A 113,902-nucleotide genomic window follows, 5' to 3' on the forward strand; every position below is an offset into this window, starting at 1 on the left:
GCGCGCTCAGGCACAGCCACGCCGATGTTCGGCTGGGAGCACTGCAGGCGCTGCACAAGCAGGCGCGCGATGACGACAGCGAGCTGTTCCTGCCCCTGCTTGGCGATCACAGCTGGTGGGTCCGTCAAACCGCTGCGGACTGTCTGGCAACGCTGCCACGCAACACGCCCGAACGGCTCCAGGCGCTGCTCGCGCAGGTGGAAGATCGCTACGGACGGGACGCACTGCGCCGTGCTATCGCCGAGGTGCGCCGATGAGCATCGACTGGCTGTGGTGGTTGCAACTGGGCTTCATCCTCTATTTCCTGCTGCTCAACGGCATGTATCTGCTGCTTAACCTGCTGTCGATGGTCAGCCTGATGAGCTACATCCGTCAGCGCGCCGAAACCGGGGAGATCGCGCCTTATCTCGGCGTCGAGCCGCCGGTCTCGATACTGATGCCAGCATTCAACGAGGAAGCGACGATCCGTACCTCGGTGCGGTCGATGCTGCAGCTGCAGTACCCAGAATTCGAAGTCGTGGTCATCAACGATGGTTCGAAGGACAACACCCTGGCCGTGCTGATCGATGAGTTCGAACTGGTGCCGCATCCCGAACCGCTTCGCCAGGCCGTGGCCCATCAGCCGGTGCAGGCCATCTATCGCTCGCGGCGCTACGCCAATTTACGGGTAATCGACAAAGCCAACGGCGGCAAGGCCGACGCGCTGAATGCGGGCATCAATGCCGCGCGGTACGGGTTGTTCTGTGGCGTCGATGCCGACTCCATTCTCCAGCGCGACAGCCTGCTGCGGGTGGTCCAGCCCTTTCTCGAAGACGAGCGCACCATCGCTGCGGGCGGCACCGTGCGCATTGCCAACGGCTCGCAGGTACGCGGCGGATTCCTGATCCGCGCTGGACTGCCAAGCAACTGGCTGGCGCGCTTTCAGATCGTCGAATACCTGCGTGCCTTTCTCTTCGGTCGCCTCGGCTGGTCGCCAATGAACGCGGTACTGATCATCTCAGGAGCCTTCGGCCTGTTCGACCGCGAGCGGGTCATGGCGGTTGGCGGCTATCGCACCGACACGGTCGGCGAGGACATGGAGCTGGTGGTGCGGCTGCATCGTTACCATCGCGAGCGACGCATTCCCTACCGCATCCGCTATCTGCCCGACCCGATCTGCTGGACTGAGTGCCCGGAAGACATCGGCACCCTTGGCCGCCAGCGCAGCCGCTGGCAGCGCGGGTTGGCAGAGAGTCTTGGCCGTCACGCGCGCCTCGCTTTCAGCCGGCGCGGGGGTACACCGGGGTGGCTGGCCTGGCCGTTCATGGCACTGTTCGAATGGCTGGGACCGCTGATCGAGGTGGTCGGCTACGGTTTCATGATCAGCGGGTTCGTACTCGGGGTGGTGTCCTACCCGGCGTTGGCTGCTTTCCTGCTGGTGGCCATCGGCATGGGCATCCTGCTGTCAGTCAATGGCCTGCTGCTGGAAACCATGTCGTTCCGCGTCTACGAACGTCGCCGCGATATGCTGCGGCTGTTCATCATGGCCGTGCTGGAAAACTTCGGTTATCGCCAGTTGAACACACTCTGGCGTTGCCGCGGGCTGTGGCAATGGTTTTCACGACGCAAACATCAGTGGGGCGCAATGCGCCGCAGCGGGCGCTGGGGGCAGTAGTCAGCTGGAAGCGAATAGACTGGCGCGGGGCTGAGCAACGTCCAAGGTTTGCCTACATAGCCTGAAGGCTACTGCTCAGCTTCACGTGCGGTCACGGTTCATCGATCCACGGCAGCAGAGTGGATGTGGGGAAGCGATATCCACTCTGCTGAGGCATCTGGCTTTCCGCTTCAATCTAACAGCTGCTCCATCAAAGCTTTATCCACGTCGCCTTCAGCTCGGTGTACTTATCGAAGGCATGCAGCGACTTGTCGCGGCCATTTCCGGACTGCTTGAAGCCACCGAACGGCGCGGTCATGTCGCCGCCGTCGTACTGGTTGACCCAGACGCTGCCAGCCCGTAGTGCTTTGGCCGTCAAATGCGCCTTGGACAGATCCGCCGTCCACACCGCCGCGGCGAGGCCATACGGGGTGTCGTTGGCAATGGCGACGGCTTCGGCCGCCGTATCGAAGGTGATCACCGACAGCACCGGGCCGAAGATTTCCTCCTGAGCGATCTTCATCGCGTTGCTCACGCCATCGAAGATGGTCGGCTCGACATACAGCCCACCGGTGTCTTCCAGGGTCCGCTGACCGCCGATTAGCACCTGGGCGCCGTCGTTGCGGCCGGCTTCGATGTAGCCGAGCACGGTATCCAGTTGCTGGGTATCGACCAGCGCGCCGACATTGGTCGCGGGGTCCAGCGGGTTGCCCGGCTGCCAGCCCTTGAGCGCCTCGACCACCATCGGCAGGAAGCGCTCCTTGACCGAACTTTCCACCAGCAGCCGCGAGCCGGCGGTGCAGACCTCGCCCTGGTTGAAGGCGATGGCGCTCGCTGCTGAGCGCGCCGCCGCTGCCAGGTCCGGTGCGTCGGCGAAAACGATGTTCGGGCTCTTGCCACCGGCCTCCAGCCAGACGCGCTTCATGTTCGATTCGCCAGCGTAGATCATCAATTGCTTGGCAACTCGCGTGGAACCGGTGAATACCAGCGTATCGACGTCCATGTGCAGCGCCAGCGCCTTGCCCACGGTGTGGCCGTAGCCCGGCAGCACGTTGAGCACGCCGGCCGGAATGCCTGCCTCGATCGCCAGTTGCGCCACGCGGATCGCACTGAGCGGCGATTTCTCGGACGGCTTGAGCACCACCGAGTTACCGGTAGACAGCGCCGGGCCGAGCTTCCAGCAGGCCATCATCAGCGGGAAATTCCACGGCACGATGGCTGCTACCACGCCAACCGGCTCGCGAGTGACCAGGCCTAGCTGGTCGTGCGGAGTCGCCGCCACTTCATCGTAGATTTTGTCGATCGCCTCACCGCTCCAGCGCAGCGCCCGCGCCGCACCCGGAATATCCACACCCAGCGCATCGCTGATCGGCTTGCCCATGTCGAGGGTTTCCAGCAATGCCAGCTCCTCGGCATTAGCTTCAAGCAGGTCGGCGAAGCGGATCATCACCGCCTTGCGCTTGGCCGGCGCCAGGCGCGACCAGACACCCGATTCAAAAGCCATCCGCGCACTGAGCACGGCGCGGTCGGCATCGGCCTCGTCGCAGCTCGCCACTTGCGCCAGTACGCGACCATCGACCGGGCTGATGCAATCGAAACCAGCGGCAGCACTGGATGCGGTGTATTCGCCCTGAATGAAGGCCCGGCCTTCGATGCGCAGGTCGCGGGCACGCTGTTGCCAGTCGGCGAGTGTCAGGGTGGTCATGGGGCGTCCTCGGTAACAGTCGAATAATCAGAAAGGCACCCTAAACCAGCGGCGCCAGCCCTATCAATATTTTTTACGCAGGCGCGGATTTTGCCTTGTTTTGTTCGATTTATTAAACATAGACTCGCCGAAGCCGCTGTGCGTCTGCAATGACGTCGCGTTACAGCATAGTCGTCAAAACTGCCCTTCCGGAGCTAGTCATGGCTAACGATCTGCACCCCACCGCCTCTGCCGAACATTTCTGGATGCCTTTCACCGCCAACCGCCAGTTCAAGGGCAGCCCGCGCCTGCTGGAGCGCGCCGAAGGCATGTACTACACCGACAGCGACGGTCGGCAGGTGATCGATGGGACGGCTGGGCTTTGGTGCTGTAATGCCGGTCATGGGCGCCGGGAAATCACCGAGGCGGTGAGCCGGCAGATCGCTCAGATGGATTTCGCGCCGACTTTTCAGATGGGCCATCCGCTGCCCTTCGAGTTGGCCGAACGGCTGACACAAATTAGTCCGACGGGCCTGAACCGTGTGTTCTTCACCAACTCCGGGTCCGAGGCGGCCGACACCGCATTGAAAGTCGCCCTGGCCTATCAACGTGCTATCGGCCAGGGCAGCCGCTCCCGGTTGATCGGCCGTGAGCTGGCCTATCACGGCGTCGGCTTCGGCGGCGTTTCGGTCGGCGGCATGGGCAACAACCGCAAGGCGTTCGGCAATTCGCTGCTACCGGGCGTCGATCATCTGCCGCATACACTGGATCTGCAGCGCAACGCGTTCAGCCGTGGCCTGCCGCAACATGGCGCGGAGAAAGCCGATGAGCTGGAGCGGCTGGTCGCCCTGCATGGCGCAGAAAACATCGCCGCCGTAATCGTTGAACCCATGTCAGGCTCGGCGGGCGTGATATTGCCGCCTGTGGGCTATCTGCAACGCCTGCGCGAGATTACCGCCAGGCACGGCATCCTGCTGATCTTCGACGAAGTGATCACCGGTTTCGGCCGCGTCGGCGGGGCCTTCGCCGCCCAGCGCTGGGGCGTCACGCCGGACATCATTACCTGCGCCAAAGGCCTGACCAACGGCGCGATTCCAATGGGCGCGGTGCTGGTTTCCGAACAGATCCACGATGCTTTTATGCAGGGTCCGGAAAGCATCATCGAGTTTTTCCACGGCTACACCTATTCGGGCCACCCGGTGGCCTGCGCTGCGGCCCTGGCAACTCTGGAGATCTATCAGCGGGAAAATCTGTTTCAGAAGGCCATCGAGATAGAAGGCTACTGGCAGGAATCGCTGTTCAGCCTGCAGGACCTGCCGAACGTGATCGACATCCGTACCACGGGGCTGGTTGGCGGCATCCAGTTCGCCACCCATGTCGACGGCGTTGGCAAGTGCGGCTACGAGGTGTTCCGTCAGTGCTTCGAGGATGGTCTGCTGGCCCGCGCCAGTGGCGACACCATCGCTCTGTCACCGGCGCTGATCGTCGAGCGCGAACACATCGACGCGATGATCGAACGCCTCGCCGATGCGATCCGCAAGGCTGCCTGACAGACGCCGAAGCAAATGGCCCGACACGTCATGCTGGGTTTGTAGGCGGGCCGGCCTCAGTGCAAAAGCGCTGCTTCGCCGGCACATCTGCGCCCGTTCGCCGCGAGGGCGCACCTCTCACAAAACGATACGGTGAGTGCTTGTTGCCTTTGTGGGAGGCCCGCCCTCGGGGCGAAGCTTTTTGGCTTCCTGGCAGCCTGAACAAAGCACCACGCCAAAACGAAAAAACCCGCCGAGTGGCGGGTTTTTCCTTCAAGGGCCGATCAATTACTTGATCTTGGCTTCCTTGTAGATCACATGCTTACGTACGACAGGATCGAATTTCTTGATTTCGAGCTTGTCAGGGGTGGTGCGCTTGTTCTTGTCGGTGGTGTAGAAGTGGCCGGTACCGGCGCTGGACACCAAACGGATCAGGTCACGCATGATAGTTCTCCTTAAACCTTTTCGCCGCGAGCGCGGAGTTCAGCCAGAACGGCGTCGATGCCGCGCTTGTCGATAACGCGCATGCCTTTGGCAGTCAGGCGCAGACGTACGAAGCGGTTCTCGGACTCGACCCAGAAGCGATGATGCTGCAGGTTCGGAAGAAAACGACGACGGGTTTTGTTGTTCGCGTGGGAAATGTTGTTCCCGGTTACCGGACCCTTACCGGTAACTTGACAGACTCTCGACATGCCTCAGCCCTCTAAAACCACATGCCCAACCCGGCATGGGTTGGCCGCTTGAATTCACTTGTCTTTTGGCGCTCAGCGCCGCGTTTCATTGGGGTCTTACCGGCTACGCAGCAAGCGAAGAAACCGGGCCCCTAGAAAAGAGCGCTGCTTTATATCAGAAAGCCCCCAGGGCAACAAGCGCGGAGTGACTTTTCCGTACCGGCTCATTCAGCCTCCAAGCGCCCGCGGCGCCGGCATCTCCAAGACCTTGCAGAGATACGCCGTTCGTCGCCTGTTATTCAGTGCCCGCTTAGTAGATGGAGTTACAGCACGCTACGTGCCTTTTCGCACAAAGCCTCACGGCAACAACTTAAGGATGCAGAACAGCGAACCATTGTTTTACTGTGCAGAACACAAGCTCGTTTTATTCAACTAGTATGAAACAACATCATCTACAGCAAGGCGGACTGAGCGCACTGCCAGCCATCAGGGCGATCTGCTATCGTTCGCGCCCGCTGCCACTAACAGACAGACCGACATCACCATGAGCGACGCTGAAGACATCGAGAACCCCAAGGACCGCAAATTCGTCGAGGCCCTGTCTCGCGGGTTGGACGTTCTGCGCGCCTTCACCCACGGCTCGGTGGTGATGGGCAACCAGGACATCGCACGCATCACCGGACTACCCAAGCCCACGGTGTCGCGCATGACCTACACCCTGACCAAGCTCGGCTACCTCAGCTACTCGCAGCAACTGGAGAAGTATCAGCTCGATTCCGGCGTGCTGGCCCTGGGCTATGCCTATGTGTCCAATCTGCGTGTGCGTCAGCTGGCCAAGCCGTACATGGACGAGTTCTCCCGTCGCACCAACACTTCCGTAGGCCTGACCTGCCGCGACCGGCTGTCGATGATCTACATCGAAAATTGCCGTCCCGCCGAGGTTTCGACGCTGCGTATGGACGCCGGTGTGCGCCTGCCGCTAGCCACCACCGCGGCGGGCCGGGCCTTTCTCGCCGCCACGCCGGAAAAGGAACGTGAGCACCTGATGGCGGCGCTGGAAACCAAGTATGGCGAAGACTGGCCAACAATGAAGCAGTCGCTGGAAGTGTCCTTCGAGGAATACCGCCAGCATGGGTTCTGCCTGTCTCTGGGCGACTGGGACCGCAACGTTAAAGCCGCTGGCGTGCCACTGCATCTGGCCGACGGCAGCGTCATGGCGCTGACCTGCGGTGCCCCCTCATTCCAACTCAGCGAAGAAACCCTCAGGGGTTCGCTGGCGCACCAGCTGGAAATGCTGGCTCGCGATATCGAAAGCCTCGGCGTCTGACCCGCACCGACGCGCTAGGCCTTGACGCTCGCCCAGGCAATCTCTGCGAGCAGTTCGCGACAATCGGCCAGGGCGGTGCGTGAACGCCCGGCCAGCCAATTGCGCGCCATGTCGTGACAGGGTCCGATCACCACCGCTAGAAAGCAGTCGCCCGGCATTCGGCGAAAGGCGCCGCTTTCACGGTGGCGGCGCAGGATCGCACCGACCCGCTCGCCATGGGCTTGGTTGACCTCTCGCAACCGCTCGCCCATCTCGCCCGCCTCGACCCGCCCACGGTTGTGCAGGACGAAGCGCGCCCAGTTCGGATTCGCCACCACCCAGTCGATGTAGCAGGTGACGAACAGCTTGATGCAGGCTTCGGCATCCAGCGTTTCGATCAGCCCTGCTTCCAACAGCGCGGCGTACTCACCGATGCCTTCAAGATAAAGCGCGGCGATGATCCGCTCGCGATTGCCGAAATGATGATAGAGGCTTCCGATGCTGGCGCCGGAGCGATCGCGGATCATCTCGATGGTGGTGGCTTCAACGCCATGTTCGGTAAAGCAGGCCAGCGCGGCCTGAAGGATTTCCTGTTTGCGGCTACTACGGGCCATCCGGACTCCGGCTAGAATATTTTTCTAGAATTACTTTCTGCCGTTCGTATACTGCACCGATCCAGGCCATACAAAAAGACCGGAGAACAAACATGGCGACGATACAGGCTGAGGCACGCACCATCGACAACGGCAACGGCCATCTGATTTCCAGCTACTGGTACCACCCAGCCGGCACGCCACGCGGCGCTGTGCTGGTCGCGCCGGCAATGGCCGTCGAGCAGCGCTTCTACGCCGATTTCGCCGGCTGGCTCGCCGAGCAGGGCTTTATGGCGGTCACCTTCGACTACCTCGGCATGGGCCTGTCCCGCCGGGTTCCACTGCGCCAGCTCGACGTGGACGTGCTCGACTGGGCCCGCCATGACGCCAGCGCGGTACTGGCAGAAGTCGCCGAGGCGGCCGGCGATCTGCCGCTGTACTGGATCGGCCATAGCGTCGGCGCGCAAATCCTGCCCTTGGTGAAGGGCCATGAGCGGCTCACCCGCATCGTCACCATCGCCGCCGGTAGCGGTTACTGGCGGGAGAACAGCCCACAGATTCGTCGCAAGGCCTGGTTACTCTGGCATGGCCTGGCGCCGGTGCTCACCGCGCTGGCCGGGTATTTTCCCGGTGGCCGCATTGGCGCGGTCGGCGACCTGCCCGCCGGGGTGATCCGTCAGTGGCGCCGCTGGTGCCTGCATCCCCAATATCTGATTGGCGTCGAGGGCGAGCCCGTGCGCCACGCCTTCGACGCCGTGCGAACACCGCTGACATCGCTGTCGTTCACCGACGACGAGATGATGTCGGCACGTAATACCGAGTCGTTGCACGGCTTCTACACATCCGCGCCGAAGAACCTGCGACGGATCGCTCCAAGCGAGATCGGCGCCGCCCGCATCGGCCATTTCGGCTTTTTCCGCAAATCCTTCGCACCAACCCTGTGGTTACGCTGGTTATTGCCAGAGCTAGCACCTGAGGAAAGCCGGACGGTGGCTTAACGCAGCAGACCGCATGTTTTGCACTGCGGAACGACGAGACCATATTTCGAAACATATATAGGGCTTATTGAACTTGCCGGATGGCTGAACTCCGACGACATTTGAGTGGGCTGATCACAGCCATCCCATCAACTCGGAGCCTGCCATGGACAACAACAATAATGGCTACCCCTCGAGCACCCGCGCCTGGGTAACGGTCGCGATCCTGATGCTCGCCTACGTCCTGTCCTTCGTCGACCGGCAGATCCTTAACCTGCTGGTCGAGCCGATCCGTCGCGATCTCGACATCACCGACACCCATATGAGCCTGCTGATGGGCTTCTCCTTCGCGGTGTTCTACACCATCTGCGGTGTGCCCATCGGGCGCCTGGCCGATCGCAAGAGCCGTCGCGGCATCATCGCCGTCGGCGTGCTGATCTGGAGCGTGATGACTGCGCTGTGCGGCACCGCCCGGACGTTCTGGCAGTTCCTGGTGTTCCGCATCGGCGTGGGCGTCGGCGAGGCCGCGTTGTCACCCTCGGCTTACTCATTGATCGCAGACAGCTTCCCGCCCAAGCTGCGCGGCACGGCGATGAGCGTCTACTCGATGGGCATCTACATCGGCTCGGGGCTGGCCTTTCTGCTCGGCGGATTGGTGGTCAAGTTCGCCTCGGCGCAGGGCGATGTGCTGCTGCCGATCATCGGCATGGTCCGCCCGTGGCAGTTGATCTTCCTCGTGCTCGGTGCGGCCGGAATGCTGTTCACCGCCGTACTGTTGCTGATCCGCGAACCGTCGCGCAAAGGTGTCGGCGCCGGGGTCGAGGTGCCGCTGAGCGAAGTGGCCGGCTACATCAAACAGAACCGTCGCACCGTGCTCTGCCACAACTTCGGCTTCGCCTGCCTGGCCTTCGCGGCCTATGGCAGTTCGGCGTGGATACCGACCTTCTTCATTCGCACCTACGGCTGGTCGGCCAGCGACGTCGGCGTGCTTTACGGCTCCGTGGTGGCGGTGGCCGGCTCGCTGGGCATCATCGCCGGCGGGCGGCTGTCCGATCTGCTGCACCGCCGCGGTTACCGCGACGCGCCGCTACGGGTGGGCATCATCTCCGCCGCGCTAACCCTGCCGCTTAACTTCGCCTACCTCGCCGGCAGCGGCGAACTGGCGCTGGCCCTGATCGCCCTTCACGTCTTCACCATTGCGATGCCCTTTGGCGTCGGCCCGGCAGCGATCCAGGAAATCATGCCCAACTCCATGCGCGGCCAGGCCTCGGCGGTGTATCTGTTCGTCATCACCATGGTCGGCCTCGGCATCGGCCCGACCGCGGTGGCGCTGGGTACCGACTTCGTCTTCGGCGACGACAACGCCCTGCGCTACTCGCTGCTGATCGTCACCGGCATCGCCCTAGTCGGCGCCATGATCCTGCTAGGCCTAGGTCTCAAGCACTACCGCGGCAGCCTGGACCGGCTGCAGGAGTGGAAGCCGCAGAGTACGAGCCACACCTGATCCAGGCGGCGATTTACATCCGCCCTACATTCAGGCGCAGAACCATACCGTAGGGTGGGCTTTAGCCCATCGCCAGCGAGCCATTGGTGGGCTAAAGCCCACCCTACGAAAGCCCCGCTCGCGTCTGAACTGGTGCCGGCCCGCGTCATATCGCCGATGCAACTCGCCGGCATGCCCGGCGGGCGGCGGGTTGCACCCGCCCTACATGCTCGGGCGCAGAACCACATCGTAGGGTGGGCTTTAGCCCACCGCCCGTAAGCCATTGGTGGCGCCACTCAATGTCATACAAGTTGCTGGAAAGCAAAACCGGGCCAATGGCCCGGTCGCGTGTACTGTAACTAGCGGCTTACGCCACCTGCATCAACTTCGCGTACGCCCTCAGATGATGGTCGTCATCACCGAACTGGTGGGAGATCATCACCAGGCGCTTGGCGTGATGGGCGAGGTTGTATTCCCAGGTCATGCCGATGCCGCCGTGCAGCTGGATCGCTTCTTCGGCGACCTTGCGTGCGGCGCGGGCGCAGATGTACTTGGCGGCGGCGATGATGCGACGCCGGTCGTCGTTGTCTTCACCATCAGCGAAGGTTGCGGCAAGGATCGCCATGCTGGTGGCCTGTTCCAACTCGGTCTGCATGTCCACCATGCGGTGCTGCAGCACCTGGAACTTGCCGATCGGTACGCCGAACTGCTTGCGCGTCTTCAGGTAGTCGAGGGTCAGCTTGCAGGCTTCATCCATGCTGCCCAGCGCATCGGCGCACTGCGCGGCGATGGCGCGGCCCTGCTGGTAGCGCAGCGCCGGCAGCGCACTGCCGATCTCGCCGAGCACGGCGTCGGCCGTGACCTGAACGTTGTCGAGGAACAGTTCGCAGCCCTTGCGCCCGTCGATGGTCGGGTAGACGCGGCGGCTGACGCCTTGGGCATTCGGGTCGACGAGGAACAGGCTGATGCCGGCTTCGTCGCGACTGTCACCGGCAGTGCGCGCGGAGACGATGATCTGACCGGCGCTGTGCCCACCGATCACCACGGCCTTCCGCCCAGACAGCCGGTAGCCGCCGTCAATGGCCTCAGCGTTGGTCTGCACGTCGTTGAGGTTGTAGTGGCTCTGCGGCTCTTCGAACGCCACCGCCAATTGCAACGAGCCAGCCGCTACCCGGGGCAGCAAATCCTGCTTCTGCGTGTCGCTGCCCAGCTGGTTGAGCAATCCGCCACCATAGATGACCGACTGCAGGTAGGGCTCAAGCGTCAGGCCACGGCCCAGCTCGGTCATGACCAGCATGGTTTCCACGCCGCCGCCACCGAAGCCACCAATCTCTTCGGCGAACGGCACGGCCGTCAGGCCCAGCTCGCCCAGCTGGCCCCAGAACTCGGCGGAGAAGCCCAGTTCCGACTCGCTGAATTTCTCGCGCTGCTCGAACGGGTAGGCGTCGCGCACCAGACGCGCCGCGGTGTCTTGCAGCATTTGCTGCTCTTCAGTCAGTTTGAAGTCCATTGCGGTGCCCCTTACAGCTCGAGAATCATCTTCGAGACGATGTTCTTCTGGATTTCGTTGGAGCCGCCGAAGATCGACAGCTTGCGCATGTTGAAGTAATCACCGGCCAGCGAAGCGCTGTAGTCGGCGTGCAACAGCTCGCCCTCGTAATCGAGCTGCAGCTCCTCGTCGAGGAACGGCAGCGCGTAGGGGCCGATCACCTTGCGCAACAGGCTAGTGATGGCCTGGCGGATTTCGGTGCCCTTGACCTTGAGAATGGAAGACTCCGCACCGGGCACGCCGCCCTCCTTCGCCGCGGCAAGGATGCGCAGGGTGCTCATCTCGATGGCCATCAGCTGCATTTCGACTTCCGCAACCTGGGCGCGGAACAGCGGGTCTTCGAGCATTGGTTTGCCGTCGCAGACTTCCTTCATGGCGATGCGCTTGAGATGCGCCAGCGCCGCCTTCGACGCGCCGATGCCGGCCAGGCCTGTGCGCTCGTGGGTCAAAAGGTACTTGGCGCAGGTCCAGCCCTGGTTTTCCTGGCCGACGAGGTTTTCCACCGGCACGCGGACGTTGTCGAAGAAGACTTCGTTAACTTCGTGATCGCCGTCCAGGGTGATGATCGGCCGCACGCTGATGCCCGGCGTGCTCATGTCGATCAACAGGAAGCTGATGCCGCGCTGTTGCTGGGCCTCTGGGTCTGTGCGCACCAGGCAGAAAATCCAGTCGGCGTGCTGACCGAGGGTGGTCCAGGTCTTCTGGCCGTTGACGACATAGTGGTCGCCGTCACGCACGGCGCGGGTCTTCAGGCTCGCCAGATCGGAACCGGCACCCGGCTCGGAATAGCCCTGGCACCACCAGTCGGTGCCATCGAGGATGCGCGGCAGGTAGTGATCCTTCTGCTGCTGGGTGCCGAACTTGATGATCACCGGGGCGACCATGTTGACGCCGAAAGGCACACTACGCGGCGCACCGAAGGCGGCGCATTCCTCGTCGAAAATGTGCTTCTCGACCGGGCCCCAGGTGGTCCCGCCCAGCTCCACCGGCCAGCCCGGCGCGTACCAGCCGCGCTTGACCAGAATCTGCTGCCAGCGCTGGTGGTCTTCTTTGGACATGTGCTTGCCGAGCTTGACCTTGGCGGCGATGTCCGCGGGCAGCTCGTTTGTCAGGAAGGCGCGCACTTCATCGCGGAAGGCGAGCTCTTCGGCCGTGTAGTTGACGTTCATGGGAAGGTCCTCATGGTGCGTTCGGATTGCAGGCGGGCGGTGCTCATTGCCCGGCCTGCCATTCGGTGAAGGTGCGGCCTTCGGCGGCCAGTTTTTCCAGCAGCGGCGCTGGCTTCCACCAGTCGCCGCAACGTGCGTGCAGTTCCTTGACCCGCGCCAGCACCTTGTCCAGGCCAACGCTGTCGGCGTAGTACATCGGGCCGCCACGGAAGGCCGGGAAGCCGTAACCGTTGAGGTAGATGATGTCGATGTCGCTGGAACGCTGGGCGACGCCCTCCTTGAGAATCTTCGCGCCCTCGTTGACCAGCGCATAAATGGTCCGCTCGATGATGTATTGCTCGTCCAGCGTCTTGCGCTTGATGCCCTTTTCCCGCGAGGCTGCTTCGAGCATAGGCGCCAACTCGGGATTCTCCAGCGGCGTGCGGTTGCCCGGTTCATAGCGGTAGTAGCCGGCGCCGGTCTTCTGCCCGAGCATGCCGGCAGCGCAGAGCTTGTCGGACACTGTCGGGAAATCCAGATGCGCCGGCAGCGTCGCGCGCTGGCGCTTGCGGATCGCCTGACCGATGTCGAGACCGGACAGGTCGCGCATGGCGAACGGTCCCATGGCCATGCCGAAGTTACGCAGCGCACCATCGACCTGCTGCGGCGTGGCGCCCTCTTCCAGCAGGAACTCCGCCTCACGGCCGTACTGAAAGACCATGCGGTTGCCGACGAAGCCATCGCAGACGCCGACCACGACCGAGACTTTCTTCAGCTTCTTGCCGATGGCCATGGCAGTGCCGAGCACCTCATGACTGGTCTTCTCGCCGCGCACCACTTCCAGCAAGCGCATGACGTTGGCGGGGCTGAAGAAGTGCAGACCGACTACATCTTCTGGCCGCTTGGTGAAGGCAGCGATGGCGTTCAGGTCCAGCGACGAGGTGTTAGAGGCGAGGATCGCACCGGGCTTGCACACCGCGTCCAGCTGTTCGAAAACCTGCTGCTTGACGCCCATCTCTTCGAATACCGCTTCGACCACCACGTCGACATCTGCCAGCGCTGCGTACTCGGTGACGCCTTCGACCAGCTTGAGGCGCTTTTCCATCGCGTCCTCGGTGAGGCTGCCGCGCTTGACGCTGGCCGCGTAGGTATCACGAGCCCGCTGCAGGCCGCGCTGCAGCGCTTCTTCATTGATCTCCAGCAGCTTCACCGGCACCCCGGCGTTGGCAAAGCACAGGGCAATCCCGACACCCATGGTGCCGCCGCCGATCACCGCGGCGGTGCTAATGGCACGGGGTTTCACATCGGCCGGCAGATCGTTGATCTTGCTCGCTTGGCGCTCGCTGAAGAACGAATGAATAAGCGCACCGCGCTGCGGCGAGTTCAGGCACTCGGCGAACAGCTCCCGCTCACGCTTGAGGCCCTCGGCCAGTGGCAGCTTGGTTGCCGCCTCAACCGCGGCGATGCAACGCAGCGGCGAGAACAGCCCCGGCATGCGCTTGGCCACTTCGGCGTGCTTGGCGCGGATCAGCGCCTCGTTGTCGGCGTTTTCCAGACCGCGCGTCTGTTCACCGCTGCGGCGCGGGGCGCGGCCTTCTTCGACCATGCGACGAGCATAGGCCAGACCGGCGCCTCTCAGGTCGCCTTCGAATACCTCATCGACGATGTGGTGCTCCACCGCCTCAGCGGCGCCAATCGGCGTGCCGCTGACGATCATGTCCAGCGCCTTGGCGACCCCGGCCAGACGCGGCAGTCGCTGCGTGCCGCCAGCGCCGGGCAGCAGCCCCAGCTTCACTTCCGGCAACCCGACCTTGGCGTCGCGGCGTGCGATGCGGTAATGACAGCCCAATGCGACTTCCAACCCGCCACCCAGGGCGGTGCCATGAATCACCGCAACGCTGGGCTTGCTGCTGCTTTCGATAACCTCGATCACCTCCGGCAGGCTCGGCGCCTGCGGCGGCTTGCCGAATTCCTTGATATCGGCGCCGGCGATAAAGGTGTTGCCTTCACAGACCAGCACGACGGCGCGAACCTGCGCGTCCGCTTCGGCGCTTTGAAACGCCTGCAGCAGCCCTTGACGCACGGCATGGCCGAGCGCGTTGACCGGGGGGTTGTTGACCGTGATCAGAGCAATCTCGCCCTGAAGTTCGAGCCGTACGACATCCGTCATGGCAGGCCTCCGCTTGTGAAATGATGAATTGGATTTGTTATTTCACGGAATTTTGTTTCGCACAGCAGAATAATAGACTCATTTCTGCATGTCGAGAGACTGGTGATAATCGCTTCAGTTGGCAACCGCCATAACTGTCTAGCGCACCGGGTGTCGTCTTTTCGCCTGTTTTCGCACCTGATCGATGCGCCAGCGAGACTCACGCGTCAACGCGACCTGCTGATGACAGCAGACAAACCGTCACTGGATGCCGCCAGCTTGAGATATTGACCAGCGGGATAAGCCGCCATAAGCGAAAAGGAGCCAGTCCCGAAAGGGAACTGGCTCCTCGTGATACCGCTTAGTTTTACAGCCCCAGGCAGAGGTACTTGATCTCCAGGTAATCCTCGATGCCGTACTTCGAGCCTTCGCGCCCCAATCCGGATGACTTCACGCCGCCGAACGGCGCCACCTCAGTGGAGATCATCCCGGTGTTGATGCCGATCATCCCCGACTCGATGGCCTCGGCCACGCGGAACACGCGGCCCAGGTCACGGGCGTAAAAGTACGCGGCCAAGCCGAACTCGGTGTCGTTGGCCAGGGCGATGCCCTCAGCTTCATCCTCGAAGCGGAACAGCGGCGCCAGCGGCCCGAAGGTTTCCTCTTTGGCCACCTTGGCGCCGTGCGGCACGTTGACCATTAATGTCGGCTCGAAATAGCTACCGCCCATCTGATGCGCCTTGCCGCCGGTGAGCACCTTGGCGCCATTGGCGACGGCATCCTCTATGTGTTCCCTGACCTTGGCCGCCGCGCGGTCGTCAATCAGCGGGCCGATGTCGGTGCCCTCTTCCAGCCCATTGCCGACTTTCAGTTTCTCCACCGCGGCCTGGAATTTCTTTGCGAACTCGTCGTACACACCGTTCTGCACATAGATGCGGTTGACGCAGACGCAGGTCTGCCCGGCGTTACGGTATTTGGACTGCATTGCGCCCTTCACCGCCTCATCGAGATCGGCATCGTCGAACACCAGGAACGGTGCGTTGCCGCCCAGTTCCAGCGAGACCTTCTTGATGCCCGGTGCGCACTGGGCCATCAGCTTAGCGCCGACTTCGGTGGAGCCGGTGAAGGTGATCTTGCGCACGGTCGGGTTGGCGGTCAGCTCGTCGCCGATATCGCCGGCCGAACCGGTGATGACACTGAATACGCCTTTGGGAATGCCGGCACGCTCAGCCAACTCGGCCAACGCCAACGCAGAGAACGGCGTCTGGCTGGCGGGCTTGACCACCATGGTGCAACCCGCCGCGAGAGCCGGGCCGGCCTTGCGGGTGATCATCGCCGCCGGGAAATTCCACGGCGTGATGGCCGCGGTGACGCCAATCGGCTGCTTGATGACGATGATGCGCTTGTCTTTTTGATGCCCAGGAATGGTGTCGCCATAGATGCGCTTGGCCTCTTCGGCGAACCACTCGATAAAGGATGCGGCATAGGTGATCTCGCCCTTGGACTCGGCCAGCGGCTTGCCCTGCTCCAGCGTCATCAGCCGGCCCAGATCGTCCTGATTCTCCATCATCAGCTCGAACCAGCGCCGCAGCTTCTGCGAGCGCTCCTTGGCGGTCAGATCACGCCAGGCCGGCAGCGCGCGCTCGGCCGCCTCGATGGCACGGCGTGTTTCGGCGACCCCCATCTTCGGCACCGTACCGAGGATTTCGCCGCTGGCCGGGTTGTTTACCTTGATCGTCTCGCCGCTGTCGGCGTCCTGCCAGCTGCCATCTATATAAGCCTGCTGACGGAACAGAGCGGTATCTTTGAGTTGCATGGCAGTCTCCTTCGAGCCGGCAGATGCTGCCGGGAAATGGACCAAGGCCGTTGGCCGAAAGGGGCGATCCGCAGCGGGCACCGCCTGACCTCTGTCAGAGCGAAAGGCAACCTCATGGTTCCTGCCGAGACGCACGCCGTTTGATATCTCGAACGAATCCTAGTGGTGTGTAGCTGTGCGCAGCAACACCATGTTCAAAAAAACTAACGCCTGATAGATCAGCCTGATGACCCGGCACGCCATGGCAGCCTCGTCCCAACCATGGCGCCAGCCGCCGAGCCGCCATGGACGGCTGCGGGCGACATGCGTATGATTGCGCCCCGCAACGCACCAGTAGCTCAGCTGGATAGAGTACTGCCCTCCGAAGGCAGGGGTCGTGGGTTCGAATCCCGCCTGGTGCGCCATATTAAAGAAGGCCCTAGATGAAAATCTGGGGCCTTTTTCGTTTCGCGTCCTGCTATTGCAATTTTGGCGGACACTTCTGCACACGCCACTCGCCAGGGCGAAGGCCTCATGTAGCAAGTGACGCCGCACAGGGTAAAACTAAACAGCGGCGGGACGGTATGGCGGTTATCTTGCTCAGCGTGTAGCCAGAAAATAGAACCGGGGAATGCGGATGATCGACTTCAATAACAAAGGCTTTTTCAAGCTGAAGCAGAACGACGAGTATGCGGAGCGGGTCAGCTCCCTTCTGCTGGACGGCGAGCAAGTGGTCGACGCGTACAAATCGATGCGCGACGGCGTGGTGTTCACGACCAAGCGAATCATCGCGGTAAACGTGCAAGGCCTCACCGGTAGCAAAAAGGACTTTACCTCCCTGCCCTACAAGAACATCGTCGCCTATTCGGTGGAAACGTCCGGAACCTTCGATCTGGATTCGGAGCTGGAAATCTACTTTTCATCGTTGGGCAAGGTTAGGTTCGAATTCACCGGCAAGGCTTCGGTCGTTGAGATATCCAGGCACATATCCAGGCATCTACTCTGAGGCAACCAGGGCTGGCGTTCACCGGTAATGCTTCAGTCCAGGAGCTGCGGGTTCCATACGATTTCCCAGAGGTGCCCGTCCGGGTCCTTGAAATAGCCTGAATAACCGCCCCAGAACGTCTCGTGCTGCGGCTTGACGATGACGGCTCCGGCCGTCTCGGCTATCGCCATGACGGCATCGACGTCGGCTTTCGACGCCACGTTGTGGCCCAACGTCATCTCTGTCGAACTGGCCGGACCGAGCTCCAGCCCCGAGTCATGAGCGATGCTGCTACGCGGCCAGAGCGCCAGGCGCAGGCCGGGTTGCAGATGGATGAACACTACCGCACCGTACTCGAAGGCCTCACCGATGATGCCTTCGCTCGCGAAGCCGAGGCCGTCGCGGTAGAACTGCAACGACGCCTCGAGATCCTCGACCCCGAGGGTGATGACGGTGATTCGTGGCTGCATGAACGGACTCCGTAGCGGGCTGTATTATTGCGTCCTGTTATGTAGAGCGGTAACAACACGATCTGATTGCTTTCCCGACCGGCTTCAGATCCTTTACTCGACCCCCAGGTTGAATGAGCGTCACGGCAGCGTCACCGAAACCGGCCTTGGTGGAGCAATCCGGATCAGCCAGCGCACGGTCTGCGTGCGTGAACAAACAGTCCTTATGGGCGTAGCGGTCGAAAGCTCGGGCCCCACAAGCGCTGGCTTCATTCCTGCTAGACAGCTCGGACTGTCATTCTGGCCGAGCGGGTGAAACCTGCTTATCGGATTGGCGCGCTGATTGGATAGGTTCGTAGGGGTGTCAAAGCTTTAGCCCGGCACCATCGGGCCGCAGGCGGCCTACCGGTCGACTCCCGTGTCATGGCATGACGCACTAGCTGTCGAGATAACGGCAGGTTCAGGCCGGCCAAGCTCCGATTCCGGGCTGTTTTCGGTGCGAATCCCCAACGCTGTTAGCAGCGTCTCGGTGACTTCCATGAATGAGTACCCATCAGCCCATATCTGAGTCTTAACGTTCAGCCTGTCATCCATTTTTAGTTCCTAAGCTGAGCGTCCGCACAGCCATTCGTTCGAGTTGTAGTGGGATGCCTGAAGTGGCAATAAGCAACTACAGCATCAACCATGCCACTATTTGAATGTTAGTTTTTTCTTTAAAAATCAATAAGTTATATAGCCAATAGCTCCTGAAAGCCTTGCAAGTTGCATGACTGAGTTTGTAGTTCCATGCGATGTGCACTTCAGATCATCGTTTCCGACTGGACAGCTCGTACGTTGCGATCAGCACAGCAGGAGGCAACCGACTCCTGCTGCTAAGCCCGAAGTTGGGCTGCGTTAGGCATAATCGACTGCCATTGCCTGAGCACCCGCCATGCAGATCGACGAAGAACTCACGCTGAAGAAGCTGGAAGTATTTCTGGCATTCATGCGCAGCGGAAACCTGAGCAAGGCGGCGGCTGAGCTCAATACCAGCAATGTCAGCGTGCACCGCGCCATCCATTCGCTGGAGAGCGCCTTACGCTGTCCGCTGTTCAAGCATGAAGGGCGCAACCTGATTCCGCTGGAAAGTGCCTACGTACTCGAAGAAAAGGCCCAGAAGCTGGTGCAGGACGTGCTGGAGACGGTGCGCCAGACACGGGAGGCCGCAGGCTTCTCGGCTGAGCGTTTCAAGCTCGGCGCGCTCTACTCGCTGACGGTGAAAACCGTGCCGCATCTGATCATGGGCCTGAAACTGCGCCGTAGTGAACTCAACATCGACCTGATCCTAGGCTCCAATATCGATCTGTTCTACAAGCTGAAGAACATGGAGCTGGATGCCATTCTGGTATCGCTGAACGAGAGCGTCAGCAACGATCCGGACTGTGCGCAGTTGTCATTGTTCGCTGATGACATCTTTCTCGCCGCACCGGCCGATTCACCCTTCGCTCAGCAACCGGAGGTGGATCTGAGCGACTTGCGCGACGCGACATTCATCACACTCACCCAGGGCTTCGCTACCCATCAGGACGGCAACCGGGTGTTCCAGCAGGCAGGGTTCGAGCCGAAGGTGGCGATGCAGGTGAACGACATTTTCACCTTGCTGAGCATGGTCAATTCGGGAGTGGGTTATGCCCTGCTGCCGGGCCGGGTGGGGATGGTCTATGAATCCCGGGTCAAGCTGGTGCCGTTGCAGGCGCGCTATCACCTGCAGCAGCACATCGGCGTGGTGTTTCTGAAAGCCAAGGAGCGCGACCCGAACCTGCTCGCGCTCCTCGCCGAATGCCGCATGTACAGTTTGAAGAACCCCAGCTGAACCACGCGGCGGCTTCCCGGTTCAGCCGAGCAGGCCTCGCATGACGAAGAACAGTAGCGAAGGCCCGAGCAGGCAGCCCAGCGCGGTATAAAACGCTGCGGTTAGACAGCCATAAGGCACCAGTTTCGGGTCGGTTGCCGCAAGGCCGCCGGCAACGCCGCTAGAAGTGCCGATCAGGCCGCCGAATATCACTGCCGAGCGAGGGTTGTTCAGGCCGATCAGCGGCGCGATGAAAGGCGTCGCCACCATCACCAGGATGGCCTTGACCAGGCCTGCCGCGATGGAAAGGGCCATCACTTCAGAGCTGGCGCCGATCGCCGCACCGGTGACCGGACCGACGATGTAGGTCACCGCGCCAGTGCCGATGGTAGTCAGGCTGACTGCATCGGTGTAGCCGAAGGCCACGGCCACTCCGACCCCCGCCACGAACGAAGAGAATACTCCGATGAACAACGCCAGTACGCCAACGAAACCAGCGCGCTTGAGCTCCTCGACGCTGACGCCGAAACCCGTGGCGACGATGGCGAAGTCACGCAGCATCGCGCCGCCCAGAAGGCCGATGCCGGAGAACATTGCGATATCCACCAGCCCCTTCTGCCCGCCGGTAACCACGCCGCCGATGTAGGACAACAACAGGCCGATGAGAATGGCCACTGCCGAGCCATGCAGGCGGCCCTTGGTGAGCTTGTCCGAGAGCCAGTAGGACAGCCACATGGTGGCGCCGATGATGGCGAAGCCGCTGATCATGCCGTAGCCGGAGATCACTTTCATGAGGGATTCGTACATGGCCGTTACCCCCGGACGCTACTGGTGGCGGGCTTGACCGAGGCGACCGGCTCGGCTTCAGGCTTTTTTCTGCCGATCCGGTCCAGCACCGGCACCAGCGCAAAGGCCACCGCCACCGCGGCAACACCGGCGAGAATGGCCATTGGGCCGCCGGAGAGCGCGCCGTATACGTTCTGTTGCGCGGCCATGGCGACCACAATCGGGATGTAGACGGCGCTCCAGAACTTGATGCCCTGCTCCGATTCCGGATTGAACAGGCCGCGTTTTTTCAGATAGCTGCCGATCAGGATCAGCAGAACCATGGCGATACCAACGCCGCCGACGTTGGCCGGCACGCCGATCGCTTTGCCGAGCAGCTCGCCGATGAAGATACCGGTGAGGGTACACAAGGCCAGGAAGGCCACACCGAAAATAATCATTGTTATTGTCCTTTTTGGATTGCGCTCAGCCTGCCGAAGGCCTGGCGCGTGTTGTCGAGGTAGTTGTTGTTATCCGTCGATCAGTAGGCGAGCAAGGCTCCCTCACCCTGATGAAGCACGCGATCTATCGGCTCTGGCTGCCCTCCTGACGCAGCAAGGCGTCCAGTGTGTCCAACCGAGCGCCGTCGAAAGCGATCAGCGTACCCTGTTCGAAAACCCGTCGCGCCAGCCCGGTGAGCACGGAGCCGGGCGGCAGTTCGATATGCAGCCGCACACCGCGCTCGTAGGCAGTACGCAGGGTGCCGTGCCAGTCGACGACGCGGCACATGTTGAAGGCGAGGTCATCGCGCAGGCGCTCGGCATCGAACACCGGGCGCGCCGACGAACCGCTGAGATAACGCAACCGCGGAGCGCGCAGGTTGACCTTGGCAAACGCTTCGGCCAGGTGCTGCGCCGGCGCGTCCAGCAGGGCGCAGTGCGAGGGCACGCTCATCGCCAGGCGACGCGCGCATGAGGCGCCGAGAGCCTTGGCCTGAGCGGCAACCGCCTCCATGGCGGCGTCGCTGCCGGCGATGACGATCTGGTTGTCGGCGTTGATGTTCGCCAGGTAGGCGGGCTCCGTAGCTTCTGCCAGCAGGCTCTCTACCGTGCAGAGCTGGAGGCCGAGGATCGCTGTCATGCCGTAGCCTTCGGGGTAGGCTTCCTGCATCAGCTCACCGCGCAGTGCCACCAGGCGCAGGGCGTCGGTGTAGTCGAGCGACTCGGCGACAACCGCCGCGGCATAGGCCCCGATGGACAGTCCGGCAACGTAATCGGGTCGCTGACCGTCGCGCATCAGCAGACGCGCACCGGCGACGCCGGCGATCAGCAGGCAGAGCTGAACAGCGCGGGTCGAACGCAGCGCTTCGGCCGAATCCAGCATCAGCGCATCTTCGCCGAGCACTGCGCTGGCCTCTGCGAGGGTAGCGGCAACTTCCGGCGCGGAAGGCAGGCGATGGAGCATGCCGGGCTTCTGCGCGCCCTGGCCGGGAAAGGCGAAAAGGTTGCTCATGCGGCGACCTCCTCTGCCCAGGGATCGTCAACCAGGCGCGGCCCATGCTCGGTCTTGGCCAGCACTCGTGCGGCGCTGCCGGCCCACTCACGCAGTGCCACGCCACCGAGCGGCGTTTCCAGTTGTAGATCGATGCGGCAATCATGGCCCTCCAGCAGCTGCAGCAGCGAACGCGCCTCGCTGCGTGGCAACGGCCGTTCGGCCCGCAGCAGCAGATCGAGATCGCTGTCCGGGTGAGCAACGTGCAAGCCGGTGGCGAGCTGGAAGCCTGCCGAGCCGGTGACGCCCCAGACGTGGCCCAGGCCGTCGAGCAAGGGTCGCAGGCCTGCCAGGGCGCTGAATACCGGAAGCTCTTCGCGCGCGCGGCGCTCGACCAGCTGTTCGGGCGCCAGGCAATGACGGATCGCCTCGAACGGCATCACGGTCGCTAGACGCTGCGCCCGCGTGGCCCCACGCAGACCAACCGCCACCAGCCCCGGTGCTACGCGGGCACGGCGCACCACAACCGGCTGGCCAGCAGCCAGCACGGCCAGTGCCCAGGCCGGGGCGTCGGCTGGCAGCTGCTCGGGTCGCATGCCCCAGAGCAGGTCGTGGGGGCGTGGTGTGCTGTGCATCTCTAGCCTCCTCGTGATTGTTGTTATCGAGGGTGGGAGCAGGCGGGTCGCGCCCGCGCTTACCTTGGCGTTACCACTGCGCGCGCAGCAGCTCGCGCACCCGTGACGAAGCCTCGCGATTCGGCGCGCCGAGGCGGCCACGCAGGTCGGTGCTGCTGCCGATGTCCGCGACGGCCTTCAACAGGCACTCTCGAACCTTCTGCAAATCGTCACCGCCCGGCTGCTCGATGTTCGCCACCGAGAGGGTTTCCCAGAGCAGACCGAGGGTCGCGTAGTTGTCGATGTCGTAGGCCATTGGCGGCACCGATTCGGCCAGGGCTTCCAGCTCCTCGACGCTGCGCAGGGTGATGCGCGCGGCGGCAGCCTTGCCCATGGCATGCACCATCACACCGGGATCGCGCAGAGCGATGATCCGCTGGGCCTGGTAGCCGTGAGCGAGGAAGGCACCGGACATGGCCTTGCCCACTAGCAGCGAAACCACGGGATGCCCGGCCAGACGCGCACGGGCATAGCCGTCCACTGCGCCGGCCAGCGCCTGATGAATGCCTAGCGCTTCTTCGCGGCGGCCGTAGGCCTGGCTCGGCACGTCGACCACCGCAACCAGCACGCGCTTGTCGGCCTTGTCATGATCGGCTTCGATGACCTCATCGACTGCCTTACCCAGCGCCCAGCCTTCGAGCAGGCCAACCTCACCATTACGGGCACGGGGAAACGGACTCTCGGCATCCGGCACCACGGCGATGTAGCGCGCGGGGCGCTCGCCCAGCGTGCCATCGACCACCTTCACCGAGGCCGGGTAGCCCGCCAGTGCCTGACCGCCGGCCAGGGCTTGCAACCAGTTCAGTCCACGGCTCATCTGGCATCTCCTTCATAGAGGGCACGCACGGCGGCGGCATCGAGTTGGGTGCGGGTATCGGCGTCGGCCAGGCGCTGGAGAAACCAGGCGTGGCGGCGACTGCGTGGCTGCACCGGCTTGCCGAGGACGAACAGTTCGTGCAGCTGATCGCGGATGGCGTCGGTGTCGTCGGCGACATAGGCGTCCACCAGACCCGAGGCGTAACGCTGCTCGCCGCCGGTCAGGCTCCAGATGAAGGGCCGGTCGCGCGAGTCGTACTCGTCGAGCCCAGCTTCCTGCTCGATCACCTGCGGGCCGTTGAGACCAACGCGGGCTTCGCGGGTGGCGATCAGGTAGCTGCACAAGCCCGAGGCGATGCCCATGCCGCCGAAGCAGCCGACCGAGCCGGCCACCACGCCGATCACCGGCTGATATTCGCGCAGCTCGACGATGGCGGCCTGAATCTCGGCGATCGCCGCCAGGCCCAAATTGGCTTCCTGCAGGCGCACCCCGCCTGTTTCCAGCAGCAGTACGGCGCGGGTGGGGATGCCTTTGCGGTTGTCTTCGACAGCCAACTCAAGAGCGCCGGCGATTTTCGCGCCGCCGACTTCACCCATACTGCCGCCCTGGAACGCGCCTTCAATGGCGGCGATCACCGCCGGGTGGCCGTCGATGGTGCCCTTGGCGACCACCACGCCGTCATCGGCCTGGGTGACGATGCCCTGCTTCGGCAGCCAGGGCGAAGTGACGCGGTCGAACGGGTCGAGCAGTTCGCGGAAGCTGCCTTCGTCCAGCAGTGCGCGGGCACGCTGGCGGGCGCCAAGCTCGACGAAGCTGCGTGACTTGAGTAAACGGGCCACATTGTCAGCAGACGAATCAGTCATGGCCGACCTCCTCCAACCCCTGCTCCAGACGCAGACGGACTACGCCGGGTGTGGCCCCAAAATCGTGAATATCGATGTTCAGTGCCGGCAGGTTCTGCTCGCGGAACATCCGCTCGAAAAGTTGCTGCCAGCGCTGCTCGGCGCCGTTGACCGAGGTGACCACCTGAATGGCCAGCTTGCCGGCCTGGCCGGGCTCGAGCAGCACTTCCAGATCGCCCGAGCCGACCACGCCGACCAGAGCCTTGCCGCGGGCGGGTTGCCCGGCAGCGAATTCGAAAGACAGGGTTTCCATGTTCAGTTGCTCCCAGTCGGCGCCAGCGCGGCGGGCGCCAGGCGGTCGAGGAAAAGAGTGGCGGCCAGCAGGTCGGCGGCACCGCCCGGCGAGGCGTTGAGGGCGAGCATGTCGCGGTCGAGCAGGCGCAGCTGGCGACGACCGGCGAGGCTGGCGGCACCACCGGCTTCGAGAACGGCGCGGGCACCGGCCTGCATGCGGCTCAGCCCTTCGAGGCCGGCACGGTGCAGCACGCAGGTGTCGGTCAGGGTGCTCATGATCGCCAGCAGCGCGTCGAGCCGGGCATTCTGCTCACCGGCGCCGGCACGGCGGCTGGCGAGCAGCTGCGGCAGGCCATGCTCGATCACGGCGGGAAAACCGTGCTGTGCCTGTTCGCGGGCGCCGAGCACGCCGTAGCGACGGCAGACCCGCGCCCCATGACTGTCCGTGTTATGCGGCGCGACGGGGTCTTCGAGCCGGGCAAGGGCGGCGGCGGTCATGGCGATCCGCTCGGCCGAGGCGCCGCTTTCCAACAAGGCGGCGGCGCTAAGCAGCCCCAGCGCCCAGATCGCGCCGCGATGGGTATTCACGCCATTGGTGACGCGGAGCATTTCCGCTTCGCCGTCGCGCCCCAGTTGGCCGAGGGTTTCACGCAAAGGTTGGCCGACTTCGCCAATAGCCTGTGCCGCTTCGGCCATCTCCTTGAACGCGGGCCACAGCGCATGAGCCGAAGCGTGCATCAGCCCCAGGTGCAAGTCGCTGTGGGCGCCGCTACCGCGACGGTCGACCAGCCCAGGCTTCGGCGACAGGTCAGCCTCGTCGACCAGCGCCTGCACCGCCAGATCGGCCAGGCGCTCGGCCGCGGACGGCGCCCGTAGAGCAATCAGTGCGCTCATCACCAGCTCCTGAACTTGGCAGGCGGGTTGTAGAGGCCGCCGGACCAATCGACCAGCTCGGCGATGCTCTTGGCGGCGAGCAGCTCACGGCTGGCGTCGTTGCGGCGGATGCCGAGGTCTTCCGGCAGCGCGATCAGCCCTTCGCGGCGCATGCGCTCGGTGTCTTTCGGGTTGTGACGCAGGCCGATGCTGGTGACGCCGGCGACCGCAGCGATCATCGCCTGGCGCTCTTTCAGCGAGCGCGCCTTGTACAGGTAGGCGATGCCTTCCTCGGTGAGCAGGTGGGTGACGTCGTCGCCGTAGATCATGATCGGCGCCAGCGGCATGCCGCTCTTCTTCGCCACTTCCACCGCATCGAGCTGCTCGACGAAGGTGGGTTTGCCGCCTTCCTGGAACGTTTCGACCATCTGCACGACGAGCTTCTTGCCGCGCTCGAGCATGGTCACTGGGGCTTCGCCGCCGGGCATGGCCATGTCGAGCCAGGCCGGTGTCGGATGGCGACGGCCGCGCGGGTCGTGGCCCATGTTCGGCGCGCCGCCGAAGCCGGCGAGGCGACCGCGGGTCACGGTGGACGAATGGCCATCGCCATCAACCTGCAAGGTGGCGCCGATAAACAGGTCCACCGCGTACTGCCCTGCCAGCTGGCACATCATGCGGTTGGAGCGCATGGAGCCGTCGCGGCCGGTGAAAAACACGTCCGGGCGCTGGGCGATGTAGTTCTCCATACCCAGCTCGGTGCCGAAGCAATGCACGCTCTCGACCCAGCCGGTTTCGATTGCCGGGATCAGCGTGGGGTGCGGGTTGAGCGTCCAGTTGCGGCAGATCTTGCCTTTCAGCCCGAGCGACTCGCCGTAAGTCGGCAGGATCAGCTCGATGGCCGCGGTGTTAAAGCCGATGCCGTGGTTGAGCGACTGGACGTTGTGTTTCTCGTAGATGCCGCGGATCGCCATCATCGCCATCAGCACGTGCACCGGCTTGATATGGCGCGGGTCGCGGGTGAACAGCGGCTCGATATAGAACGGCTTGTCGGCAACCACCACGAAATCGACCCAGCTCGCCGGTATGTCTACGCGCGGCAGGTCGCGCGGATCATCGACGATCTGGTTGACCTGGACGATAACGATGCCATCGCTGAAGGCGGTGGGCTCGACCAGCGCCGGGGTGTCCTCGGTGCTCGGGCCGGTGTAGATGTTGCCCTCGCGGTCGGCGGTGAAACCGGCCACCAGCGCGACGTTGGGAATCAGGTCCACCAGCAGGCGCGAGTAGAGCTCGATGTAGGTGTGGATGGCGCCGACTTCCAGCAGGCCATCTTCCAGCAGCTGGCTGATGCGCAGGCTCTGCGGGCCGGCGAAGGAGAAGTCGAGCTTGCGCGCGATCTGCCGCTCGAACAGGTCCAGGTGCTCGGCGCGGCTGACGCTGGGCATGATCATGTGCAGGTCATGCAGTTTGCTGGGATCGACCTGCGCCAGCGAGCGCGAGAGGAAGTCCGCTTGCTTCTGGTTGTTGCCCTCCAGCACCACCCGGTCGCCCGGTGCGATCAGCGCTTCGAGCGCCGCGACGATTTTGTCGCTGGGCAGGACCACACCATCGGCGAGGCTGCGCACCTGGTCGAGACGCCGGGCTTTTTCAGCGCGACGACGCGACCACTGCGGCGGTGGGGATATTGTTGTTGTCATGCTGACTCCACAGGTTTCCGCTTTGTGGAGCGCACAGTAGGGAGGTGACCGGAAGGTCATCAATCAAGCGCAGAGGCGCTTCGTTACGCTTAAGTTAACGATGCCGCAGAACCGGGCGTTACAGCCAGCCGAGCGTGATCCCAGCGAGTAACAGGTAGCGCCCGCCCTTGGCCAGAGTTACCAGCAGCAAAAAACTCCAGAGCGGTTCGCGCAATGTTCCAGCGACGACGGTCAGTGGATCGCCAATGATCGGCACCCAACTCAGCAGCAGCGACCATCGTCCGTAACGGTGATAGCTGCGCTGAGCCTTTTCCAGCTGACGTTGGCTAACCGGAAACCAGCGCTTGTGGCGCAGCCGCTCGATGTAGCGACCGAGCAGCCAATTGACTACCGAGCCCAGCACGTTTCCGAACGTAGCCACTGCCAACAGTGTCGCTGGTGAGAGATCGCTACCCAGCAGCAACCCAACCAGCACGGCTTCCGACTGCGCGGGTACAAGCGTGGCGGCAGCGAAAGCTGCGAAGAACAGGCCGAAGTAGGCGGATAGATCGACCATGGTTATGGGAGGCTTCGAATGAATAGTCGGTGCATAGGAGCGCTTTTACAACGGATACAGCTGAATGCGCTTAGTGCCTATCACCGCCCCGGCTGGGGGCGAAAGCCCGGCACAGCGCCAGGACGCTCTACGCGGCTGGCCGGTTGGGTGCAGTTGAGATCACGAAATGGCTGACCGTTGAGTAATTCCCAGCCATGGCCGGGCGGCGTTTGACGACAGATGACGGTACCGTCGACCTTGCTCTGCCACTGGTAATAAGGCGCAGGGCCGGCAGAAGCCAGTAGCGGTAAGAACAGGCTGAACGCAAAAAGCACGGCGCGCATGGTTGAAATTCGATAGGAGGCTGGCGCCACTTTAGCCGCATCGGCGCGCGGCGCAAGCTCGGCCGGTCAAGATGCTGTGTGCCTGGCAAGGCGCTTTTGCAGAATGCGGTTCAAGAAGATCGCTCAGTACCAGACCTTCGCCGCCTCGCGCATAAAGATTTCCACCGTCTTCGGCCCGATACCCTCGAACTCGGCCAGGCGCTTTTCCAGTGCCGTACGGCTTTCGCTCTGCTCACGGATGTTGCCGAGCTTGCCGCCGTACTCACTGTTGAGCTTTTCGCACAGCTTGAGCAGGCGTTCGGCGGTCGATTCGTCGTAACGCACATAGCGCCCTTCGCCGAGCATGCTTACCAATTCCTGCCGGCTGCAGTTGCAGAGCTTTCTCGGCGTGTCGCGCTTGTGTTTGTCGACGATCACCCGATAGGCCTCAGCGGCGATATCCTGCTGGATGCGCTTGCCGAACAGGAAGCTGGCGATGAACCATTTGAACAGTTCGCCTTCGCCTTTCTCGATTTCGATACCCAGGTCTTTTGCGCTAATTTCGCGTGCCATTGGCGCCTCATTCAGCAGCAGCTCTTCATGATGCGACGACAGCGATGGCGCTAGGTTCGAGATCCTTCTCAGTAACCGCCGGCCCGCCCTGGCATCGGCAAGTTTCCGCCTACTGCTTGGGATTGGTAAGCGGTTTATTGCCAATACCCGTCGCATATACCCGTTAACTCAACGTGGCAGAGCCCTGGGGGTATATGGCACGGCTCGTGCTTGCTCTGCCTAGCCCGATGCGATTACCAAGACAAGAAAGCCGCACAGCGCGCCCGCTTTTCCCTAATGAAAGCTTACCCGCCGCCGTAACCGCCCTTCTTGTCCTTGCAGCCTTTGAAGCTGCGACCGATCGTCTATCGTCAAGGGTTGCGAAAACCAATAACAACGAAACGGAGTTACACCATGAGACTGACCAAACGCTTTGGCCTGCTTGCTGCCGCAGCAGCCTTCACTGCCAGCACCGCAGCCGTCGCTGCGCCGACCTTCATCAACATCCTCACCGGCGGCACCAGCGGTGTGTACTACCCGATCGGCGTAGCCCTGTCGCAGCAGTACAACAAGATCGACGGCGCCAAGACCTCCGTTCAGGCCACCAAGGCATCGGTCGAAAACCTCAACCTGTTGCAGGCCGGCCGCGGCGAGCTGGCTTTCGCCCTCGGTGATTCCGTGGACGATGCCTGGAACGGCGTCGAGGATGCCGGCTTCAAGGCCCCGCTCAAGCGTCTGCGCGCCATCGCCGCCACCTACCCGAACTACATCCACATCGTGGCCAGCAAGGAATCCGGGATCCAGACCCTGGAAGACCTGAAGGGCAAGCGCATCTCCGTCGGCGCGCCGAAATCCGGTACCGAGCTCAACGCCCGCGCAATCTTCAAGGCCGCCGGCCTGACCTACGAGGACATGGGCCGTGTGGAATTCATGCCCTACGCCGAGTCGGTCGAGCTGATCAAGAACCGTCAGCTGGATGCCACCCTGCAATCATCCGGCCTCGGCATGGCGGCGATTCGCGATCTGGCTGCCATGGTCCCGATCACCTTCGTCGCGGTTCCCGAGGACGTGGTGACCAAGATCGGCAGCGCCGCCTACCAGTCGAAGGTGATTCCGGCCGGCACCTACGACGGTCAGGACGCGGACATCCCCACTGCCGCCATCACCAACATCCTGGTCAGCCACGAGAAGGTCTCCGACGACGTCGCCTACCAGATGACCAAGCTGATCTTCGAGAACCTCGACCGCCTGTCCAGCGCCCACTCCGCGGCCAAGGACATCAAGCTGGAAACCGCGACCGAAGGGCTGCCGATCCCGCTGCATCCGGGCGCCGAGCGCTACTACAAGGAAGCCGGCGTCCTCAAGTGACAGCCGGACCGGGCGGGTCTGGTACCCGCCCGGTTTGCCTTCAAGACCGCATAGCCTGATGGTCCGCATCCCTGGCCATCACGAAGAACGCCCATGCTCCGCACTGGCGCGACGCTTCAATCTTTTCGAGAGAGCCATCCCATGAGCGAGACCCAAGGGCTGCACAGCAGTCCCAGCGAATGGCCGAAGACGTTGTTCTACGTCGCGCTGCTGTTTTCCACCTATCAGATCATCACCGCCGCCTTCCATCCGGTGTCCAGCCAGGTGTTGCGCGCGGGCCACGTCGGTTTCCTGCTGCTGATGGTGTTTCTCTGCTACCCGGCAAAAGGCAATGGCCGCCCCTGGCAGCCGCTGGCCTGGCTGCTCGGCCTGGCCGGCATGGCGACGGCTTTCTACCAGTGGTATTTCGAGGGCGACCTGGTTCAACGCTCGGGTGACCTGACCACTACCGACATGTACATCGGCATTATCCTGATCGTGCTGGTGTTCGAGGCAGGCCGCCGGGTGATGGGTATCGCATTGCCGACCATCTGCGCGATCTTCCTGGCCTACGGTCTGTTCGGCGAGTACCTGCCGGGCGACTTCGCCCACCGTGGCTACGGCTTCGATCAGATTGTTAACCAGCTGTCGTTCGGTACCGAAGGCTTCTACGGCACGCCAACGTACGTCTCGGCGACCTATATTTTCCTCTTCATCCTGTTCGGTTCCTTCCTCGAGCAGGCCGGGATGATCAAGCTGTTCACCGATTTCGCCATGGGCATGTTCGGTCACAAGACCGGCGGCCCGGCCAAGGTATCGGTGGTGTCATCGGCGCTGATGGGCACCATCACCGGCTCCGGCGTGGCCAACGTGGTCACCACCGGGCAGTTCACCATTCCACTGATGAAGCGCTTCGGTTACAAGCCGGCGTTTGCCGGCGCGGTGGAAGCCACGGCCAGCATGGGTGGGCAGATCATGCCGCCGGTAATGGGTGCCGTGGCTTTCATCATGGCCGAGACCATCAACGTGCCGTACGTCGAGGTGGCCAAGGCGGCGCTGATTCCGGCGATGCTGTATTTCTTCGCAGTGTTCTGGATCGTGCACCTGGAAGCGCGCAGCAAGGGCCTCAAGGGTCTGCCGAAGGATCAGTGCCCGAGCGCCTGGGGCTCGGTCAAGGAACGCTGGTATCTGCTGATCCCGCTCGCGGTGCTGGTCTACCTGCTGTTTTCGGGGCGTACCCCGATGTTCTCCGGCACTGTCGGTCTGGCACTGACGGCCATCGTCATCCTCGGCTCGGCGATCATTCTCAAGGCCAGCAGCTTCTGGCTGCGCGGCGCCTTCTGGATCGCACTGGGCGTGCTCTGCGCCGGCTTCTTCCAGCTTGGCATCGGGGTGATCTTCGGCGTAATCGCGGCGCTGGTGGTGGTCTGCTGGTTCATCAAAGGTGGCCGCGACACCCTGCGCACCTGTCTGTTCGCGCTGGTGGAAGGCGCGCGCCATGCGATCCCGGTGGGTATCGCCTGTGTGCTGGTGGGGGTGATCATCGGCATCGTCTCGCTGACCGGCATCGCCAGTACCTTCGCCGGCTACATCCTGGCCATCGGTGAGAACAACCTGTTCCTCTCGCTGGTGCTGACCATGATCACCTGTCTGGTGCTGGGTATGGGCATCCCGACCATTCCCAACTACATCATCACCAGCGCCATCGCCGCGCCGGCGCTGGAGCAGCTGGGCGTGCCGCTGATCGTCTCGCACATGTTCGTCTTCTACTTCGGGCTGATGGCCGACCTGACACCACCGGTGGCGCTGGCCTGCTTCGCCGCAGCGCCGATCGCGCGGGAGAACGGCTTCAAGATCAGTCTCTGGGCGATCCGCATCGCCGCCGCCGGCTTCGTGGTGCCGTTCATGGCCGTCTACGACCCGGCGCTGATGATGCAGGGCGACAGCTGGCTGACCACGATCTACATGGTGGTCAAGACGGTCTTCGCGGTGTGCCTGTGGGGCATGGCGGTTACCGGCCACCTGAGCCTGCGCATGCCGATCTGGGAACGCCTATGGGCCTTCGCCGCTGGCGTCGCGCTGATCCTGGCGCTGCCGATCAGCGATGAAATCGGCTTCGCACTGGGCATCGCCCTGGTCGCCCAGCACATCTGGCGCGCTCGTCGTGCCGGGCCGGCGGTGGCGTGATCGGGCTCTGCCTGGGGTTGGCGGGCGTGGTGTGGGCGCAGGTGCCCACACCCGTCTTCACCCTGGCGTGGAACCACACGATTGAGAAGATCCGCTGGGAAGAAGACTACCGCGTGACGCCGGACGGGCTGCTGCTCGGCGAAGCGCGGATCAAGGGCACCGGCGCCGGCATGGAAGTTCCGGATGACGCCCAGTTGCGCGACGGCAGCTGGCACTACCAGCGCCAGCTGCCGCCTCTGCAACCGCTGCGTGTGGGGCGAACCCCTGAAGCCGGCGATTACCAGCTGTGTTTCGACCAGCGTTGCCACGCACTAAGCGAATGGCTCGGCCCACCCACGTCGGAGCAGCCCGCGCTGGAGCTCTGGAGTTGCAGCGTGCCGGTGAGCAGTTCCTCTTGAGTACCGCAAGTCCGCTCGAGATTCCGCTGTAGGGTCCGCTCCGCACACCGGCAAAACATAACCCGCGCCCAACCTCGGTGCGCCGGTGAGAGGCGACTCACTGCACCGTGACCCTGGTGGTTCCCACGCTCCTGCGTGGGAGCCTCCAACCGGTGCTGTGATCGAGACGCAAGCCACCAGGCGTGCCCACGCGGGAGCGTGGCTCGATCAGACATCAGCCTGACGGCAGGTCCGCTCGACAACCGACCCCACGAGCAGTGTAGGCGATCCATCAAACCGCCAGTTCCGCCTCGCGCCTGAGCGTGGCCGCCCTCCTCGCGCGCAGCTTGCGCCACCAGATCACCACACCAGTCACTGACAGCACCGCAATCGCCACGCCCAGCACCGCAATCAGAATCCGCCCCGGCATTCCGAGGATGCGCCCGCCATGAATCGCCGGCTGCAACATGTGGAACTGCTCACCCAACGTGCCCTGCCCCGGTATTTCCTGCCCCAGCAACTGCGTCCCATCAGTGCCATGGAAGAACAGCCAGGCGTTGCCCTGGTTGCTGTCGTGATCGCCGAAGCCCGCGCCGTAGAAGTTGTATTCGAAGCTGTAGTACAGCTCGCCGATGGGTTCGCTCAGGCCCAGCTCGGCCGCATGCTGCATCGCGTAGTCATAGGCCTGATGGAAATCATAGGCGGTGGTGCCCAGCTCATCCTTTGGCAGTCTGCCACGCGCCTCGTAGACGCTCGGCTCGACGGGTGAGAACAGCGACACCATCGGCTTGAACACCTGCTCGGGTAGGTTCATGGCCACGCTGCTGACCGCCACTGGCGTGAGCAGCAGCCACAGCCACAACCCGCCGGCACGGTGCACGTCATGATTCATGCGCTGACGTTTGATCTTCCATGACGTCCACCACTTGCCGAAGAACGGCCGCCCACGCGGGAAGGTCAGCAGCAGCGAGACGAAGCAATCGAACGTCCAGGCGATCGCCACGATGCCCATCAGCCACAGCCCCCAGTTGCCCGGCAGCGAAAGGTTGTAGTGGAACTCCAGCATGAAGGGCACGAAGTTCTCCCGCGAGAAGCAGCATTCGCCCCAGTAACGTGTGCCCACCTGCTCTCCGGTCACCGCGTCGAGGTACTGCACCACCGGTTCTTCGTCATAGGGCTTGCCGGTGGCCGGATCATTGCGCGGCACCAGCGCCATCAAGGCGGCATGCCCCGGCTCGTCGGGGAATTCCATGTACCAGACCTGCATCCGCGGGTTGGCCTGCTGAACGCGCTCGACCAGCGCCCCCGGCGCCAGCACCGGGCCTTCGCTGGTGGTGTGGTAGAACTCGGGGTTCAGCCACTCGTCCAGCTCGTGGTGAAAGGCCAGAACCGCGCCGGTGATGCCCGCAAGAAACAGGAACAACGCCGTGGCCAGGCCGATGTAGCGGTGCAGTAGAACGAAGATGTAACGCATCAGTTATAACCACTTGGAGAACGCAAAAGCCGCCGCCTGAAAGGCTGGCGGCGAGTGTGTACCTGTAAATCAGAACTCGTAGCTGACCGTCGCAGTGACGTTGCGCTCCTCACCCAGATAGCAATAGTTCAGGCTGCTGCCACAGCCCGCCACGTATCGTTTGTCGGTGAGATTGTTTGCATTCAACCGAACATCCATGCCATCCAGCCCGACCCTGGCGAGGTCATAGCCGACGGAGGCATCGAATAATGTGTAGGACGGTATGCGCTGCGTATTTTCGGCATCGGCCCAGCCTTCGCCGACATAACGAATGCCAGCGCCGGTGCTCAGCCCTTCCAGGCTATCGCCGATGAAACGGTAGTCCGCCCAGATGGACGCCATGTGGCGTACCGACTGTGTTGGGGTATTGCCTTTGTTATCCAGAGTCGCGTCCACAGCGCTGAACACGGATTTGGAATATTCGATGTCGGTGAAGGTGTAGCTGGCCAGCAGACGCAGGCTGTCGGTCAGCTGCAGACGCGCTTCAAGTTCCAGGCCCTGCGAGCGTACGGCCCCGATAGGCCTGTAGAAATCCTCGTTGGGGAGCTTGGAAGCGAGGTTTTCCTGCTCGATGTGAAACAGCGAAGCGGTATACAGATCGTCGGTACCCACCGGCTGGTACTTGATGCCCAGTTCCCATTGAGTGCCTTCGGTCGCGTCAAGCGGATCACCATTGGCGTCACTGGTCGAGTTCGGGTTGAACGACTCCGAATAGCTGATATAAGGCGCCACGCCGTTATCGAACAGATAAAGCACGCCAGCGCGGGTCGTCAGCTGGTCCGAGTCCTTTCCCGAGGGCGCACTCGCCCCGTCTGACACCACTTCGGTTTCTACCCAGTCCTGACGCAAGCCCAGGGAAACACGCCAACGGTCCAGCTCGATCAGGTCCTGCATGTACAGACCCGTCTGCTCCAGCCGGCGGGTCTGGCCGAACGGGCCGCCAACCACAACAGGCGTGCCATATACCGGATCGAACGCATCGAGATTGCCGACGGTGCCGCCGTAATAGTCCACCTTGGCCTTTCCACGCTGATAATCGACACCGGTGATCAAGGTATGCCGGGCGGCGCCCGTGTCGAATTCGGCCTGCAGCATGTTGTCGATGATCCACGAGTGCAGGCGCTCCTCCGCGCCCGTATAGCCACGCAGCAGTTCTGACGAATCGCCCACCCAGCCCAGGCTGTAGACCTGTTCGGACTCGACTTTCGAATCCAGGTAGCGGAAGTTCTGACGCATCGACCAGACATCGTCGAAACGATGCTCGAACTGATAGCCGAGCATTTGCTGAGTGCGCTCGAACTTCTCGTGCCCGGGCTCACCCTCGAAGAAATCGTCGGAGAGATAGCGTCCATTACGACGATATAGAGTGCCGTCAGCAGGCAGGCCGCCGTGATAACCACTTTCCGGGTCGTGCTGCAGATAGGCCTGCAGGGTCAGCGCGGTGTCTTCGGAAAAGGCGATGCGCAGCGATGGAGCGATGGCATAGCGCTCCGACTTCACATGGTCGTACTGGGTATCACCTTTGTCCGCCAGGCCGACCAGCCGATAGGAGAGCGTTCCTTCTTCGTCCAGCGGCCCGCCTAAATCGACGCCGATGCCTTTCTGATCGTTACTGCCAAGCGTCGCCTGGACCTGCCGATAAACCTCTTCCGTCGGCTGCTTGGAAGTCATTGCGACCAGGCCGCCAGGCAGGCTGCGGCCATACAGAACCGATGATGGGCCCTTCAGCACGTCGATGCGCTCGAGAAAATAAGGATCGATCTGCATGGTGCTGTAGGTGCCGCTGTCACCCATGATCTTGAGGCCATCCAGATACAGATTGTCCACCGAGCCATCGTTGAACCCGCGCATGGCCACATAATCGTAGCGGCTGGTGGCGCCATAAGGCGTGCTCATTACACCGGGGGTATAACGCAACGCCTGGGCCACGGTCAGCGAGCCCTGATCGTCCATCTGCTGACGCGTGACCACCGAGACCGTCTGCGACGTTTCCAGCAGCGGCATGCTGGTCTTGGTCGCCACGCTGCTGTGGGTGGCGTTGTAGCCTTCCATCTCGCCCAGCGCGTTACCCAGGGCGAAGCCTTCGACCACCATGGGCTTCAGCTCGACGGCCTGGGCCTGTTCGCGAGACGGCGATAACGTCAGCGAGTAAGTGCCGCGTTCATCACGCACCGCCTGCAGACCGCTGCCCTGCAGCAAGACATCGAAGCCCTCCGCGACGCCATACTGCCCCTGCAGGCCAGCCGAATCGCGCCCCTCGGTGAGACGACCATCTACCGACAGCATCACGCCAGCCTCGCCGGCAAAGCGGCTCAGCGTGCTGGACAGCGGACCGGCTGGGATATCGTAACCGCGCAACTCCTGCTGACTGGCCGCCTGTGCCAGCGCCGTCGGCGAGGCGACGAGCGTTGTTAGCGGCAGGCAGAACAGGGCAGCGCGAACGGCGCGGGAGAGGCTGGAACGACGAAGCGGAGCGATGGAGCGCATGGGTCATCCTTTTGCGAGAGCAAAAATAGGGATCGATGCGGTTATGCCCAGCGACGCCCTGCAAAAGGGAACTGCGGATGAGAAATTTTTACATTTGCGTTTCAGGCGGTCGACGGCTCGAGGCTGACCCACCAAGGCAAACGCCGGTTGATGCGCAACGGCAATGTACTGGCCAGAGCCTCCAGAATCCGCTCCGTATCAGCCAGCGGATAGGCGCCGACCACGCGCAGGCCGGCGATGCGTGGATCACAACCGAGATAGCCCTGGCGATAGCGCGCCAGCTCGGTCACGAACTCGTCCAGACGCAGATCATCGGCCAACAGGACGCCGCTACTCCATGCCTGACGGCCCGGCTGAACCGGCCGACCAAGCCTGATTTGCAGAGTATCGAACGCCACTTGCTGGCCTTGCAGGACGGTATGAACGCCATCGCGCCCGGCAGGCCGGATATCGATGGTGCCCTCGAACACACTGAGCTGAGTACTGCCATCGCGCTGCAGTACCGAAAACCTCGCAGCGCCGCGTGCCTGAAGGTCGCCTTCGGACGTGCGCAACAGCAGCGGGCGTCGCTCGTCAGAGGCTTGCAGCAACGCCTCGCCACGATGCAGCGACAGCTGCCGAGCCTGATCGGTGAACGCGACAGCCAACGCGCTATCGGTGTTCAACCACAGCCGTGAGCCATCATCCAGACGCCAGTCGCGCACCTCCCCCACCGCCGTACGATGGTCTGCCGCCCAGCTACGCCATGGCAGCGCACCGCCGGCGAACGTCAGCAAGGCGCCGCCGCATAGAATCGAAAGGGTCTTGAGTGCGTGCCGCCGAGTCGGCTCGCGACGCTGCAGCAGAACCGTCGCTGCGGAGCCGAACGGGTCGCCCGTCAACGGCTCCAACCGTCCGCTGATCTGTTCCACCCGCTGCCAGGCCTTGGCGTGCTCGGGTAAGGCGACCCAAGCGCGCCAGGCCTGGCGATCAGACTCGCTGATCGCATCGGATTGCAGTACCGCGAACCACTGGGCTGCGGCTTGCAGTACCTGATAATCGAGGCTCATGGCGCGTCGTCGAGCAGAGTCAGGCAGTGCAGCATGGCCTGCGCCATGTATTTCTTGATCATGCGTTCGGATACGCCAAGCTCGGCGGCTATCGCCCCGTACGTCATGCCCTGCAGCTGGGAAAGAAGGAAGGCACGGCGAACTTTCTCTGGAAGCCGCGCCAGCATCGCATCGACCTGCAACAGGGTTTCGACGACCAATGCGTGGGACTCGGGTGACGTCGCGAATGCCTCGGGCTGCAAGGCGAGCGCGTCCAGATAGGCCTGCTCGATTTGCTTGCGGCGCCAGTGATTGATCAATAGGCCTTTGGCAACGGTATGCAGGAAGGCGCGCGGTTCACGAATCGCTTCGAGGCCATGATCCTTGGTCAGGACACGTACGAAAGTATCTTGCGCCAGGTCCGCTGCCTTCTGGCTGCAGCCGAGCTGACGGCGTAACCAGCCATTCAGCCAACCCTGATGATCGACATAGAGTCGATGTACCAACTGTTGCCGAACCATCCCCTGGGTTGCCATGGCTGCTGCTCTTTGCCGTCGAGATCGTAATGCTAACGCTTCTCAACTTCGCAAGCTACGGCAGTATGTGGTTCGACATGGCCAGGCTCGAGACGAACCCTGTTACAGGGAGGAAAGCGACGTTTCACGTGGAACGCCCATGAGCACTCATGGAATCACCCACTCGCCGTCACTGGTCTGCTCGCAGGCCGGCTGAAGGAAGCGCGCGTCGCTGGCGATGCCGTAATAGTGAATATCCTGTCGATAGGGCATGTTGGACACCTGGGCGTTGCGGCAGACTCCGAAGGCGCCGCCGGGACACTGCTCCACGAAGCTGACCTCAACCTTCTGCCCCTTGAGTTCGGGCTGGCAGAATCCCGAGCGGAACAATTCAGCCGGAATGTTGCGGTTCTGCTGGCAGACCTTCACCTCGATGCGCTCGTCCTGGCTGTGAATGACGCAGCCATCGGCCCAGGCCTGGCCGGCGACACTCAGCGATAGCAGCAGAAAAGACATTAGACGCATCGATTACCCCTCATCTGACCGCGGCGACTCTAGCATGCGGGCTGCGCGGCCGCTTCCAATCCATCCGCCAAATGCGCACCATGGCGCCATGCTGACTCAAATACCGACTCATGTAATCTGCGGCCCACTCGGCGCCGGCAAGACTAGCTTGGTCCGTTCGCTGCTATCGCAGAAGCCGGCAAACGAGCGCTGGGCGGTGTTGATCAACGAGTTCGGCCAGATCGGCCTCGACGCAGCGCTGCTGACCACCGACGAAGCGGGCATCAGTCTCGCGGAAGTCGCCGGCGGCTGCCTGTGCTGCGTCAACGGCGTGCCCTTCCAGGTCGGTCTGGGCCGCTTGTTACGCAAGGCCAAACCGGATCGGCTGCTTATCGAACCTTCCGGGCTGGGCCATCCTGCTGAACTGCTCACGCAACTCGGCGCGCCGCCATGGCAGGGTGTCCTGGCGCTGCAGCCCTGCCTGACGGTGCTCGATGCCGCCTCCCTTGCGCGTGACGAGCCCTTGCCACCCAGCGTGCAGCAAGCGCTTCAGCGCAGTGGCCTATTGGTGCTGAATAAAAGCGAGGCGCTGGATCAGGCAGATCGCCAGCGCATCATGGCGAGGCTGCCCTCATTGCCATTGCGCTGGACGACCCAGGGCGAATTGCCGATCACGGCGCTACCGGGTATCGACCAGCGAGCCGACGCACAAGCCGAGACTCCATCACCCCTGGCCGCCTCAGTGCAACCAGCCGGCAGTGTCTGGCTGAATCCGCAACAGCCGGTCTGCCAAAGCCAGGCAAGCGCAGACGGTTGGAGCATCGGTTGGCGTTGGCATTCAAGTCAGCGTTTCGATCTGCAGCGCATCGAAAGGTGGCTTGGCAGCCTGGATTGGCGCCGGGCGAAGCTGGTGCTTCATAGCCCCGAGGGCTGGCGTTCGGCCAATGCCTTGGCGGGCGAGGCGCTGATATTCAAGCCCAGCGAATGGCGAAAGGATTCGCGGCTCGAATTGATTTTCAACGCACCCGGAGACGAAGCGCTACTGAAAGCAGCAATGGCCGCCTGCCGCCTTTAACCGGCAAAATCAGTCACCGCGACGCCAATCGTCCATCTGGATGACCCGCCCCGAATCCGGCGGGGCCTTGAAGGGATGCGCTTCCATCTCGATCGGCCCCGGTCGCGGACCGAACATGACGATGCTGCCCTGATGGCGCTGCTCGCCCGTCACGGTGAATTCGAAGCCGTAGACGCGCGCAAAGCGGCGTTGCCCGCGCGCGTCGCGCACAAATCCAAGGCGGCGAAACGCGACATTGCCATCGAGCAGATCGACATCCATCTTTTCGCAATGACGGCGCACCGATGCCAGCGCGCGCTCGCGTATGCCATGGGAATGCCAGAGCCAGGCGGCTGCTGTCATCAGCAGGAGGAAAACGCACAGGTTGCCGAGCGTCACCATGACCTTGGCGTCTCGTTGCGTAGAACCAAGCGGCTCAACTTTCCAACCAAACGTCGCGCACCCAGTGCCACACGGTTTCCCAGCTTTCATCGGTGAGTTCATGCGCGCCACCATCGAACAGCATGACTTCGCCTTCCAGATCGACCACGTAGTAGTCAGGCCCGTCCTGACAGATCGGCAACAAATCCCGCGCCACGCCGGCATCCCAGGCGTTCGCCGCCACTTCCGGCAGATAGGTATGCGATTGTGGATCGGCGGTCACCGGCTCGAGCCGGCCATAGACGACATCGCTGACCGTCAGCAGAAATTCGCGCAGGCCGAACGGCAAGTTGATCAGCAGCTCTTCTTCGACCTCGACCAGACGGTCATCGTCTGGCAGTTCCAACGGCACCGGTACCGGCTCGTTGAGTTCTCGCAGCTGTTCGATTACCTCTTCCATGCGCCCCCCATTCGTGAAATACGCGCTTGAAGGCGAGTTTATACAAGCCCGAACGCACGCGAGCCAGCCCCGCGCTGTTTCGATCCGCCCATTTCGGATGCAGTCGGCCAGCCCGCAACGGCTCCTGGCTGGTCATAGCGGTTAGGCACGTGCCTGGATCGCTGCAATCTGGACGCCCTTTGCGCGTCTGCCGTGCTTTCCAGTAGATTGCCCGACTGCCTTGACGCTGCGGCCTGCCCCCCGGAGCCGCTTCACGAACGACTCTGCAACAGGACCCTGCCGTGACCGCGACGTCCATATCCGTTTACCGCCTTCCCGGTTTCGTCCCCTTTCTCGCTGCACGTTTGCTGGCGGTCTTCGCCATGCAGATTCAGGCCGTGGTCGTGGCCTGGCAGGTCTACGACCTCACGCGCGATCCACTGTCGCTGGCCTATGTCGGCCTGGCCCAGTTCGTCCCGATGCTGCTTCTGTTGCTACCGGCGGGGGATCTGATCGACCGCTTCGACCGCAAACTGATCCTGGGGCTGAGCTGGCTGGTGGAAGCGCTGTGCGCCGCCGCGCTACTGTGGCTGTCGCTGACCGACGCGGTGGTGAGCTACTACTACGGAGTGCTGGTGTTCTACGGCTGCGCGCGTGCCTTCACTGGGCCGGCGCTGTCCAGCCTGCTGCCGCAGATCGTCCCGCGCGAGCGTCTGGCCGCGGCCATCGCCGCCAACAGCATGATCATGCGCAGCGCTACCATCGCAGGCCCAGTGCTCGGCGGTGGTCTCTATGCGCTCGGGGGCGGAGGCCTGACTTATGGCCTGTGCCTGATCGGTTTTCTCGCCGGCACGCTGCTGCTGGGCTTCGTCCCGGTGCGCTATGCCGAACAGCGCCAGGCGCTTGAAACCACCGCATGGGCGCGCTTCACCGCCGGCATCGGCTTCATCCGCTCGCGGCCAATCATCCTCGGCACCATTTCTCTCGATCTGTTTGCCGTGCTGCTGGGCGGCGTGGTAGCGCTGCTACCGATCTATGCCCAGGAGGTACTGGAAGTCGGTCCTACCGGCCTCGGTCTACTGCGCAGCGCCATGGCCGTCGGTGAGGTGACGGTGGGACTGTATCTCAGCGTGCGGCCGTTCAATCGACATGTCGGGCTGGTGATGTTCGCGGCGGTAGCGCTGTTCGGCCTGGCCAATTTGGTATTTGCGCTGTCGAGCCTGTTCTGGCTGTCCTTCGCCGCGCTGATGGTGGCCGGCGGTGCGGACATGGTGAGCATGTACATCCGCTCCTCGCTGATCCAGTTCTCCACACCGGACGCCATGCGCGGTCGGGTCAACGCAGTGAACATGCTGTTCATCGGCTCATCCAACGAGCTCGGCGAATTCCGCGCTGGAACCAGCGCCGCCTGGTTCGGCGCGGTGCCGGCGGCGCTGCTGGGCTGCGCCTGCACCCTGACAGTAACGGGCGGTTGGCTGCTCGGCTTCAGGAGCCTGCGCCAGGTCGATCGTTTCGAGGATGCGGCGCCGCAAGCACCGTCGCACACGACTTACGCGAAATAGACATCAGCTACCCGCGGCTTCCGGCAGTCTGGCGATGACCTTGATTTCGAATTGAAAGCCGTAGAGCCAGGTCACGCCGACGGCTGTCAGAGTCGGGTGGGGCGCGCTGCCCCAATAGTCCGGCACGACTTTCCAGATCGTGTCGAATTGCGCTTCGGGATCAACGATGAACAAGGTCACGTCAATCACGTCATCGAACGTGCAGCCCGCTGCCTTGAGGATGGCATTCAAATTCTCGAACGCGAGCCTGACCTGGGCTTCCAACTCAGGCTCGGGCGAGCCGTCCTCGCGACTGCCGACTTGCCCGGAAACGAACAGCAGTCCGTTAGAGCGGATTGCCGGCGAGTAGCGGTTTCGCTCGTAGAGCGCCTGGCGTGCGGGTGGAAAAACAACGTCGCGCTGTGTCATGGAATTCTCCAATTGGGGTCGAACCGCCCCGTCATTCAGGGAGACATGAATCTAGGCGCGCCGTTGCGCGGGATAAACAGGCAAGTCCGGTCATCATTGTTTGTAGAATCCAAACAATTCCTGGAACGGTGGAGCCAAGATGGACCGCTTCGATGCGATGCAGGCGTTCGCCCGCGTAGTGGAAACCGGTAGTTTCACCAAGGCTGCCGAGACCCTCGGCACGAGCAGAACCAGCGTGACGCAACTGGTGCAGCAGCTGGAGGCACGGTTGCGCGTGCGGCTGCTCAACCGCACCACACGCAAGGTTGGGGTCACTGCAGACGGTGCCGTCTATTACGAGCATGTGCTGCGCCTGCTGGCCGATCTGGACGACGCCGAGACAAGCCTGTCCGGCGCCTCGGCATCGCCGCGCGGCAGGCTGCGGGTGGATGTGCCCAGTCCCTTCGCCCGGCTGATTCTGATACCCGCGCTGCCAGCGTTCTATGCGCGATACCCCGACATTCAGCTGGACCTGGGCGTAAGTGATCGCACGGTGGACCTGATCGGCGAGAACGTGGATTGCGTCGTGCGCGGCGGCGAACTCACCGACCAATCGCTGGTGGCCCGGCGCGTCGGCGAACTGCAACTCGGCGTGTACGCCGCGCCGGGCTACCTGGAACGCGCTGGCACGCCGCAGCATCCGCGGGAGCTGGAAGACTCGCATCACCGCATCGTAGGGTTCGTCTGGGCACGTGCCGGCAAGGCCGCTCCGTACGCCATGCGCTGCGAGGGTGAGAGCAACAGCTTGCTCGGCCGCTATGCGTTATCGGTCGATGACGGCAACGCGTACCTCGCCGCTGGCTTGGCCGGCCTCGGCGTGCTCTGGCTGCCGCATTACATGTCAGCCGAGCACGCCACGCGCGGCGAGTTGGTGCCGCTGTTCGAAGGCTGGCGACTCGATCCAATGCCGATGTACATCGCCTTCCCGCCGAACCGGCACGTCAGCGCCAAGCTGCGTGCCTTCATCGACTGGATCGTCGAGCTCATGGCCAAGCATGCGCCTGTCGACGGCGGGCATGTTAGCTGACACTCTGCCGTCGGATCGTTGCGAGCGCGGCGCACCTTGCCCGGCCCTGGACTCGCGCGCGTCGGCATCGTGATTCCTGCCTGTTGCCTTCTGTCATGGCCCTTCATCGTGGTCTGTTTATATAGCTCGCCGCATTGGCGAGCCAGTTCGGTCGGGTTAAAGTGCCCTGCCAAACAATCCGGTCCATTATCGATTCCAACATAGGCCATCGCGATCACCGACACTGTCACTGACAATAGGTAGCAACTCGCATGGGTGCCTGCCTGTCGCTTTCGGTCCGGACAGGACCCGACCAAGGACACAAAATGACCACTACCGAGGACCTGCTCGAGGCCATCGACCGATGCGCAGAAGAACCCATCCATATCCCCGGCAGTATCCAGCCACACGGTTTTCTTCTGGCAGTCGACGAGTCGCAGCTGCGAGTGTTGCAGGCTAGCGAGAACGTACGGTACTGGCTGGGCCTTGATGCGCAGGCGCTGCTAGGCAAGCCGCTGTCTTCGTTACTCAGTATTGATCGAATCGATGCCGGCCTGGCGGCGCTAGCCGAGGATGATCAGAACCCTTTTCACCTGAGCGATGTGAGCTTCAGCCTCAACGGACAAGAAAGCGTTTTCGCGGTAATGGCGCACCGCCGCAAGGGTCAGCTGATCCTGGAGTTCGAACGGGCCGGCAACCCCCTTGACGCCTATAATTCACTCTATCCACTGATGCGCACCTTCGTCGTGCAGCTGGAGGAGACCCGCGAGCTGGAAGGCCTTTGTCAGCTCGCGGTCAAAGAGCTTAAGCGGATCACCGGATTCGGTCGGGTCAAGGCCTACCGATTCGATGCCGACGGCAACGGTTTGGTGCTGGCCGAAGAGGCCGACCCGGGCTATGCGCGCTATCTAGGACTGTGCTTTCCGGCATCCGACATCCCGCCGCAGGCTCGTCTGCTGTACCAGCAAAACCTGATCCGTGTCATCCAGGACGCCAACTATCAGCCCTCGCCGCTGGTTCCGGCACTGAATCCCACGACTGACGAGCCGCTGGATCTGAGCTTTGCGGCATTACGTAGCGTTTCCCCGGTGCATCTGCAATACATGCGCAACATGGGCACGCTGGCCTCGATGTCGATCTCTATCGTCGTCCGCGGGCGGCTCTGGGGATTGATCTCTTGTCACGATGCGGAGCCACGACAAGTCAGTTACCAGACCCGTACGTCATGCGAGCTTCTCGGACGCATCCTGGCGCTGCAGATCGAGGCACGGGAGGTCGAAACCCTGGCGCAACGCAAGCTCGAATTGCGCCAGCAGATCGTGCACCTGCTGTCAGCGATGGCCGACCACGACAGCGTAGTAGAAGGCTTTCGTCAGCTACCGGAAGTGGCGCTCGATTTTGCCGGTGCCCATGGTGCCGCGATCATCTCCGCGGAAACCTGTGAAACCATCGGCCAAACTCCAGATCATGAACAGATCTTGCAACTGGCCCACTGGCTGGGCGAGCAGCGCGACAGGGTGATCTACCACAGCGACTGCGTTTCCCGCGACATTCCGGACTTTCCAGAATTGGCGGAGCATTGCGCCGGAGTCATGGCAATCTCTATCTCCCGCCTGCATGCGCATTACTTGATCTGGTTCCGTCGCGAGCAGATCAAGACCGTCGATTGGGCCGGACAACCGGAAAAACGAGTCGACCATGGCAGTGGTGCCCTCAGCCCGCGTCACAGTTTCGAGCGGTGGCAGGAGACTCTGAGGGGCTATGCGACCCTCTGGGAACAGGACGAAATCGAAGGCGCGCTCGAGCTGCGCAACGCGGTGCTCGGCATCGTACTGCGCAAGGCTGAGGAAATGGCCCAGTTAGCCGGCGAACTGCATGCCAGCAACCAGGAGCTGGAATCGTTTTCATACAGCGTATCCCATGATTTACGTGCGCCGCTGCGCCATATCGCCGGTTACACCGAGTTGCTTGGCGAACTGGAAGGTAGCCAGCTAAGCGAGCGCGGGCTGCGCTTTCTGGAAAACATCTCCGATGCCGCTAGCTTCGCCGGCACGTTGGTCGACAATCTATTGACCTTTTCGCAAATGGGCCGCTCCGCATTGCGCATGTCCGATGTAGATCTCAGTGCGCTGGTAGCGTCGATCCGCGACGAGCTCATCCCGGACTGCGAAGGTCGGCAGATCGAATGGCATCTGCTGCCAATGCCGATCGTCGTGGCCGATGCGGCTTTCCTTCATATGGCATTGCGCAACCTGATCGGAAACGCGGTGAAGTACACCCGCACGCAGGAGCTAGCGGTGATCGAGATAGGCGCCGAGCAACGCCACGGCGAAGTCATGGTTTACATACGTGACAACGGCGTGGGCTTCGACATGCAATATGCCAGCAAGCTGTTCGGCGTTTTCCAGCGGCTGCATCGCATGGAAGAGTTCGAGGGCACTGGAATTGGTCTGGCGAGCGTGCGCCGCATCATTGAACGCCATGATGGACGTGTCTGGGCCGAGAGCGAACTGGGCAAGGGCGCTACCTTCTATTTCTCACTTCCTAAATTGGCCTATACATCTCCTCTATTGAATCGAGACAAGCAATGCTGAAACCAATACTGCTGGTTGAGGACAATCCCCACGACCTGGAGCTAACGCTGATTGCGCTGGAGCGCAGTCAGCTGGCCAACGACGTAGTGATCATGCGTGACGGTGCAGAAGCGCTGAGCTACCTCTTGCGCACCGGAGACCACTCTGGGCGTGCCGATGGCAATCCGGCGGTACTGTTGTTGGATCTCAAGTTGCCGAAAGTTGATGGACTGGAAGTGCTCAAGATTGTGCGTGAAACCACCGAGCTACGTAGCATCCCGGTTGTCATGTTGACCTCTTCGCGGGAAGAACCCGATCTGCTCAAAGCCTATGAACTCGGAGTGAACGCATACGTGGTAAAGCCGGTCGAATTCAAGGATTTCGTCGCAGCGATATCCGATCTCGGCATCTTCTGGGCGGTGCTCAACGAGCCGCCACCCGGCTCCCTGCGGTTCAAGCGAGGGTCAAGCAGCGAAGAAAAGAACTGAACGACCTGCCGCCTGCTGACACATGGTGCGCTGCCTCAGCACCTGCTTTCCACAACCGGGTCAAAATGCCAACACTAAAGAACATCAGCGTCCTGTTCATCGAGGACAGTCCGCACGATGCCGAACTGGCCCAACTATCACTGGAGCGCAGCGGTTATACACTGACGCATGCCGAGCGGGTCTATGACCATGCGGGCGTCGTCGAGACGCTGCAGCGGTACGAGTTCGACCTGATACTGGCCGATTTCATCCTGCCGAATTACTCCGGTAGTCAGGCTCTCCAGGACGCTCGCAGACTGGCTCCGGAGACACCCTTCATCTTCCTCTCAGGTGTATTTGGCGAAGAGAACGCGGTCAACATGATGCGCTCCGGTGCCATCGACTATGTACTCAAGAAGAACCTGAGCTTTCTACCGAAAGCCGTCGAACGGGCGCTGGGTGAAGTCAACGAACGCCGTCGTCGCCAGCAGGCTGAGCAGGCGTTGCGGGAAGTGGAGGTGCGCGCCCGGCTGGCCATCGATGCAGCACGCTTGGGCATGTGGGATTACGAGCCGCAAAGCGACACCCTCATATGGGACGAGCGTTGTCGTGCGATGTTCGGCGTCTCGGCAGACACCCCGGTAGATATGTCATTGTTCGAACAGCTCTGCCATCCAGACGATCGCGGGGCCATGCGCATTCAAATCGAGCGGGCCAACACTCTGGAGAACGATCACGAGTATCGCGCTAAGTACCGTGTGCTCTTTGAGGACGGCAGCATTCGCTGGATGGAAACCCGCGGTCAGGCCTTTTTCGAAGCAGGTGTCTGCACGCGCTTTGTCGGTGTGGTAATGGATATTACCGAGCAGCAACTGGCGACCCAAACCCTCAAGCGCATAAACCAAACCTTGGGCGAGCGCGTAGAAGAACGCACCCGTGAACGCGACCGCACCTGGGAACTGTCGCGCGACCTGCTGGCAGTCACGCAGTTGGACCTGTGGCCGATCGCGCTGAATCCAATCTGGGAAGACACACTCGGCTGGCCCCGCGAGCAGCTGATGCAGAGTTCGTTGCTCGAGCTGGTCCACCCCGACGACCTTGTGAAGTCGCTGGAGGAGACCTCCCGGATCGGTCAGGGCGAGGTCGCCAACCGTTACGTCAATCGACTGCGCCATCGCGACGGTAGCTATCGCTGGTTGTCATGGTCCGCAGTAGCCGATGGCGGCCGCATCTATGCGGCCGCACGGGACATCACCGGCGAAATTGCGACGATCGACAGGCTGGGCGAAGCCAACCGCGAGCTACTGACGCAGATCCAAGAGCGCGAGCGCGTCGAGGCCACGCTGCAGCAGATGCAGCGGCTCGAAGCCGTCGGCCAGCTGACTGCGGGCGTCGCCCACGATTTCAACAATCTGCTAACGGTCATCCTTACCAGTGCCAGCTTTCTAAAAAACGACCTGGAACGCGGCGCACCGGTTGAGCGCTGCCTACGCCGCTTACAGTACATTCGTGACTCCGGCGAACGCGGTGCGACATTAACCAGCCAGCTACTCGCATTTGCTCGGCGCCAACAGCTGGTGCCCACAGCGGTGAACCTCAACGACACTCTTGTCGGCTTGCTAAGCCTGCTCAAGAGCAGCTTGGGCGGTAATGTGACCATCGTGACCGATACGCAAGACAATCTCTGGCATGCCTTGGTGGACCCGACTCAGATCGAAATGATCATCCTCAACCTGGCGATCAACGCGCGTGATGCCATGGGCGACAGCGGCCAGCTCACCCTTGGTACCGGTAACGTAGTTATCGACCAGCCGGCCTTACGTCCCGAAGATCCTGGCCCGGGCGAATACGTGGTGTTGTCGGTCGCCGATACAGGTGAAGGCATGACCGACGAAGTATTGAGCAAAGCCTTCGAGCCCTTCTTCACCACCAAGGAAGTCGGCAAAGGTTCCGGCCTGGGACTGGCGCAGGTGTTCGGCTTCGCCAAGCAGTCCGGTGGCGGAGCCCGTATCCAGAGCGAACCCGGCGTCGGCACTACGGTGAAAGTCTTCCTGCCCCGAACCACGATAACGCAGAAGGCGAAACCGCTGATGCCATCGAGCGCGGCCTCAATAGAAAGTAACAGCCGCCACAGCATCCTTCTGGTTGATGACGATCCCAGCGTGCGCGAGGTGACGGCCCAGATGCTGCAGTATCTGGGTTTCTCGGTGACCGAAGCAGACAGCGGCAAGCAGGCATTGCAAATGCTGGCCGAAAGCGTCGACGTCGATCTACTGCTAGCTGATTTCGCCATGCCGGACATGAACGGCGGTGAGCTGGCGCGAGCAGTGCGGGCGCGCAATCCCGAATTGCCGGTGGTAATAGTCACGGGCTATGCGGAGCTGAGCGAACACGGCTTGGCCGGCTTTCCGATCATCCAGAAGCCGTTTCGCGAGGAGCAGCTGGCGAGCGGAATACAACTGGCGCTGCAAAAAGGCAATCTGACCGATGTCTGAGCTGCGGGCCCGCCTAAGGCATGCAACCGCCCCTTTGCACGCACAAGTCGATGCTGCCTATGCCGGTTTTGACTTCAATCATGAGGGCGGCTACGTCCATTTCTTGCGTGCCCACAGCCGCGCGCTGGGTGCCGTGGAAGTCGCATTGGAACAGGCTGGCATCGTTCGGCTGCTAAATGATTGGCCCACACGTACGCGACGTCACCTGTTATTGGCTGACCTCAGCGAGCTGGACAGCCCGGCGCCAACGACATTGCCACTGCCTGAACTACTGGACGAGGCCAGCTGCTGGGGCGCCGCTTATGTACTTGAGGGTTCGCGTCTCGGCGGAAGAATCCTGGCAAAACGGCAGCGTCAGTTCGATCCTTCAGCGCCGGTTAGCTACCTTGAACACGGTGACGTCGCCAGGCTCTGGCCGACCTTCCTTGCGCGACTGGAAACGGCCGGCTGTAGTTCATGGCCGGCGATACTTGCCGCTGCCGAGGCGACTTTCGCCCTGTTCATGGCCGGCGCAGCACTAGAGCAGGCAAGCACTGGCTGAGACGAGAAGGTCCCATTGGGCCTCCACTCTTCTTTAGAGCGTCATCGCAGAGCCTTCACTCCACAGTCACTGACTTGGCCAAATTACGCGGCTGGTCCACATCGGTACCGCGCAGCACCGCGACGTAGTACGACAGCAGCTGCAATGGCAACGTATAGAGGATCGGCGCCAGCACGTCATGGATATGCGGCATGCTGACGATGAAGGTGCCCTCGCCATTCTCGATGCCGGCTTCACGGTCGGCGAAGACGATCAGCTCGCCACCGCGCGCGCGCACTTCCTGCAGGTTCGATTTGAGCTTTTCCAGCAGCTCGTTGTTCGGTGCCACGGTCACCACCGGCATGTCGGCGTCGACCAGTGCCAATGGCCCATGTTTGAGCTCGCCCGCCGGGTAAGCCTCGGCGTGGATATAGGAAATCTCCTTGAGTTTGAGCGCGCCCTCCATCGCCACCGGATACTGCGCGCCACGACCGAGGAACAGCGTGTGGTGCTTTTCGGCGAAATGCTCGGATATCTTCTCCACCGTGGTATCCATCGCCAGCGCTTCGCCCAGACGCGTCGGCAGGCGGCGCAGCTCGTCGATCAGCTCGGCTTCAAGCGCCGGCGCAAGCGTGCCACGCACCTGCCCCAGCGACAGGGTCAGTAGCAACAGGCCAACCAGCTGGGTCGTGAAAGCCTTGGTCGAAGCCACGCCAATTTCCGGACCGGCCTGGGTCAGCAGGGTGAGATCGGATTCGCGCACCAGGGAGCTGATGCCCACGTTGCAGATCGCCAGACTGGCGAGGTAACGCCCCTCCTCGTCCGTGCGCGCCTTGGCGTTTCGCAGCGCCGCGAGCGAATCGGCGGTTTCGCCGGACTGGGAGATGGTGACGAACAGCGTGTCGGGCTGCACCACCACCTTGCGGTAACGGAACTCGCTGGCAACCTCGACCTGGCAGGGAATGCCGGCCAGCTCCTCGAGCCAGTAACGCGCGACCATACCGGCGTGGTAGCTGGTGCCGCAGGCAACGATCTGCACGTTGCGCACCTTGGCGAACAGCTCGGCCGCCTGCGGACCGAACGCCTGCACCAGCACTTGGTGGTCGCCCAGGCGGCCTTCGAGCGTGCGCTGCACGACCTTGGGCTGCTCGTGGATTTCCTTGAGCATGAAGTGGCGATATTCGCCCTTGTCCGCCGCTTCCGCGCCTTCATGGTATTGCACGCTTTCGCGTTCCACCGCTTGGCCGGCGACATCCCATATCTGCACGCTGTCGCGGCGGATCTCAGCGATATCGCCTTCTTCCAGATACATGAAACGATCGGTGACCTGACGCAGGGCCAGCTGGTCAGAGGCAAGGAAGTTTTCCCCCAGGCCTAGTCCGATCACCAGCGGACTGCCGCTACGGGCGGCGAGCAGCCGATCAGGTTGTTTGGCACTGACTACGGCCAAACCATAGGCGCCATGCAACTCCTTGACCGCCGCCTTGAGCGCCACGGTGAGATCACCGTATTCATCGAGCTTGTGGTGCAGCAGATGCACAATGACTTCGGTATCGGTGTCGGAAACGAAGACGTAACCCCGGGCTTTCAATTGCTGACGCAGGGCTTCGTGGTTTTCGATGATGCCGTTGTGCACCACCGCCAGGTCTTCGCCGGAAAAGTGCGGATGCGCGTTGCGCTCGCATGGTGCGCCATGGGTGGCCCAGCGCGTGTGAGCAATACCCAGACGACCGCTGAGCTGTTCGTGCTGTTGCGCCTGCTCCAGCTCGGCGACCTTGCCGGAACGGCGCAGGCGATGCAGTTGGCCGCTTGCATCCAGCACGGCCACACCGGCGCTGTCATAGCCTCGGTACTCGAGACGCTTGAGGCCTTCGAGCAAAATTGCAGTGATGTTGCGTTCAGCGACGGCGCCAACGATGCCACACATGGTCAGGTCTCCTGATGGGTTCCGATGGCTGCGCAGATCAGCTTGATGCCGCGAGCCTGAATACTTGAACGCGCCTCGGCAGTGAGGCGGTCGTCCGTTATGAGGGTGTGGATGTCGCCCCAGGGCAACTCCAGATTGGGGATGCGCCGTCCGATCTTGTCGGATTCGGCCAGCACGATGACTTCGCGCGCCACTTCAGCCATGACACGCGAGAGGCCAAGTAATTCGTTAAAAGTCGTGGTGCCGCGCTGCAGATCGATGCCGTCGGCACCGATGAACAGCTGATCGAAATCGTAGGAACGCAGCACCTGTTCCGCCACCTGCCCCTGAAAGGACTCGGAATGCGGGTCCCAGGTGCCACCCGTCATCAGAAGGGTCGGTTCGTGTTCCAGTTCACGCAGGGCATTGACCACGCTCAGCGAGTTGGTCATCACCAGCAGGCCATGCTTGTTGCCCAGTTCAGGAATCATCGCGGCGGTGGTGGTGCCGCTATCGATAATGATGCGCGCATGTTCGCGGATACAGCCGACGGCGCCTCGGGCGATGGCTTGCTTCCACGGCGAAACCGGCTGTGAACTGCCGATGAGTTCCTGCGGCAAGGGCACCGCGCCACCGTAGCGGCGCAACAGCAGGCCGTTCTTTTCCAGCGCCGCAAGGTCCTTGCGGATAGTCACTTCGGAGGTCTCGAAACGTCTGGACAGCTCATCGACGCTCACCTCGCCCTGCTCGTTGAGCATGGCAAGGATGGCGTGGCGTCGTTGAGGAGTGTTGCGCTTCGACATGCTTAAGTTTCGATTCGAAAGAAAAACGCGCGAATCAAAACCTAAACCAGCAGCGCCGTCAACTCCCAGTCATCAAACCCGGAAGTAACTCATCAGACTTTGCTGATGATTGGCCAGCTGATTCAGCGCCTGGCTGACGCGGGCCGATTCGTCCGCCTGGCCAGACAGCGATTCGGTAACGTCGCGGATACCAGCCACGTTGCGGTTGATTTCTTCGGCTACCGCACTTTGCTGCTCGGCTGCGCTGGCAATCTGCAGGTTCATGTCGGAAATCACCGCCACCGCGTCGCCGATCTTGCGCAGCGCAGCGACGGCATTGCCTACCTGATCGACGCTGCCCTGCGCCTGAGCATGGCTGCCTTGCATCGCTGTGACCACGTCGCGAGTTCCGCTCTGCAGACGTTCGATGACCTGACGAATTTCTTCGATGGATTCCTGGGTGCGTCGAGCGAGGTTGCGAACTTCATCGGCCACCACGGCGAAACCACGCCCGGCCTCGCCTGCCCGCGCCGCCTCGATAGCGGCATTGAGCGCCAGCAAGTTGGTCTGCTCGGCGATTGCGCGAATCACTTCGAGCACCGAGCCGATCTGTTCGCTGCTAGCAGCCAGCGTTTCGACCTGTCCCATGGCATGGTTCAGTTCACCGGCGAGGCCGTCGATGCTACGCGTGGTGTGATCGATGACACCCAGCCCTTCGTGCGTTGCCTGATCGGCTGCCCGTGCGGCCTCCGCTGCCTGCGCAGCGTTGCGCGCGACATCCTGCGCCGTGGCGCTCATTTCATGCGATGCGGTCGCCACCTGTTCGACTTCGCGGAACTGTTGCTGCATGCCGGCGCTGGTCTGCATGGCGATCGCTGCAGACTGGTCGGCGCTGCTGCGCGCGTCCTGAACCGAGCGCTGCACATCGGCGATGGTTGGCTGCAGCTTGTCGAGAAAACGATTGAACCATCCGGCCAGCTCGCCCAATTCATCCTCTCGGGTGTATTCCAGTCGTCGGGTGAGATCGCCCTCGCCACTGGCGATGTCCTTGAGCATCGCCGCCACGCCTTCGATAGGACGGGTCACGCCCCGCGCGGTTAGCCACATCAGCGCCAGGCCCAATAACACCGCACCGAGACCGATAGCTAGGGCGATCATGCTGTTCTCCTGGCTCTGAGCCTGCAGCGTCTGCTCCAGACGCGCTGCCGGAGCGAGCAGCACCTGACGTGGCACCTCCAGCAGAATCGCCCAGGGTTCGACTTCCGGCACTGGCTGTACGGGTTGCAACACCCGCAGCATGTCGCCCTCGTCGAGCAGCACCGGCTTGCCGGCATCGACCACGCGGCCGATCGCCTCGCTCTCGGCACCGAACGCGGCGCTCAACGGTTTGCCGAGCAGACCGGCGTCGCGACTATGGCCGGCCAGGAATCCGGCAGGACTGATCACGCTCAGATGGCCTTCGCCCTGATAAAGAACCTGTTGCGCCTCCTGACTGAGCTGCTGCAGCGAAGCCAGGCTGATATCAACACCGACGACGCCGATGACCTTGTCGTCTTCTATCAGGGGGAAGGCGACGCTGGTCATCAGCAGCGGCTTCCCTTCCACCTCGTCGAAATAAGGCTCGAGTACACAGACCCGGGCGCTGTCGCGCGGGCAACTGTACCAGGCGTTGTAGGGTGCGCCCGTGATGCTGGATGAGGTATCGGCGAGTTCCTCTTCGCTCATGGTCTCAGCACTGAGTTGGCCAGGCTTGCGCTGCGACCAGTACAGCGAAAATCGTCCGGTGTCGTTGCCGCCCATCTCGGCGTTGTCTATGAACATGCCATCCCTGTCGTCCAGCGCGTCGGTCTCGAACACCACGTAAAGACCGATCAGGTCGGGATTGGCTTCCAGCGCCGTCTTGATCTGATGGTGCAAATCCTCACGAAGCTCGAAGGCGTTGGCCATCCGCTCGATGGCCTGCTCGCGCAGGGACAGCACCTGACGGACGATACCCTGGCCGTACTGATAGGCATCGTTGAACTGTCGCTCGATGCGCAGAGCCTGCGCCAAGCCACGCGCTTGCAGATTGTTGCGTGCGGACTCCTCCAGCATGGCACCGCTAGATGCGCTGACCAGAACGGTGGCCTGACGCGATTGATAGAGCGAAGCGCCGACCAACAGGCCGACGATGAGCAAAAGGCAAAGGCCAGCCAGCAGGGTGAGCTTCCACTGGATGGACAGGCGGGTAAGGGAGGGCATGATCGCTTCCTTTAGACGTTATGCCTTATGAAGTCGACCGAATACGAAATCCCTTGAGTACCGCCTGTAAGAACACCGAAGCGCACCGAGCCCTAGCTGCGCATCATCAGTGTTATTTGCGCGTTTTCTGCGGGCGTTGCCAGCCCTTGACCAACGCCTGCCGAGCCCGCCCGAGTGCCAGAGTACCTGCGGGCACATCGGCCGTGATCACGGAACCGGCGCCCGTGGTAGCGCCATCACCGAGGTTGACCGGGGCAACCAGCGAGCTGTTGGAGCCGATGAACACGTCCTCGCCCAGCACCGTGCGGTATTTGTTGGCACCGTCGTAATTGCAAGTGATGGTGCCGGCGCCGATGTTGGTCCGTGCGCCGATTTCGGCGTCACCGAGATAGGCCAGGTGGCCAGCCTTGGCGCCTTCGCCCATGCGCGAATTCTTTACTTCGACGAAATTGCCGACGTGCGCTTTGGCCCCCAGCACCGCTCCGGGACGCAGGCGCGCGAATGGCCCGCAGTCGGCGCCCTCGCCCAGCTCGGCACCTTCCAGATGGCTGTTAGCTTTGACCACCGCACAGCGGCGCAGCGTGCTGTCGCGGATAACGCAATTGGGTCCGATCTCCACGCCATCCTCAATCACCACTCGGCCTTCGAGGATTACGTTCACGTCGATCAAGACATCGCGGCCGACACTCACTTCGCCACGCAGATCGAAGCGTGCCGGGTCGCGTAGCGTGACTCCCTGAGCCATCAGACGGCGCGCCGCACGCTGCTGATAGTGCCGCTCGAGCTCAGCCAATTGAATGCGATCGTTGGCGCCCTGTACTTCCATCGCATCCTGCGGCTGCTCGGTAGCGACCGTCAGCCCATCGGCGACGGCCATGGCGATCACATCGGTCAGATAGTATTCGTCTTGTGCATTGCTGTTGGAGAGCCGTCCCAGCCAGTCGCCCAGTCGCTCACCCGGAACCGCCAGAATGCCGGTGTTGCCTTCGGCTATCAGCTTTTGTTCGGGCGACGCGTCCTTGTGTTCGACAATCGCCTGGACCACGCCCTGACCGTCGCGCACGATCCGGCCATAACCGGTCGGGTCGGTCAGCTTTACCGTCAGCAACGCAAGCTGCTGCGGGCCGACCTTGTGCAGGAGTCGTTCGAGCGTCGCCGCCTCGATCAGCGGCACGTCACCATAAAGGATCAGCACCCGCTCTGCCGTGAGCGCCGGAAGTGCCTGGGCAACCGCGTGTCCTGTTCCCAACTGCTCGGCCTGGACCACGAAATTCAGATCGTCCGCGGCCAGGCGCGCACGCACCTGCTCGGCGCCGTGACCGATCACCACGTGGATGGCTTTGGGCTCGAGCCCTCGGGCGGTCTCGATCACATGACCCAGCATGGACTGACCGGCAACCGGGTGAAGTACCTTGGGTAGAGCGGAGCGCATGCGCGTGCCCTGACCGGCAGCGAGAATGACGATATCGAGTGACATGGCAGATCCTGAATCGTGACCCTGGGGCCGACGCAAAAGAAGTTTTTACGAAAAACGAAAAAGAAAAAGGGTAGCCAAGGCTACCCTTTTACTCGCGCACGATGAAGCAGTCAGCGGATCAACCGCGACCGTACTTCTTGCGCATCGCCTCGATGGTCCGCAGCTGCGCGGCAGCTTCAGCCAGACGAGCAGCAGCCGAGCCGTAATCGAACTCAGCACCCTTCTCGTGCAGGGCCTTCTCGGCGGCCGTCACGGCAGCCTGCGCCGCCGCTTCGTCCAGATCCTTGGCGCGCGTAGCGGTATCAGCCAGCACCTTCACCATGTTCGGCTGAACTTCGATGAAGCCGCCGGAAATGTAGAAGATCTCTTCGGTGCCACCCTGCTTGATCACTCGCACCGGACCGGGCTTGAGATCGGTCAACAGTGGAGCGTGGCCCGGCAGAATGCCCAGATCACCCAAGTGACCATGAGCGACGACCATCTCTACCAGCCCCGAGAACAGCTCTTCTTCCGCACTGACGATGTCACAGTGGACTGTCATAGCCATACTTATGCCTCGGTAATCAGCTCGACCCGCGACGGGTGCCGCCGGTCTAGCTTATTGGCGCCCGCGAGCGGGCGCGCCAGTTACAGTTTCTTGGCCTTCTCGATGGCTTCGTCGATGCCGCCAACCATGTAGAACGCCTGCTCCGGCAGATGATCGTAATCACCGTTCAGGATGCCGGCGAAGCCACGGATGGTTTCTTTCAGCGAGACGTACTTGCCAGGCGAACCGGTGAAGACCTCGGCCACGAAGAACGGCTGGGACAGGAAGCGCTGGATCTTACGAGCACGGGATACCAGCTGCTTGTCGGCTTCGGACAGTTCGTCCATGCCCAGGATCGCGATGATGTCCTTCAGTTCCTTGTAGCGCTGCAGCACGTACTGAACGCCGCGAGCGGTGTCGTAGTGCTCCTGGCCGATCACGTTGGCGTCCAGCTGACGCGAGGTGGAATCGAGCGGATCGACCGCCGGGTAGATACCCAGGGAAGCGATGTCACGCGACAGAACCACGGTGGCGTCGAGGTGGGCGAAGGTGGTCGCAGGCGACGGGTCGGTCAAGTCGTCCGCAGGAACGTAAACAGCCTGAACGGAGGTGATCGAACCACTCTTGGTGGAGGTGATGCGCTCCTGCAGAACGCCCATTTCCTCGGCCAGAGTCGGCTGGTAACCCACCGCGGACGGCATACGGCCCAGCAGTGCAGATACTTCGGTACCGGCCAGGGTGTAGCGGTAGATGTTGTCGACGAACAGCAGAACGTCCTTGCCTTCGTCACGGAACTTCTCGGCCATGGTCAGGCCAGTCAGTGCCACGCGCAGACGGTTTCCTGGGGGCTCGTTCATCTGGCCGTAAACCAGCGCAACCTTGTCCAGAACGTTGGAGTCCTTCATCTCGTGATAGAAGTCGTTACCTTCACGAGTACGCTCACCGACACCGGCGAACACGGAATAACCGCTGTGCTCCATGGCGATGTTACGGATCAGCTCCATCATGTTTACGGTCTTGCCAACACCGGCACCGCCGAACAGACCGACTTTACCGCCCTTGGCGAATGGGCAAACCAGGTCGATAACCTTGATGCCGGTTTCCAGCAGCTCGTTACCGCCAGCCTGCTCGGAATAGCTCGGCGCCGCGCGGTGGATACCCCAGCGCTCTTCTTCACCGATGGGACCGGCTTCGTCGATGGGGTTACCCAGTACGTCCATGATCCGGCCCAGGGTGGCAGTACCCACCGGTACGGAGATGGCAGCGCCGGTGTTGCTGACGTCCAGACCACGCTTGAGGCCTTCGGTCGAACCCATGGCGATCGTACGGACAATGCCGTCGCCCAGCTGCTGCTGGACTTCCAGGGTGGTTTCAGCGCCAGTCACTTTCAGCGCGTCATAGATACTCGGTACCACATCGCGCGGGAATTCCACGTCGATAACGGCGCCGATGATTTGAACGATACGTCCGCTACTCATGTTTGGTTCCTCTGAATATTTGAACCGTTCTTAAACCGCGGCAGCGCCGCCGACGATTTCCGAAATTTCCTGCGTGATCGCAGCCTGACGGGCCTTGTTGTAGACCAGTTGCAGATCGCTGATCAAATCACCGGCGTTATCGGTTGCGTTCTTCATGGCGATCATCCGGGCGGCCTGTTCGGCAGCACCATTCTCGACCACGGCCTGGTAGACCTGGGACTCGATATAGCGAACCAGCAACGCATCCAGCAACAGGCGGGCGTCGGGTTCGTACAGGTAATCCCATTTGCCTTTCGGCGCGGTCTGATCGTCACTCGCGGCCAACGGTAGCAGCTGTGCTACGGTCGGCTTTTGCGTCATGGTGTTGATGAACTTGTTCGACACCAGGTAGAGACGGTCCAGACGGCCCTGATCGAAAGCATCCAGCATGACCTTGACGCTGCCGATCAGATCGTTGATCGACGGCTCTTCGCCAAGCCCGCTGACTGCCGCGACCACGTTGCCGCCAAAGCTGCGGAAAAAGCTTGCGCCCTTGTTACCGATCACGCACAGGTCGGCTTCGACTTTAGTGTCGTGCCATTCCTTCATGTTCTTGATCAGCGCCTTGAACAGGTTGGTGTTCAAGCCACCGCACAGGCCACGATCGGAAGACACGACGATATAGCCGACACGCTTGACCGGACGCTCAACCATGAACGGATGACGGTATTCCGGGTTGGTATTGGCCAAATGACCGATTACCTGCTGGATCCGCTCCGCATAGGGACGGCTGGCAGCCATGCGCATCTGTGCCTTGCGCATCTTGCTGACCGCCACCTTTTCCATGGCGCTGGTGATCTTCTGCGTGCTTTTGATGCTCGCAATCTTGCTGCGAATCTCTTTTGCGCCTGCCATTTGACACCTATCGGGTTAGCAAGCGGGAGCCTCGCGGCTCCCGCTGCGGCTTACCAGGATTGGGTGGCCTTGAACGACTCGATACCGGCCTTGATGCCCGCGTCGATTTCGTCGTTGAAGTCGCCCTTCACGTTGATCTTGTCCAGCAGAGCGACGTGCTCATGGTGGAAATAGGCAATCAACGCCTGCTCGAAGGCACCGACCTTGGCTACTTCGATGTCCTGCAGATAGCCTCGCTCGGCTGCATACAGGGACACCGCCATGTCAGCAATGGACATCGGCGCGTACTGCTTCTGCTTCATCAGCTCGGTGACACGCTGACCATGCTCGAGCTGCTTGCGGGTCGCTTCGTCCAGGTCAGAAGCGAACTGAGCGAATGCGGCGAGCTCACGGTACTGGGCCAGGGCGGTACGGATACCACCGGAGAGCTTTTTGATGATCTTGGTCTGAGCGGCGCCACCGACGCGGGATACCGAGATACCGGCGTTGACGGCCGGGCGGATACCTGCGTTGAACATCGACGACTCAAGGAAGATCTGACCGTCGGTGATCGAAATCACGTTGGTTGGAACGAACGCAGATACGTCACCGGCCTGAGTTTCGATGATCGGCAGAGCGGTCAGGGAACCGGTCTTGCCAGTCACGGCGCCGTTGGTGAACTTCTCGACATACTCTTCGGAAACGCGCGATGCACGCTCCAGCAGACGGCTGTGGAGATAGAACACGTCGCCCGGGTAGGCTTCACGTCCTGGTGGACGACGCAGCAGCAGGGAAATCTGGCGGTAGGCCACAGCCTGCTTGGACAGATCGTCATAAACGATCAGGGCGTCTTCACCGCGGTCACGGAAGTACTCGCCCATGGTGCAGCCAGCGTAAGGAGCCAGGAACTGCAGCGCGGCGGATTCGGATGCCGAAGCGGCAACGATGATGGTGTTAGCCAGGGCACCGTGCTGCTCGAGCTTGCGAACTACGTTGGCGATGGTCGACTGCTTCTGACCGATCGCGACGTAGACGCATTTGATGCCACTGTGGCGCTGGTTGATGATCGCGTCGATAGCCAAAGCGGTTTTGCCGATCTGACGGTCGCCAATGATCAGCTCGCGCTGACCACGACCAACCGGGATCATGGCGTCTACCGACTTGTAACCAGTCTGAACCGGCTGATCGACCGACTTACGCCAGATCACACCAGGGGCGACCTTTTCAACCGCGTCAGTTGCCTGCGCGTTGACCGGGCCCTTGCCGTCAACCGGGTTGCCCAGTGCATCGACTACGCGACCCAGCAGCTCCGGACCTACCGGAACTTCCAGTACACGACCGGTGCACTTGGCGCTCATGCCTTCGGTCAGGCTCTGGTAGGCACCCAATACCACGGCGCCGACGGAGTCCTGCTCCAGGTTCAGGGCCATACCGAAGACGCCGCCAGGGAACTCGATCATTTCCCCATACATCACGTCGGCAAGGCCGTAAATGCGCACGATACCGTCAGAAACGCTGACGACGGTACCTTCGTTGCGCGCTTGAGCAGACACATCGGAACTACCGATGCGCTGCTTTATGATTTCACTAATCTCGGAAGGATTCAGTTGCTGCATGCCACGACCCTCAAATCAGGATTTCAACGATTCGGCCAACTGGCTCAGTTTGCCGCGGACCGAACCATCGACAACCACATCGCCGGCGCGGATAACAACGCCGCCGATCAGCGCAGGGTTCACGACCTGCTGGGGGTTGACGGTACGATCTAGCCGCTTCGACAAGGCGGCAGCCAAGGTTTGGAGTTGCGCAGGAGTCAGCTCGAAAGCTGTCTGCACTTCAACGTCGAGTGTCTTTTCGGCCTCAGCCTTGAGTTCCTCGAACAGCTCCCGGATGGTCAGCAACACGTCCAGGCGATCATTGTCGCCAAGCGTGGAGACGAAGTTACGGAAGGCTTCATCGATGTCGCTACCGAGCAACTGAACCAGCGTCTTGACCTTGTTTTCACTGGTCAGACGAGGATTCTTCAGCAGTTCGGCAACGTCGGGAACTTCAACGGCGACCGCAGCCAGGCTCAACATGCCCGACCACGCGTCGATCCGGCCAGCCGCGCTGGCGAACTCGAACGCGGCCTTTGCGTATGGCCGAGCAAGCGTCTGGGTATTGATCATCGCTTGCCTCGCTTAGAGTTGGGAGGCCAGTTTTTCGACCAGATCGTTGTGCGCCTTGGCGTCCACCTGGGACTCCAGGATCTTCTCCGCACCCATCACGGCCAATACCGCTACCTGATTGCGCAGTTGCTCCTTGGCACGATTCACTTCCTGCTCGATTTCAGCGCGGGCGCCGGCTACCAGTCGCTCACCTTCGGTGCGCGCCTGTTGCTTGGCTTCCTCAACGATGGCATTGGCCTGCTTGTTGGCCTGCTCAAGAATCTGGGCAGCTTGCCCCTTGGTCTCGCGGAGGGTGTTGGAAACCTTTTCCTGAGCCAATTTTAGGTCTTGCTGCGCACGGCCTGCGGCGTCCAGCCCTTCGGCAATTTTCTTCTGGCGTTCCTGCATGGCCTTGGTGATAGGCGGCCATACGAACTTCATGCAGAACCAGACGAAAATAGCGAAAGCGAACGTTTGACCGAACAGCGTCAAGTTAATGTTCACAGCGATATACCTCGTGCTATCTCGTTCGACGCGGTTGTCAATTCCACGGCAACGGGGCTCGGCGAGCGAACCCCATCAGGAACCGGAATGTTTTAGCCAGCGACAACGAAGATGAGGTACATCGCGATACCAACACCGATCATCGGTACGGCGTCGAGCAGACCGGCCATCAGGAAGGTCTTGGTTTGCAGCTGAGGAGCCAGCTCGGGTTGACGAGCGGTGGATTCCAGCAGCTTGCCACCCAGCAGGGCGAAGCCGATGCCAGTGCCCAGGGCACCCAGACCGATCATGATAGAGGCGGCGATGTAGACGAGTTCCATGTAAAGCTCCTGAAGCTAAGGGGGTTAAGGTTTTTCGGGTAAAGCAAAAACGTTTCGAACGATTCAGCTGTTATGGCGTGAGCTCGGCGTGCCCATGATCTTCATGTGCAGAGCTCAGGTACACCACGGTCAGAACCATGAAGATGAACGCCTGCAGCGGGATTACCAGGATGTGGAAAATCGCCCAGGGTACATTCAGGGTCCACTGCACGTAGAACGGCAGCAGCGCAATGAGGATGAATACCACCTCACCGGCATACATGTTGCCGAACAGACGCAGAGCCAGGCTCAGCGGCTTGGTCAGCAGACCGAGGATTTCGAGAAACAGGTTGAACGGAACCAAAGACCAGTGGTTGAACGGGGTGAAGGCCAGCTCCTTGGTGAAACCACCGACGCCCTTGACCTTGAAGCTGTAGAACAGAATCAGGATGAATACACCCAACGACAGGCCGAAGGTGCCGTTCGGGTCGGCAGTCGGGACGATCTTGAAGTAGGGCAGGCCAAGCAGCGTGGCCAGGCCCGGGATGTAATCCACCGGAATCCACTTCAGGCTGTTCATCAGGAACACCCAGACGAAAATGGTCAAAGCCAGTGGCGCAATAAGCGCGTTGCGACCGTGGAAAGTATCCTTCACCACGCCTTCGACGAACTCGACGCACATCTCCACGAAGTTCTGCAGGCGCCCCGGAATGCCAGCGGTTGCGCCCTTGGCGGCCATGCGGAAAATCAGGACGAAGATCAGGCCCATGAACAACGACCACCCGAGCGTATCGAGATGGACGGCCATGAAGCCCATGTCGCGGGCTTCAGTGCCCGTTTGGGCGATGGTCCAGGTAGCCTGGTCGACCACCGAGCCGTCTGCGCGAACGTAACCTTCCGGCAATTTTCCGTAAGTCAGATTCTGTAGGTGATGCTGGATGTATTCCGCCGGGGTACTCGCCATAAACGCCTCAGTGTTCAATGCTTCGGATTATTTTTCATCAGCAGGAGGGCGCTCGCTCCAGCGCCAAGAACCATCAGATAGCCGGCAAACAACGCTACCGGTTCCAGCGGTTTCACTCCCACAAACACCAGCGCGAATAGCGCTGCTGCCAGAATCTGTTTACCCATCTCGCCAGCCCACAATGACTGAACGATGGCCTTTGCCGAACGCGCGCCGAAATAACGAAACGCCTTGAACGCAAAATATGTATTGCCCAATAGAGCTATCAAACCGCCCAGCAGGCCTGAATAGCCCGCGACCATACCAAAAAAAACACCACAAAAAATGCCGGTGACCGACGCAACGAGCGCCTGTACCACCAGCACACGTACTACAGGCATCCGATGGAGAGGTGTTCTGTTACGTATATTCACCTACAACCCACCGCCAAATACCTACGCCATCTGAAATGACAGCAGTCAAAAAAGCGCCGCGAGTATAGGAGCAGCCCCAACGGCGTTCAACCTTCCGGTAGTTATTTCCGATCGGCACTACATATATTTTGTATCAACGAATGTGCGCCAGCACACCTTGCAACTCATCCAGCGAATTGTAGCGGATCACCAGCTGTCCCTTGCCCTTTTCGCCATGCTTGATTTGCACCGGAGAACCTAAACGCTCGGCTAGTCGTTGTTCTAGGCGAACAATGTCAGGATCGCTCTTCGGCTCGGCTTTCGTGCCCTTGCTGCCATTGAGCCATTGCCGGACTAGCGCCTCGGTCTGGCGTACCGTCAGCCCGCGTGCGACAACATGACGCGCGCCTTCGACCTGCTGTTCAACGGGTAACCCCAGCAATGCCCGCGCATGCCCCATTTCTAGATCGCCATGAGACAGAAGCGTCTTGATTTCTTCAGGCAAGGAGATCAGACGCAACAGGTTACTGATGGTCACCCGAGACTTGCCCACCGCGTCAGCGACCTGCTGCTGGGTCAGCTGGAATTCCTGCTGCAGTCGTTGCAGAGCCACAGCTTCTTCGATCGGATTGAGGTCTTCGCGCTGGATGTTTTCGATCAGAGCCATGGCAATGGCCGCTTCGTCCGAGACTTCGCGCACCAATGCCGGAATTTTCTCGAGCCCTGCCTGTTGGCTGGCACGCCAGCGCCGCTCGCCTGCAATGATCTCGTAGCGGCCCGAACCGATCGAGCGAACGACGATCGGCTGCATCAAGCCTTGGCTACGTATCGAATTCGTCAATTCATCGAGGGTCACCGGGTCAATATCACGACGCGGCTGATACTTGCCCCGTTGAATGACGTCGAGAGGCAACTGTTGCAGCTCGCGCTCGTCGACTTGAGCGGTCTGTTGCTGCGCCGTTGTCACATTGGCGCCGCCGAGCAGGGCATCCAGTCCGCGTCCTAGGCCTCGTTTTTTGGTCGCCATGAAAATTCCTTATGCGGTTACGCTGCGGGCGGCTCGACGCTGACGACGCGACAATTCGCCCGCCAGTGCCAGATAGGCCAAGGCGCCCTTGGATTGCTTGTCATAGACCAAAGCCGGCATGCCATGACTGGGCGCTTCGGCCAGTCTCACATTGCGCGGGATGACGGTGTCGTAGAGCTTCTCTCCGAAATGCGTCTTGAGCTGTTCGGTGACATCGTTGGTCAGGCTGCTGCGCGGATCGTACATGGTGCGCAACAGGCCCTCGATTTTCAGCGAAGGATTCAACGCCTGACCGATGCGCTGAATGGAATTGACCAGGTCGGTCAGACCTTCGAGGGCGTAATATTCGCACTGCATCGGAATGATCACGCCGTCCGCCGCTGTCAGGGCGTTGATGGTCAGCATCGACAAGGAAGGCGGACAATCGATGAGGATGTAATCGTAGTTCTCGCGTACCGGCGCAAGCGCCTCGCGCAGGCGGTTTTCCTTGGCCGGCAGGTTGAGCAAGGCGACTTCCGCGGCCGTCAGATCACGGTTGGCCGGCAATAACTGATACCCACCGTGCTCGGAAAACTGCATCGCATCGATCAAGTTGCATTCGCCGATGAGAACGTCATAGATCGAATAGTCCAGACTCAACTTATCCACACCACTTCCAGTGGTAGCGTTGCCCTGTGGATCAAGATCGATAAGCAAGACGCGACGGCGTGTCGCAACCAGCGAAGCGGCGAGATTGATGCAGGTGGTAGTCTTGGCGACACCGCCCTTCTGGTTGGCGATGGCAAATACTTTAGCCATGGTCAGTGTCTGTCCGAGTCATGAAATGCGGCGCAGTATCAACAGATGGCGTTGCCCTTGGCAACCGGGAACCTTGAGAACCAAGCAGCGCTCCAGGTGAAAATCATCAGGCATCGCCTGTAGCTCATCATCCGGCTGGACGCCTTTCATGGCTAGCCAACGTGTGTCGATATTACCCAGGTGGCGCGTCCAGTCGGCAAAGTCACGCAGCGAGCTGAAAGCCCGGGACGTGATACCGGCAAAAGGCTGCTCCGGCCTGAACTGTTCGACGCGGCTGTGGACAACTTCCAGATTTGCGAGTTTCAGCTCAAGCTTGACCTGCGTCAGAAAGCGGGTCTTTTTGCCGTTCGAATCGAGCAGTGTGAAGCTGCGCTCGGGAAACAGAATGGCCAGCGGTATGCCAGGCATACCGCCGCCGCTACCCACATCGAGCCAGCGCGAGCCGCCCTGCTCTACATGCGGGGCGACGCTGAGGCTATCGAGCAGATGCCGCGAAACCATTTCCGCCGGATCGCGCACGGCGGTCAGGTTGTAGGCCTTGTTCCACTTGTTCAGCAGCCGCAAATAGCCGAGCAGCTGCTCTTGCTGGGTTTCGTTCAGATCGGCGCCCAGCGAGGCCGCACCCTGCTTGAGTTCTTCGGCGTAGCGGGCGTATTCGGCGTCCATCAAGCACTTTGCTCCAGCTTCTGACCGGCGTTGCGTTTTTTCAAATGGATCATCAGGAGCGATACGGCGGCCGGCGTGACGCCGGGCATCCGCGAAGCCTGGCCTAGCGTCTCGGGGCGCGCCTGGGAAAGCTTATGCTGGATCTCCTTCGACAAGCCGCTGATGGTCGCGTAATCCAAGTCCGCCGGTAGCACCACGCTTTCGCTGGCACGCAGGCGGACTATCTCCTCCTGCTGGCGATCAATGTATCCGGCGTACTTGGTCTTGATCTCGACTTGCTCGGCGACCTGCGGATCCTCGACCCCAGCGCCGGTGAGCTGAATCAGGCTGCGGTAATCGATCTCCGGCCGCGCAAGCAGATTGAGCAGGCTGTACTCGTGGGTCAGCGGTGTGCCGAAACGCTCGGCGATGGCATCGCCCTGCGGAGTGGCAGGACGCACCCAGGTGCTTTTCAGACGCTGCTCTTCCTGAACGATACTTTCGCGCTTGCGCTCGAACGCCGCCCAGCGAACATCATCCACCAGTCCTAAATCCCGGCCTTTTTCCGTCAATCTGAGGTCGGCGTTGTCCTCGCGCAGTATCAACCGATACTCGGCGCGAGATGTGAACATGCGATACGGCTCCTGGGTTCCCAGGGTGATCAGATCGTCGACCAGGACGCCCAGGTAGGCTTCGTCGCGACGCGGACACCAGCTGTCTTTGCCTTGCGCGCGCAAAGCCGCATTGGTACCGGCCAACAAACCTTGTGCGCCGGCTTCTTCGTAACCCGTGGTGCCATTGATCTGACCGGCAAAGAAAAGGCCGCCGATGACCTTGGTTTCCAGGCTGTACTTCAGATCGCGGGGATCGAAGTAATCGTATTCAATGGCATAGCCAGGTCGAACGATGTGCGCCTGCTCCATCCCGCGAATGCTCTGCACGATCTGCAACTGAACATCGAATGGCAGCGAAGTGGAGATACCGTTGGGGTAGAGCTCATGGGTAGTCAGGCCTTCGGGCTCGATGAAAACCTGGTGGCTGTCCTTGTCGGCGAAGCGATGAATCTTGTCCTCGATCGACGGACAGTAGCGCGGCCCGACGCCCTCAATGACTCCGGAGTACATCGGCGAGCGGTCGAGATTGGCCGCGATGATTTCATGAGTTTTGGCGTTGGTGTGAGTAATCCAGCAACTGACCTGCTCGGGATGCTGCGCCGCATGCCCGAGGAATGACATCGGCGGAATGGGGCTATCGCCCGGCTGTTCGGTCATCACCGAGAAATCGACGCTGCGGCCGTCGATACGAGGCGGCGTTCCGGTTTTCAGACGACCAACGCGAAGCGGCAATTCGCGCAGACGTGCAGCCAGAGCGATGGATGGCGGATCGCCAGCGCGCCCACCGGAGTAATTCTGCAAACCAATGTGGATAAGTCCGCCAAGAAAGGTCCCGGTCGTCAAAACAACCGACTCGGCGAAGAAACGCAGGCCCATTTGCGTAATCACACCTTTGACTTGATCCGCCTCGACGATCAAATCGTCAGCAGCCTGCTGAAATATCCACAGGTTCGCCTGATTCTCTAGCGTCTCCCGCACCGCAGCCTTGTAGAGCACACGGTCGGCCTGCGCACGCGTAGCGCGGACCGCCGGACCCTTGCGGCTGTTGAGCACGCGGAACTGTATCCCGCTCTTGTCGGTGGCGGTCGCCATGGCGCCGCCTAACGCGTCGATTTCCTTGACCAGATGACTTTTGCCGATGCCGCCAATGGCCGGATTGCAGCTCATCTGCCCTAGCGTCTCGACGTTATGAGTGAGCAGCAATGTCTTCACGCCGATTCGAGCGGCTGCCAAAGCAGCTTCGGTACCGGCATGGCCACCGCCGATAACGATGACGTCAAAACGGGAAGGGAAATCCACCACGCACCTCGTGCCTGTTCAGATGAGTTCTGGGAAACGCGCAAGTATAGGGGCTGGGGGGGTTCGAAAGAAGTCCTTTGAACAAAAAATGACCAGCTGCAGCTCCAAGCATGACAATGTCAAACAGACGCATCATAGAAAAATAGAGAAAAGTATTTAAAGCTTATTTTTATGTTTATAAATAAGAACGAAATTTCTGTGGATAGATTAACCGAAGCCCCGTGATTAAAGGATTCTAGCGCTTTAAAAGGTTGTGTTGATGCTGGGCTCTACCCGTGCGCTAACAGTTCATAGGCTGTGTATGAAAGGACAAGTTATGCACAGGGCTATCTGAATGCTTGTTCTTCAACTGGTTATGGACCGATCTTAGGCATACTTTTCCACAGAGCTTAGCCATAGGGTTTTGGCAAGCTTGGCGCGGCTTTGGGGAGCCAGTGGAATCGGTGGGTAGGGTTGAAGAGCATTGGCGATTATTAATGATGGGGTTCCCGCAGGCAGCCAGAGCCAAGGACGACGGCGTTCAAGCGCACGAGAGTTGGCGAAGCCTAAGACCCGTCGAGCGAGGCTTAGGGCTACTTACCAATACAGAAGCTGGAAAATATGCGGCCCAGCAGATCGTCCGAGCTGAAGGCTCCAGTGATCTCGCCAAGCGCCTGCTGGGCTTGCCGCAGGTCTTCGGCCAGCAGCTCCCCCGCTCCAGCGAGCGTGAGCTGGGCATGGCCATGCTTCAGATGCTCCGCAGCCTGTCGCAGCGAATCCAGGTGTCTGCGACGGGCACTGAAACCACTCTCGGCGGTCTGGTCATAGCCCATGCAGTCCTTTAGATGATCACGCAGCATTTCAAGGCCGTCACCTGATCTCGCCGAGAGGCTCAGGGTGGTGTAGCCGTCAGGATCGATCGCAAGCGTGGCGCCTTCGCCGGTCAGGTCAGCCTTGTTGCGGATGAGGGTGGTTTTGGTGCGGTCCGGCCTGATGGTGAGAACCTCAGGCCAACCTGACTCGCCAGCGTCGCCGGATGCTGCGCTGGCATCCATCACCAGGAGTATCCGGTCGGCGTCTTCGATGGCCTTGATGGCGCGTTCCACTCCGATGCGCTCCACTTGATCATCGGTATCTCGCAAGCCGGCGGTATCGATGATGTGCAACGGCATACCGTCGATATGAATGTGCTCGCGAAGCACGTCGCGCGTGGTGCCTGCGATATCGGTGACGATCGCCGCTTCCCGACCGGCCAGTGCATTGAGCAGGCTGGACTTTCCAGCATTGGGACGACCGGCGATCACGACGTTCATACCCTCACGCAGCAGTGCGCCCTGACCGGCTTCACGGATGACCTGGCTCAGCTCCTCTCTGACACCTTGTAGCAAGGCCAGCACCCGGCCGTCGGCCAGGAAATCGATTTCCTCTTCCGGGAAATCGATCGCCGCCTCCACGTATATCCGCAGCTGGATGAGTTTTTCCGTCAGTTGATGCACCCGCCGGGAAAACGCGCCCTGCAACGAGCGCACAGCGTTACGGGCGGCCTGGGCGGAGCTTGCTTCGATCAGATCGGCGATCGCCTCGGCTTGCGCCAGGTCCAGCTTGTCGTTGAGGAAAGCCCGCTCACTGAACTCGCCGGGGCGAGCCAGGCGCGCGCCCAACTCCACGCAGCGGCGCAATAGCATGTCCATCACCACCGGGCCACCATGCCCCTGCAGTTCCAGTACGTCTTCGCCGGTAAAGGAATTAGGACCTGGAAAAAACAGCATCAGACCTTCATCGATGACCTCCCCATCGTCGGCATGGAACGGACCGTAATGCGCATGGCGGGCAGTCGGTTCCCGGCCACTGAGGGTGATGGCCACCGCTTTCGCCCGTGGTCCGGAAACACGCACGACTCCGATTCCCCCTCTTCCCGGTGCGGTGGCGACTGCGGCAATGGTTTCACGTTCGTGATTCATGCGTCTCTCCAGCGGATCCAAAGCAAAACGCCCCAATCAAGGGGCGTTCTGTTGGTTCAGTAGATCAGGCTGCGGCCTGTCTCTCTATCTTGCGGGTAATGTACCACTGCTGCGCGATCGACAAGACGTTGTTGACGACCCAGTACAGCACCAGACCTGCCGGGAACCACAGGAAGAAGAAGGTGAAGATGACAGGCAACAGTTTCATCACCTTGGCTTGCATCGGATCCGGCGGTGTGGGGTTCAGCTGCTGCTGGATGAACATGGTCACGCCCATGATGATCGGCAGGATGAAGAAAGGATCCTTGATCGACAGGTCGGTGATCCAGAACATCCAGGGCGCCTGGCGCATCTCGACGCTTTCAAGAAGAACCCAATAGAGCGCAAGGAAAACCGGCATCTGCACCAGGATCGGCAGACAGCCGCCCAGCGGATTGATCTTCTCTTTTTTGTATAGCTCCATCATCGCCTGGGACATCTTCTGGCGGTCATCGCCGAACTGTTCCTTGAGTGCCTGCATCTTCGGCGACACCGCACGCATGCGCGCCATCGACCTATAGCTGGCGGCCGACAGCGGGAAGAACGCGAGCTTGATGACGATGGTCAGTACGATAATCGACCAGCCCCAGTTACCCAGCAGCGCGTGAATGTTTTCCAGCAGCCAGAAGATCGGTTGGGCGATGAACCAGAGGATGCCGTAGTCGACGGTCAAACGCAGGCCGGGGGAAAGTTCCTCGAGCTTGTCCTGACTCTTGGGACCGGCATAGAGAGTCGCGGCTGCTTCACCCTGGCTACCGGGAGCCACCGCAATTGCGGGACCGGTGAAACCGATGATGTAGTTGCCTTGGCTATCCTTGCGCGTCTGTACCTGGTTGGTCTGATCGGGCGCAGGAATCCAGGCGGTCACGAAATAGTGCTGCAACCAGGCGATCCAGCCGCCGTCGACGGTTCTCTTCAGGTTCTGGTCGTCCATGTCGCCCATAGACACTTTGGTATAGGGCTCGTCCTTGGTCCACAGTGCCGCGCCTAGATAGGTTGCCGTGCCGGTTGCCGTGCTCGAAGAGGGATCGCCACTGTCGTCGCGCTTGAGCTGACCAAACATGTAACCAGTCCAGGCCTTCTGGCTCTGGTTGTCGATCAGGTAACGCACGCCCAGATCGTAATCGCCACGATCGAAGGTGAAACGCTTGGTGTAGTTGACGCCATCTTCGCTGTACTTCAGGTCGACGACGAGCTGATCCTGCCCTTCGGCGAGCTGATAGTTCTGTTGCTCGCTGCTATACAGCGGGCGGCCGCTGGCTTTGTCTGGACCATCGCCAATCAGCCCGCTCTGAGCTTCGTACGTCCGCTCGGCGCTACGCTCGAAAAGCTGGAAAGGAACGTCCGGTCGATCCTGGCGGCGAGGAAACTCTGGCAAGCGCAGGTCGACGATGTCACCGCCACGTGGATCGATCGCGACATCGAGGACATCGGTACGCACACGGATGAGCTGAGAACTGGCCTGAGTCTCAGGAAGCGCGCTGGCCGACTGCTCGCCAGCCACAGCAGGAATGTCACCCTGCGAACCTTCAGCAGTAACGGTGGTTGGCGTCTCGGGTAGCTGAGTGGCCGAAGATTGTTCCTGATTTGTCTCAGCAGGCAGAGCAGCCTGACCATAGTCCTGATTCCACTGAAGAACCATCAGGTAGGCAACGACTGCCAATGCGACAAGCAGGATCGAGCGTTTGATATCCATGGTTACTCGGTCATCGAAGATGAATTGGAGGTGTTGTTGGAAGGCACGGGATCATAGCCGCCCGGATTCCATGGATGGCAACGGCCAAGCCTGCACAGGCTCAGCCAGCCACCGCGCAGCAGGCCATGATTCTCGATGGCCTCTTGTGCGTAGCAGGAGCAACTTGGGTAGAAACGACAATGGCTCGCCATCATGGGGCTGATGGCGTACCGGTAGATCCGAATCGGAATCAAGGCCAGTTTACGCATGAGCGGACTTGCTCTGTTCCGGACTGCCGGCGGTCTGGGAGGGTGTGCGGGACAACCGCCTCCAGAGTTTGGCGAATTGCCGTGCCAGTTCGGGATTATCCAGATCAGCCAATCCCTTGCGAGCGATAACCACGATGTCCCACCCCGTCAGTTCCATCTGGTGGAGACGAAAAGTCTCACGCAGTTGCCGCTTGATGCGATTGCGTTCAACCGCGAGCTTGACGCTCTTCTTACCGATCACCAGCCCGATTCGGGGGTGTGGCAATTCGTTTTCGCGCACCAGGAGCAGGACGTTCCTGCCCGGTAACTTGCCGGAAGGGGAGTCGAAGACTGTTTTGAACTGACGCGGGGTCAGCAATCGCTTTTCCCGAGCGAAGTCTCGACTCACTACCTGTTCCGACGTGTTCAGACTGCCAGGCGCTTACGACCTTTGGCGCGACGGCGCGACAGGACGGCACGGCCGTTCTTGGTGGCCATACGAGCACGGAAACCGTGAGTGCGAGCGCGCTTGAGGGTGCTGGGTTGGAAAGTGCGTTTCATGATGCGTTTACCTGGTGATCCGTTGCGGGCCGGAATGGCCCCCTTTTAAGAGACCGGCGATTGTAGAGAAGCCGCGCGGCGAGGTCAATTTCCAACCAGCACCATCGAAGGCAAATAAATATAGATAAAAAGAAATTAAAGCTTTTCTTACTACAGAGCTTATATATGGTGCGTACCGTTTCTGTGGATAACCCTCTACAGCCCAGGACAGCCGCCGCATCAGACATTTCTAAACTCTCTTCGTAAACGGTGCGTTCGCGGTGGGAACGTATTGAATTTCCTGTGGGTATTTTTTCAGGTTATCAACAGGACAGTTCTTCACCGAGCTTTGCACAGGCTTATCCGGAGCCCTAACGGAGGGTTATCAACAGCTCTTAGGCCCTGTACTGAGAATGTTACTGGCTATTTTTATGCCTGACTTCGCCTCAATAGAGATGCTGACTGTGGATAACAGGGCTGGCCATGGCTACAATGGTTGCCGTTTGAAGCTCGACAGCGTCTAGGAGATTCCGTGTCGGTGGAACTTTGGCAGCAGTGCGTTGACCTCTTGAGAGATGAGCTGCCGGCCCAGCAATTCAACACGTGGATCCGTCCGCTTCAAGTCGAGGCCGAGGGGGACGAACTGCGCGTATACGCACCTAATCGATTCGTTCTTGATTGGGTCAACGAAAAGTATCTTTCCCGTTTGCTTGAGTTGCTATCGGAACGCGCTACCGGTCCGGCACCTTCGTTGTCTCTATTGATAGGGAGCAAACGTACAGCCGCCGCCGCGCTCCCTTCTGCGTCGATGGCCCGCGCTCAACAGCAGGCCACCGTTTCTGCCGTTCCCTCGCAAGCGGCACCTTCGGAACCCGCTGCCGTTGCACCTCTATCTGCTCCGCCACCAGCAGCTGCGCCTGCGCGTGCGGAGCGTAACGTCCAGGTCGAAGGTGGACTCAAGCACACCAGTTATCTCAACCGGACCTTTACCTTCGAAAATTTCGTCGAGGGCAAGTCCAACCAGCTGGCCCGCGCTGCTGCATGGCAAGTTGCCGACAATCCCAAGCATGGCTACAACCCGCTGTTTCTCTATGGTGGGGTGGGCCTCGGTAAAACTCACTTGATGCATGCGGTGGGCAACCACCTGTTGAAGAAAAATCCCAACGCCAAGGTTGTCTATCTTCATTCGGAGCGTTTCGTCGCCGACATGGTCAAGGCTCTACAGCTCAATGCCATCAATGAATTCAAGCGCTTCTATCGTTCGGTGGATGCGCTGCTGATTGACGACATTCAGTTCTTCGCCAAGAAAGAGCGCTCCCAGGAAGAGTTCTTTCATACCTTCAATGCGTTACTGGAGGGTGGGCAACAGGTGATTCTCACCAGTGACCGGTACCCGAAGGAAATCGACGGACTTGAAGAAAGACTCAAGTCCCGTTTCGGCTGGGGCCTGACGGTTGCTGTCGAGCCGCCGGAGCTCGAGACGCGGGTGGCGATCCTGATGAAGAAGGCTGACCAGGCCAATGTGGATCTGCCACATGATGCTGCGTTCTTCATCGCGCAGCGGATCCGCTCGAATGTGCGTGAGCTGGAAGGGGCACTGAAGCGCGTCATCGCTCACGCTCATTTCATGGGCCGCGATATCACCATCGAGCTCATTCGAGAGTCCTTGAAGGACTTGCTTGCTCTACAGGACAAGCTGGTCAGCGTGGATAATATTCAGCGCACTGTCGCTGAGTACTACAAGATAAAAATCTCCGATCTGCTGTCGAAGCGACGTTCTCGCTCAGTGGCGAGACCGCGTCAGGTCGCGATGGCTTTGTCCAAAGAGCTCACCAACCACAGCCTGCCGGAAATCGGCGATGCGTTTGGTGGGCGCGATCACACGACCGTGCTTCATGCCTGTCGTAAAATTGCTGAACTTCGTGAATTGGATGCTGATATTCGCGAAGATTACAAAAATCTGCTGCGTACTTTGACAACCTGAACTGCGGCCAATTAATAGGCAAGGGACCAGACCATGCATTTCACTATTCAGCGCGAAGCCCTGTTGAAACCTCTGCAGTTGGTGGCCGGCGTCGTCGAGCGACGCCAGACCTTGCCCGTTTTGTCCAACGTGTTGCTGGTGGTTCAGGATCATCAGTTATCCCTGACCGGTACCGATCTCGAAGTCGAACTGGTCGGCCGCGTGGTGTTAGAGGATGCTGCAGAGCCCGGTGAGATAACGGTACCGGCGCGCAAGCTGATGGATATCTGCAAGAGCCTGCAGCCCGATGCGCTGATCGATATACGTCTGGATGATCAGAAAGTCGTGATCAAGTCGGGGCGTAGCCGTTTTTCCCTGTCGACCCTGCCGGCCAACGATTTCCCTACCGTCGAGGAAGGGCCAGGCTCGCTTAGTTTCAGCGTTAACCAGGGCAAGATGCGTCGCCTGATCGAGCGCAGCAGCTTTGCCATGGCACAACAGGACGTGCGCTACTACCTGAACGGTATGCTGATCGAGGTTTCCAGCGGAATGCTGCGTGCGGTCGCGACCGATGGGCATCGGTTAGCGATGTGTTCCATGCAGGCCGGTATCGAGCAACCGGATCGTCACCAAGTCATCGTGCCGCGCAAAGGGATTCTCGAACTAGCGCGTTTGCTGTCCGATCAGGACGGCGACGTCAGCATCGTGCTTGGTCAGCACCACATCCGTGCAACGACCAATGAGTTCACCTTCACTTCCAAATTGGTGGATGGGAAGTTTCCCGACTATGAGCGCGTGCTGCCCCGTGGCGGTGACAAGCTGGTCGTCGGCGAGCGCCAGACGTTGCGCGAGGCATTCAGCCGCACGGCGATTCTCTCCAACGAGAAATATCGAGGTATCCGTCTGCAGCTCGAAAGTGGGCTGTTGAAGATCCAGGCTAACAACCCGGAACAGGAAGAGGCGGAAGAAGAAGTTGCGGTCGACTACACCGGCGGATCGTTGGAGATCGGTTTCAACGTCAGCTATCTGCTCGACGTGCTGGGCGTCATGACCACTGATCAGGTTCGTCTGATTCTTTCTGATGCCAACAGCAGTGCGCTGGTTCAGGAATACGACAACGACGATTCAGCTTATGTCGTAATGCCAATGCGTCTGTAACGCTCGATTCTGAATGTCCCTCAGCCGTATATCTGTCACCGGCGTTCGCAACCTGCAGCCGGTGACGCTCATCCCCTCCCCTCGGATCAATATCCTTCACGGCGACAACGGCAGCGGGAAGACCAGCTTTCTTGAGGCCATTCATCTGCTTGGAATGGCCCGTTCGTTTCGCAGCACGCGGCTGAACCCGGTGATTAGCCACGAGCACGTCAGTTGTACGGTGTTTGGCCAGGTTGAGCTGGGTGAGGGCCAGTCCAATGCGCTGGGTATCGCCAGAGAACGCTCTGGTGAATTTCGAATTCGCATCAACGGCCAGAGCGCTCGTAGTGCGGCTGAGCTTGCTGAAACCCTGCCGCTGCAGCTGATCAATCCAGACAGTTTCCGGCTTCTGGAAGGCGCCCCCAAGCTCCGCCGACAGTTTCTTGATTGGGGTGTGTTCCACGTGGAACCACGTTTTCTCAGGGCCTGGCAGCGTCTCCAGCAGGCGCTGCGGCAACGAAACTCCTGGCTGCGGCATGGTACACTGGACGCCGCTTCGCAGGCCGCCTGGAGCCAAGAACTGAGCGTGGCGAGCGACGAATTAGACGCGTACAGGCGAGCTTATATCCAGGCGTTGAAGCCAGTATTCGAGCAAACGCTGGCGTCTCTTCTTGAGCTCGAAGGCTTTCAATTGAGTTATTACCGCGGTTGGGACAAAGAACGTTCTTTGGCCGAGGTGCTAGCGGCGTCGATTGATCGCGACCGGATGATGGGGCACACCCAAGCGGGGCCGCAGCGAGCCGATCTCCGCTTGCGAATCGCAGGTCACAACGCGGCGGAGATTCTCTCGCGAGGCCAGCAGAAGCTGGTTGTTTGTGCTCTACGGATTGCCCAAGGGCACTTGGTGAGCGAGGCCAAGCGAGGCCAGTGTATCTATCTGGTTGATGACCTGCCGTCCGAGCTAGATGGCCAACATCGGCTGGCACTATGCCGGCTGCTTGAACAACTGAATTGCCAGGTATTCATCACCTGCGTCGATTCGAATGTATTGCGAGAAGGCTGGCGTGACGATACCCCAGTCTCATTGTTTCACGTGGAACATGGTGCGATAACCCAGTCCACGGCCCCTCGGGAGTGAAGGCATGAGCGAAAATCACACGTACGATTCGTCCAGCATCAAGGTTCTCAAGGGCCTCGATGCCGTACGCAAACGTCCCGGCATGTACATTGGCGACACGGACGATGGCACCGGCCTGCATCATATGGTCTTCGAAGTAGTCGATAACTCGATCGACGAGGCGCTAGCCGGACACTGCAGCGACATATCGATCACCATCCATGTCGACGAGTCTATTACCGTTCGCGACAATGGCCGTGGTATTCCGGTGGATATTCACGAAGAAGGCGTGTCGGCAGCCGAAGTCATCATGACCGTGCTCCACGCCGGCGGTAAGTTCGATGACAACTCTTACAAGGTTTCCGGAGGCCTCCACGGTGTCGGTGTGTCGGTGGTGAACGCCCTGTCCGAAGAGCTTGTGCTGACAATCCGTCGGGAAGGCAAAGTCTGGGAACAGATTTACTGCCATGGTGTACCACAGGCACCGCTGGCAGCCGTTGGTGAAACCGAGGATTCAGGCACCCAGATCCATTTCAAACCATCATCGGAAACCTTTCAGAACATCCACTTCAGCTGGGATATCTTGGCAAAGCGGTTACGCGAGCTCTCGTTCCTCAACTCCGGTGTGGGTATCGTGCTGCGCGACGAGCGCAACGCCAAGGAAGAGCTGTTCAAGTACGAGGGCGGTTTGAGTGCATTCGTCGCTTACCTCAACACCAACAAGACGCCGGTCAACGAGGTGTTTCACTTCAACGTCCAGCGTGACGATGGGGTTGGTGTCGAGGTAGCGCTGCAGTGGAACGACAGCTTCAACGAGAATCTGCTCTGCTTCACTAACAACATTCCTCAGCGCGATGGCGGTACGCATCTGGCCGGTTTCAGATCGGCATTGACGCGCAACCTTAACAATTACATCGAGCAGGAAGGTCTGGCGAAAAAGCACAAGGTGGCGACCACTGGTGACGACGCCCGTGAAGGTTTGACTGCAATCATTTCGGTGAAGGTTCCGGATCCAAAGTTCAGCTCGCAGACCAAGGACAAGCTTGTCTCGTCCGAAGTCAAAACAGCCGTAGAACAGGAGATGGGCAAGCATTTTGCGGATTTCCTGCTTGAGCACCCCAATGAAGCGAAAGCGGTCGTTGGCAAGATGATCGATGCTGCACGTGCTCGTGAGGCGGCGCGAAAAGCCCGCGAAATGACCCGGCGCAAGGGAGCTCTCGATATTGCCGGCCTACCCGGCAAACTCGCCGACTGCCAGGAAAAGGACCCTGCCCTTTCCGAACTCTACATAGTGGAAGGTGACTCCGCAGGCGGTTCTGCCAAGCAAGGACGCAACCGCCGGACCCAGGCCATTCTGCCACTCAAAGGCAAGATCCTGAACGTTGAGAAAGCCCGATTCGACAAGATGATTTCATCGCAGGAAGTCGGCACGCTGATCACCGCCCTTGGCTGCGGTATCGGTCGCGAAGAGTACAACATCGACAAGCTGCGCTATCACAACATCATCATCATGACCGATGCTGACGTTGACGGTTCGCACATTCGTACGCTGCTGCTCACCTTCTTCTTCCGTCAGCTACCCGAGCTGATCGAGCGTGGCTATGTGTACATCGCTCAACCGCCGCTTTACAAAGTCAAACGCGGCAAGCAGGAGCAGTACATCAAAGACGACGAGGCGATGGATGAATACCTCACCCAATCGGCGCTCGAAGATGCAAGCCTGCACGTCAATGAAGATGCACCTGGCCTTTCGGGTGAGGCGCTTGAACGTCTAGTGAACGACTACCGCACCGTGATGAAGACGTTGCAACGGTTGTCCCGACTCTACCCTCAGGAATTGACTGAGCACTTCATTTATTTGCCCCGCGTATCGATCGAACAACTGGGCGACCAAGCTGCGATGCAAGCCTGGATGGAATCGTATGCCTCGTTATTGAAAGGCGTCGAGCAGTCTGGACTGACCTACAAGGCGAGCCTGCGAGAAGATAAAGAGCGCAACCTGTGGCTGCCGGAAGTGGAGATCGTTTCCCATGGGCTGGCCAGTTATATCACGTTCAACCGGGACTTCTTCGGTAGTAACGATTACAAGACGGTCACTGCACTGGGTGACAAGCTCAACAGCCTCCTAGAAGAGGGTGCCTACGTTAAGCGCGGTGAACGTAGAAAGCAGGTCAGCACCTTCAAGGAGGCGCTGGGATGGCTGATGACCGAAGGCACACGTCGGCACAGCGTCCAGCGATACAAGGGGCTGGGAGAGATGAATCCGGATCAGCTGTGGGAGACCACCATGGATCCAGCGGTTCGGCGGATGCTCAAGGTCACGATCGAAGATGCCATAGCGGCTGATCAGATCTTCAATACCTTGATGGGGGATGCAGTGGAGCCGCGTCGAGACTTCATCGAATCGAATGCGTTGGCGGTTTCCAACTTGGATTTTTGATCCGCTCCGTCTCGTCTCGTACTACAAAAACCCGGCTTTGCCGGGTTTTTTGTTTCACGTGGAACATAAAAATCCCCCTTCTTCGATAGCCTTAACCCATCGCCCTGCTTGTTTTAATCAATTTTCAAAATTCCCTTGCGCTCTATAAGCTCTCTCTCATTGAAGCTTTTGAATCATCGACTTTCGAAACTACTAAGAGGTAATCATATGCTGGATACCAATCTCAAAACCCAGTTGAAAGCCTATTTGGAAAAGGTCACTCAGCCGTTCGAGATCGTCGCGTCCCTCGATGACGGTGAGAAGTCCCAAGAAATGCTCGCCCTGCTGGAAGACATCGCCAGCCTGAGCGACCAGATCACTCTGCGCACCGATGGTGATGATGCTCGTCGCCCGTCGTTCGCACTCAACCGCATCGGTGGCAACATCAGCCTGCGTTTCGCCGGCATCCCGATGGGCCACGAGTTCACCTCTCTGGTGCTCGCCCTGCTGCAGGTCGGCGGCCATCCGTCGAAGACCGCACCGGAAGTCATCGAGCAGATCAAGAACATCGAAGGCGACTACAGCTTCGAGACCTACTTCTCGCTGTCCTGCCAGAACTGCCCCGACGTGGTCCAGGCGCTGAACCTGATGGCCGTGCTCAACCCGAACATCCGCCACGTCGCCATCGACGGCGCGCTGTTCCAGGGCGAAGTCGAAGCCCGGCAGATCATGTCCGTACCGAGCATCTACCTCAACGGTGAACTGTTCGGCCAAGGCCGCATGGGCGAAGAAGAAATCCTCGCCAAGCTCGACACCGGTGCCTCGGCGCGTGATGCCGAGAAGCTCAGCGCCAAGGACGCCTTCGACGTGCTCGTCGTTGGCGGTGGCCCGGCGGGCGCCGCCGCGGCCATTTACGCCGCGCGCAAGGGTATCCGTACCGGCGTGGCGGCCGAGCGCTTTGGCGGTCAGGTGCTGGACACCATGGCCATCGAAAACTTCATCTCGGTCAACGAGACCGAAGGCCCGAAGCTGGCCCGTGCGCTGGAAAGCCACGTACGCGAATACGATGTCGACATCATGAACCTGCAACGCGCTGCGGCTCTGATACCGGCTAGCGGCGAAGGCGGCCTGCACGAAATCAAGCTGGAAAACGGCGGCTCGCTCAAGGCCAAGACGCTGATCCTGGCGACCGGTGCGCGCTGGCGTGAAATGAACGTGCCGGGCGAGCAGCAATACCGCGGCCGTGGCGTCGCCTACTGCCCGCACTGCGACGGCCCGCTGTTCAAGGGCAAGCGCGTAGCGGTGATCGGCGGCGGCAACTCGGGTGTCGAAGCGGCCATCGACTTGGCCGGCATCGTCGCTCACGTCACGCTGATCGAGTTCGACAGCCAATTGCGTGCCGACGCCGTGCTGCAGAAGAAGCTGCACAGCCTGCCCAACGTCACCGTGATCACCAGCGCGCTGACCAGTGAGGTCATCGGCGACGACCAAAAGGTCACCGGACTGATCTACAAGGACCGCAACTCCAGCGAGTTCCACAACCTGGAACTGGAAGGCATCTTCGTGCAGATCGGCCTGCTGCCGAACTCCGATTGGCTGAAGGGCACCGTCGAACTGACTTCGCGCGGCGAGATCATCGTCGATGCGCGGGGTGAGACCTCGCTGCCGGGCATTTTCGCGGCGGGCGACGTCACCACGGTGCCGTACAAGCAGATCGTCATCGCCGTCGGCGAAGGCGCCAAGGCTTCGCTGAGTGCCTTCGACCACCTGATCCGCAGCTCCGTCGAAGACTGAGCCTGACGGGCACGAAAAAGGGGGAGCAGATTTCGGTCTGCTCCCCCTTTTCATTGGACTCTGCCCTGCTCCATTCCGCCTTTCAGGCACCGCCTTCGAGTCGTCTGACCTGCGCATTGATCCAGTCTTCAGCGCGCTGATTGAGTTCAGCGACAGCGCGAGGGCCTTCGCTTTCGGCATGCATGGCTGGGCCAATGACCACCTGAATGGTACCGGGAATCTTGCCCCAACCAGTCTTGGGCCAGAACATGCCGGCGTTATGTGCGATCGGCAGGACCGGCAGCCCAGCGTTGACGGCAAGCGCCGCTCCGCTGCGGGAGAACTTACCCTGCTCGCCAACCGGTACGCGCGTGCCTTCCGGGAAAATCAGCACCCAGGCGCCTTGCTCCAGACGCTCATGACCTTGCTTGGCCACCTGACGCAATGCCGCCTTGGGATTGTCGCGATCGATAGCGATGGGTTTGAGCAGCATGATCGCCCAGCCAAAGAACGGCACACGCAGCAACTCACGCTTGAGCACCTGGGTCAGGGGCTCGAAGTATGCCGACAGGAAAAAGGTTTCCCAGGTGCTCTGGTGCTTGGCCAGAATCACGCAGGGGCGCGACGGGACGTTCTCCGCACCGTGCACCTCGTAGCGCAGGCCGACCAGCGTCTTACCCAGCCATACGGCGCAGCGGCACCAATTCTGTACCACGAAGCGATAGCGCATGCGGAATGCCATGAACGGCGCGCAGACCAGGCAGACCAGGCACCAGGCAAAAGCGGTGAAGGCCAGAAGGAAATAGAACAGCGCAATCCGAGCAGCAAACAGAAGGTTCATCACGATGCCCTCAGCAGATGTTCGGCAACCGCCGCGAGATCATCGAATACCTGAGTTCCAGGCGGTAGTGCGCCTTTCAGAGTACGCATGCCCTTGCCAGTCCTGACCAGGTAAGGCGCACCGCCCAAGAGCATGCCTGCATGCAGATCGCGATGGCTGTCACCGACCACCGGTACACCTTTGAGATCGGACAAATGGAAATGCTCGGCAATTTTTTGGAACAACCCCGGCAGGGGCTTACGGCAGTCACAGCCATCGTCCGGACCATGCGGGCAATGCATGATCAGGTCGATGCGTCCACCCTGCTCCATCACCAGCTGCTGCATCTTGAAGTGCATATCGTCGAGCATCGAGGCATCGAACATGCCTCGCGCCAGACCGGACTGGTTGGTGGCAACCGCCACCGTCCAGCCCGCCTTGCACAGGCTGGCGATGGCCTGGAGAGAGCCTGGAATCGGAATCCATTCATCCAGGGTCTTCACATAGGCATCGGAGTCCTCGTTGATGACGCCGTCGCGGTCGAGCACTATCAGTTTCACCGGCTTAGCCAAGTGCGGAAATATCGGCGACGCCAAGGAACAGTCCTCTCAACCGGGCGAGCAAGGCATAGCGGTTGGCGCGTACCGAAGCGTCTTCGGCATTGACCAGTACCGCCTCGAAGAAGGCGTCCACCGGGCCGCGCAGATGCGCCAGGCGCTCGAGCGCCTCGCGATACTGGCGTGCCGCAGCGAGCGGTTGCACGGCCTGTTCGGCCTGTTGCAGCGCCGAATACAGCGAGAACTCGGTGGCATTGTCGAACCAGCGGGGCTCGACGGTTTCCGGCAGCTTCGCTTCGAACTTGCTCAGCAAGTTCGAGACACGCTTGTTGGCCGCTGCCAGCGCTTCTGCTTCCGGTAACGTGCGGAACGCCTGCACCGCCTGTACACGCTGATCGAAATCCAGCGCAGAGCCCGGCTGCACGGCACGTACCGACAGATAGGAAGCGACTTCGATTCCCTCATCTTCATAACGGGCACGCAGGCGATCGAAGATGAACTCCAGCACCTGATCGGCGAGCCCTTCTGCCTTTACTTGGTTGCCGAACTGGCCGATGGAGAAGCGCACGGCTTCTACCAGATCGAGATCCAGTTGCTTCTCGATGAGGATGCGCAGGATGCCCAGCGCCGCACGACGCAGCGCGTAGGGGTCCTTGCTGCCGGTGGGCAGCATGCCAATGCCGAAGATCCCGACCAGCGTGTCCAGCTTGTCCGCCACCGCCAGAATCGCACCCGTACGGGTACTTGGCAGCTCGGCGCCGGCACCACGCGGCATGTACTGTTCGTTCAACGCCAGCGCCACGTCCTGCGGCTCGCCATCGTTGAGCGCGTAGTAGTAACCGGCAATGCCCTGCATTTCCGGGAACTCGCCGACCATTTCGGTAGCCAGGTCGCACTTGCTCAACAGGCCGGCACGGGCGGCCCATTGCGGATTGCCGTCGGTGCGCTCGGCGATGAAAGCGGCGAGCTGCGATACCCGCACGGCCTTGTCGTAAACAGTGCCCAGCTGCGCCTGGAAGACCACGTTCTTCAACCGTTCGTTGAAACTTTCCAGCTTCTGCTTCTTGTCCTGCTTGAAGAAAAATTCGGCGTCGGTGAGGCGCGGGCGCACCACCTTCTCGTTACCGGCGACGATCTGCGCCGGGTCTTTCGATTCGATGTTGGCCACGGTGATGAAACGCGGCAGCAGCTTGCCGTTGGCATCCAGCAGGCAGAAGTACTTCTGATTGTCCTGCATGGTGGTGATCAGTGCTTCCTGCGGCACTTCCAGGAAGCGTTCCTCGAAGGAACACACCAGCGGAACCGGCCATTCGACCAGTGCGGCGACCTCATCGAGCAGGGCCGGCGGCACGATGGCGGTGCCGCTCTGCTCGCTTGCCAGCTGCTCGACGCGCTTGGCGATCAGCTCGCGGCGCGCGGCGAAGTCGGCGATCACATGGGCTGCGCGCAGGTCTTCGAGGTAGCTGGTCGGCTTGGCGATACGCACCGGCGCCGGATTGTGGAAACGGTGGCCGCGCGATTCGCGTCCAGCGCGCTGCGCGAGAATGGTGCAATCGATGACCTGATCACCCAGCAGCATCACCAGCCACTGAGTAGGACGAACAAATTCTTCCTTGCGCGCGGCCCAGCGCATGCGCTTGGGAATCGGCAGCTCGTTCAGCGAGGTTTCGACGATGCCAGGTAACAGCTCGGCGGTCGGCTGGCCGGGGATCGAGCGGCTGTAACGGAGTTTCGGGCCGCTGCGGTCGATCTCTGACAGATCGACGCCACACTTGCGGGCAAAGCCCAGCGCAGCCTGGGTCGGCTCGCCCTCGGCGTCGAAGGCGGCCTGCAGGGGCGGACCATCGAGGTTGATGCTGCGATCGGGCTGCTCGGTATCGAGCTGCTCGATCAGCACCGCAAGACGTCGCGGCGCGGCGAACGCCTGTACCCGACCATGCTTGAGGCCGGCTTCTTTCAAGCCTTTCTCGATACCAGTGCGGAAGGCATCAGACAACTTGCCCAACGCCTTGGGCGGCAGCTCTTCGGTGCCAAGTTCGACCAAGAAATCCAGTGCGCTCATTCTGCTGCCTCCAGCTTGGCCAGTACTTCATCTCGCAGGTCGGGGGCCGCCATGGGGAAGCCGAGTTTGGCGCGGGCCTGCAGGTAGCTCTGCGCCACCGCACGAGCCAGCGCACGGACACGAAGGATGTACTGCTGACGCGCCGTCACTGAGATGGCGCGGCGGGCATCCAGCAGGTTGAAGGTGTGCGACGCCTTCAACACCATTTCGTAGGTGGGCAGTGGCAGCTCCAGCTCGATCAGCCGGTTGGCTTCCGACTCGTAGAAATCGAACAGCTCGAACAGCTTGTCGACGTTGGCGTGTTCGAAGTTGTAGGTCGATTGCTCCACCTCGTTCTGATGGAACACATCGCCATAGGTGACGGTGCCGAACGGGCCGTCGGTCCAGATCAGGTCGTAGACCGAATCGACGCCCTGCAGGTACATGGCCAGGCGCTCCAAGCCGTAGGTGATCTCGCCGGTCACCGGGTAGCATTCGATGCCACCGACCTGCTGGAAGTAGGTGAACTGGGTGACTTCCATGCCGTTCAGCCAGACTTCCCAGCCCAAGCCCCAGGCGCCCAGTGTCGGCGACTCCCAGTTGTCCTCGACGAAGCGCACGTCATGCACCGAGGTATCCACGCCTATGCGGCGCAGCGACTCCAGGTACAGGTCCTGAATGTTGTCCGGGTTGGGCTTCAGCACTACCTGAAACTGGTAGTAGTGCTGCAGGCGGTTGGGGTTCTCGCCATAACGGCCGTCGGCCGGGCGGCGTGAAGGCTGGACGTAGGCCGCATTCCAGGTCTCGGGACCGACTGCGCGCAGGAAAGTGGCGGTGTGGAAAGTACCGGCGCCCATTTCCATGTCATAGGGTTGCAGGACGACGCAACCCTGCTCCGCCCAGTAACTTTGCAGGGCGAGGATCAGGTCTTGGAAGGTGCGCACGGCAGGCGTAGGCTGGGTCAAAATTTCACCTGTGCTGGCTTCGACAGAAAGCCCCGGAGTATACCCGATAACGGCTCAAACCCGTGGTGGCGCTTGCCTTTGGGTTGGATGCCTGCGGTGACATCCGCACTCTGCTCATGCCGCTTTCGAGGAGTGGAAAAAATGCCGCGTTGCGCCTGGTGCACCGATGACCCGCTGTACATCGACTATCACGACAGCGAATGGGGTGTGCCGACCCGTGATCCCCAGGTTCTGTTCGAATTCCTGATCCTCGAAGCCTTTCAGGCCGGGCTGTCGTGGATTACCGTCTTGCGCAAACGTGAGCGGTATCGCCAGGTGCTGTTCGGTTTCGATCCGCAGCGGCTGGCGCAGATGAGCGACGCCGAAATCGACGAACGTATGCTCGACGCGGGCATCATCCGCAACCGACGCAAGCTCGAAGCTGCAAGGCGCAATGCCCAGCGCTGGCTGGAACTGGAAGATCCGGTTGGCTGGCTATGGTCGTTCGTCGGCGGCCAACCTAAGGTCAACCATTTCCGGTCGCGCAGCGAGGTTCCGGCGGTAACTCCTGAAGCCGAGGCCATGAGCCGCGCGCTGAAGAAGGCCGGCTTCAGTTTCGTCGGCCCGACCATCTGCTACGCCTATATGCAGGCCTGCGGCATGGTCATGGACCACACCAGCGATTGCGAGCGCTACCCGATACTCGCCTACACCTCGGTCAGCGCCTAGTACGAGTAGCCGAACACTGGAAGCAGTTACACTAGCGGCTTTGATTTTTCGGGAGAGATCCTTGGACAAGTTCAAAGGTGCGCTGGTGGTCGGTTTCCTGCGCCTGTTCGCCCTGCTGCCCTGGCGCGCGGTGCAAGGAGTGGGCGGTGCCATCGGCTGGTTGATGTGGAAGTTGCCCAACCGTTCCCGCGAGGTCGCCCGGATCAATCTGGCCAAATGTTTCCCTGAACTGTCTGCCGCCGAACAGGAAGCGCTGTTGGGACGAAGCCTGCAGCAGATCGGCAAAGCCTTTACCGAAAGCGCCTGCGCCTGGATCTGGCCGGCGGACAAGACGTTGCAGCTGGTCAGGCAGGTCGAAGGGCTCGAAGTACTGGAACAGGCCTTGGCGTCCGGCAAGGGCGTCGTCGGCATCACCAGCCATCTGGGCAACTGGGAAGTGCTCAATCACTTCTACTGCGCGCAGTGCAAGCCGATCATTTTTTACCGCCCACCGAAGCTCAAGGCCGTCGATGATCTCCTGCAACGCCAGCGTGTGCAGCTGGGCAACAAGGTCGCGCCTTCGACCCGCGAAGGCATCATCAGCGTGATCAAGGAAGTGCGCCGCGGCGGCGCTGTGGGTATTCCTGCGGATCCGGAGCCCAGCGAAGGTTCCGGCGTGTTCGTCCCCTTCCTCGGGACGCAGGCGCTGACCAGCAAATTCGTACCCGGCATGCTCACCGGAGGCAAGGCCATCGGCGTGTTCCTCCATGCGTTGCGTCTGGAGGACGGTTCGGGCTACAAGGTGATCATCGAAGCGGCACCGCCGGCTATGTACGACGAGAATGTCGAAGTCGCGGTCGCGGCCATGAGCGACGTCATCGGGCGCTATGTGCGCACCTGGCCGAGCCAGTACATGTGGACCATGAAGCGCTTCAAGAAGCGCCCGGCCGGCGAGCGTCGCTGGTACTGAAAGCTAACAAAGACAACAGGAACGTCAGATGGCCAACCAGCGACAGCATCCACGTGCGCCCATGAAGTGCCGGATACGCATCACGCATGAGTCCTTTGGCGAGGTGCTCGCCCACACGCGCGACCTGTCCGATGGTGGCGTATACGTCAAACATCCTCAGCTGACCGAGCTGCAGCCCGGCACGATCGTCAGCGGACAGGTGCAGGATCTGCCGATTCCGGCGCCTGTGCTGCAGATGGAAGTGATGCGTGTCGATGCCGAAGGCGTCGGCTTGCGCTTCGTGCAGGACAGCTGAAGCCGAACCTGCCGATTGGATTGGCGGAGCTAAAGGCGTCGCCGGAACTGCACAGCTTGCTGCCGATTCAGGACGCTAGCTGTCGGCCTGCTTGTTCAGCTTGCGCAGAAACACGCTCATCTCCTTTTCCGCCTGTTTGTCGCCGTGTGCTTGCGCCGCGACCACGCCCTGCTCCCAGGCCCGACGCGCGCCGTCGCGGTCACCGCTGGCCTGCAACGCTTTGCCCAATAGTTTCCAGGCCGCGGAATAGTTGGGATCCTGTTCGACGCAGCGCTGTAGGTGCGTCGCAGCCTGCGCCGGGTCGCCGGCATCCAGATAACCCTTGCCGAGGCCGAAGCGCAGCATGGGATTGTCCATGCCTTTGGCCAGCATCTTTTCCAGTGATTCGAGCATCTGCGCCCCCTTGTGATATCGCACGCGACAGGGCCGGCGATCATCGCAGATCGAACCGGCCCTGCCACCGCGTCTAGCTTGCCTGAGTGACCGCGCTCAGAAACTCTTGAGTGCGCGTTTCCTGCGGATTGCCGAACAGCTCTTCCGGCGTGCCCTGCTCGTGGATCCGGCCTTCGTTGAAGAAGCATACGCGGTCGGCGAACTCCCGGGCGAAGCCCATCTGGTGAGTGACCATCAGCATGGTTAGGCTATGCGCGTCGCCCAGTCGGCGGATGACGTTGAGCACTTCGCCGCACAGCTCGGGGTCCAGCGCTGACGTCACCTCATCGAACAGCATCACCTTGGGCCGCATCGCCAGCGCTCGGGCAATGGCCACGCGCTGTTGCTGGCCGCCGGACAGCTGCGACGGGTAATGCTCGAGCTTGTCTTCCAGCCCAACCATGGCCAGCAATTCCTCGGCGCGTTCGCGCGCTTCCTTTTTCGACAGCCCCAGCACCTGCACCGGCGCTTCCATCACGTTCTGCCGGGTGCTCATGTGCGGAAACAGATTGAAGCTCTGGAACACCATGCCGACCTTGCCGCGCACTCGGCGCAAGTGCCGGGCGTTGGCTCGGACCAGTTCGCCGTTGGTGCCGGGCATATGCGTCAGCGGCTCGTCATCGACCATGATCACGCCCTCGTCGATGTCCTCCAGCGTCATCAGGGCGCGTAGCAGGGTGGATTTGCCGGACCCGCTGGGGCCGATGATGGCGACCTTTTCGCCGTTGCGCACATCCAGATCGAGATGGTTGAGCACGGTCAGGTCACCGTAACGCTTGGACACGTCGCGAAACTGCACCATGATTTCCGGCTCGTTGGCCGCAGCGATCGGGTTCGAGTTTTCGGTGGTTGGCATCACTGCGTTCATCGGGCGAGCTCCATACGGTTTTCCAGACGGCGCACGAACCAGGCGAGGCCGAGACTGAGAATGAGGAAAAACAGACCGACCATGGTGATCGGTTCCAGATAGCGGAAATGCTCCGAGCCGATGTTCTTGGCCCGTTGCATGATTTCCACCACGGTAATTGCGGACAGCACCGGCGTGTCCTTGAGCATCGAGATCAGGTAATTGCCCAGCGCCGGCAGAATGGGCCGCAGGGCCTGCGGCAGGATGATCGTGCGGTAGGCGTTGAGCGGCTTCATGTTCAACGCCGTCACCGCTTCCCATTGCGCACGCGGCACAGCATCGAGCCCGGCACGGTAGACCTCGGCGGTGTAGCAGGCGTAGTGCAGCGCGATGCCGATGATGCCGGCCTGTAGCGCCGAGAGATTGAGACCGTAGTTGGGCAACACGAAGAACAGGAAATACACCTGAATCAGCAGCGGCGTGCTGCGGATGAATTCGATCAGCCCGGTTACCGGCCAGGACAGCCAGCGCTGCCGGCTGCGTCGGCCCACGGCGAGAAACAGTCCCAGGACGATAGCAATGGAGAAGCCGGCCAGGGTGATGCCGATGGTCTTCAGCGAGGCGTCGAGCAGCCTGGGCAGAATCTCCAGGGCGAATGCCCAATCGAAGAAATTCATGACAGCCCTCCCCGCACGCGTCCGCGCGCCAGGCGCCGTTCGAGCATGCGCATGGAGAAGTTGATGATCTGCGCAAGAACGAAATACATGACCAGTGCCAGGCCGAAGATTTCCAGCGTCATCAGCGTGGCCTGATCCAGCTGGCGCGCGCGAAATGCCAGATCCGACAGGGTGATCAACGAAACCAGCGAGGTGTTCTTCAGCAGCTCGATCAACAGGTTGGTACCCGGCGGGATCGCCGCCAGCAAGGCCTGCGGCAGGATCACCCGGCGCAAGCGCTGCCAGGCGGTCATATTCAGCGCCTGGCATGCCTCGTACTGCCCTTCGTGCACCGAGCGGATGGCGCCGCGCAACACTTCCGCACCATAGGCGCCAATGTTCAAACCGAGGCCGACGACCGCGACGCTGAAGGCGCTCATGGACAGATTGAACGGCGGCATCGGCAACACGAAATAAAGCCAGAACAGCTGGACCAGCAGCGAGCTGCCGCGAAACACCTCGATATAGGTGATCGCCAGCCATCGTAGCGGTGCGATTGGCGAGAGCCGGCCCAGTGCGCCGATCAGCGCTGCGGCTATGGCCAGCAAGGAGCCCCAGAAGGTGACCTGCACGGTCACCCAGGCGCCTTGCAGCAGAAGGGGAAGTAATTCATTCATCTTGGAATTCCGGTTGGCTCCGGGGTGTTGGAGCTGGGTCGCAGGACACCCGATAAGGCTGGCTGCGTGAGCGGGCTGCGGTCCGGCCGCCGCGTGGCGTCTTGCGTCCGGCGGCGGGAAGCAGGCATGCGTGAATCGGCGCACCGCGATGACGCGCGGCGACCGACCAGAGGCAGAAGCACTAGCGAAGGACTGTTCACCGAGGGAAGTCCGGCGCGGCATCAGCGGCCGCGCCGAATCCATTCAAGCGCTACAGAGCTCTTCGGCAGTCTTGTCGGTGATGTTCGACCGATCGAAGCCGAACGGCTCGACGGTTTTCAGGTGCTCGTCACTGCCCAGCCACTTCTTCAGCTCGGCATTGACCGCATCACGCAGCGCCTTGTCTTCGGGGCGGAATGCCAGGGCACCGTAGCCGGTGTGGGCCGGGTCGTCCTTGAAGTCAGTGGTGGCTTCGACCTGATCGCCAGCCTTCTCGGCCAGACCCTTCATGGTCAGTTGGGTGCCGATGGCGGCGTCGGCGCGGCCGGTGCGTACGGCCTGCAGTTGCGAAGTGGTGTCGGGCACCTGGACGATCTGAGAATCCTTGATACCAGCTTCGCGTGCGTAGGCGAGGTTGACCGTGCCGGACATGATGGCCAGCTTGGCCTCGGGGTCGTTGGCGATATCGGCGTAGCTGCGCAGATTCTTCGGGTTGCCGGTTTTCACCAGCAGGGTATCGGGCAACTGGTAGTGCGGATCGGTGAACAGCACCTGCTTGCAGCGCTCCGGCGTGATGTACATGCCGGCGGCGATGAGGTCGAAGCGGCTGGCGCGCAGGCCGGGAATCAGCGAGCCCCATTCGGTGAGGACGGGGTTGATGGTCTCGATGCCCATCTGCTGGAAAATCTTTTCGACGATCTCGGGGGACTCGCCGGTGACGCTTCCGTCGGTGGCGGTGTAGGCGAAGGGGGTTTCGTTGGCGTAGCCAATGCGGACGCTACTGCTGTCCTTGATGTCATCCAGGGTATCGGCCTGGACCAGGCTGCTGATGGTCACACTCGCTAGCGCAGTACAACCGACCAGTAGCCGGGCAATGGGTGAGATGCTGAAATTCCTCATGGGGTGTCTCTCCTGTGTTCCTTTGAAATCCGCAAGGCGGATCATTAGCTTTAGGAGGCCGCCGCCAGGGGCGAACGTGGTCAAACCTGTGTTGAATGCGGTTGCCTCGGTTGTTGTTATTGCCATAACCGCAGGTTAACGAAGCGCCGTCATGGGACTTACTGGCTTCGTATCCCTGACTGGAGGATACAAAAGCTGAGCAGTTAACGGAAATGTAGAGGCCATTTGAGCCGATTCGTCACGAATCAGCGTCAAAAAAGCAAAGAGATACCGTCTGGCTTGAATCCAGTCGCTTCTGCGGCGCCAGGCTCGCCCGGCGTCGGTGAAAAGGCGGCAGCAATCTGCGAGATCAGAAAAAGGTAAGGCCCGCCTGGAACAGCCGCTCCACGTCGCGAATGTGCTTCTTGTCGGCGAGGAACAGAATCACGTGGTCGCCCGACTCGATGACGGTGTCGTCATGGGCGATCAGCACCTGCTCGGCGCGAATCACCGCTCCGATGGTGGAGCCCGGCGGCAATGTAATCTTGCCGATGGCGCGACCGACGACCTTGCTCGAACGCGAGTCGCCATGGGCAATCACTTCAATCGCCTCCGCCGCGCCCCGGCGCAGCGAGTGGGCACTGACGATATCGCCGCGGCGTACGTGCGTCAGCAGCGTGCCGATGGTGGCCAGCTGGGGGCTGATGGCGATATCGATCTCGCCACCCTGCACCAGATCCACGTAAGCCGGGTTGTTGATGATGCACATCACCTTGCGCGCGCCCAGGCGCTTGGCCAGTAGCGACGACATGATGTTGGCCTCGTCGTCGTTGGTTAGCGCCAGGAACACATCGGCGTCGTTAATGTTTTCCTCCACTAGCAGATCGCGGTCCGAGGCGCTGCCCTGGAGGATGATGGTGCTGTCGAGGGTGTCCGAGAGGTAGCGGCAGCGCGCCGGATTCATCTCGATGATTTTCACCTGATAACGGCTTTCGATTGCCTCGGCGAGGCGCTCGCCGATGTGTCCACCGCCAGCGATGACGATGCGGCGGTAGGAATCGTCGAGTCGGCGCATTTCGCTCATCACCGCGCGGATATGCGCACGCGCTGCAATGAAGAAGACCTCGTCGTCGGCCTCGATGACCGTATCGCCCGTCGGCAGGATCGCCTGGTTGCGACGGAAGATCGCCGCTACCCGTGTGTCGACGTTGGGCATGTGCTTGCGAATCTGGCGCAGCTCTTGGCCCACCAGCGGCCCGCCATAGTAGGCGCGCACCGCGACCAGCTGGGCTTTGCCACCGGCAAAGTCGATCACCTGCAGCGAACCGGGATGCTCGATCAGGCGCTTGATGTAGTTGGTGACCACCTGCTCGGGGCTGATCAGCACGTCGACCGGTATCGCCTCGTTGCTGAACAGATTGGAGCGGGTGAGGTATACGGACTCACGTACTCGGGCGATCTTCGTCGGCGTATGGAACAGCGTGTAGGCAACCTGGCAGGCAACCATGTTGGTTTCATCGCTGTTGGTTACCGCCACCAGCATGTCGGCGTCGTCCGCACCGGCCTGCCGCAGCACGGTCGGAAACGAACCTCGGCCGACCACGGTGCGAATGTCCAGGCGATCACCGAGATCGCGCAGGCGATCAGGATCGGTGTCGACCACGGTGATATCGTTGGCTTCACTGGCGAGGTTTTCGGCCAGCGTACCGCCCACTTGCCCCGCACCGAGAATGATGATTTTCACGAAGTCGCTCCTGAAGGGCAGCTTTCAACGCCCATTATTGGCCAAACTTGTCGATTGCCTGTCGGTGGGTTGAAGCGGAGCGCCGCCCGGCACAAAGCCGTTGGGTGGGCTTCAGCCCACCGATGTCCCCGGCCTGTCTCATTGAGACACGCTGGCCGTGGGTTGGGCCGCGATCTTCATTAGTTTGGCGTAATAGAAGCCGTCATGGCCGTTCTCCTGCGGCAGCAGCTGACGGCCATGAGACTGCTCGACACCGAAACCTTTCGGCAGATCCAGCTGGCGCGCGCCAGGCATGCGTGCCAGGAAGGCCTCGATCACCTCGCGATTCTCGGTCGGCAACACCGAGCAGGTGGCGTACAGCAGCACACCGCCGACCGCCAGGGTCGGCCAGAGCGCATCGAGCATTTCGCCCTGCAGCGTGGCCAGCGGCGCGATGTCATCGACCTGGCGGGCCAGCTTGATGTCTGGATGACGGCGAATCACGCCGGTCGCCGAACAGGGCGCGTCGAGCAGAATGCGCTGGAACGGACGACCGTCCCACCATTGATCCGTCGCACGCGCATCGGCGGCAACCAGCTGTGCCTGCAGTTGCAGGCGGTCGAGATTTTCCTGCACCCGCTGCAGCCGCTTAGGCTCCAGGTCCAGCGCGACGACTTCCGCCAGCTGGGGCTCGCGTTCGAGAATATGGCAGGTCTTGCCCCCCGGCGCACAGCAGGCGTCCAGCACGCGCTGCTCGGGCGCCAGATCGAGCAGGGACGCCGCCAGCTGCGCTGCTTCGTCCTGCACGCTGACACGCCCTTCGGCAAAGCCCGGCAACAGATTGACGTCGCAGGCCTCGGCCAGGCGGATGCCGTCCTCGCTGTGGCTGCAGGGGAAGGCTTCGATACCGGCCGTCTGCAGCTCGGCGAGATAGTCATCGCGCCCGGTCTGACGGCGGTTGACCCGCAGCATCATCGGCGGATGAATGTTGTTCGCCGTGCAGATCGCCTCCCAGTGTTCCGGCCAATGCGCCTTCAGCGATTTCTGCAGCCAGCGCGGATGGGCGAAACGGATCACCGGATCACGCTCCAGTTCGGCGAACAGCGCTTCACCTTCGCGTTGGGCATTGCGCAGCACGGCGTTGAGCAGGCCCTTGGCCCATGGCTTTTTCAACTTATCCGCGCAGCCGACGGTTTCGCCGATGGCGGCGTGCGGCGGTATGCGGGTGTAGAACAGCTGATACAGGCCGATCAGCAATAGCGCTTCGACGTCTCGATCGGCGGCCTTGAATGGCTTCTGCAGCAGGCGTTCGGCAAGGCCGGCCAGACGCGGTTGCCACCGTGCAGCGCCGAACGCCAGCTCCTGGGTCAGGCCGCGGTCGCGGGCGTCGACCTTGCTCAACACATCGGGCAGGCTGCTGTTCAGCGAGGCTTTGCCGGCCAGTACCACACCGAGCGCACGGGCCGCGGCGAGGCGCGGGTTCATCGACATTATTCGAACACCTTGCCCGGCGCGAATTGCTCACGCCGGCTGTTGTACAGATCGCTGAAACCAAGCGGCTTGCCGCCTGGTAGTTGCAGACGCGTAATCAACAACGAGCCTGCACCGCACGCGACCTGCAGACCGTCCTTGCCGGCACCGATGATCTGGCCCGGCTCACCCTGCCCGTCCGCCAGACGTGCGGCGTGAATCTTCACGGCGGCTTCGTCCAGGCTGCTGTGACAGATCGGCCAGGGATGGAAGGCGCGGATCAGACGTTCCAGCTCGACGGCCGGGCGGCTCCAGTCGAGGCGCGCTTCATCCTTGTTCAGCTTGTGCGCATAAGTCGCCAGGCTGTCGTCCTGCACTTCGCCTTTCAGCGAGCCGGCTTCCAGCGCCGTGACCCCTTCGACCACTGCGCGCGAGCCGAGCTCGGCAAGGCGGTCATGGAGGCTGCCGCCGGTGTCGTCAGCTGTGATCGGTGTGCTGACCTTGAGCAGCATCGGACCGGTATCCAGACCGGCTTCCATCTGCATCACCGTGACCCCGGATTCGGCATCGCCGGCCTCGAGGGCGCGCTGAATCGGCGCCGCACCTCGCCAGCGTGGCAGCAACGAGGCATGGCTGTTGATACAACCCAGGCGCGGCATATCCAGCACCGCCTGCGGCAGGATCAAGCCATAGGCGACCACCACCATCAGGTCGGCCTGCAGTCCCGCCAGTTCCGCTTGAGCTGCCGGGTCGCGCAGAGTCTGCGGCTGATATACGGCAATGCCGTGCTGCAGCGCGAGCTGCTTGACCGGGCTGGGCATCAGCTTCTGCCCGCGACCTGCAGGCCGATCCGGCTGGGTGTAAACCGCCACCACTTGCCTATTGGCGTCGAGCAGAGCCTGCAGGTGCTGGGCGGCGAATTCCGGCGTTCCGGCAAAAACGATGCGCATCTAAAACACTCGTCAATAAAAAAGGCTTGCTGCCGCAAGCCTTTGGTGTCGGGAATCAAGCCTGCTGACGGTGGATCTTTTCCAGCTTCTTCTTGATCCGGTCGCGCTTGAGATTGGATAGATAGTCGACGAACAACTTGCCGTTGAGGTGATCGCACTCGTGCTGGATGCACACTGCGAGCAGGCCTTCAGCGATCAGTTCGTAGGGTTGGCCGTCGCGGTCCAGCGCCTTGACCTTGACCTTCTGCGGGCGGTCGACGTTCTCGTAGAAACCCGGCACGGACAGGCAACCTTCCTGGTATTGCTCCATCTCGTCGGTGAGGAACTCGAACTCGGGGTTGATGAAAACCCGCGGCTCGGATTTGTCCTCGGACAGGTCCATGACCACCACACGTTTGTGTACGTTGACCTGCGTCGCCGCCAGGCCAATGCCGGGCGCGGCGTACATGGTCTCGAACATGTCGTCGATCAGCTGACGAATGCCGTCGTCGACCACGTCCACCGGTTTGGCGATGGTGCGCAGGCGTGGATCGGGAAACTCAAGGATGTTCAGGATTGCCATATGCGTTTGTGATGCACTTATGGAATAAAGTGAAAAGCCGCTGCTAAGATGCCGGGCAGCTTGTAAACGGCTTAACGCCGCTTTCCACAAGGGTTTCTGCGGCGCTAGGGCGCTTTACGTGAAGGCACATCATAAAGGGATTCACCACATGAGGAAATCACTACTCGCCCTGCTGCTGGTGGCGGTTGGCGGCATGGCGCAGGCCGCTGTGCAGCTCAAGGATAATCATCCGGAGCAGTACACCGTAGTGAAAGGCGACACCCTCTGGGATATTTCCGGTCGCTTCCTCAGCGAACCCTGGAAATGGCCGGAACTCTGGCATGCCAATCCCCAGGTGGAAAATCCGCATCTGATCTATCCCGGCGACAGCCTGAGCCTGGTTTACATCGACGGCCAGCCCCGCATCATGCTCAACCGCGGCGCATCGCGTGGGACCATCAAGCTCTCCCCCACCGTACGCACGACACCCATGGCTGAAGCCATCAGCACCATCCCGCTGGAAGCCATCAACAGTTTTCTGTTGAGCAACCGCATCGTCGATAGCGCTGCCGAATTCGAGGCCGCGCCCTATATCGTCGCCGGCAACGCCGAACGCGTCATCAGCGGTTCCGGCGACCGCGTCTACGGGCGTGGCGAGTTCCAGGACGATATCGCCATCTACGGCATCTTCCGTCAGGGCAAGACCTATGCGGATCCTGACACCGGTGAGTTCCTTGGCATCAATGCCGACGACGTCGGCACCGCCGAACGTATCGACATGGAAGGTGACATCGCGACCATGATGCTCACGCGTGTCACCCAGGAGGCACGCATCGGCGACCGCATGTTCCCCAGCGAAGAGCGCGCGGTGAACTCGACCTTCATGCCGAGCGAGCCGGAAGAAGAAGTCAACGGCGTGATTCTCGACGTGCCGCGCGGCGTGACGCAGATCGGTCAGTTCGATGTGGTCACCCTGAACAAGGGCGCGCGTGACGGCTTGAGCATCGGCAACGTACTGGCGGTATACAAGACCGGCGAAACCGTCCGCGATCGGGTTACCGGCGAAAACGTCAAGATTCCGGATGAGCGCTCGGGCCTGCTGATGGTCTTCCGCACTTACGACAAGCTCAGCTACGGTCTGGTGCTGCAAGCGACCCGCTCGCTGTCGGTGATGGACAAGGTCCGTAATCCCTGAGATTCCGGAGCCCCGCCGATGCGGGGCTTTTTTCTGCTGATCGACACCGTATGGATGCGGTGCGCCAAGACAAGGAATGTTTACGTGCCTGCGATTTCCCCTGCCGAACTCGAAGCCCGCCTACGCCTGCATCTGCTCCCGGAGCTCGGCCCACGGCGCCTGCAAAAACTGCTCAGCGCTTTTCCCGACGCCTCTTCCGCGCTCAGTGCACCGGCAACCGCCTGGCGTGCCCTGGGCTTGCCGGCCAGCTGTGCCGAACCCAGGCGCAGCCCGGCGATACGCGAGCGAGCCGCTGCGGCCCTGAATTGGCTTGAGCAGCCAGGCCATCAGCTGCTGATGTGGGACGATCCCGCCTACCCTGCGCTGCTGGCAGAACTGCCGGACGCACCGCCGCTGTTGTTCGTCGACGGCGACCCAAGTCTGCTGGAGCGCCCGCAACTGGCGATGGTCGGCAGCCGCCGCGCTTCGCGTCCCGGGCTGGATAACGCCACGGCGTTTGCCCGAAGTCTGGCGAACGGCGGGTTCGTGATCACCAGCGGCCTGGCGCTCGGCATCGATGGCGCGGCGCACCAGGGCGCGCTGGATGTCGGCGGCAAGACCGTGGCGGTGCTGGGTACCGGCCTGCAGCATCTCTATCCGCGCCGCCACATCGGTCTCGCCGCGCGCATCGTCGAAGCGGGCGGCGCGCTGGTTTCCGAATTGCCGCTGGACTGCGCTCCCCACGCCTCCAATTTTCCGCGTCGCAATCGAATCATCAGCGGACTGTCCCTGGGTGTCTTGGTGGTCGAGGCCAGCCCCTCCAGCGGCTCGCTGATAACCGCCCGGCTCGCGGCCGAGCAGGGGCGCGAGGTCTATGCCATCCCCGGCTCGATTCACCATCCAGGCGCCCGCGGCTGCCATCAGCTGATCCGCCAGGGCGCGGCGTTGGTGGAAAGCGTCGACGACATCCTTCAGGCACTCCGGGGCTGGCAGCAGACGGTCCCTAACAGCCGGTCGCAACCCGATCGACCGGCTCATCCCCTGCTCGATCAGCTACACGCCGCGCCGATGACCAGCGAGACCCTGGCCGGTGCGGTCGTGCAACCGTTGGCACAGGTTCTGGCGGAACTGACCGAGCTAGAAATCGAAGGGCTGGTCGCCTGCGAAAACGGTTTCTGGATCGCGCGAGTCGGCTGAGTGCAGCTGTTTCGCCACATGCGCTTGGGTACACTGCGCGGATCAAGCAGCGGAGGTGGTGATGGTCGGTAACTGGCGTGTGCAGCAGGCGGCTCGGGCGGTCAGAAACGGCGGTGTCATCGCCTATCCGACCGAAGCCGTTTGGGGGCTGGGTTGCGATCCCTGGAATAGCGATGCGGTGCACCGGTTGCTGGCGCTGAAGGATCGTCCGGTGGAGAAGGGTTTGATTCTGGTGGCTGACCGCATCGAGCAGTTCAATTTTCTATTGGAAGACCTGCCCGAGCGCTGGCTGGATCGCCTGGCGGGCAGTTGGCCGGGACCCAATACCTGGCTGATCCCGCACCAGCAGCGCCTACCCGAGTGGATTACCGGCAAACATGACAGCGTGGCCTTGCGCGTTAGCGATCATCCACTGGTCGCGCGGCTTTGCGAGCTGACGGGTCCGCTGGTGTCCACCTCGGCAAATCCCGCAGGCCGCCCATCGGCCCGTACACGCTTGCGCGTCGAGCAGTATTTTCCGCGCCAGCTCGACGCAGTGCTCGGTGGCCGCCTGGGCGGGCGACGCAATCCCAGCACCATCCGGGATGTACGTAGCGGAGAAGTCATACGGGCGAGTTAGGTTAGAGGATTCGGCAGAGCCGTAGGGCCGAACTTGTTCGGCCTTCCATCCGCAGCCGAATGAATTCGGCCCTGCAGACTACGGCTACGGCAACAGAATCGTCGACCCCGTGGTGCGTCCCTCGGCCAGCAGCCGCTGCGCTTCGGCCGCTTCACTGAGCGCAAAGCGCTGGCCGATCTCCACCTTGATCTTGCCGCTGGCGATCATTTCGAACAGCTCGGCCGCCATTGCCTGCAACCGTGGCGCCGTGTCCGCGTAGCCGGCCAGGATCGGTCGGGTAACGAACAGCGAGCCCTTCTGCGCCAGCACGCCGAGGTTGACGCCAGTCACCGCGCCCGAGGCATTGCCGAAGCTGACCAGCAGCCCGCGCGGCGCGACGCAATCGAGCGAAACTTCCCAGCTGCTCTTGCCCACCGAGTCGTAGACCACCGGACATTTCTGGCCATCGGTCAGCTCCATGACTCGCTGCACCACGTCCTCGCGGGTGCGGTCGATGGTGGCCCAGGCGCCCAGCGCCTTGGCGCGTTCGGCCTTTTCCGCCGAACCGACCACGCCGATCAGCCGTGCGCCCAATGCGTTCGCCCACTGACAGGCAATCGAGCCGACGCCACCGGCCGCCGCGTGGAACAGAATGGTTTCGCCTGCCTGCAGCGGATGCACCTGACGCAGCAGATATTGCGTGGTCAGGCCCTTGAGCATTACCGCGGCCGCCTGCTCGAAGCTGATCGCTTCCGGTAAGTTCACCAGATGCCGCGCCGGCAGCACGTGATGCTCGCCGTAGGCACCCAAAGGACCGGTGGCGTAGGCGACGCGATCACCAACCTGCCATTGATCGACACCCTCGCCCACCGCCTCGATCACCCCTGCACCTTCGGTTCCCAGCCCCGAGGGCAGGCTCGGCGGCGCGTACAGGCCGCTGCGGAAATAGGTGTCGATGAAATTCAGGCCGATAGCGTGGTTGCGCACGCGAACCTCACCGGCGGCGGGGACGGGAACCTCGACCTTGACCTGTACGAGAACCTCGGGACCACCGTGCTGGCTGAACTGGATACGCTGCGACATGAAAGTCTCCTGGCGGGCATAAAGGAGGCTATCCAACCCCTCCGGCGGGCTTTCGTCAACCGGGCGGATGGTATGCTTGCTCGCCTCATCGCACTGCCCTCCTCTTGCCAAGGTGATCTCGTGAACGACCGAACCGAAGCCGTCAAAGCCTACCTGCTCGATCTGCAGGATCGTATCTGCACCGCGCTGGAAGCCGAAGACGGCGGCGCGCGCTTCGTCGAGGACGCCTGGACCCGCCCGGCCGGCGGCGGTGGACGGACGCGAGTGATCGAGAGCGGCGCACTGGTCGAAAAAGGTGGGGTGAATTTCTCCCACGTGCACGGCGCCGGCCTGCCACCCTCGGCCAGTGCCCATCGGCCCGAGCTGGCCGGGCGTGGCTTCGAGGCACTGGGCGTGTCGCTGGTGATTCACCCGAACAACCCCTACGTACCGACCTCCCACGCCAACGTGCGCTTCTTCATCGCCGAGAAGGACGGCGAAGAACCTGTCTGGTGGTTCGGCGGTGGCTTCGACCTGACGCCGTACTACGGCTTCGATGAAGACTGCGTGCACTGGCACCGGGTCGCCCGTGACGCCTGCGCGCCCTTTGGCGCCGATGTCTATCCGCGCTACAAGGAGTGGTGCGACCGCTACTTCCACATCAAGCACCGCAACGAGCCGCGCGGCGTCGGCGGGTTGTTCTTCGACGACCTCAACCAGTGGGATTTCGACACCAGCTTTGCCTTCATGCGCGCCGTCGGCGATGCCTACCTGGACGCCTACCTGCCCATCGTGCGCAAGCGCAAGGCCACGCCCTTCGGTGAACGCGAACGTGAATTCCAGTTGCTGCGGCGCGGCCGCTACGTGGAATACAACCTGGTCTATGACCGCGGTACGCTGTTCGGCCTGCAATCGGGCGGGCGCACCGAGTCCATCCTTATGTCGCTGCCGCCGCAGGTCGCCTGGGGCTACGACAAGCACCCCGAGCCCGGCACGCCGGAAGCGCGGTTGACCGAATACTTTCTACAGGACCGCGACTGGCTCGCCGACGCCTGATTTTCTTGAGCTTGTCACTCGCAGTTTGGAGCTTATTCATGGACCGCTATGGCGTATTCGGCAACCCCATCGGCCACAGCAAGTCGCCGCAGATTCATGGCCTGTTCGCCGAGCAGACGGGTCAGTCGCTCAGCTACGAGCCCCTGCTGGCGCCGCTGGACAATTTCGCTGGCTATGCCCGTCAGTTCTTCACCGATGGCCGGGGCGCCAACGTCACCGTACCCTTCAAAGAAGACGCTTATCGACTGGCCGATCAACTGACCGAACGCGCACGTCGCGCTGGTGCGGTGAATACGTTGCTGAAACTCGAAGTCGGCCGGCTGCTGGGCGACAACACCGACGGCATCGGTCTGGTCCGCGATCTGCTGGATAACGCTGGCATCGCTCTGCAAAACAAACGCATCCTGCTGCTGGGCGCTGGCGGCGCGGTGCGTGGCGTGCTCGAACCGCTGCTGGCTCAGCGTCCCGGCGCACTGGTGATCGCCAATCGCACCCTGGCGAAGGCCGAGCGGCTGGTCACGGAGTTCGCCGAGTTGGGGCCGATTAGCGCGAGCGCCTTCGAGCAGTTGGACGGCCGCTTCGATGTGATCATCAATGGCACCTCGGCCAGTCTCGGTGGCGAACTGCCGCCGCTGGCCGATGAGCTGATCGGGCCTGGTGAAACCTTCTGCTACGACATGATGTACGGCGCCAAACCCACACCCTTTTGTGAATGGGCCGCAGCACGCGGCGCGGTCACTCGCGATGGGTTGGGCATGCTGGTCGAACAGGCTGCGGCGGCCTTCGAGCTATGGCGTGGTGTGCGCCCGGAGTCGGCGCCGGTGCTGGCTGAACTGCGCCGCCAGCTCGCGGCCTGACGGTGCGCACCAATCTGTAGGAGGCGCGCCTCGCGGCGAATCCGGAACGTGCACCAACACAAGAGCAAAAGCTTCGCCCCGAGGCTGGGCCTCCTATTAAAAGCAACTTGCCCGAGCCCCGCGGCAAATGCACGCCAATGGAACGACACGACTTCAGGTAAGCGCTCCGAGAGCCGTCACCGCTTCAGGAAACAGGCTTCAGATTAGATACGAAAGCGGATTTCCTGACGCACATGCTGCGGGTTTTCCAGCTCGTCGACCATGCCTGCAGCGATGCGTCGTAGCCGCACGCGACGGTCTTCGGCGTCCATCCCTTCGAGATTGGTGAAGTCTTCGATCGACAAATCCTCACCCGCGCTGTCGGCATCCACCAGGGTCCATTTCAGCGAATGCTCGGCGGCGAGTATTTGCAAGGCGGCCGTGACTTCTGGCTCATCGGCATGGGCGGTAAAGTCGGCCACCAGCAGCAGGCGTTCGACGCCCACCTCACGTAGCCCTGACAGCAACGTCTCCACCGCCTGATACAGATCCTGCGGCTGCCCCACGACGGCGGCGCCTGGAGCGGTGGGAACCGAGGGGCTGTCGAACAAGCAGATCACCCCATGCATGCCGGCGACACTGCGCGCCGCGCTGGCAGCATCGAACAGGTCGCCGGGCTTGGCCCGCAGTCCGGGACGAGCGGTCATCGAGTTGAGGTCGTTGACCAGCGCCACGGCTTCATGCTGTCGGCTCAGCAGCTCGCACAACAAGGCGTTGCCCAGGCTGGAGTGCGCCCCGTACAGGGCGAACTTGAGGCGCGGCGTCTCGGCGTTGAGCATGAGCGGATGCCCTCTACGACTAGCGACGTGTGGCCAGATAGCCGATCAGCGCCACTGCACCGGCGGCCAGCGCCAGGGTGCTGAGCGGATGTTCACGTACGCAATCCTTGGCCAGGCGGCTGGCTTCGCGGCCTCGCTTGGACAGATCACGATAGTGCGCGTCCAGATCGGCGTCGTGCCACAGCGACTCGGCACGCGAACGCAGGGAATCGAAGCGATGCCGTGAACCACGGGTCGCGTCGTGCTTGAGCTCGTCGAGGGCGGTCATGAGGTTGTGGATTTCACGCTCGATTTCGTCGCGTGTGGTGGGCTTGCTGAAGCGGGACATAATCGGTCCTCCCCGTTTGAATGTGCTGTTTGGACCCCATGGCCGGGCGAAGGTGCACCCTCCCGGCGACGTCCTGGTAGGTAGCGGACCAGCAGCATCCGCGCGGGTTCCCGTCCGTCGGGCTGATTGGTTGGCTGTGCCACGCTGCCGATAGCGAGGGAAGCGCCCACCCGACTCCAAGCGAGGCTCGCAATGTTCTTCTACACTCAGCAGCGCTGCGTTGAGCATCGCCAAATGCCAGCAGTAACAAGCGCAGCGGTATGCGCGCAAACTGATGGTAACGGTGCCGAACGTGCAGAAATATAAGACCCGGTTCGGGTTTATCTATAAAATGCGCGCCGCGTCTGTCGGCCTCGGCGCGTCTCTCTTCAACGCCAATTCATCGGTGTCTATTTTGAAATTTCGTCAATCCATTCTGGGTCTGCTGCTGGCTTGCGGCAGCGTCATCGTGTCTCCAGCGGTCAGCGCTGCCCCACAATCGACCGTGCAACAAGAGCTGGCCTCCAGCAGTGCCCTGCTGATCGATCTCAACAGCAACGAAGTGCTCTATTCGAGCAATCCCGACTGGGTAGTGCCCATCGCTTCGGTGACCAAACTGATGACGGCTATGGTCGTGCTCGATGCCAAGCTGCCTCTCGATCAGCGACTGCCCGTCACCATCCGCGATGCGCAGGAAATGCAAGGCGTGTTCTCGCGGGTGCGTATCGGCAGCGAGATCAGCCGCCGCGAGATGCTACTGTTGACCCTGATGTCCTCGGAGAATCGCGCTGCCGCGAGCTTGGCGCATCACTATCCGGGCGGTTACGCAGCGTTCATCCAGGCCATGAACGCTAAGGCGCTGGCGCTGGGCATGACCCACACGCGCTATGTCGAACCCACCGGCCTGTCCGAGCAGAACGTCTCCAGCGCCAATGATCTGGTCAAGCTGCTCAAGGCCAGCCAGGGCTATCCGCTGATCGAGCAGTTCAGCACCACCGGCGAAAAGACCGTCGCTTTCCACAAGCCCAACTACACCCTCGGTTTTCGTAACACCAACGCGCTGGTGCGCAAACCCGACTGGAGCATTCAGCTGACCAAGACCGGCTTCACCAACGCCGCTGGACACTGCTTGGTAATGCGCACCGTCATGGATCAACGCGAAGTGGCCTTCGTCGTGCTCGATGCGTTCGGCAAGTACACCCACATGGCCGATGCCAGTCGTCTGAAGAAATGGCTGGAGACCGGCAAGGTCACACCGGTGGCGCCTGCCGCACTGGCTTACAAGCAGCAAAAGCAGGCTGCGCGCCAACTGGCCGGGCAACCTGGCGATGCGGCGGCGGCGGTAGCCGGCGCGCGTTGAAGCGCCGCATCAGAAGGCGCTCGTAGAAGCGAATTGCCTTGCAAGCCGGGCGGCACGGCGCGGTGTTTGGCGAGCAAGCTCGCTTCTACGACGAACTTATACGCCGCGTGTCCGTCCTTTAGCGCATCGATACATCGTGCAATGCAACGATGCCGGTGCGTCCGACTCAAACGACTACATCGTCCCTCAGCGCACCGGGAAACGAACGTCGCTATGAGCACACCAGACAGCAGCTACATCGAATGGCTGGAAAGCCAATCCATGCTTCGTACAGCCCGCGAGCGGGCCCGCCTCTATGCCGGACAGGCCCGACTCTGGCAGCGCCCCTACGCGCAGGCGCGGCCGCGCGATGCCAGCGCGATTTCCTCGGTATGGTTCACCGCCTACCCTGCCGCCATCATCACGCCGGAAGGCGGCTCGGTGCTGCAGGCGCTGGGCGACGACCGCCTTTGGAGCGCCCTGTCCGAACTCGGCGTGCAGGGCATTCACAACGGCCCGATGAAGCGCTCCGGCGGACTGCGCGGGCGTGACTTCACCCCGACCATCGACGGCAACTTCGACCGCATCAGCTTCGATATCGACCCCAACCTCGGCACCGAGGCGGAAATGCTGCAGCTCAGCCGCATGGCCGCCGCGCACAACGCCATCGTTATCGACGACATCGTCCCGGCGCACACCGGCAAGGGCGCTGATTTCCGCCTGGCCGAGATGGCCTACGGTGACTATCCGGGCCTGTACCACATGGTCGAGATCAACGAGGAAGACTGGCCTTTGCTGCCTGAGGTGCCCAAAGGGCGCGACTCGGTCAATCTCGCACCGCCGGTGGTCGATCAGCTCAAGGACAAGCACTACATCGTCGGCCAATTGCAGCGGGTGATCTTCTTTGAACCGGGGATCAAGGACACCGACTGGAGCGCCACCGGCATCGTCACCGGCGTAGACGGCAAGCGCCGCCGCTGGGTGTACCTGCACTACTTCAAGGAAGGCCAGCCGTCGCTGAATTGGCTGGACCCGACCTTTGCCGCCCAGCAGCTGATCATCGGCGATGCCCTGCATGCCATCGACGTGTCCGGTGCGCGCGTGCTGCGCCTGGATGCCAACGGCTTTCTCGGCGTCGAGCGCCGCGCCGAAGGCACCGCCTGGTCGGAGAGCCACCCATTGTCGGTCACCGGCAACCAGCTGATCGCGAGCACCATCCGCAAGGCCGGCGGCTTCAGCTTCCAGGAGCTGAACCTGACCATCGACGATATCGCCAGCATGTCCCACGGCGGCGCCGACCTGTCCTATGACTTCATCACCCGCCCCGCCTATCACCACGCGTTGCTGACCGGCGACACTGAGTTCCTGCGGCTGATGCTGCGCGAGGTCCACGCCTTCGGCATCGACCCGGCCTCGCTGATCCACGCGATGCAGAACCACGACGAGCTGACCCTGGAGCTGGTGCACTTCTGGACGTTGCACGCCTACGACCATTACCACTACCACGGCCAGACCTTGCCGGGCGGCATCCTGCGTGAGCACATCCGCGAAGAAATGTACGAACGCCTGACCGGCGAACATGCGCCCTACAACCTCAAGTTCGTCACCAATGGCGTGTCCTGCACAACCGTGAGCGTAATCACCGCCGCGCTGGGCATTCGCGACCTGAATACCATCGGCGCCGCCGAGATCGAGCAGATCCAGCGGCTGCATATCCTGCTGGTGATGTTCAACGCCATGCAGCCCGGCGTGTTCGCCCTCTCCGGCTGGGACCTGGTCGGCGCCCTGCCGCTGGAAGCCGAGCAGGTTGCACACCTGATGGGCGACGGCGATACCCGCTGGCTGCATCGCGGCGCGTACGACCTGGCCGACCTCGCACCTGAGGCCGAAACTTCCACTGAAGGCCTGCCCAAGGCGCGCTCGCTCTACGGCAGCCTGGTCGAACAGTTGCAGCGCCCAGGCTCCTTCGCCTGTCAGCTCAAGCATATCCTCAGTGTCCGTCGCGCCTATGACATAGCCGCGAGCAAGCAGATCATGATTCCCGACGTCCAGACACCGGGGCTGCTGGTCATGGTGCATGAACTGCCGGCTGGCAAGGGCGTACAGATCACCGCACTGAATTTCAGCGCCGAGCCGATCAGCGAAACCCTCTGCCTGCCCGGCATCGCACCCGGCCCGGTGGTGGACATCATCCATGAGCGGGTCGAGGGCGACCTGACCGACAACTGCGAAGTGACCCTCAACCTCGATCCCTATGAAGGGCTGGCGTTGCGCGTGGTGAGTGCGGCTTCGTCGGTGCTTTAACGGAGGGTGACGGCGTAACTGGCCCTTCGCCGCGCTGAACGGCGCGGCTATAGTGCGCGCCGTCCGGCACCATTCGGTGCCGTCTGCATCTCTGATCCGAGAGCCATTCGCGTGCCGTTCACCACTGCCCTTCGGCTGTTCCGCCAAGTACTGCTTGGCGCTGCCTGCTTCTGTGCCACCGCAGCGTTCGCCCAGACCGCTTGCCCGCCTGGCGAACAACCTATCTGCCTTGGCGTTTGTGTCTGCCTACCCGGCTCGCCACGCGATACCGAGGCGCTTTACGAACAGGTGCAATGGCTGGCCGCCGCCGGGCTGGAGAGTTGGATACGCCAATCTCGCGACCAGCTGGCGCTGCAGGAGAGCCATCCGATACCGCTGCATATTCGCTCGCAGCTTGAGTTGCGCTTCGATCTTGCCGTGCTGGAAACGGCGCGTTACCGGGTGGGCGATTACGCCGTGCTCAATGCCGCCAATACTCTGCTGCAACACCCCGACGTCACCGCCGTGACGCTGATCGACATCATCGTCTTTCGCAACGAGGCGGATGCCCTCGATAACGTCGCGCTCTGGGCTCATGAGCTCAAGCACGTCGAGCAATATTTGCAATGGGGGGTCGGCGAATTCGCCCGGCGCTATACCCGCGACCATCGCAGCGTCGAACGCCCCGCCTATGCCCTGCAGGTCGAAATCGAACGAGAGCAGACGCCTGCTACTGCAACCGGCCCGCGCCAGTAATCAAGCGAAGCCGCACAACATTCGCCATAGACATCGGCGAACAGTCGGTTCGTCGGCTGCGCAAGGAATACCGGAACCATCTTCGCGTTACCCCTCTCTGCTGAACAGGTGGGTCGTCACGTCCAAGGCAGCGTTGCGGCCGATGCCGGCTTAATCCACACAGCGAGGTGAGCGAGATGAGCGACGAACAACGCATTCGTGAAAAGGCATACGAAATCTGGGAAGCCAAAGGCCGACCGGAAGGACAGGAAGGCGAACACTGGGCGCAAGCAAGAGACGAGATGGAGCCCTTCTACAAGGAAGGCGATGCCACGGCCGGCAGTGTAGAAAGCAGTGTCGCGATTCCTATGCCCAAGCCTTCAGACGAGCAAAAGTAGGCGCTACTTCCATGCGAGCCTGCACCAAGCGGGCTCGCATCCTGCCTAGCCGTACGTCTGATAACCCTAAAATAAGTAGTGATTGATCCGGGGCGATGCTTTGCCGGCCTCAACCGCATCGGTAACGTGGCGCGCAGGTGTCTGGAATTGCGCACGCGGATCACAAACAAGCCGCTCGGCTTAAGCCAAAAGCGGCTACCACGAGACGGGGTGTCCGGCCCGTCACCATGGAAGGTAAAGATGGCCCGCTTCTTCCCCATTCGGTCGCAATGCCAACCCCGTGGCGGCGCAACCGGACCGGCGTGGTCGCTGGGCATAGGCCTGTCGATCAGCCGCCGCGGAACCCTGCCACGGCCTTAAACGCCTTTTTCATTCGGCCCGGGCACATTCACCCCGTCCAGCGTGGAACGGCTTTCGCCCGCGCCATCGGTAATCACGCTAAAACTGCCATCGGTCTCCAGCACCACCGCCTCGATGCCATCCAGCGCGGCCAGCCCCTGACTGCGCGCGGCGGCACGCACCTCGTCCTCGGTCACCCGCGCCGCGCGCAAGGCGTCGCCGAGAAAGCGCCCGCGATAGAACAGCAGCGCCGGCTCACCTGTCACCGTACGCCGCACCCAAGCCACCCGCACGCTCGACCAGGTGACCACATACTGCAGCCCGATCAACAGCGCGAAGGCCAACACCCCCTCGGCCAACGACACATTGCGATTGAGCAGAATCGTCGCAAAGGTCGACCCCAGCGCCACCGTTACCACCAGATCGAACGCATTCATCTTCGACAACGTCCGCCGCCCCGACAGGCGCAACAACAGCACCAGGCTGATATAGGCCAGCACGCCGACTACCAGCGTGCGTATCAGAGTCGTTGCGCTACTGAAAAACATGCCTTCCACGATTACCTCCGCAAGTGAGTCGTGCAGGAGTGGACAGGGTTGGCGGGCGGAAAGTGCAAATGGCGCAAATGACCGCGCGTCAGGAGCCGGCGTGAAAAGTCGGGATTAATCCATCGTCTGCTTTACCCGTACGTAAGCAGTGGTTAATGTGCCATCACGCGCAGCAACTGCGCACTCGTTCACGGTTCCGCTGCGACGCTACGATCTGCACCGGTCCGCTACCAAGGAAGGTACAGATGGCGCGCTTCTTCCCCGTTCGGTCGCAATGTCAGTTCGACACGCCTGGCGAGCGGCGCTTTGCCGAGCGGCTGGAAAAGCTTTTGGAAGACGACTACCTCTGCTGGAGCAACGTCCCGGTCGGCCCCAAGGCCCGCTACCCTGACTTCGTCGTGCTGCACCCGCGTCGCGGCATCTTGGTGCTCGAGGTCAAGGACTGGAAGCTCGCCATCATCCAGAGCGCTACACACGGCAAGGTCACCCTGCACACCAGCAGCGGGCTGAAGACCGTTGCCAACCCGATGCTGCAGGCGCGCTCCTACGTCGTTGAAGTCGACATGGTGCTCAAGAAAGACCCACTGCTGCGCCAGAGCAAAAGCTCGCCGCGTCCGGGCGAGCTGATCATGCCGTGGGGCTGGGGCGTGGTGCTGACCAACATCACCCGCCGCCAGTTTGAACAGACGGACCTGCACGACGTGCTCGACCCGCAGCGCGTCATCTTTCAAGACGAAATGACCGAAACGGCCGACCCGGAAGCCTTCCAGCAGCGGCTGTGGAACATGTTCCCCCAACGTCTTCCCCTGCACCCTGACGCTCCCGCAGATCGACCGCGTGCGCTATCACCTCTACCCCGAGGTTCGCGTCAGCGCCCTGCCCGGCCAGTTCGGCTTGTTTGCCGATGGCGACGCGCCGATCCCAAGCCTCATCAAGGTGATGGACCTGCAGCAGGAACAACTTGCCCGCTCACTGGGCGAAGGGCATCGCGTTATCCACGGTGCGGCCGGCAGCGGCAAGACCATGATCCTCGGCTACCGCTGCGAACAGCTGGCCAAGGTTTCGCCCAAGCCGATTCTGGTGCTCTGCTACAACAAGTCCCTCGCCGGGCGGCTGCGCCAGGTACTGGAGGAGAAAGGTCTCGGCGAGAAGGTCAGCGTACGCAACTTCCATGCGTGGTGCTCCGACATGCTCACGGCCTATCAGGTGGACAAGCCCAGCCCTCGTCTACCAGTCGGCCAGAAGATGGAGCAGATGATTCAGTTCACCATTGACGGCGTCGACCGCGGCCAGATCCCGCGCGCGCAATACTCCGCCGTGCTGATCGACGAAGGCCATGACTTCGCACCCGAGTGGTTCAAGCTCGTTGTGCAGATGGTCGACCCGACCACCAACGCCCTGCTGGTGCTCTACGACGACGCCCAATCCATCTACCGCGGCAAAGGCAAGAAGACCGGGCTGGACTTCAGCTTCGCCAGCGTCGGCATCCAGGCGCAAGGCCGCACCACCATCCTCAAGCTCAACTACCGCAACACGCTGGAAGTGCTCTCGGTCGCCCGCGCCTTCGCCACCGAACTGCTCTCAGGCCGCGATGCAGGCGAAGACGGCGTTCCCATTATCGTCCCCGAAAGCGCCGGCCGCCGCGGCGCCTTCCCCGAGCTCATCCACTGCGAAGGCCACTGGCAGGAATGGGACTGCCTCGTCACCCGCATCCGCGACGAACAGGCCAACGGCCGCGTGCTCAACGATATGGCGATTATCTACCGCAACAACGCCCAGGCCGAATCCGCCGAGCGCGCCCTGACCCAAGCGGGCATCGCCTACGCCTCTGGCACCAGATCAAAGAGCCGAGGCGAACTCTACGGCAGCGAAGACAGCGTCAAGATCGTCAGCATGCACTCCAGCAAAGGCCTGGAGTTCGGGCTGGTGCTGATTCCAGGCCTAGGCGAAATGCCGAAGAAGGGCGAGGCCGAAGCGGATGAAGCGAGGTTGTTGTATGTGGCAATGACACGGGCGATTGACCGGTTGGTGATGACTTATTTGGAGCATTCGGATTTTACGAAGCGGGTGCAGGAGGCGATTGGTGGGGTGAGGGAGCGGGTTGAGTTGGTAAAGGAGGGTTGTGCGTGAGCCTGCGCCATCCAATAGCCCGTTGCGCTCATAGCATGTCCATGATGACTTACGGTCGATTAGAAGCAATGGGGCACAAACAGCAATACGGGTGCCGATATCGGTGCGTTGCCCGGAATAGACCTGCTCAACTTTTGAGCAACAGAACGTTATCCACCACGCCTGTCCGGTGTGTTACGCACCAATTAGCGTCTAATTATAGTTAGGGTATGTATGGAAACTACCGTTCTCAATGCAAGGCAAAAGCTGGACGAAGCATGCTTTTACTTGAAGCTAATGAATAAGATTGAGATTGGACGCAAGCCACTAACTGCCTGGCGCGAAGCAGAGCAAGAGTTTTCTTATTTGCTGAGTGCATTTCTTAATGCCTGCTACAGTTGCGGCGAGCACCTGAAGCAAAATAAAGACTCAATATCGAAAGTAAAAGAATTCAGAAAAAAACATCCTGAATTCTACGAATCCGGACCAGATGGTGGATGGCGTACAACCGCCGTCCACTACAAGCCAGTTAGGCCAGCGCATGATGGGTACTGTCCTCCACCTGGAAACAATATAATTTTTCGCTTTAGAGAAACTGAACCGTACATCCCGCCGAAGGCAGGAGAGCCTATTAACTTTAACTTTGGCCCCGGAAGCTTTTATTTCTCGACTGATAGCGCTCAAAACTCTATCTGTGATCTATGCGCACTACATATTGAAAAGCTTAAGAAGTTAATAGGGTTATGCGAGCAACCCTAACAAGTGGTTCAAATCGTTCGCTTTGCTCACTGGGACGGGCTAAAGCCCGCCCCTTAACCAAACGTTAGATACCTTGAGGAGGCTCGGTGGATTTCTTAAACAATAGAGAGATGGCTATTGCGTTATGGGTGGTAGCTATCGCTATCTATATTTTCTCGTCCAGCAAGATGAGAGATGTTAGGAAATCTGTTAGAAACTTACTTTCCGCCTTCTTTGCAAGGCAGATAATTTCAGTCCTGATACTGATGACCATCTACATGGGAGTGGTCGTCTATATGATGTGTGAGGCTGACCTATGGAATAGCGGACAAATAAAAAACACCATATTTTGGGCTGTAGCTGTTGGCTTCATGTCATTCTTTAAGCTGGAGTCAATCAAAAAAGATAAAAGCTTTTTCAAACACTCGGTCATTGACAGCCTAAAAATTCTCGCAATCATTCAGTTTGTCGTTAGTTTCTATGCTTTCCCATTGTGGGTCGAACTGCTATTAGTTCCTATATTGTCACTGACAGGTGGAATGTCTGCCATTGCAGAGACGGGCGAAAAATACAATCAAGTAAAGAAACTTCTTGATGGGCTAATGATATTTTTTGGCATAACGGTGATTGCATATACCGCCTACATGCTTATAACTAACTTCAACGAATTTGGTCAAGAAAGTACTGTATATGATTTTATCGTACCGCCGCTGCTAACTCTGTTTTATCTTCCTTTTATTTTTATGATGATGGTTTACTCGGCATACGAGCAAGCGTTCGTCAGGCTAATGTTCGCGATAAAAGAGAATAAGCTCAGGCTTACCGCGAAGATATATGCAATTTTGTTTTTTAATTTCCGCTTAGCTCTGCTTGAGCGCTGGCTGAACCACATATCTAGAGAAAAAATTTCTTCGCATAAAGATCTAATCAACTCATATAAGCATATCCGCAAGGTGACGAAACTCGAAAATAGCGTAAATGAAGTGCCCTTTGAAGAAGGGTGGTCACCATACATCGCAAAAGATTTCCTCTCTAACGAAGGCCTTGCAACCGGACATTACAACAAGCTATTCGACAATGAATGGCATGCTTCATCCCCAATGGTGGAGCTTGGAAGCGAATCTATTCCTGACAACATTGCTTATTATGTTGAGGGAATAGAAGGAATAGCAAAAATCTTAAAAATTAAACTCAACATTAACGACTCAAGCAGATCCTACTCTTCAAGGGAAATACTCTTAACACTCGCCGAAACGCTGATTCAAAAAAGCTTAAACATAAATATCACCGAATCCACAAAAAATGCTTGCTCGCCGGAAAACCGAACTGCGAGAGCTATGGCAGCAAGTCCGTATCTGTTGCTATAGATTTCTGGCACGGACACAAATTTAATGGGCATGACATAAAGCTTATCGTTTCCGGAATTTAACAATGCGCTCAGCTGCCGCTAGCTTAATCGTTAGAAATTTTAGGAACCTGATAAGAACCATGGAGAGAGAATGACAAAAATTGTGTATGAGAACGAAATCATTACGCACACCGTAATGACAGAAGATTTGCTCACTGGTGTCTCTATAGGAACTTTTCAGGCCGACTTCCCATTATGTGAAGCAGATTTCTTACGTCTAAAAGGCGCAGGATCTCCATTCGTGACGTGGTCGCTAAATATATTGTTTGCCACCATCGGGTACGCGATGAGCATTTTGCCAAAATGGATATCTGAGCTCGCAGACAAGCAAGAAAAAGTATCTCAGAGCGAGTGGTTGGTACTGGTGATCGGCCTAATCCTGTGCGCCATATTATACATCATCAGCAAGTCCGTACCTAACGAGAGAAGCGAACTATTAAATAGAATGGCTCAACATTTCAAATCCGCACCAAAGTCTCGCCAGTTCGTTAGGGGGCAATAATGATTACCAGCGAAAAGATCCCATCAGGCTACACCCCTTACCACAGCATCAATTTTTGCAGCAACGAAATCGTGGGCGGAGGTCATATATTTGCGATGGGAAAGGTGGTGCCTCTTCTGATTGGTACAGGTCCCAAACCAAAAATTTGGTTGCAAGCCATTACTTCGCCAAGCGACAAGAGTTTTATCACGATTGTTGACGAATCAATTGCAAAGCATCCATCCGTCAGGGTCACAGAGCAAGACGGTAAAGTAATTGTAATTATTCATGGGAAAACGGTTTTGGCAGTTGAAGCTATTTCCACTCAGAAGGCGATAGTGTCTGAGCTTGACTTACGGCCTATTGGCTTAAACGTATATGGTAACTCTTTAACACTCCACCTTGGTGGAATGCAGTTGAGTAATAATACCTTTTCGGGTGTGGGTACAGCCTTTGGTCTTGGCGAGTAATTAACCATTTCTAACAAGCGGTTCAAGCCGTTCGCTTCGCTCACTCGGGACCGGCTAAAGCCGGCCCCTTAACCAAAAGTTGATGAACAAGCATGGCCACCATCGAGCACGTCCACACAGATAACTGGCTAGAACTGACGCTACTAATTGATGATTACTTTACGCATTACAATGATTATATTTTTCGTGGCCAAGCAGACGCTGACTGGAAACTAGAACCAAGCATCACAAGAGCATTGAAGAATACCTATAAAAAGGCAGCCGAGCGTAATCAAGCAATAACCGCACACAAGAACCAATTTAAAGAAAACATTCGCGGCCGAGCAAATTTCAATCTTACAAGCGCATCGGACGATGAGATATGGTCATTAGGCCAACACTTTGGACTGCACACACCGCTACTTGATTGGACCCTCTCTCCATATGTAGCACTATTCTTTTCACTTTTTGGCCCATGCGACTCTGGCAAGAGAGTGCTGTGGGCAATATTAAGAGGCGATATCGAACGCATAAGAAAGAAAAAACCCCAAACACAAAGAAATGTTCGCATAGTAAATCCACTCACTCACTATAACGACCGTCTTGTAAGCCAGCGAGGCTTATTCCTTAACGTGCCAGTTAACGTAGATCTCGAAAAGTGGGTTGGAACCGGCGACGAGCAGGGCTGGGTAACCATGTACAAAATTACATTCCCCGACCGCATACGAAGTGATGCCTTATCTGCGCTAAACAACCGAAATATAAACCATCTATCACTTTTCCCAGACATCCACGGATCATCGCTGTATTCAAATTACATGCTTGAAATTGAGCCGTATCTTGAGCACGCTAGAAATAATCCACCTTGGGATTAGCCCTTTAACAAATCGCTCACTTTGTTCGCTGGGACGGGCTAAAGCCCGCCCCT

Annotated in this window: 108 protein-coding genes, 1 tRNA gene and 3 pseudogenes (1 of these 112 running past the window's edge); 43 read left to right on the forward strand and 69 right to left on the reverse strand. The window is 60.9% G+C overall.

Going from position 1 to position 113,902, the window contains the following annotated elements; all coding sequences use genetic code 11:
- Positions 1-257, forward strand: the 3' end of a protein-coding gene (locus E0D86_RS05965; RefSeq protein WP_131649085.1) for a HEAT repeat domain-containing protein. 868 nt of this gene lie to the left of the window's left edge; only the last 257 of its 1,125 coding nucleotides appear in the window; the start codon falls outside the window, past its left edge; it ends in the stop codon at positions 255-257.
- A complete protein-coding gene (locus tag E0D86_RS05970; protein ID WP_131649086.1) occupies positions 254-1,654 on the forward strand; it encodes a glycosyltransferase family 2 protein in 1,401 nt (466 codons plus the stop codon). The genes E0D86_RS05965 and E0D86_RS05970 overlap by 4 nt, the downstream gene beginning before the upstream one ends.
- Positions 1,655-1,844: 190 nt before the next feature.
- Here E0D86_RS05970 and E0D86_RS05975 read toward each other — a convergent pair whose 3' ends face one another.
- Positions 1,845-3,338, reverse strand: a complete 1,494-nt coding sequence (locus tag E0D86_RS05975; RefSeq protein WP_131649087.1) for an aldehyde dehydrogenase — start codon at positions 3,336-3,338, stop codon at positions 1,845-1,847.
- Positions 3,339-3,538: 200 nt separating this feature from the next.
- Here E0D86_RS05975 and E0D86_RS05980 point away from each other — a divergent pair, with 200 nt between their 5' ends.
- Complete coding sequence (locus E0D86_RS05980) at positions 3,539-4,867, forward strand: aspartate aminotransferase family protein (RefSeq protein ID WP_131649088.1); 1,329 nt, start codon at positions 3,539-3,541, stop codon at positions 4,865-4,867.
- A 267-nt stretch (positions 4,868-5,134) separates the two neighbouring features.
- On the opposite strand, the gene rpmG is transcribed toward E0D86_RS05980, so the two are convergent.
- Together rpmG and rpmB are read right to left on the reverse strand one after the other, a co-directional pair.
- On the reverse strand, positions 5,135-5,290 hold the full coding sequence (gene rpmG, locus E0D86_RS05985) for a 50S ribosomal protein L33 (protein ID WP_131649089.1): 156 nt from the start codon (positions 5,288-5,290) through the stop codon (positions 5,135-5,137).
- An 11-nt stretch (positions 5,291-5,301) separates the two neighbouring features.
- On the reverse strand, positions 5,302-5,538 hold the full coding sequence (gene rpmB, locus E0D86_RS05990) for a 50S ribosomal protein L28 (protein WP_019339373.1): 237 nt from the start codon (positions 5,536-5,538) through the stop codon (positions 5,302-5,304).
- Between the two features lie 523 nt (positions 5,539-6,061).
- Here rpmB and E0D86_RS05995 point away from each other — a divergent pair.
- Complete coding sequence (locus tag E0D86_RS05995) at positions 6,062-6,844, forward strand: IclR family transcriptional regulator (RefSeq protein ID WP_131649090.1); 783 nt, start codon at positions 6,062-6,064, stop codon at positions 6,842-6,844.
- 14 nt (positions 6,845-6,858) lie between these two features.
- On the opposite strand, the gene E0D86_RS06000 is transcribed toward E0D86_RS05995, so the two are convergent.
- Entirely contained in the window at positions 6,859-7,437 is a 579-nt protein-coding gene (locus tag E0D86_RS06000) for a TetR/AcrR family transcriptional regulator (protein ID WP_131649091.1), read from the reverse strand.
- Positions 7,438-7,529: 92 nt separating this feature from the next.
- On the opposite strand from E0D86_RS06000, the gene E0D86_RS06005 reads away from it, so the two are divergent.
- Positions 7,530-8,414, forward strand: coding sequence for a serine aminopeptidase domain-containing protein (locus tag E0D86_RS06005; protein ID WP_131649092.1), 885 nt, complete (start codon positions 7,530-7,532; stop codon positions 8,412-8,414).
- A gap of 145 nt (positions 8,415-8,559) precedes the next feature.
- Positions 8,560-9,897: an MFS transporter gene (locus tag E0D86_RS06010; RefSeq protein ID WP_131649093.1), complete on the forward strand. Its 1,338-nt coding sequence runs from the start codon at positions 8,560-8,562 to the stop codon at positions 9,895-9,897.
- A 346-nt stretch (positions 9,898-10,243) separates the two neighbouring features.
- Here the strand turns inward: E0D86_RS06010 and E0D86_RS06015 are convergent, their stop codons facing one another.
- From E0D86_RS06015 to gabD, 4 genes are all read right to left on the reverse strand, one after another.
- Entirely contained in the window at positions 10,244-11,386 is a 1,143-nt protein-coding gene (locus E0D86_RS06015; protein WP_131649094.1) for an acyl-CoA dehydrogenase family protein, read from the reverse strand.
- Between the two features lie 11 nt (positions 11,387-11,397).
- The gene (locus tag E0D86_RS06020) at positions 11,398-12,594 is read right to left on the reverse strand and encodes an acyl-CoA dehydrogenase family protein (protein WP_131649095.1); all 1,197 of its coding nucleotides are present in this window, start codon (positions 12,592-12,594) and stop codon (positions 11,398-11,400) included.
- Between the two features lie 43 nt (positions 12,595-12,637).
- Entirely contained in the window at positions 12,638-14,743 is a 2,106-nt protein-coding gene (locus E0D86_RS06025) for a 3-hydroxyacyl-CoA dehydrogenase NAD-binding domain-containing protein (RefSeq protein WP_131649096.1), read from the reverse strand.
- A 346-nt stretch (positions 14,744-15,089) separates the two neighbouring features.
- Positions 15,090-16,538 carry an NADP-dependent succinate-semialdehyde dehydrogenase gene (gabD, locus tag E0D86_RS06030; RefSeq protein ID WP_131649097.1) on the reverse strand — a complete coding sequence of 483 codons (1,449 nt, stop codon included), beginning with the start codon at positions 16,536-16,538 and terminating at the stop codon, positions 15,090-15,092.
- Between the two features lie 327 nt (positions 16,539-16,865).
- Here gabD and E0D86_RS06035 point away from each other — a divergent pair.
- Both E0D86_RS06035 and E0D86_RS06040 read left to right on the forward strand, forming a co-directional pair.
- A tRNA-Arg gene (locus E0D86_RS06035) sits at positions 16,866-16,942 on the forward strand.
- 212 nt (positions 16,943-17,154) lie between these two features.
- Positions 17,155-17,523 (forward strand): PH domain-containing protein, encoded by a 369-nt coding sequence (locus tag E0D86_RS06040; RefSeq protein WP_131649098.1) that lies wholly within the window; start codon positions 17,155-17,157, stop codon positions 17,521-17,523.
- Between the two features lie 32 nt (positions 17,524-17,555).
- On the opposite strand, the gene E0D86_RS06045 is transcribed toward E0D86_RS06040, so the two are convergent.
- Complete coding sequence (locus tag E0D86_RS06045; protein WP_131649099.1) at positions 17,556-17,972, reverse strand: VOC family protein; 417 nt, start codon at positions 17,970-17,972, stop codon at positions 17,556-17,558.
- Between the two features lie 910 nt (positions 17,973-18,882).
- Between E0D86_RS06045 and E0D86_RS06050 the strand changes: the two genes are divergently transcribed.
- Positions 18,883-19,803 carry a LysR substrate-binding domain-containing protein gene (locus E0D86_RS06050; protein ID WP_131649100.1) on the forward strand — a complete coding sequence of 307 codons (921 nt, stop codon included), beginning with the start codon at positions 18,883-18,885 and terminating at the stop codon, positions 19,801-19,803.
- A gap of 21 nt (positions 19,804-19,824) precedes the next feature.
- On the opposite strand, the gene madM is transcribed toward E0D86_RS06050, so the two are convergent.
- The 12 genes from madM to E0D86_RS06110 all read right to left on the reverse strand — a co-directional run bounded on the left by madM (position 19,825) and on the right by E0D86_RS06110 (position 28,666).
- Positions 19,825-20,589 carry a malonate transporter subunit MadM gene (gene madM / locus E0D86_RS06055; RefSeq protein ID WP_131649101.1) on the reverse strand — a complete coding sequence of 255 codons (765 nt, stop codon included), beginning with the start codon at positions 20,587-20,589 and terminating at the stop codon, positions 19,825-19,827.
- Positions 20,590-20,594: 5 nt separating this feature from the next.
- The gene (gene madL / locus E0D86_RS06060; protein ID WP_131649102.1) at positions 20,595-21,008 is read right to left on the reverse strand and encodes a malonate transporter subunit MadL; all 414 of its coding nucleotides are present in this window, start codon (positions 21,006-21,008) and stop codon (positions 20,595-20,597) included.
- A 124-nt stretch (positions 21,009-21,132) separates the two neighbouring features.
- Positions 21,133-22,059 (reverse strand): malonate decarboxylase subunit epsilon, encoded by a 927-nt coding sequence (gene mdcH, locus E0D86_RS06065; protein ID WP_131649103.1) that lies wholly within the window; start codon positions 22,057-22,059, stop codon positions 21,133-21,135.
- Positions 22,056-22,673, reverse strand: coding sequence for a malonate decarboxylase holo-ACP synthase (locus E0D86_RS06070; protein WP_131649104.1), 618 nt, complete (start codon positions 22,671-22,673; stop codon positions 22,056-22,058). The genes mdcH and E0D86_RS06070 overlap by 4 nt, the downstream gene beginning before the upstream one ends.
- Before the next feature lie 70 nt (positions 22,674-22,743).
- On the reverse strand, positions 22,744-23,529 hold the full coding sequence (gene mdcE / locus E0D86_RS06075) for a biotin-independent malonate decarboxylase subunit gamma (protein ID WP_131649105.1): 786 nt from the start codon (positions 23,527-23,529) through the stop codon (positions 22,744-22,746).
- Entirely contained in the window at positions 23,526-24,392 is an 867-nt protein-coding gene (locus tag E0D86_RS06080) for a biotin-independent malonate decarboxylase subunit beta (RefSeq protein ID WP_131649106.1), read from the reverse strand. Before E0D86_RS06080 ends, mdcE begins: the two co-directional genes overlap by 4 nt.
- A complete protein-coding gene (locus E0D86_RS06085) occupies positions 24,385-24,684 on the reverse strand; it encodes a malonate decarboxylase subunit delta (protein ID WP_014818584.1) in 300 nt (99 codons plus the stop codon). Before E0D86_RS06085 ends, E0D86_RS06080 begins: the two co-directional genes overlap by 8 nt.
- Positions 24,685-24,686: 2 nt before the next feature.
- Entirely contained in the window at positions 24,687-25,559 is an 873-nt protein-coding gene (locus tag E0D86_RS06090; RefSeq protein WP_131649107.1) for a triphosphoribosyl-dephospho-CoA synthase, read from the reverse strand.
- Positions 25,559-27,235 carry a malonate decarboxylase subunit alpha gene (mdcA, locus tag E0D86_RS06095; protein WP_131649108.1) on the reverse strand — a complete coding sequence of 559 codons (1,677 nt, stop codon included), beginning with the start codon at positions 27,233-27,235 and terminating at the stop codon, positions 25,559-25,561. The genes E0D86_RS06090 and mdcA overlap by 1 nt, the downstream gene beginning before the upstream one ends.
- Before the next feature lie 118 nt (positions 27,236-27,353).
- Positions 27,354-27,791 carry a YqaA family protein gene (locus E0D86_RS06100; RefSeq protein WP_131649109.1) on the reverse strand — a complete coding sequence of 146 codons (438 nt, stop codon included), beginning with the start codon at positions 27,789-27,791 and terminating at the stop codon, positions 27,354-27,356.
- Between the two features lie 80 nt (positions 27,792-27,871).
- On the reverse strand, positions 27,872-28,114 hold the full coding sequence (locus tag E0D86_RS06105; RefSeq protein ID WP_131649110.1) for a hypothetical protein: 243 nt from the start codon (positions 28,112-28,114) through the stop codon (positions 27,872-27,874).
- A 123-nt stretch (positions 28,115-28,237) separates the two neighbouring features.
- Positions 28,238-28,666, reverse strand: a complete 429-nt coding sequence (locus E0D86_RS06110; RefSeq protein WP_131649111.1) for a DNA methylase — start codon at positions 28,664-28,666, stop codon at positions 28,238-28,240.
- Between the two features lie 393 nt (positions 28,667-29,059).
- Between E0D86_RS06110 and E0D86_RS06115 the strand changes: the two genes are divergently transcribed.
- The 3 genes from E0D86_RS06115 to E0D86_RS06125 all read left to right on the forward strand — a co-directional run bounded on the left by E0D86_RS06115 (position 29,060) and on the right by E0D86_RS06125 (position 32,577).
- A complete protein-coding gene (locus E0D86_RS06115; RefSeq protein WP_131649112.1) occupies positions 29,060-30,013 on the forward strand; it encodes a TAXI family TRAP transporter solute-binding subunit in 954 nt (317 codons plus the stop codon).
- Positions 30,014-30,154: 141 nt separating this feature from the next.
- Positions 30,155-32,179, forward strand: a complete 2,025-nt coding sequence (locus E0D86_RS06120; protein ID WP_131649113.1) for a TRAP transporter permease — start codon at positions 30,155-30,157, stop codon at positions 32,177-32,179.
- Positions 32,176-32,577 (forward strand): DUF1850 domain-containing protein, encoded by a 402-nt coding sequence (locus tag E0D86_RS06125; RefSeq protein ID WP_131649114.1) that lies wholly within the window; start codon positions 32,176-32,178, stop codon positions 32,575-32,577. Before E0D86_RS06120 ends, E0D86_RS06125 begins: the two co-directional genes overlap by 4 nt.
- Positions 32,578-32,848: 271 nt before the next feature.
- Here E0D86_RS06125 and E0D86_RS06130 read toward each other — a convergent pair whose 3' ends face one another.
- The 5 genes from E0D86_RS06130 to E0D86_RS06150 all read right to left on the reverse strand — a co-directional run bounded on the left by E0D86_RS06130 (position 32,849) and on the right by E0D86_RS06150 (position 38,624).
- Positions 32,849-34,030 carry a PepSY domain-containing protein gene (locus tag E0D86_RS06130; RefSeq protein ID WP_131649115.1) on the reverse strand — a complete coding sequence of 394 codons (1,182 nt, stop codon included), beginning with the start codon at positions 34,028-34,030 and terminating at the stop codon, positions 32,849-32,851.
- A gap of 69 nt (positions 34,031-34,099) precedes the next feature.
- Complete coding sequence (locus E0D86_RS06135) at positions 34,100-36,556, reverse strand: TonB-dependent siderophore receptor (protein ID WP_131649116.1); 2,457 nt, start codon at positions 36,554-36,556, stop codon at positions 34,100-34,102.
- A gap of 101 nt (positions 36,557-36,657) precedes the next feature.
- Positions 36,658-37,605, reverse strand: a complete 948-nt coding sequence (locus E0D86_RS06140; RefSeq protein ID WP_131649117.1) for a FecR domain-containing protein — start codon at positions 37,603-37,605, stop codon at positions 36,658-36,660.
- Entirely contained in the window at positions 37,602-38,120 is a 519-nt protein-coding gene (locus E0D86_RS06145; protein WP_131649118.1) for a sigma-70 family RNA polymerase sigma factor, read from the reverse strand. Before E0D86_RS06145 ends, E0D86_RS06140 begins: the two co-directional genes overlap by 4 nt.
- 147 nt (positions 38,121-38,267) lie before the next feature.
- Positions 38,268-38,624: an NADH:ubiquinone oxidoreductase gene (locus E0D86_RS06150; RefSeq protein WP_131649119.1), complete on the reverse strand. Its 357-nt coding sequence runs from the start codon at positions 38,622-38,624 to the stop codon at positions 38,268-38,270.
- A gap of 88 nt (positions 38,625-38,712) precedes the next feature.
- On the opposite strand from E0D86_RS06150, the gene E0D86_RS06155 reads away from it, so the two are divergent.
- On the forward strand, positions 38,713-39,678 hold the full coding sequence (locus E0D86_RS06155) for a GTP-binding protein (RefSeq protein ID WP_131649120.1): 966 nt from the start codon (positions 38,713-38,715) through the stop codon (positions 39,676-39,678).
- Between the two features lie 9 nt (positions 39,679-39,687).
- Here E0D86_RS06155 and E0D86_RS06160 read toward each other — a convergent pair whose 3' ends face one another.
- Positions 39,688-40,059: a DUF3301 domain-containing protein gene (locus E0D86_RS06160; RefSeq protein ID WP_131649121.1), complete on the reverse strand. Its 372-nt coding sequence runs from the start codon at positions 40,057-40,059 to the stop codon at positions 39,688-39,690.
- 34 nt (positions 40,060-40,093) lie between these two features.
- Positions 40,094-40,498 (reverse strand): SMI1/KNR4 family protein, encoded by a 405-nt coding sequence (locus E0D86_RS06165; protein WP_131649122.1) that lies wholly within the window; start codon positions 40,496-40,498, stop codon positions 40,094-40,096.
- A gap of 281 nt (positions 40,499-40,779) precedes the next feature.
- Here E0D86_RS06165 and E0D86_RS06170 point away from each other — a divergent pair, with 281 nt between their 5' ends.
- Positions 40,780-42,039 carry an MFS transporter gene (locus tag E0D86_RS06170; RefSeq protein ID WP_131649123.1) on the forward strand — a complete coding sequence of 420 codons (1,260 nt, stop codon included), beginning with the start codon at positions 40,780-40,782 and terminating at the stop codon, positions 42,037-42,039.
- Between the two features lie 3 nt (positions 42,040-42,042).
- On the opposite strand, the gene E0D86_RS06175 is transcribed toward E0D86_RS06170, so the two are convergent.
- Positions 42,043-42,447 carry a RidA family protein gene (locus E0D86_RS06175; RefSeq protein ID WP_131649124.1) on the reverse strand — a complete coding sequence of 135 codons (405 nt, stop codon included), beginning with the start codon at positions 42,445-42,447 and terminating at the stop codon, positions 42,043-42,045.
- Positions 42,448-42,586: 139 nt separating this feature from the next.
- Here E0D86_RS06175 and E0D86_RS06180 point away from each other — a divergent pair, with 139 nt between their 5' ends.
- The 5 genes from E0D86_RS06180 to E0D86_RS06200 all read left to right on the forward strand — a co-directional run bounded on the left by E0D86_RS06180 (position 42,587) and on the right by E0D86_RS06200 (position 49,568).
- The gene (locus E0D86_RS06180) at positions 42,587-43,513 is read left to right on the forward strand and encodes a LysR family transcriptional regulator (RefSeq protein ID WP_131649125.1); all 927 of its coding nucleotides are present in this window, start codon (positions 42,587-42,589) and stop codon (positions 43,511-43,513) included.
- 305 nt (positions 43,514-43,818) lie between these two features.
- On the forward strand, positions 43,819-46,086 hold the full coding sequence (locus E0D86_RS06185) for an ATP-binding protein (protein WP_131649126.1): 2,268 nt from the start codon (positions 43,819-43,821) through the stop codon (positions 46,084-46,086).
- Positions 46,080-46,553 carry a response regulator gene (locus E0D86_RS06190; protein ID WP_131649127.1) on the forward strand — a complete coding sequence of 158 codons (474 nt, stop codon included), beginning with the start codon at positions 46,080-46,082 and terminating at the stop codon, positions 46,551-46,553. Before E0D86_RS06185 ends, E0D86_RS06190 begins: the two co-directional genes overlap by 7 nt.
- Positions 46,554-46,618: 65 nt before the next feature.
- Positions 46,619-49,027, forward strand: coding sequence for a response regulator (locus E0D86_RS06195; RefSeq protein ID WP_131649128.1), 2,409 nt, complete (start codon positions 46,619-46,621; stop codon positions 49,025-49,027).
- A complete protein-coding gene (locus E0D86_RS06200; RefSeq protein ID WP_131649129.1) occupies positions 49,020-49,568 on the forward strand; it encodes a biliverdin-producing heme oxygenase in 549 nt (182 codons plus the stop codon). Before E0D86_RS06195 ends, E0D86_RS06200 begins: the two co-directional genes overlap by 8 nt.
- A 55-nt stretch (positions 49,569-49,623) precedes the next feature.
- On the opposite strand, the gene glmS is transcribed toward E0D86_RS06200, so the two are convergent.
- From glmS to rpmH, 23 genes and pseudogenes are all read right to left on the reverse strand, one after another.
- The gene (gene glmS / locus E0D86_RS06205; RefSeq protein ID WP_131649130.1) at positions 49,624-51,474 is read right to left on the reverse strand and encodes a glutamine--fructose-6-phosphate transaminase (isomerizing); all 1,851 of its coding nucleotides are present in this window, start codon (positions 51,472-51,474) and stop codon (positions 49,624-49,626) included.
- 2 nt (positions 51,475-51,476) lie between these two features.
- Entirely contained in the window at positions 51,477-52,256 is a 780-nt protein-coding gene (locus E0D86_RS06210; RefSeq protein ID WP_131649131.1) for a DeoR/GlpR family DNA-binding transcription regulator, read from the reverse strand.
- 72 nt (positions 52,257-52,328) lie between these two features.
- Positions 52,329-52,844: pseudogene (locus E0D86_RS21850) on the reverse strand (methyl-accepting chemotaxis protein); the annotation flags it as partial.
- Between the two features lie 390 nt (positions 52,845-53,234).
- Positions 53,235-54,476 (reverse strand): annotated as a pseudogene (locus E0D86_RS21855) (chemotaxis protein); the annotation flags it as partial.
- 112 nt (positions 54,477-54,588) lie between these two features.
- Complete coding sequence (gene glmU / locus E0D86_RS06220; RefSeq protein ID WP_131649133.1) at positions 54,589-55,953, reverse strand: bifunctional UDP-N-acetylglucosamine diphosphorylase/glucosamine-1-phosphate N-acetyltransferase GlmU; 1,365 nt, start codon at positions 55,951-55,953, stop codon at positions 54,589-54,591.
- Between the two features lie 118 nt (positions 55,954-56,071).
- Positions 56,072-56,500 carry a F0F1 ATP synthase subunit epsilon gene (locus E0D86_RS06225; protein ID WP_131649134.1) on the reverse strand — a complete coding sequence of 143 codons (429 nt, stop codon included), beginning with the start codon at positions 56,498-56,500 and terminating at the stop codon, positions 56,072-56,074.
- A gap of 80 nt (positions 56,501-56,580) precedes the next feature.
- Positions 56,581-57,957: a F0F1 ATP synthase subunit beta gene (gene atpD, locus E0D86_RS06230; protein ID WP_131649135.1), complete on the reverse strand. Its 1,377-nt coding sequence runs from the start codon at positions 57,955-57,957 to the stop codon at positions 56,581-56,583.
- 30 nt (positions 57,958-57,987) lie between these two features.
- Positions 57,988-58,851, reverse strand: a complete 864-nt coding sequence (gene atpG / locus E0D86_RS06235) for a F0F1 ATP synthase subunit gamma (protein WP_131649136.1) — start codon at positions 58,849-58,851, stop codon at positions 57,988-57,990.
- A 50-nt stretch (positions 58,852-58,901) separates the two neighbouring features.
- A complete protein-coding gene (atpA, locus tag E0D86_RS06240) occupies positions 58,902-60,446 on the reverse strand; it encodes a F0F1 ATP synthase subunit alpha (RefSeq protein ID WP_131649137.1) in 1,545 nt (514 codons plus the stop codon).
- A 15-nt stretch (positions 60,447-60,461) separates the two neighbouring features.
- Positions 60,462-60,998 (reverse strand): F0F1 ATP synthase subunit delta, encoded by a 537-nt coding sequence (locus tag E0D86_RS06245; protein ID WP_131649138.1) that lies wholly within the window; start codon positions 60,996-60,998, stop codon positions 60,462-60,464.
- Between the two features lie 12 nt (positions 60,999-61,010).
- The gene (locus E0D86_RS06250; protein ID WP_131649139.1) at positions 61,011-61,481 is read right to left on the reverse strand and encodes a F0F1 ATP synthase subunit B; all 471 of its coding nucleotides are present in this window, start codon (positions 61,479-61,481) and stop codon (positions 61,011-61,013) included.
- Between the two features lie 92 nt (positions 61,482-61,573).
- On the reverse strand, positions 61,574-61,801 hold the full coding sequence (gene atpE, locus E0D86_RS06255; protein ID WP_003290909.1) for a F0F1 ATP synthase subunit C: 228 nt from the start codon (positions 61,799-61,801) through the stop codon (positions 61,574-61,576).
- 70 nt (positions 61,802-61,871) lie between these two features.
- Complete coding sequence (gene atpB, locus E0D86_RS06260) at positions 61,872-62,744, reverse strand: F0F1 ATP synthase subunit A (protein ID WP_131649140.1); 873 nt, start codon at positions 62,742-62,744, stop codon at positions 61,872-61,874.
- Between the two features lie 14 nt (positions 62,745-62,758).
- On the reverse strand, positions 62,759-63,157 hold the full coding sequence (locus tag E0D86_RS06265; protein ID WP_231752265.1) for a F0F1 ATP synthase subunit I: 399 nt from the start codon (positions 63,155-63,157) through the stop codon (positions 62,759-62,761).
- A gap of 133 nt (positions 63,158-63,290) precedes the next feature.
- On the reverse strand, positions 63,291-64,163 hold the full coding sequence (locus tag E0D86_RS06270) for a ParB/RepB/Spo0J family partition protein (protein ID WP_131649141.1): 873 nt from the start codon (positions 64,161-64,163) through the stop codon (positions 63,291-63,293).
- Positions 64,164-64,172: 9 nt separating this feature from the next.
- On the reverse strand, positions 64,173-64,961 hold the full coding sequence (locus E0D86_RS06275; RefSeq protein ID WP_131649142.1) for a ParA family protein: 789 nt from the start codon (positions 64,959-64,961) through the stop codon (positions 64,173-64,175).
- An 18-nt stretch (positions 64,962-64,979) separates the two neighbouring features.
- Positions 64,980-65,627 carry a 16S rRNA (guanine(527)-N(7))-methyltransferase RsmG gene (rsmG, locus tag E0D86_RS06280; protein ID WP_131649143.1) on the reverse strand — a complete coding sequence of 216 codons (648 nt, stop codon included), beginning with the start codon at positions 65,625-65,627 and terminating at the stop codon, positions 64,980-64,982.
- On the reverse strand, positions 65,627-67,519 hold the full coding sequence (gene mnmG, locus E0D86_RS06285) for a tRNA uridine-5-carboxymethylaminomethyl(34) synthesis enzyme MnmG (RefSeq protein WP_131649144.1): 1,893 nt from the start codon (positions 67,517-67,519) through the stop codon (positions 65,627-65,629). Before mnmG ends, rsmG begins: the two co-directional genes overlap by 1 nt.
- Positions 67,520-68,091: 572 nt before the next feature.
- Entirely contained in the window at positions 68,092-69,459 is a 1,368-nt protein-coding gene (gene mnmE, locus E0D86_RS06290) for a tRNA uridine-5-carboxymethylaminomethyl(34) synthesis GTPase MnmE (RefSeq protein ID WP_131649145.1), read from the reverse strand.
- A 64-nt stretch (positions 69,460-69,523) separates the two neighbouring features.
- On the reverse strand, positions 69,524-71,194 hold the full coding sequence (yidC, locus tag E0D86_RS06295; RefSeq protein WP_131649146.1) for a membrane protein insertase YidC: 1,671 nt from the start codon (positions 71,192-71,194) through the stop codon (positions 69,524-69,526).
- A 2-nt stretch (positions 71,195-71,196) separates the two neighbouring features.
- Complete coding sequence (gene yidD / locus E0D86_RS06300; RefSeq protein ID WP_131649147.1) at positions 71,197-71,442, reverse strand: membrane protein insertion efficiency factor YidD; 246 nt, start codon at positions 71,440-71,442, stop codon at positions 71,197-71,199.
- Complete coding sequence (rnpA, locus tag E0D86_RS06305; protein ID WP_131649148.1) at positions 71,435-71,830, reverse strand: ribonuclease P protein component; 396 nt, start codon at positions 71,828-71,830, stop codon at positions 71,435-71,437. The genes yidD and rnpA overlap by 8 nt, the downstream gene beginning before the upstream one ends.
- Before the next feature lie 17 nt (positions 71,831-71,847).
- Positions 71,848-71,982 (reverse strand): 50S ribosomal protein L34, encoded by a 135-nt coding sequence (rpmH, locus tag E0D86_RS06310; RefSeq protein ID WP_019340723.1) that lies wholly within the window; start codon positions 71,980-71,982, stop codon positions 71,848-71,850.
- A 511-nt stretch (positions 71,983-72,493) separates the two neighbouring features.
- Between rpmH and dnaA the strand changes: the two genes are divergently transcribed.
- From dnaA to ahpF, 5 genes are all read left to right on the forward strand, one after another.
- The gene (gene dnaA / locus E0D86_RS06315; RefSeq protein ID WP_131649149.1) at positions 72,494-73,945 is read left to right on the forward strand and encodes a chromosomal replication initiator protein DnaA; all 1,452 of its coding nucleotides are present in this window, start codon (positions 72,494-72,496) and stop codon (positions 73,943-73,945) included.
- A gap of 33 nt (positions 73,946-73,978) precedes the next feature.
- On the forward strand, positions 73,979-75,082 hold the full coding sequence (gene dnaN / locus E0D86_RS06320; RefSeq protein WP_131649150.1) for a DNA polymerase III subunit beta: 1,104 nt from the start codon (positions 73,979-73,981) through the stop codon (positions 75,080-75,082).
- A 13-nt stretch (positions 75,083-75,095) separates the two neighbouring features.
- Positions 75,096-76,199: a DNA replication/repair protein RecF gene (gene recF / locus E0D86_RS06325; RefSeq protein WP_131649151.1), complete on the forward strand. Its 1,104-nt coding sequence runs from the start codon at positions 75,096-75,098 to the stop codon at positions 76,197-76,199.
- Positions 76,200-76,203: 4 nt separating this feature from the next.
- Positions 76,204-78,618 carry a DNA topoisomerase (ATP-hydrolyzing) subunit B gene (gyrB, locus tag E0D86_RS06330; protein WP_131649152.1) on the forward strand — a complete coding sequence of 805 codons (2,415 nt, stop codon included), beginning with the start codon at positions 76,204-76,206 and terminating at the stop codon, positions 78,616-78,618.
- A 207-nt stretch (positions 78,619-78,825) separates the two neighbouring features.
- Complete coding sequence (ahpF, locus tag E0D86_RS06335; RefSeq protein WP_131649153.1) at positions 78,826-80,391, forward strand: alkyl hydroperoxide reductase subunit F; 1,566 nt, start codon at positions 78,826-78,828, stop codon at positions 80,389-80,391.
- Between the two features lie 82 nt (positions 80,392-80,473).
- Here the strand turns inward: ahpF and E0D86_RS06340 are convergent, their stop codons facing one another.
- The 4 genes from E0D86_RS06340 to glyQ are packed head-to-tail and all read right to left on the reverse strand — an operon-like array spanning position 80,474 to position 84,753.
- Positions 80,474-81,211, reverse strand: a complete 738-nt coding sequence (locus E0D86_RS06340; RefSeq protein ID WP_131649154.1) for a 1-acyl-sn-glycerol-3-phosphate acyltransferase — start codon at positions 81,209-81,211, stop codon at positions 80,474-80,476.
- Positions 81,211-81,750 carry a D-glycero-beta-D-manno-heptose 1,7-bisphosphate 7-phosphatase gene (gene gmhB, locus E0D86_RS06345; RefSeq protein ID WP_131649155.1) on the reverse strand — a complete coding sequence of 180 codons (540 nt, stop codon included), beginning with the start codon at positions 81,748-81,750 and terminating at the stop codon, positions 81,211-81,213. The genes E0D86_RS06340 and gmhB overlap by 1 nt, the downstream gene beginning before the upstream one ends.
- Positions 81,751-81,754: 4 nt before the next feature.
- A complete protein-coding gene (glyS, locus tag E0D86_RS06350; RefSeq protein ID WP_131649156.1) occupies positions 81,755-83,809 on the reverse strand; it encodes a glycine--tRNA ligase subunit beta in 2,055 nt (684 codons plus the stop codon).
- Positions 83,806-84,753 (reverse strand): glycine--tRNA ligase subunit alpha, encoded by a 948-nt coding sequence (gene glyQ, locus E0D86_RS06355; RefSeq protein WP_131649157.1) that lies wholly within the window; start codon positions 84,751-84,753, stop codon positions 83,806-83,808. The genes glyS and glyQ overlap by 4 nt, the downstream gene beginning before the upstream one ends.
- Positions 84,754-84,894: 141 nt before the next feature.
- Here glyQ and E0D86_RS06360 point away from each other — a divergent pair, with 141 nt between their 5' ends.
- The 3 genes from E0D86_RS06360 to E0D86_RS06370 all read left to right on the forward strand — a co-directional run bounded on the left by E0D86_RS06360 (position 84,895) and on the right by E0D86_RS06370 (position 86,705).
- Positions 84,895-85,461, forward strand: coding sequence for a DNA-3-methyladenine glycosylase I (locus E0D86_RS06360; protein ID WP_131649158.1), 567 nt, complete (start codon positions 84,895-84,897; stop codon positions 85,459-85,461).
- 61 nt (positions 85,462-85,522) lie between these two features.
- On the forward strand, positions 85,523-86,410 hold the full coding sequence (locus E0D86_RS06365; RefSeq protein ID WP_131649159.1) for a lysophospholipid acyltransferase: 888 nt from the start codon (positions 85,523-85,525) through the stop codon (positions 86,408-86,410).
- A 28-nt stretch (positions 86,411-86,438) separates the two neighbouring features.
- Positions 86,439-86,705, forward strand: a complete 267-nt coding sequence (locus E0D86_RS06370) for a PilZ domain-containing protein (RefSeq protein WP_131649160.1) — start codon at positions 86,439-86,441, stop codon at positions 86,703-86,705.
- Between the two features lie 75 nt (positions 86,706-86,780).
- Here E0D86_RS06370 and E0D86_RS06375 read toward each other — a convergent pair whose 3' ends face one another.
- The 9 genes from E0D86_RS06375 to def form a co-directional block, all read right to left on the reverse strand.
- Positions 86,781-87,098 (reverse strand): tetratricopeptide repeat protein, encoded by a 318-nt coding sequence (locus E0D86_RS06375; RefSeq protein WP_131649161.1) that lies wholly within the window; start codon positions 87,096-87,098, stop codon positions 86,781-86,783.
- Positions 87,099-87,171: 73 nt separating this feature from the next.
- Positions 87,172-88,005, reverse strand: coding sequence for an ectoine/hydroxyectoine ABC transporter ATP-binding protein EhuA (gene ehuA / locus E0D86_RS06380; protein WP_131649162.1), 834 nt, complete (start codon positions 88,003-88,005; stop codon positions 87,172-87,174).
- Complete coding sequence (gene ehuD, locus E0D86_RS06385) at positions 88,002-88,661, reverse strand: ectoine/hydroxyectoine ABC transporter permease subunit EhuD (RefSeq protein ID WP_131649163.1); 660 nt, start codon at positions 88,659-88,661, stop codon at positions 88,002-88,004. The genes ehuA and ehuD overlap by 4 nt, the downstream gene beginning before the upstream one ends.
- Entirely contained in the window at positions 88,658-89,317 is a 660-nt protein-coding gene (gene ehuC / locus E0D86_RS06390) for an ectoine/hydroxyectoine ABC transporter permease subunit EhuC (RefSeq protein WP_131649164.1), read from the reverse strand. Before ehuC ends, ehuD begins: the two co-directional genes overlap by 4 nt.
- A gap of 243 nt (positions 89,318-89,560) precedes the next feature.
- Positions 89,561-90,415, reverse strand: coding sequence for an ectoine/hydroxyectoine ABC transporter substrate-binding protein EhuB (ehuB, locus tag E0D86_RS06395; protein WP_131649165.1), 855 nt, complete (start codon positions 90,413-90,415; stop codon positions 89,561-89,563).
- A gap of 349 nt (positions 90,416-90,764) precedes the next feature.
- The gene (gene trkA / locus E0D86_RS06400; protein ID WP_131649166.1) at positions 90,765-92,138 is read right to left on the reverse strand and encodes a Trk system potassium transporter TrkA; all 1,374 of its coding nucleotides are present in this window, start codon (positions 92,136-92,138) and stop codon (positions 90,765-90,767) included.
- Positions 92,139-92,276: 138 nt separating this feature from the next.
- Positions 92,277-93,602, reverse strand: coding sequence for a 16S rRNA (cytosine(967)-C(5))-methyltransferase RsmB (rsmB, locus tag E0D86_RS06405; RefSeq protein ID WP_131650001.1), 1,326 nt, complete (start codon positions 93,600-93,602; stop codon positions 92,277-92,279).
- 5 nt (positions 93,603-93,607) lie between these two features.
- Positions 93,608-94,537, reverse strand: a complete 930-nt coding sequence (gene fmt, locus E0D86_RS06410; RefSeq protein WP_131649167.1) for a methionyl-tRNA formyltransferase — start codon at positions 94,535-94,537, stop codon at positions 93,608-93,610.
- A 55-nt stretch (positions 94,538-94,592) separates the two neighbouring features.
- A complete protein-coding gene (gene def / locus E0D86_RS06415) occupies positions 94,593-95,099 on the reverse strand; it encodes a peptide deformylase (protein ID WP_131649168.1) in 507 nt (168 codons plus the stop codon).
- Between the two features lie 148 nt (positions 95,100-95,247).
- Between def and E0D86_RS06420 the strand changes: the two genes are divergently transcribed.
- The 3 genes from E0D86_RS06420 to E0D86_RS06430 all read left to right on the forward strand — a co-directional run bounded on the left by E0D86_RS06420 (position 95,248) and on the right by E0D86_RS06430 (position 98,068).
- Positions 95,248-96,273 (forward strand): LysM peptidoglycan-binding domain-containing protein, encoded by a 1,026-nt coding sequence (locus E0D86_RS06420; protein ID WP_131649169.1) that lies wholly within the window; start codon positions 95,248-95,250, stop codon positions 96,271-96,273.
- An 84-nt stretch (positions 96,274-96,357) separates the two neighbouring features.
- Complete coding sequence (gene dprA, locus E0D86_RS06425; protein WP_131649170.1) at positions 96,358-97,449, forward strand: DNA-processing protein DprA; 1,092 nt, start codon at positions 96,358-96,360, stop codon at positions 97,447-97,449.
- 61 nt (positions 97,450-97,510) lie between these two features.
- Positions 97,511-98,068: an L-threonylcarbamoyladenylate synthase gene (locus tag E0D86_RS06430; RefSeq protein WP_131649171.1), complete on the forward strand. Its 558-nt coding sequence runs from the start codon at positions 97,511-97,513 to the stop codon at positions 98,066-98,068.
- An 84-nt stretch (positions 98,069-98,152) separates the two neighbouring features.
- On the opposite strand, the gene E0D86_RS06435 is transcribed toward E0D86_RS06430, so the two are convergent.
- Positions 98,153-99,130: a quinone oxidoreductase gene (locus E0D86_RS06435; protein WP_131649172.1), complete on the reverse strand. Its 978-nt coding sequence runs from the start codon at positions 99,128-99,130 to the stop codon at positions 98,153-98,155.
- A 120-nt stretch (positions 99,131-99,250) separates the two neighbouring features.
- Between E0D86_RS06435 and hemF the strand changes: the two genes are divergently transcribed.
- The gene (gene hemF, locus E0D86_RS06440) at positions 99,251-100,165 is read left to right on the forward strand and encodes an oxygen-dependent coproporphyrinogen oxidase (RefSeq protein ID WP_131649173.1); all 915 of its coding nucleotides are present in this window, start codon (positions 99,251-99,253) and stop codon (positions 100,163-100,165) included.
- 38 nt (positions 100,166-100,203) lie between these two features.
- Positions 100,204-101,022, forward strand: coding sequence for a shikimate dehydrogenase (aroE, locus tag E0D86_RS06445; RefSeq protein WP_131649174.1), 819 nt, complete (start codon positions 100,204-100,206; stop codon positions 101,020-101,022).
- 203 nt (positions 101,023-101,225) lie between these two features.
- On the opposite strand, the gene E0D86_RS06450 is transcribed toward aroE, so the two are convergent.
- Both E0D86_RS06450 and E0D86_RS06455 read right to left on the reverse strand, forming a co-directional pair.
- Positions 101,226-101,840, reverse strand: coding sequence for an NAD(P)-dependent oxidoreductase (locus E0D86_RS06450; protein WP_131649175.1), 615 nt, complete (start codon positions 101,838-101,840; stop codon positions 101,226-101,228).
- A gap of 19 nt (positions 101,841-101,859) precedes the next feature.
- A complete protein-coding gene (locus E0D86_RS06455; RefSeq protein ID WP_131649176.1) occupies positions 101,860-102,168 on the reverse strand; it encodes a YqjD family protein in 309 nt (102 codons plus the stop codon).
- A gap of 394 nt (positions 102,169-102,562) precedes the next feature.
- Here E0D86_RS06455 and pbpG point away from each other — a divergent pair, with 394 nt between their 5' ends.
- From pbpG to E0D86_RS06475, 4 genes are all read left to right on the forward strand, one after another.
- Entirely contained in the window at positions 102,563-103,507 is a 945-nt protein-coding gene (gene pbpG, locus E0D86_RS06460; RefSeq protein WP_131649177.1) for a D-alanyl-D-alanine endopeptidase, read from the forward strand.
- A gap of 213 nt (positions 103,508-103,720) precedes the next feature.
- A complete protein-coding gene (treS, locus tag E0D86_RS06465) occupies positions 103,721-105,790 on the forward strand; it encodes a maltose alpha-D-glucosyltransferase (protein WP_131649178.1) in 2,070 nt (689 codons plus the stop codon).
- Between the two features lie 111 nt (positions 105,791-105,901).
- On the forward strand, positions 105,902-106,525 hold the full coding sequence (locus E0D86_RS06470) for a DUF4157 domain-containing protein (protein WP_131649179.1): 624 nt from the start codon (positions 105,902-105,904) through the stop codon (positions 106,523-106,525).
- Positions 106,526-106,701: 176 nt separating this feature from the next.
- On the forward strand, positions 106,702-106,902 hold the full coding sequence (locus tag E0D86_RS06475) for a DUF2934 domain-containing protein (RefSeq protein WP_131649180.1): 201 nt from the start codon (positions 106,702-106,704) through the stop codon (positions 106,900-106,902).
- 356 nt (positions 106,903-107,258) lie between these two features.
- Here the strand turns inward: E0D86_RS06475 and E0D86_RS06480 are convergent, their stop codons facing one another.
- Entirely contained in the window at positions 107,259-107,798 is a 540-nt protein-coding gene (locus tag E0D86_RS06480) for a DUF421 domain-containing protein (protein ID WP_131649181.1), read from the reverse strand.
- 236 nt (positions 107,799-108,034) lie between these two features.
- On the opposite strand from E0D86_RS06480, the pseudogene E0D86_RS21565 reads away from it, so the two are divergent.
- The 7 genes and pseudogenes from E0D86_RS21565 to E0D86_RS06510 form a co-directional block, all read left to right on the forward strand.
- Positions 108,035-108,289 (forward strand): annotated as a pseudogene (locus tag E0D86_RS21565) (nuclease-related domain-containing protein); the annotation flags it as partial.
- Positions 108,290-108,626: 337 nt separating this feature from the next.
- On the forward strand, positions 108,627-109,919 hold the full coding sequence (locus tag E0D86_RS06485) for a DEAD/DEAH box helicase (protein WP_256681150.1): 1,293 nt from the start codon (positions 108,627-108,629) through the stop codon (positions 109,917-109,919).
- 213 nt (positions 109,920-110,132) lie between these two features.
- The gene (locus E0D86_RS06490; protein ID WP_131649182.1) at positions 110,133-110,657 is read left to right on the forward strand and encodes a hypothetical protein; all 525 of its coding nucleotides are present in this window, start codon (positions 110,133-110,135) and stop codon (positions 110,655-110,657) included.
- Positions 110,658-110,743: 86 nt separating this feature from the next.
- Positions 110,744-112,003 carry a hypothetical protein gene (locus tag E0D86_RS06495; protein WP_218568011.1) on the forward strand — a complete coding sequence of 420 codons (1,260 nt, stop codon included), beginning with the start codon at positions 110,744-110,746 and terminating at the stop codon, positions 112,001-112,003.
- Between the two features lie 132 nt (positions 112,004-112,135).
- Positions 112,136-112,546 (forward strand): hypothetical protein, encoded by a 411-nt coding sequence (locus tag E0D86_RS06500; protein WP_131649183.1) that lies wholly within the window; start codon positions 112,136-112,138, stop codon positions 112,544-112,546.
- Positions 112,546-112,995 (forward strand): hypothetical protein, encoded by a 450-nt coding sequence (locus E0D86_RS06505; RefSeq protein WP_131649184.1) that lies wholly within the window; start codon positions 112,546-112,548, stop codon positions 112,993-112,995. The genes E0D86_RS06500 and E0D86_RS06505 overlap by 1 nt, the downstream gene beginning before the upstream one ends.
- A 92-nt stretch (positions 112,996-113,087) precedes the next feature.
- Positions 113,088-113,849 (forward strand): FRG domain-containing protein, encoded by a 762-nt coding sequence (locus tag E0D86_RS06510; RefSeq protein ID WP_131649185.1) that lies wholly within the window; start codon positions 113,088-113,090, stop codon positions 113,847-113,849.
- Positions 113,850-113,902: the final 53 nt, after the last annotated feature.

Origin of the sequence: Pseudomonas sp. IC_126 (genome assembly GCF_004331835.1) — a bacterium.
In the GTDB taxonomy this organism is placed as follows: Bacteria; Pseudomonadota; Gammaproteobacteria; order Pseudomonadales; family Pseudomonadaceae; genus Stutzerimonas.

Coding starts and splice junctions, on each gene's coding strand:
- E0D86_RS06360 (WP_131649158.1), top strand. CDS start 84,895: ATGCCGCGTTGCGCCTGGTGCACCGATGACCCGCTGTACATCGACTAT.
- E0D86_RS06340 (WP_131649154.1), bottom strand. CDS start 81,211: ATGAACCTTCTGTTTGCTGCTCGGATTGCGCTGTTCTATTTCCTTCTG.
- E0D86_RS06025 (WP_131649096.1), bottom strand. CDS start 14,743: ATGACGGATGTCGTACGGCTCGAACTTCAGGGCGAGATTGCTCTGATC.
- E0D86_RS06225 (WP_131649134.1), bottom strand. CDS start 56,500: ATGGCTATGACAGTCCACTGTGACATCGTCAGTGCGGAAGAAGAGCTG.
- E0D86_RS06005 (WP_131649092.1), top strand. CDS start 7,530: ATGGCGACGATACAGGCTGAGGCACGCACCATCGACAACGGCAACGGC.
- ehuB (WP_131649165.1), bottom strand. CDS start 90,415: ATGAGGAATTTCAGCATCTCACCCATTGCCCGGCTACTGGTCGGTTGT.
- E0D86_RS06455 (WP_131649176.1), bottom strand. CDS start 102,168: ATGTCCCGCTTCAGCAAGCCCACCACACGCGACGAAATCGAGCGTGAA.
- E0D86_RS06160 (WP_131649121.1), bottom strand. CDS start 40,059: ATGGTGACGCTCGGCAACCTGTGCGTTTTCCTCCTGCTGATGACAGCA.
- yidC (WP_131649146.1), bottom strand. CDS start 71,194: ATGGATATCAAACGCTCGATCCTGCTTGTCGCATTGGCAGTCGTTGCC.
- E0D86_RS06190 (WP_131649127.1), top strand. CDS start 46,080: ATGCTGAAACCAATACTGCTGGTTGAGGACAATCCCCACGACCTGGAG.
- E0D86_RS06090 (WP_131649107.1), bottom strand. CDS start 25,559: ATGAGCGCACTGATTGCTCTACGGGCGCCGTCCGCGGCCGAGCGCCTG.
- E0D86_RS06130 (WP_131649115.1), bottom strand. CDS start 34,030: ATGCGTTACATCTTCGTTCTACTGCACCGCTACATCGGCCTGGCCACG.
- E0D86_RS06140 (WP_131649117.1), bottom strand. CDS start 37,605: ATGAGCCTCGATTATCAGGTACTGCAAGCCGCAGCCCAGTGGTTCGCG.
- rsmB (WP_131650001.1), bottom strand. CDS start 93,602: ATGAACCCGCGCCTCGCCGCGGCCCGTGCGCTCGGTGTGGTACTGGCC.
- E0D86_RS06135 (WP_131649116.1), bottom strand. CDS start 36,556: ATGCGCTCCATCGCTCCGCTTCGTCGTTCCAGCCTCTCCCGCGCCGTT.
- E0D86_RS06050 (WP_131649100.1), top strand. CDS start 18,883: ATGCAGATCGACGAAGAACTCACGCTGAAGAAGCTGGAAGTATTTCTG.
- rpmB (WP_019339373.1), bottom strand. CDS start 5,538: ATGTCGAGAGTCTGTCAAGTTACCGGTAAGGGTCCGGTAACCGGGAAC.
- E0D86_RS06185 (WP_131649126.1), top strand. CDS start 43,819: ATGACCACTACCGAGGACCTGCTCGAGGCCATCGACCGATGCGCAGAA.
- E0D86_RS06275 (WP_131649142.1), bottom strand. CDS start 64,961: ATGGCTAAAGTATTTGCCATCGCCAACCAGAAGGGCGGTGTCGCCAAG.
- E0D86_RS06450 (WP_131649175.1), bottom strand. CDS start 101,840: ATGCTCAACGCCGAGACGCCGCGCCTCAAGTTCGCCCTGTACGGGGCG.
- rpmH (WP_019340723.1), bottom strand. CDS start 71,982: ATGAAACGCACTTTCCAACCCAGCACCCTCAAGCGCGCTCGCACTCAC.
- mdcE (WP_131649105.1), bottom strand. CDS start 23,529: ATGAGCCGTGGACTGAACTGGTTGCAAGCCCTGGCCGGCGGTCAGGCA.
- treS (WP_131649178.1), top strand. CDS start 103,721: ATGAGCACACCAGACAGCAGCTACATCGAATGGCTGGAAAGCCAATCC.
- mnmE (WP_131649145.1), bottom strand. CDS start 69,459: ATGAATCACGAACGTGAAACCATTGCCGCAGTCGCCACCGCACCGGGA.
- E0D86_RS05975 (WP_131649087.1), bottom strand. CDS start 3,338: ATGACCACCCTGACACTCGCCGACTGGCAACAGCGTGCCCGCGACCTG.
- E0D86_RS06245 (WP_131649138.1), bottom strand. CDS start 60,998: ATGATCAATACCCAGACGCTTGCTCGGCCATACGCAAAGGCCGCGTTC.
- E0D86_RS06100 (WP_131649109.1), bottom strand. CDS start 27,791: ATGGTCGATCTATCCGCCTACTTCGGCCTGTTCTTCGCAGCTTTCGCT.
- E0D86_RS06040 (WP_131649098.1), top strand. CDS start 17,155: ATGATCGACTTCAATAACAAAGGCTTTTTCAAGCTGAAGCAGAACGAC.
- rpmG (WP_131649089.1), bottom strand. CDS start 5,290: ATGCGTGACCTGATCCGTTTGGTGTCCAGCGCCGGTACCGGCCACTTC.
- atpB (WP_131649140.1), bottom strand. CDS start 62,744: ATGGCGAGTACCCCGGCGGAATACATCCAGCATCACCTACAGAATCTG.
- E0D86_RS06165 (WP_131649122.1), bottom strand. CDS start 40,498: ATGGAAGAGGTAATCGAACAGCTGCGAGAACTCAACGAGCCGGTACCG.
- atpA (WP_131649137.1), bottom strand. CDS start 60,446: ATGCAGCAACTGAATCCTTCCGAGATTAGTGAAATCATAAAGCAGCGC.
- E0D86_RS06115 (WP_131649112.1), top strand. CDS start 29,060: ATGAGACTGACCAAACGCTTTGGCCTGCTTGCTGCCGCAGCAGCCTTC.
- E0D86_RS06150 (WP_131649119.1), bottom strand. CDS start 38,624: ATGCGTCTAATGTCTTTTCTGCTGCTATCGCTGAGTGTCGCCGGCCAG.
- E0D86_RS06510 (WP_131649185.1), top strand. CDS start 113,088: ATGGCCACCATCGAGCACGTCCACACAGATAACTGGCTAGAACTGACG.
- E0D86_RS05970 (WP_131649086.1), top strand. CDS start 254: ATGAGCATCGACTGGCTGTGGTGGTTGCAACTGGGCTTCATCCTCTAT.
- ehuA (WP_131649162.1), bottom strand. CDS start 88,005: ATGAACGCAGTGATGCCAACCACCGAAAACTCGAACCCGATCGCTGCG.
- atpE (WP_003290909.1), bottom strand. CDS start 61,801: ATGGAACTCGTCTACATCGCCGCCTCTATCATGATCGGTCTGGGTGCC.
- E0D86_RS06435 (WP_131649172.1), bottom strand. CDS start 99,130: ATGTCGCAGCGTATCCAGTTCAGCCAGCACGGTGGTCCCGAGGTTCTC.
- E0D86_RS05995 (WP_131649090.1), top strand. CDS start 6,062: ATGAGCGACGCTGAAGACATCGAGAACCCCAAGGACCGCAAATTCGTC.
- E0D86_RS06080 (WP_131649106.1), bottom strand. CDS start 24,392: ATGACTGATTCGTCTGCTGACAATGTGGCCCGTTTACTCAAGTCACGC.
- E0D86_RS06490 (WP_131649182.1), top strand. CDS start 110,133: ATGGAAACTACCGTTCTCAATGCAAGGCAAAAGCTGGACGAAGCATGC.
- madM (WP_131649101.1), bottom strand. CDS start 20,589: ATGTACGAATCCCTCATGAAAGTGATCTCCGGCTACGGCATGATCAGC.
- E0D86_RS06505 (WP_131649184.1), top strand. CDS start 112,546: ATGATTACCAGCGAAAAGATCCCATCAGGCTACACCCCTTACCACAGC.
- E0D86_RS06085 (WP_014818584.1), bottom strand. CDS start 24,684: ATGGAAACCCTGTCTTTCGAATTCGCTGCCGGGCAACCCGCCCGCGGC.
- E0D86_RS06200 (WP_131649129.1), top strand. CDS start 49,020: ATGTCTGAGCTGCGGGCCCGCCTAAGGCATGCAACCGCCCCTTTGCAC.
- E0D86_RS06180 (WP_131649125.1), top strand. CDS start 42,587: ATGGACCGCTTCGATGCGATGCAGGCGTTCGCCCGCGTAGTGGAAACC.
- gyrB (WP_131649152.1), top strand. CDS start 76,204: ATGAGCGAAAATCACACGTACGATTCGTCCAGCATCAAGGTTCTCAAG.
- glmU (WP_131649133.1), bottom strand. CDS start 55,953: ATGTCACTCGATATCGTCATTCTCGCTGCCGGTCAGGGCACGCGCATG.
- E0D86_RS06270 (WP_131649141.1), bottom strand. CDS start 64,163: ATGGCGACCAAAAAACGAGGCCTAGGACGCGGACTGGATGCCCTGCTC.
- E0D86_RS06020 (WP_131649095.1), bottom strand. CDS start 12,594: ATGAACGTCAACTACACGGCCGAAGAGCTCGCCTTCCGCGATGAAGTG.
- E0D86_RS06045 (WP_131649099.1), bottom strand. CDS start 17,972: ATGCAGCCACGAATCACCGTCATCACCCTCGGGGTCGAGGATCTCGAG.
- recF (WP_131649151.1), top strand. CDS start 75,096: ATGTCCCTCAGCCGTATATCTGTCACCGGCGTTCGCAACCTGCAGCCG.
- mdcH (WP_131649103.1), bottom strand. CDS start 22,059: ATGAGCAACCTTTTCGCCTTTCCCGGCCAGGGCGCGCAGAAGCCCGGC.
- E0D86_RS06430 (WP_131649171.1), top strand. CDS start 97,511: ATGGTCGGTAACTGGCGTGTGCAGCAGGCGGCTCGGGCGGTCAGAAAC.
- glmS (WP_131649130.1), bottom strand. CDS start 51,474: ATGTGTGGCATCGTTGGCGCCGTCGCTGAACGCAACATCACTGCAATT.
- E0D86_RS06210 (WP_131649131.1), bottom strand. CDS start 52,256: ATGTCGAAGCGCAACACTCCTCAACGACGCCACGCCATCCTTGCCATG.
- gabD (WP_131649097.1), bottom strand. CDS start 16,538: ATGCAACTCAAAGATACCGCTCTGTTCCGTCAGCAGGCTTATATAGAT.
- E0D86_RS05980 (WP_131649088.1), top strand. CDS start 3,539: ATGGCTAACGATCTGCACCCCACCGCCTCTGCCGAACATTTCTGGATG.
- yidD (WP_131649147.1), bottom strand. CDS start 71,442: ATGCGTAAACTGGCCTTGATTCCGATTCGGATCTACCGGTACGCCATC.
- mdcA (WP_131649108.1), bottom strand. CDS start 27,235: ATGACAACAACAATATCCCCACCGCCGCAGTGGTCGCGTCGTCGCGCT.
- E0D86_RS06195 (WP_131649128.1), top strand. CDS start 46,619: ATGCCAACACTAAAGAACATCAGCGTCCTGTTCATCGAGGACAGTCCG.
- E0D86_RS06500 (WP_131649183.1), top strand. CDS start 112,136: ATGACAAAAATTGTGTATGAGAACGAAATCATTACGCACACCGTAATG.
- E0D86_RS06015 (WP_131649094.1), bottom strand. CDS start 11,386: ATGGACTTCAAACTGACTGAAGAGCAGCAAATGCTGCAAGACACCGCG.
- E0D86_RS06370 (WP_131649160.1), top strand. CDS start 86,439: ATGGCCAACCAGCGACAGCATCCACGTGCGCCCATGAAGTGCCGGATA.
- fmt (WP_131649167.1), bottom strand. CDS start 94,537: ATGCGCATCGTTTTTGCCGGAACGCCGGAATTCGCCGCCCAGCACCTG.
- atpG (WP_131649136.1), bottom strand. CDS start 58,851: ATGGCAGGCGCAAAAGAGATTCGCAGCAAGATTGCGAGCATCAAAAGC.
- madL (WP_131649102.1), bottom strand. CDS start 21,008: ATGATTATTTTCGGTGTGGCCTTCCTGGCCTTGTGTACCCTCACCGGT.
- E0D86_RS06375 (WP_131649161.1), bottom strand. CDS start 87,098: ATGCTCGAATCACTGGAAAAGATGCTGGCCAAAGGCATGGACAATCCC.
- E0D86_RS06110 (WP_131649111.1), bottom strand. CDS start 28,666: ATGGCACGCGAAATTAGCGCAAAAGACCTGGGTATCGAAATCGAGAAA.
- aroE (WP_131649174.1), top strand. CDS start 100,204: ATGGACCGCTATGGCGTATTCGGCAACCCCATCGGCCACAGCAAGTCG.
- atpD (WP_131649135.1), bottom strand. CDS start 57,957: ATGAGTAGCGGACGTATCGTTCAAATCATCGGCGCCGTTATCGACGTG.
- rsmG (WP_131649143.1), bottom strand. CDS start 65,627: ATGGACGCCGAATACGCCCGCTACGCCGAAGAACTCAAGCAGGGTGCG.
- dnaN (WP_131649150.1), top strand. CDS start 73,979: ATGCATTTCACTATTCAGCGCGAAGCCCTGTTGAAACCTCTGCAGTTG.
- ehuC (WP_131649164.1), bottom strand. CDS start 89,317: ATGAATGAATTACTTCCCCTTCTGCTGCAAGGCGCCTGGGTGACCGTG.
- ahpF (WP_131649153.1), top strand. CDS start 78,826: ATGCTGGATACCAATCTCAAAACCCAGTTGAAAGCCTATTTGGAAAAG.
- E0D86_RS06010 (WP_131649093.1), top strand. CDS start 8,560: ATGGACAACAACAATAATGGCTACCCCTCGAGCACCCGCGCCTGGGTA.
- E0D86_RS06070 (WP_131649104.1), bottom strand. CDS start 22,673: ATGCACAGCACACCACGCCCCCACGACCTGCTCTGGGGCATGCGACCC.
- E0D86_RS06420 (WP_131649169.1), top strand. CDS start 95,248: ATGAGGAAATCACTACTCGCCCTGCTGCTGGTGGCGGTTGGCGGCATG.
- E0D86_RS06000 (WP_131649091.1), bottom strand. CDS start 7,437: ATGGCCCGTAGTAGCCGCAAACAGGAAATCCTTCAGGCCGCGCTGGCC.
- E0D86_RS06145 (WP_131649118.1), bottom strand. CDS start 38,120: ATGGCAACCCAGGGGATGGTTCGGCAACAGTTGGTACATCGACTCTAT.
- E0D86_RS06475 (WP_131649180.1), top strand. CDS start 106,702: ATGAGCGACGAACAACGCATTCGTGAAAAGGCATACGAAATCTGGGAA.
- E0D86_RS06155 (WP_131649120.1), top strand. CDS start 38,713: ATGCTGACTCAAATACCGACTCATGTAATCTGCGGCCCACTCGGCGCC.
- ehuD (WP_131649163.1), bottom strand. CDS start 88,661: ATGAATTTCTTCGATTGGGCATTCGCCCTGGAGATTCTGCCCAGGCTG.
- E0D86_RS06120 (WP_131649113.1), top strand. CDS start 30,155: ATGAGCGAGACCCAAGGGCTGCACAGCAGTCCCAGCGAATGGCCGAAG.
- E0D86_RS06175 (WP_131649124.1), bottom strand. CDS start 42,447: ATGACACAGCGCGACGTTGTTTTTCCACCCGCACGCCAGGCGCTCTAC.
- E0D86_RS06105 (WP_131649110.1), bottom strand. CDS start 28,114: ATGCGCGCCGTGCTTTTTGCGTTCAGCCTGTTCTTACCGCTACTGGCT.
- def (WP_131649168.1), bottom strand. CDS start 95,099: ATGGCAATCCTGAACATCCTTGAGTTTCCCGATCCACGCCTGCGCACC.
- glyS (WP_131649156.1), bottom strand. CDS start 83,809: ATGAGCGCACTGGATTTCTTGGTCGAACTTGGCACCGAAGAGCTGCCG.